98 protein-coding genes, 1 tRNA gene and 1 other RNA gene (1 of these 100 only partly in view) are annotated in these 115,343 nt (G+C 38.9%); 59 read left to right on the top strand and 41 right to left on the bottom strand.

The annotated features are described in order from the left end of the window. The 4 genes from PALPR_RS03525 to PALPR_RS03510 form a co-directional block, all read right to left on the bottom strand. Positions 1-558: the 5' portion of an SH3 domain-containing protein gene (locus PALPR_RS03525; RefSeq protein ID WP_013444241.1), read on the bottom strand. 135 nt of this gene lie to the left of the window's left edge; 558 of the gene's 693 nt are visible here — the first part of the coding sequence; it begins with the start codon at positions 556-558; its stop codon lies beyond the left edge, outside the window. 202 nt (positions 559-760) lie between these two features. Beyond that, positions 761-1,180 carry a hypothetical protein gene (locus PALPR_RS03520; RefSeq protein ID WP_013444240.1) on the bottom strand — a complete coding sequence of 140 codons (420 nt, stop codon included), beginning with the start codon at positions 1,178-1,180 and terminating at the stop codon, positions 761-763. 127 nt (positions 1,181-1,307) lie between these two features. Continuing rightward, positions 1,308-2,051, bottom strand: a complete 744-nt coding sequence (locus PALPR_RS03515) for a hypothetical protein (RefSeq protein ID WP_013444239.1) — start codon at positions 2,049-2,051, stop codon at positions 1,308-1,310. A gap of 186 nt (positions 2,052-2,237) precedes the next feature. Beyond that, positions 2,238-3,401 (bottom strand): PIN domain-containing protein, encoded by a 1,164-nt coding sequence (locus PALPR_RS03510; RefSeq protein WP_013444238.1) that lies wholly within the window; start codon positions 3,399-3,401, stop codon positions 2,238-2,240. A 326-nt stretch (positions 3,402-3,727) separates the two neighbouring features. On the opposite strand from PALPR_RS03510, the gene PALPR_RS15765 reads away from it, so the two are divergent. Further along, the gene (locus PALPR_RS15765) at positions 3,728-3,940 is read left to right on the top strand and encodes a hypothetical protein (RefSeq protein WP_148226420.1); all 213 of its coding nucleotides are present in this window, start codon (positions 3,728-3,730) and stop codon (positions 3,938-3,940) included. 417 nt (positions 3,941-4,357) lie between these two features. On the opposite strand, the gene PALPR_RS03505 is transcribed toward PALPR_RS15765, so the two are convergent. The 11 genes from PALPR_RS03505 to PALPR_RS03455 all read right to left on the bottom strand — a co-directional run bounded on the left by PALPR_RS03505 (position 4,358) and on the right by PALPR_RS03455 (position 16,139). After that, positions 4,358-5,443, bottom strand: a complete 1,086-nt coding sequence (locus PALPR_RS03505) for a winged helix DNA-binding domain-containing protein (RefSeq protein ID WP_013444237.1) — start codon at positions 5,441-5,443, stop codon at positions 4,358-4,360. 25 nt (positions 5,444-5,468) lie between these two features. Next, positions 5,469-6,491 (bottom strand): hypothetical protein, encoded by a 1,023-nt coding sequence (locus PALPR_RS03500; RefSeq protein WP_013444236.1) that lies wholly within the window; start codon positions 6,489-6,491, stop codon positions 5,469-5,471. Between the two features lie 102 nt (positions 6,492-6,593). Next, positions 6,594-7,418: a polysaccharide deacetylase family protein gene (locus PALPR_RS03495; RefSeq protein ID WP_041620645.1), complete on the bottom strand. Its 825-nt coding sequence runs from the start codon at positions 7,416-7,418 to the stop codon at positions 6,594-6,596. A gap of 594 nt (positions 7,419-8,012) precedes the next feature. Further along, positions 8,013-9,485: a proline--tRNA ligase gene (gene proS / locus PALPR_RS03490; RefSeq protein ID WP_013444234.1), complete on the bottom strand. Its 1,473-nt coding sequence runs from the start codon at positions 9,483-9,485 to the stop codon at positions 8,013-8,015. Between the two features lie 228 nt (positions 9,486-9,713). Next, positions 9,714-11,465 carry an alpha/beta hydrolase family protein gene (locus tag PALPR_RS03485; protein ID WP_013444233.1) on the bottom strand — a complete coding sequence of 584 codons (1,752 nt, stop codon included), beginning with the start codon at positions 11,463-11,465 and terminating at the stop codon, positions 9,714-9,716. A 28-nt stretch (positions 11,466-11,493) separates the two neighbouring features. Then, positions 11,494-11,943, bottom strand: a complete 450-nt coding sequence (locus PALPR_RS03480; RefSeq protein WP_013444232.1) for a hypothetical protein — start codon at positions 11,941-11,943, stop codon at positions 11,494-11,496. Between the two features lie 48 nt (positions 11,944-11,991). Further along, positions 11,992-12,564, bottom strand: a complete 573-nt coding sequence (locus tag PALPR_RS03475) for a hypothetical protein (protein WP_013444231.1) — start codon at positions 12,562-12,564, stop codon at positions 11,992-11,994. Next, positions 12,554-12,817 (bottom strand): DUF2089 family protein, encoded by a 264-nt coding sequence (locus tag PALPR_RS03470; RefSeq protein WP_013444230.1) that lies wholly within the window; start codon positions 12,815-12,817, stop codon positions 12,554-12,556. Before PALPR_RS03470 ends, PALPR_RS03475 begins: the two co-directional genes overlap by 11 nt. Positions 12,818-13,082: 265 nt before the next feature. Beyond that, entirely contained in the window at positions 13,083-13,997 is a 915-nt protein-coding gene (locus PALPR_RS15280; protein ID WP_013444229.1) for a hypothetical protein, read from the bottom strand. Between the two features lie 73 nt (positions 13,998-14,070). Further along, complete coding sequence (locus PALPR_RS03460) at positions 14,071-15,132, bottom strand: DUF2891 domain-containing protein (protein ID WP_013444228.1); 1,062 nt, start codon at positions 15,130-15,132, stop codon at positions 14,071-14,073. A 125-nt stretch (positions 15,133-15,257) separates the two neighbouring features. Continuing rightward, positions 15,258-16,139, bottom strand: a complete 882-nt coding sequence (locus PALPR_RS03455; protein ID WP_013444227.1) for a DMT family transporter — start codon at positions 16,137-16,139, stop codon at positions 15,258-15,260. A 238-nt stretch (positions 16,140-16,377) separates the two neighbouring features. Between PALPR_RS03455 and PALPR_RS03450 the strand changes: the two genes are divergently transcribed. The 9 genes from PALPR_RS03450 (at position 16,378) to PALPR_RS03410 (ending at position 26,181) form a co-directional block, all read left to right on the top strand. Then, positions 16,378-16,782 carry a hypothetical protein gene (locus tag PALPR_RS03450; protein ID WP_013444226.1) on the top strand — a complete coding sequence of 135 codons (405 nt, stop codon included), beginning with the start codon at positions 16,378-16,380 and terminating at the stop codon, positions 16,780-16,782. Positions 16,783-16,812: 30 nt separating this feature from the next. Next, positions 16,813-18,102, top strand: a complete 1,290-nt coding sequence (uraA, locus tag PALPR_RS03445; RefSeq protein ID WP_013444225.1) for a uracil permease — start codon at positions 16,813-16,815, stop codon at positions 18,100-18,102. A 77-nt stretch (positions 18,103-18,179) separates the two neighbouring features. Further along, complete coding sequence (rlmB, locus tag PALPR_RS03440; protein WP_013444224.1) at positions 18,180-18,947, top strand: 23S rRNA (guanosine(2251)-2'-O)-methyltransferase RlmB; 768 nt, start codon at positions 18,180-18,182, stop codon at positions 18,945-18,947. Between the two features lie 78 nt (positions 18,948-19,025). Beyond that, the gene (locus PALPR_RS03435) at positions 19,026-19,709 is read left to right on the top strand and encodes an RluA family pseudouridine synthase (RefSeq protein WP_013444223.1); all 684 of its coding nucleotides are present in this window, start codon (positions 19,026-19,028) and stop codon (positions 19,707-19,709) included. A gap of 250 nt (positions 19,710-19,959) precedes the next feature. After that, positions 19,960-20,670: an NUDIX hydrolase gene (locus PALPR_RS03430; RefSeq protein WP_013444222.1), complete on the top strand. Its 711-nt coding sequence runs from the start codon at positions 19,960-19,962 to the stop codon at positions 20,668-20,670. Between the two features lie 135 nt (positions 20,671-20,805). Next, complete coding sequence (locus tag PALPR_RS03425; RefSeq protein WP_013444221.1) at positions 20,806-22,284, top strand: xylulokinase; 1,479 nt, start codon at positions 20,806-20,808, stop codon at positions 22,282-22,284. Between the two features lie 131 nt (positions 22,285-22,415). Further along, the gene (gene xylA, locus PALPR_RS03420; RefSeq protein WP_013444220.1) at positions 22,416-23,732 is read left to right on the top strand and encodes a xylose isomerase; all 1,317 of its coding nucleotides are present in this window, start codon (positions 22,416-22,418) and stop codon (positions 23,730-23,732) included. A 94-nt stretch (positions 23,733-23,826) separates the two neighbouring features. Continuing rightward, entirely contained in the window at positions 23,827-25,494 is a 1,668-nt protein-coding gene (gene xylE / locus PALPR_RS03415; protein WP_013444219.1) for a D-xylose transporter XylE, read from the top strand. Positions 25,495-25,935: 441 nt separating this feature from the next. After that, positions 25,936-26,181, top strand: coding sequence for an RNA recognition motif domain-containing protein (locus tag PALPR_RS03410; protein ID WP_013444218.1), 246 nt, complete (start codon positions 25,936-25,938; stop codon positions 26,179-26,181). A 156-nt stretch (positions 26,182-26,337) separates the two neighbouring features. Here the strand turns inward: PALPR_RS03410 and PALPR_RS03405 are convergent, their stop codons facing one another. After that, positions 26,338-27,699, bottom strand: coding sequence for a KAP family P-loop NTPase fold protein (locus tag PALPR_RS03405; RefSeq protein ID WP_013444217.1), 1,362 nt, complete (start codon positions 27,697-27,699; stop codon positions 26,338-26,340). A 480-nt stretch (positions 27,700-28,179) separates the two neighbouring features. Here PALPR_RS03405 and PALPR_RS03400 point away from each other — a divergent pair, with 480 nt between their 5' ends. From PALPR_RS03400 to PALPR_RS03390, 3 genes are all read left to right on the top strand, one after another. Beyond that, positions 28,180-28,599: a helix-turn-helix domain-containing protein gene (locus PALPR_RS03400; RefSeq protein WP_013444216.1), complete on the top strand. Its 420-nt coding sequence runs from the start codon at positions 28,180-28,182 to the stop codon at positions 28,597-28,599. Between the two features lie 66 nt (positions 28,600-28,665). After that, positions 28,666-29,190: a GNAT family N-acetyltransferase gene (locus tag PALPR_RS03395; RefSeq protein ID WP_013444215.1), complete on the top strand. Its 525-nt coding sequence runs from the start codon at positions 28,666-28,668 to the stop codon at positions 29,188-29,190. Between the two features lie 549 nt (positions 29,191-29,739). Further along, complete coding sequence (locus PALPR_RS03390) at positions 29,740-30,078, top strand: zinc ribbon domain-containing protein YjdM (RefSeq protein WP_013444214.1); 339 nt, start codon at positions 29,740-29,742, stop codon at positions 30,076-30,078. Positions 30,079-30,223: 145 nt separating this feature from the next. On the opposite strand, the gene aspS is transcribed toward PALPR_RS03390, so the two are convergent. Both aspS and fabD read right to left on the bottom strand, forming a co-directional pair. Continuing rightward, entirely contained in the window at positions 30,224-31,996 is a 1,773-nt protein-coding gene (gene aspS, locus PALPR_RS03385) for an aspartate--tRNA ligase (protein WP_013444213.1), read from the bottom strand. A gap of 263 nt (positions 31,997-32,259) precedes the next feature. Next, entirely contained in the window at positions 32,260-33,132 is an 873-nt protein-coding gene (fabD, locus tag PALPR_RS03380) for an ACP S-malonyltransferase (protein WP_013444212.1), read from the bottom strand. Between the two features lie 294 nt (positions 33,133-33,426). Between fabD and rsmG the strand changes: the two genes are divergently transcribed. After that, positions 33,427-34,047: a 16S rRNA (guanine(527)-N(7))-methyltransferase RsmG gene (gene rsmG / locus PALPR_RS03375; RefSeq protein ID WP_013444211.1), complete on the top strand. Its 621-nt coding sequence runs from the start codon at positions 33,427-33,429 to the stop codon at positions 34,045-34,047. Positions 34,048-34,087: 40 nt separating this feature from the next. After that, positions 34,088-34,723, top strand: a complete 636-nt coding sequence (locus PALPR_RS03370) for an MBL fold metallo-hydrolase (RefSeq protein WP_013444210.1) — start codon at positions 34,088-34,090, stop codon at positions 34,721-34,723. A 1-nt stretch (position 34,724) separates the two neighbouring features. Here PALPR_RS03370 and nadD read toward each other — a convergent pair whose 3' ends face one another. From nadD to PALPR_RS03355, 3 genes are all read right to left on the bottom strand, one after another. Further along, positions 34,725-35,300 carry a nicotinate (nicotinamide) nucleotide adenylyltransferase gene (nadD, locus tag PALPR_RS03365; RefSeq protein ID WP_013444209.1) on the bottom strand — a complete coding sequence of 192 codons (576 nt, stop codon included), beginning with the start codon at positions 35,298-35,300 and terminating at the stop codon, positions 34,725-34,727. 125 nt (positions 35,301-35,425) lie between these two features. Next, positions 35,426-35,992, bottom strand: coding sequence for a guanylate kinase (gmk, locus tag PALPR_RS03360; RefSeq protein WP_013444208.1), 567 nt, complete (start codon positions 35,990-35,992; stop codon positions 35,426-35,428). Positions 35,993-36,077: 85 nt separating this feature from the next. After that, positions 36,078-36,953: a YicC/YloC family endoribonuclease gene (locus tag PALPR_RS03355; protein WP_013444207.1), complete on the bottom strand. Its 876-nt coding sequence runs from the start codon at positions 36,951-36,953 to the stop codon at positions 36,078-36,080. Positions 36,954-37,332: 379 nt separating this feature from the next. Between PALPR_RS03355 and PALPR_RS03350 the strand changes: the two genes are divergently transcribed. Next, entirely contained in the window at positions 37,333-38,697 is a 1,365-nt protein-coding gene (locus tag PALPR_RS03350; RefSeq protein WP_013444206.1) for a TrpB-like pyridoxal phosphate-dependent enzyme, read from the top strand. 67 nt (positions 38,698-38,764) lie between these two features. Here the strand turns inward: PALPR_RS03350 and PALPR_RS03345 are convergent, their stop codons facing one another. After that, a complete protein-coding gene (locus PALPR_RS03345) occupies positions 38,765-40,060 on the bottom strand; it encodes an NAD(P)/FAD-dependent oxidoreductase (RefSeq protein WP_013444205.1) in 1,296 nt (431 codons plus the stop codon). Positions 40,061-40,238: 178 nt separating this feature from the next. On the opposite strand from PALPR_RS03345, the gene rnpB reads away from it, so the two are divergent. Then, an RNA gene (gene rnpB / locus PALPR_RS15625) (RNase P RNA component class A) lies at positions 40,239-40,598 on the top strand. 40 nt (positions 40,599-40,638) lie between these two features. Beyond that, the gene (locus PALPR_RS03340) at positions 40,639-41,961 is read left to right on the top strand and encodes a YihY/virulence factor BrkB family protein (RefSeq protein ID WP_013444204.1); all 1,323 of its coding nucleotides are present in this window, start codon (positions 40,639-40,641) and stop codon (positions 41,959-41,961) included. A gap of 38 nt (positions 41,962-41,999) precedes the next feature. Here the strand turns inward: PALPR_RS03340 and PALPR_RS03335 are convergent. Further along, positions 42,000-42,073 (bottom strand) — tRNA-Thr (locus PALPR_RS03335). A 546-nt stretch (positions 42,074-42,619) separates the two neighbouring features. Here PALPR_RS03335 and PALPR_RS03330 point away from each other — a divergent pair. Next, positions 42,620-43,027: a hypothetical protein gene (locus tag PALPR_RS03330; protein ID WP_013444203.1), complete on the top strand. Its 408-nt coding sequence runs from the start codon at positions 42,620-42,622 to the stop codon at positions 43,025-43,027. A gap of 140 nt (positions 43,028-43,167) precedes the next feature. After that, entirely contained in the window at positions 43,168-44,358 is a 1,191-nt protein-coding gene (locus PALPR_RS03325; protein WP_013444202.1) for a THUMP-like domain-containing protein, read from the top strand. A 47-nt stretch (positions 44,359-44,405) separates the two neighbouring features. Here PALPR_RS03325 and PALPR_RS03320 read toward each other — a convergent pair whose 3' ends face one another. The 11 genes from PALPR_RS03320 to PALPR_RS03270 form a co-directional block, all read right to left on the bottom strand. Beyond that, the gene (locus PALPR_RS03320; RefSeq protein WP_013444201.1) at positions 44,406-45,140 is read right to left on the bottom strand and encodes a lysophospholipid acyltransferase family protein; all 735 of its coding nucleotides are present in this window, start codon (positions 45,138-45,140) and stop codon (positions 44,406-44,408) included. A gap of 205 nt (positions 45,141-45,345) precedes the next feature. Beyond that, positions 45,346-46,881, bottom strand: coding sequence for an alpha/beta hydrolase family protein (locus PALPR_RS03315; RefSeq protein WP_013444200.1), 1,536 nt, complete (start codon positions 46,879-46,881; stop codon positions 45,346-45,348). Positions 46,882-46,974: 93 nt separating this feature from the next. Continuing rightward, on the bottom strand, positions 46,975-48,243 hold the full coding sequence (locus tag PALPR_RS03310) for an SGNH/GDSL hydrolase family protein (RefSeq protein WP_013444199.1): 1,269 nt from the start codon (positions 48,241-48,243) through the stop codon (positions 46,975-46,977). Positions 48,244-48,286: 43 nt separating this feature from the next. Beyond that, positions 48,287-49,135, bottom strand: coding sequence for an MBL fold metallo-hydrolase (locus tag PALPR_RS03305; RefSeq protein ID WP_013444198.1), 849 nt, complete (start codon positions 49,133-49,135; stop codon positions 48,287-48,289). Positions 49,136-49,169: 34 nt separating this feature from the next. Beyond that, entirely contained in the window at positions 49,170-50,267 is a 1,098-nt protein-coding gene (locus PALPR_RS03300) for a glycoside hydrolase family 43 protein (protein ID WP_013444197.1), read from the bottom strand. Positions 50,268-50,399: 132 nt separating this feature from the next. After that, positions 50,400-51,872, bottom strand: coding sequence for a glycoside hydrolase family 5 protein (locus PALPR_RS03295; protein ID WP_013444196.1), 1,473 nt, complete (start codon positions 51,870-51,872; stop codon positions 50,400-50,402). Between the two features lie 82 nt (positions 51,873-51,954). Beyond that, positions 51,955-53,481, bottom strand: coding sequence for a DUF5605 domain-containing protein (locus PALPR_RS03290; protein WP_013444195.1), 1,527 nt, complete (start codon positions 53,479-53,481; stop codon positions 51,955-51,957). Between the two features lie 37 nt (positions 53,482-53,518). After that, positions 53,519-56,137 carry a glycoside hydrolase family 9 protein gene (locus PALPR_RS03285; protein WP_013444194.1) on the bottom strand — a complete coding sequence of 873 codons (2,619 nt, stop codon included), beginning with the start codon at positions 56,135-56,137 and terminating at the stop codon, positions 53,519-53,521. A 283-nt stretch (positions 56,138-56,420) separates the two neighbouring features. After that, the gene (locus PALPR_RS03280; RefSeq protein ID WP_013444193.1) at positions 56,421-57,314 is read right to left on the bottom strand and encodes a sialate O-acetylesterase; all 894 of its coding nucleotides are present in this window, start codon (positions 57,312-57,314) and stop codon (positions 56,421-56,423) included. 49 nt (positions 57,315-57,363) lie between these two features. Continuing rightward, positions 57,364-59,247: a glycoside hydrolase family 97 protein gene (locus tag PALPR_RS03275; RefSeq protein WP_013444192.1), complete on the bottom strand. Its 1,884-nt coding sequence runs from the start codon at positions 59,245-59,247 to the stop codon at positions 57,364-57,366. A gap of 1,188 nt (positions 59,248-60,435) precedes the next feature. Then, a complete protein-coding gene (locus tag PALPR_RS03270) occupies positions 60,436-61,245 on the bottom strand; it encodes a LuxR C-terminal-related transcriptional regulator (protein WP_013444190.1) in 810 nt (269 codons plus the stop codon). A 731-nt stretch (positions 61,246-61,976) separates the two neighbouring features. On the opposite strand from PALPR_RS03270, the gene PALPR_RS03260 reads away from it, so the two are divergent. The 16 genes from PALPR_RS03260 to PALPR_RS03185 all read left to right on the top strand — a co-directional run bounded on the left by PALPR_RS03260 (position 61,977) and on the right by PALPR_RS03185 (position 79,796). Then, positions 61,977-62,603 carry a hypothetical protein gene (locus PALPR_RS03260; RefSeq protein WP_013444189.1) on the top strand — a complete coding sequence of 209 codons (627 nt, stop codon included), beginning with the start codon at positions 61,977-61,979 and terminating at the stop codon, positions 62,601-62,603. A gap of 308 nt (positions 62,604-62,911) precedes the next feature. Then, complete coding sequence (locus PALPR_RS03255; RefSeq protein WP_013444188.1) at positions 62,912-66,988, top strand: AAA domain-containing protein; 4,077 nt, start codon at positions 62,912-62,914, stop codon at positions 66,986-66,988. A 227-nt stretch (positions 66,989-67,215) separates the two neighbouring features. Then, entirely contained in the window at positions 67,216-67,773 is a 558-nt protein-coding gene (locus tag PALPR_RS03250; RefSeq protein ID WP_013444187.1) for a hypothetical protein, read from the top strand. 300 nt (positions 67,774-68,073) lie between these two features. After that, complete coding sequence (locus PALPR_RS03245; RefSeq protein ID WP_013444186.1) at positions 68,074-68,589, top strand: hypothetical protein; 516 nt, start codon at positions 68,074-68,076, stop codon at positions 68,587-68,589. 117 nt (positions 68,590-68,706) lie between these two features. Beyond that, positions 68,707-69,849, top strand: a complete 1,143-nt coding sequence (locus tag PALPR_RS03240; protein WP_013444185.1) for a hypothetical protein — start codon at positions 68,707-68,709, stop codon at positions 69,847-69,849. Between the two features lie 180 nt (positions 69,850-70,029). Beyond that, positions 70,030-70,425 (top strand): hypothetical protein, encoded by a 396-nt coding sequence (locus PALPR_RS03235; protein ID WP_013444184.1) that lies wholly within the window; start codon positions 70,030-70,032, stop codon positions 70,423-70,425. Between the two features lie 95 nt (positions 70,426-70,520). Next, complete coding sequence (locus tag PALPR_RS03230; RefSeq protein ID WP_013444183.1) at positions 70,521-70,853, top strand: hypothetical protein; 333 nt, start codon at positions 70,521-70,523, stop codon at positions 70,851-70,853. Positions 70,854-70,918: 65 nt separating this feature from the next. Then, a complete protein-coding gene (locus PALPR_RS03225) occupies positions 70,919-71,620 on the top strand; it encodes an outer membrane beta-barrel protein (RefSeq protein ID WP_013444182.1) in 702 nt (233 codons plus the stop codon). Between the two features lie 244 nt (positions 71,621-71,864). Beyond that, a complete protein-coding gene (locus PALPR_RS03220; RefSeq protein ID WP_013444181.1) occupies positions 71,865-72,368 on the top strand; it encodes a transposase in 504 nt (167 codons plus the stop codon). A 293-nt stretch (positions 72,369-72,661) separates the two neighbouring features. Further along, the gene (locus tag PALPR_RS03215) at positions 72,662-73,096 is read left to right on the top strand and encodes a GNAT family N-acetyltransferase (protein WP_013444179.1); all 435 of its coding nucleotides are present in this window, start codon (positions 72,662-72,664) and stop codon (positions 73,094-73,096) included. Positions 73,097-73,530: 434 nt separating this feature from the next. Continuing rightward, positions 73,531-74,397, top strand: coding sequence for a leucine-rich repeat protein (locus PALPR_RS15275; protein ID WP_013444178.1), 867 nt, complete (start codon positions 73,531-73,533; stop codon positions 74,395-74,397). Positions 74,398-74,442: 45 nt separating this feature from the next. Next, a complete protein-coding gene (locus tag PALPR_RS03205) occupies positions 74,443-74,874 on the top strand; it encodes a hypothetical protein (protein ID WP_013444177.1) in 432 nt (143 codons plus the stop codon). Positions 74,875-74,979: 105 nt separating this feature from the next. After that, on the top strand, positions 74,980-75,759 hold the full coding sequence (locus PALPR_RS03200; protein WP_013444176.1) for an ABC transporter ATP-binding protein: 780 nt from the start codon (positions 74,980-74,982) through the stop codon (positions 75,757-75,759). A gap of 5 nt (positions 75,760-75,764) precedes the next feature. Continuing rightward, positions 75,765-77,441 carry a hypothetical protein gene (locus PALPR_RS03195; RefSeq protein ID WP_013444175.1) on the top strand — a complete coding sequence of 559 codons (1,677 nt, stop codon included), beginning with the start codon at positions 75,765-75,767 and terminating at the stop codon, positions 77,439-77,441. Positions 77,442-77,461: 20 nt separating this feature from the next. Beyond that, a complete protein-coding gene (locus PALPR_RS03190; protein WP_013444174.1) occupies positions 77,462-78,142 on the top strand; it encodes a CPBP family intramembrane glutamic endopeptidase in 681 nt (226 codons plus the stop codon). A gap of 88 nt (positions 78,143-78,230) precedes the next feature. Beyond that, entirely contained in the window at positions 78,231-79,796 is a 1,566-nt protein-coding gene (locus PALPR_RS03185) for a S41 family peptidase (protein WP_041620173.1), read from the top strand. 206 nt (positions 79,797-80,002) lie between these two features. Here PALPR_RS03185 and PALPR_RS03180 read toward each other — a convergent pair whose 3' ends face one another. The 5 genes from PALPR_RS03180 to PALPR_RS03160 all read right to left on the bottom strand — a co-directional run bounded on the left by PALPR_RS03180 (position 80,003) and on the right by PALPR_RS03160 (position 86,073). Beyond that, complete coding sequence (locus tag PALPR_RS03180; RefSeq protein ID WP_013444172.1) at positions 80,003-80,755, bottom strand: 5'-methylthioadenosine/adenosylhomocysteine nucleosidase; 753 nt, start codon at positions 80,753-80,755, stop codon at positions 80,003-80,005. A gap of 157 nt (positions 80,756-80,912) precedes the next feature. Next, entirely contained in the window at positions 80,913-82,145 is a 1,233-nt protein-coding gene (locus PALPR_RS03175) for a M48 family metallopeptidase (protein ID WP_013444171.1), read from the bottom strand. 76 nt (positions 82,146-82,221) lie between these two features. Then, the gene (locus PALPR_RS03170) at positions 82,222-82,890 is read right to left on the bottom strand and encodes a YggS family pyridoxal phosphate-dependent enzyme (RefSeq protein WP_013444170.1); all 669 of its coding nucleotides are present in this window, start codon (positions 82,888-82,890) and stop codon (positions 82,222-82,224) included. A gap of 99 nt (positions 82,891-82,989) precedes the next feature. Continuing rightward, positions 82,990-83,421, bottom strand: a complete 432-nt coding sequence (locus PALPR_RS03165; protein WP_013444169.1) for a DUF4494 domain-containing protein — start codon at positions 83,419-83,421, stop codon at positions 82,990-82,992. A gap of 189 nt (positions 83,422-83,610) precedes the next feature. Next, positions 83,611-86,073: a sodium-translocating pyrophosphatase gene (locus PALPR_RS03160; RefSeq protein ID WP_013444168.1), complete on the bottom strand. Its 2,463-nt coding sequence runs from the start codon at positions 86,071-86,073 to the stop codon at positions 83,611-83,613. Between the two features lie 397 nt (positions 86,074-86,470). Here PALPR_RS03160 and ruvX point away from each other — a divergent pair, with 397 nt between their 5' ends. Beyond that, positions 86,471-86,890, top strand: a complete 420-nt coding sequence (gene ruvX / locus PALPR_RS03155) for a Holliday junction resolvase RuvX (protein WP_013444166.1) — start codon at positions 86,471-86,473, stop codon at positions 86,888-86,890. Between the two features lie 78 nt (positions 86,891-86,968). After that, the gene (def, locus tag PALPR_RS03150) at positions 86,969-87,520 is read left to right on the top strand and encodes a peptide deformylase (RefSeq protein ID WP_013444165.1); all 552 of its coding nucleotides are present in this window, start codon (positions 86,969-86,971) and stop codon (positions 87,518-87,520) included. 78 nt (positions 87,521-87,598) lie between these two features. Here the strand turns inward: def and PALPR_RS03145 are convergent, their stop codons facing one another. After that, positions 87,599-88,888: a bifunctional folylpolyglutamate synthase/dihydrofolate synthase gene (locus PALPR_RS03145; RefSeq protein WP_013444164.1), complete on the bottom strand. Its 1,290-nt coding sequence runs from the start codon at positions 88,886-88,888 to the stop codon at positions 87,599-87,601. A gap of 157 nt (positions 88,889-89,045) precedes the next feature. Here PALPR_RS03145 and tilS point away from each other — a divergent pair, with 157 nt between their 5' ends. The 18 genes from tilS to PALPR_RS03060 all read left to right on the top strand — a co-directional run bounded on the left by tilS (position 89,046) and on the right by PALPR_RS03060 (position 110,678). After that, positions 89,046-90,371 (top strand): tRNA lysidine(34) synthetase TilS, encoded by a 1,326-nt coding sequence (tilS, locus tag PALPR_RS03140; protein ID WP_013444163.1) that lies wholly within the window; start codon positions 89,046-89,048, stop codon positions 90,369-90,371. A 30-nt stretch (positions 90,372-90,401) separates the two neighbouring features. Further along, the gene (locus PALPR_RS03135) at positions 90,402-90,875 is read left to right on the top strand and encodes a YdeI/OmpD-associated family protein (protein ID WP_013444162.1); all 474 of its coding nucleotides are present in this window, start codon (positions 90,402-90,404) and stop codon (positions 90,873-90,875) included. Between the two features lie 165 nt (positions 90,876-91,040). Next, the gene (locus PALPR_RS03130) at positions 91,041-91,700 is read left to right on the top strand and encodes a ferredoxin--NADP reductase (protein WP_013444161.1); all 660 of its coding nucleotides are present in this window, start codon (positions 91,041-91,043) and stop codon (positions 91,698-91,700) included. 344 nt (positions 91,701-92,044) lie between these two features. Further along, complete coding sequence (gene rlmN, locus PALPR_RS03125) at positions 92,045-93,097, top strand: dual-specificity RNA methyltransferase RlmN (RefSeq protein ID WP_013444160.1); 1,053 nt, start codon at positions 92,045-92,047, stop codon at positions 93,095-93,097. Positions 93,098-93,779: 682 nt separating this feature from the next. Next, complete coding sequence (locus PALPR_RS03120; RefSeq protein ID WP_013444159.1) at positions 93,780-94,850, top strand: hypothetical protein; 1,071 nt, start codon at positions 93,780-93,782, stop codon at positions 94,848-94,850. 254 nt (positions 94,851-95,104) lie between these two features. Continuing rightward, positions 95,105-95,665, top strand: a complete 561-nt coding sequence (locus PALPR_RS03115) for a hypothetical protein (protein ID WP_148226418.1) — start codon at positions 95,105-95,107, stop codon at positions 95,663-95,665. 144 nt (positions 95,666-95,809) lie between these two features. After that, positions 95,810-95,974, top strand: a complete 165-nt coding sequence (locus PALPR_RS15880) for a hypothetical protein (protein ID WP_013444157.1) — start codon at positions 95,810-95,812, stop codon at positions 95,972-95,974. Positions 95,975-96,199: 225 nt separating this feature from the next. Further along, positions 96,200-96,751, top strand: a complete 552-nt coding sequence (locus PALPR_RS03110) for a dihydrofolate reductase family protein (RefSeq protein ID WP_013444156.1) — start codon at positions 96,200-96,202, stop codon at positions 96,749-96,751. A 200-nt stretch (positions 96,752-96,951) separates the two neighbouring features. Beyond that, positions 96,952-97,518: a dihydrofolate reductase family protein gene (locus PALPR_RS03105; protein ID WP_013444155.1), complete on the top strand. Its 567-nt coding sequence runs from the start codon at positions 96,952-96,954 to the stop codon at positions 97,516-97,518. 273 nt (positions 97,519-97,791) lie between these two features. After that, positions 97,792-98,163 (top strand): DoxX family protein, encoded by a 372-nt coding sequence (locus PALPR_RS03100; RefSeq protein WP_013444154.1) that lies wholly within the window; start codon positions 97,792-97,794, stop codon positions 98,161-98,163. Positions 98,164-98,699: 536 nt separating this feature from the next. Continuing rightward, positions 98,700-101,234: a cellulase N-terminal Ig-like domain-containing protein gene (locus tag PALPR_RS03095; RefSeq protein WP_013444153.1), complete on the top strand. Its 2,535-nt coding sequence runs from the start codon at positions 98,700-98,702 to the stop codon at positions 101,232-101,234. A gap of 197 nt (positions 101,235-101,431) precedes the next feature. Next, positions 101,432-103,876 (top strand): helix-turn-helix domain-containing protein, encoded by a 2,445-nt coding sequence (locus PALPR_RS03090; RefSeq protein ID WP_013444152.1) that lies wholly within the window; start codon positions 101,432-101,434, stop codon positions 103,874-103,876. Between the two features lie 66 nt (positions 103,877-103,942). Beyond that, entirely contained in the window at positions 103,943-104,362 is a 420-nt protein-coding gene (locus PALPR_RS03085; RefSeq protein ID WP_013444151.1) for a GtrA family protein, read from the top strand. A 3-nt stretch (positions 104,363-104,365) separates the two neighbouring features. Further along, positions 104,366-105,301: a glycosyltransferase family 2 protein gene (locus PALPR_RS03080; protein WP_013444150.1), complete on the top strand. Its 936-nt coding sequence runs from the start codon at positions 104,366-104,368 to the stop codon at positions 105,299-105,301. Positions 105,302-105,353: 52 nt separating this feature from the next. Beyond that, the gene (locus tag PALPR_RS03075) at positions 105,354-106,097 is read left to right on the top strand and encodes an MBL fold metallo-hydrolase (RefSeq protein ID WP_013444149.1); all 744 of its coding nucleotides are present in this window, start codon (positions 105,354-105,356) and stop codon (positions 106,095-106,097) included. A gap of 178 nt (positions 106,098-106,275) precedes the next feature. Next, entirely contained in the window at positions 106,276-108,318 is a 2,043-nt protein-coding gene (locus tag PALPR_RS03070) for a thioredoxin domain-containing protein (protein ID WP_013444148.1), read from the top strand. A 173-nt stretch (positions 108,319-108,491) separates the two neighbouring features. Next, positions 108,492-109,769: a putative DNA modification/repair radical SAM protein gene (locus tag PALPR_RS03065; protein ID WP_013444147.1), complete on the top strand. Its 1,278-nt coding sequence runs from the start codon at positions 108,492-108,494 to the stop codon at positions 109,767-109,769. 147 nt (positions 109,770-109,916) lie between these two features. Continuing rightward, a complete protein-coding gene (locus PALPR_RS03060) occupies positions 109,917-110,678 on the top strand; it encodes a TIGR03915 family putative DNA repair protein (protein ID WP_013444146.1) in 762 nt (253 codons plus the stop codon). Between the two features lie 122 nt (positions 110,679-110,800). Here the strand turns inward: PALPR_RS03060 and PALPR_RS03055 are convergent, their stop codons facing one another. Beyond that, positions 110,801-112,627: a YgiQ family radical SAM protein gene (locus PALPR_RS03055; RefSeq protein WP_013444145.1), complete on the bottom strand. Its 1,827-nt coding sequence runs from the start codon at positions 112,625-112,627 to the stop codon at positions 110,801-110,803. 566 nt (positions 112,628-113,193) lie between these two features. Between PALPR_RS03055 and PALPR_RS03050 the strand changes: the two genes are divergently transcribed. From PALPR_RS03050 to PALPR_RS03040, 3 genes are all read left to right on the top strand, one after another. Next, complete coding sequence (locus PALPR_RS03050; RefSeq protein WP_013444144.1) at positions 113,194-113,769, top strand: hypothetical protein; 576 nt, start codon at positions 113,194-113,196, stop codon at positions 113,767-113,769. Positions 113,770-113,868: 99 nt separating this feature from the next. Next, positions 113,869-114,549 carry a hypothetical protein gene (locus PALPR_RS03045; protein WP_013444143.1) on the top strand — a complete coding sequence of 227 codons (681 nt, stop codon included), beginning with the start codon at positions 113,869-113,871 and terminating at the stop codon, positions 114,547-114,549. 206 nt (positions 114,550-114,755) lie between these two features. Continuing rightward, on the top strand, positions 114,756-115,127 hold the full coding sequence (locus PALPR_RS03040) for an endonuclease domain-containing protein (protein WP_013444142.1): 372 nt from the start codon (positions 114,756-114,758) through the stop codon (positions 115,125-115,127). The last annotated feature ends 216 nt before the right edge of the window (positions 115,128-115,343 follow it).

Here is a 115,343-nt window from a genome sequence, read left to right as displayed (position 1 = left end):
TGTGTAATCTAAGTTTGGCTCGAACAAATTGTCAATTGGTAGATTCATTTTTTCTTTTCCATAAATTAGAGTGAATTGTCCATATTTTTTTTTAGGAATATATCCATCTGTTCCCCATATTTCTTTTCCATTTATTCTTTCTAAATAATTCATTTCGTTATTTGAAGCGTCTCCTTTACGATATTGTAATTTGTTGTTTTTGGGATTGAATTTGGTCTTGGTTGCAAATAGTTTTATTGAGTCTTTTTTAAAAATAACTGTTGAATCAGTTATTCTGCTGTAAGGTACGTTGTCAAATTCTTCAATGAACTTTATTCTGGAATTGTGAACATAACCACTTTTCTCATGTCTAATAAAATCATAGTCAGTTGGTCTCCATTCACCTTCGGCTTCCAAGCAATATACGATTTGTCCATTAGTCAAATTATCAATGATTTTACTATTGACATTTGGTGATTCCCTGACGTTCACAAAGCCGTCTTTGTCTGAAATAATTCCAAACTGTCCAAATGTTGTTTGGCTGTAAAAACAGATTAAAAAGAATAAAAATTTTCTCATAATATCTATTTCTTGTTTTTTCTAAAATAGCCCCTAACGAGAGTCTGCGTAAAAACCGTCCATTCTCCATGCTGCCGCACGATTCTATCGTGTGGCAAACCATCTACTAACCGACTATTCCTATTTAGCATTCCCATGTCATGCAATCGTGCGGGAGCTGGGGTTTTATTTCAGTTGTTTAAATACTAACAGTCAGTTCGTTTCACTTTGTTGTCAAACCGTCATAATGTGTTTTAATATATTCTTCGAGTTCTTCCATATCTTCAACCTGACTTACACGTCTTAATCTATGGTCGTTAAGTTTAATGTCCAGAAATATGTTGTTTAAGCGCTGTTTTACTTGAAGAGATTTCACTTCATCAATCAATATTATACTTTTTGAAGACCTTAATAGATAAGCAACGAAAACTAGAATATTTATTACTCCAAGAAATATCCAGAAGTAATCTAACGAGTCAGTATTTAATTGTCCAGATTTCAACATATATTTTATTCCAACTAACATCCACAGCCCCGAAGTGAATAGAGACATATACCTTTGTAATTTTGCTTTGTCTGAAATGATAATCTTATCATTTTCAAATAATATTTCTCCTTTTTTGAGTTTAAATGTCTGTGCCATATACTTTTTATTTTTTGTTTTCTTTTATTCCAATCGTTACGGTCATTGTCGGTTTGCCTGCGGCAGGCAGGAGCAAAAACCGCTAAATGCACGTCAGCCAGCCAATGAACATAGCGTGTGTTAGGGGTTAGTTTTTTTCTTTGTATGCTTCCAATGGGTCATAATTTTTGTACCTAACCCAAATTCCCTCGTCATTTATTTTCTTTTTTCTAATTAGCGTTCTATTTCCTGCCTTATCTGTTTTATAGATAACCCTATAGTCGCTGTTGTGTACACTTGCAAATTCATTCAAACTGTCACCGATTATCTTTAGAAAAATTGTCGAAGTACCACCATGTATCAGAAATGCATCAATACAATCTAATTGTTTGTTATAAAGCATATTTGGATAATCCTCAGAGTTTTTTATCAAGATAAGTTCATCTTTTGAATTGTCATAAATGAAAAGTCTTCTAACTTCATTTGACATTCTCGCTGCTATTGCAGATATATATGTAAAATCGTTGAAATTATCATTGTTGAAATCCGAAATCAGAGGGTCGCAACTCGTTAATCCATCTTTTTCGAAATTAAAGGTTTGTTTGAGTCTCCAAAGTCTATTTTCAAGCAATGAGTAAAAGTTGATAACAACATAGTTACTGTCTTTTACTTGATAGTTAGTTATTTCAATCTTATTCTTGTGCTTTTGTCCAATGTTTACGCTGTCTACAAAATACTCTACCCTAATAATACTGTCTGCTGAAGCTTTTGTGTCATTTATTTTCAAAGTTGAGTCAAGTGTTGTTGATTCAATTTCAACTAATGGAAACGCTCGTTGAGCATTCCAAAACAAACAAATTAGTGTCAGTATGATATTGATTTTGTTCAGCATAATCAAGTCTTTTTTGTTTTCTACACTTGCCCATAACGACCGAGGCTATGGGCATTGGCGGTTTGCGGGAGCATTCGCTGTCGTGAAACGACAAGGTGAATCGAAGATCAGCGAAGCTAATGCGGGAGCAAAGACCGCTGAATGCACGTCAGCCAGCCTGTGCCCATAGGCGTGTGTTATGGGTAGTTATTCGTCTTCATCCAAAAGTTGATATGTTTTTGGGTCGCCATCGAAGTCTGGGTGCATGAGCAAAAAATTATGAGCATTATTTATAATTTTCATTGGAGTGAATTTTATCAATAACTTCTTAGAGCCATAATCTTTAAAATCAACTTCAAACCAAGCATTACCTCTTTGGTTGTTAAATATTTGTTTTATAATTCCCCGACCAAATTTTCTGTGTTCAATCATCATTCCTTCCAATAATTTTTCTGGCGGGTGGTTTTTAGGAAATTCAACATCTTCAATCTTTCTAATGCTTTCTTTTATCTCATTGACTGTTTCAGGGGTAGCGTCTAGTAGTTCAAGAAAAGCTGGGAAGTTTATTATTTGCAATGATTTCCCATTCGTAAATCTTCGGAATTCGTCAAACAATTCATATTTTGGATATAATCCTTTTTTGTCTTGCTTGTAAAACCAGTCATTCTTTTGGTCATTACTAACAAAGATTAAATCTTTATTTTCATCTTTGGCTATTTCTAGTGCTGTTTGCCATACAATAAGGTCTCCAATGCCATCGTCTATCTTTCCACTATCTTTATAACCAGGAGCAATTTTATGTTCAATTCGAAATTTAAGGTCTTCAATTAGTTTGTCTTTTTCTTTTTGAACTTCTCTAATTGTCTCTGCAGTAAATATTTCTTTATAGGTTCGACTAACATTGTCATCCCAATTCCAACTTAGAATGTCTGACTCTACATTTTCAAGAAGTTTTCTAGAAGATTGAATCAATTCAATGATTTTTCCGTAGTTACTTAGTAATTCTTGATAGGCAGCATTTCCCTGTAATAATGGATAGTCTTCAGTCTTGAAAGTTCCAGTATTTAAACTATCTTTAGTTTGTCTTATTTTCAGGAAAAGGTCACCAATTCGTTTTGCTCTATTGTTTGCAAATTCTCTAACTACTCTAGCTGGTAGAAATAATCTATTGTCTTTCTTCAGTTTTAAAAATATCTTTTTTATTTCTTCGAGATTTTTTTCGCTAGCGTCAAAAGGCACAAAAAGAACATTTGTGTCTAATACGAAAACACAAGTTTTTAAAACGCTATCAAGTGTCTTGTAATCAAAACTGAAAATCATTTCAGGTTCTGGCAATACTTTTTCTAAATAGAAGTAGTCTTTCTCACTCATTTCTTTGTTTCTTTTAATAATTACCCATAACATCCGTGTATGTGCGACGCTGTCGCACTTATATCACATTTATGTTAGTTTGTGTTTTTATTAATTGTTTGAATTTCAGTAAAATATATTTTTGTTGTAAATCTTTGTTGTCGCACATATCCGATTAGTTAATTTATTTATATGTCCAACTTATCCAATGGATTTTTTATCTGATCGAACCCCTTTGTTGTTACAGCTGTGTATATTTCTTTGTTTCCTTTTTTAAAAATCCAAAGATAGGAACTATTTTTATAATTAACAACAGGTAGTTCACTTTATTTTACTCAACCGTCTGCATGGGCCGAAATAAATTTCCCCAACAGCGCTTGTCGCGTTGTTGGGGAAATCGTCGTCATCGAGAAAGTATAGTGTTAGTGAACATAAGAGACGATTGTTATCCTATTTTTTCGAGTGCTGCATCTACGTTGCAGAGCTCGTCCCACCGCACGGTGGCGCTCACGGTCAGGGTTTTAAAACCTACCTTGCTTATCGTTACTTCGCAACCTTAACATATCGACGGGACAAATATAATTGATGTTTTTGATATTTGCAACAGTTATTAGTTTAATAATTAAGTTATGCTGTGTGTTGTTATATGTTTTGGTTTACAAATATATTATAAATCAATTGATTAAAATTTGTTGAATGGCTGTAATTTAGAATCATAATAAATAACGATGTATCTCTAAGCTATAGGGTGGGGTATCGGTCAATATCAGAGGTATTGTACGATGGTGCAATAGGTCTTATACGATGGTGAAAGAGGTGTTATACGGTGGTGCAAGAGGTCTTATACGATGGTGCAAGAGGTGTTATACGGTACTGTCAGAGGTCTTATACGGTGGTGTAAAAGGTCTTATACGGTGGTGCAAGAGGTCTTATACGGTGGTGTAAAAGGTATTGTACGATACTGTAAAATGCCTTAGTTATTGACCGGACAGCAGTAGTCGGGTGTTTTTTCCAAACAAAGTCTCTAGTTTGGGGATAGTGGCTTGTATTTTTTCCTGCACAACCTCGTCGTGCGAGCGGAATAATGTTACGTCAACAGTTGTCTGGTTTTTAGTGTGGCTGCGTTTCCACAGTCCCGATACCTGTCCGTTTATCACCACCACGGGGCGGAAAATTCCGTTGCTGGACACCACCTTTGGGTTGTCCACCTGCATCAGCGAGGCGCTACGGTCTTTGTAGCTGATCAGATACTCGTCGTATGCCGGCAATAAATGGATGGAGTTTTCGCCCGGCTTGGGGTTGGTGGGCGCGTTGCCCATCCAATAGGTTTCGGCGCCTGCGGTTACGGATACAAGGTCGGATTTGATAAGTTCCAGTGCGTGTCTGGTCTGGGTAAGCGACAGTCCCGACCACCACACAAAGTCCTGCAACGTGGCCGGACCGTGGCTTGTGAAGTATCGCCCCGCCAGCTCTGCCAACGATTCTTCGTAGGATAATTCCCGCACGAGCGGAACTCTTTCGTGCAGCAGCGCGTAGGTTTGTTTACCGTTGGCAAGCGGTCCGTTGCACACCAGTCCTTCCATCTCGGCACAAAACAACAGATGATATAAACGGTTGTCGGTGGTTTTTATCCCGCCTTTTGTAAAACGCTTATCCAGCTCTTCGCGCGTAAGGTATCGCTCTTTCAACAATGCCTGTTCAATGATGGTATTGGCTTTTCGGAGTATATCGGTATCAATTTCCAACTGTTTATGCCGCGATGTGAGCGACGATTTTATCCTCGGCGCGGTGAGTTTCAGCATCCAGTGCAGGTCGTCGGCCGCTACTATGTGCCAGGTGGGGCGCATCAGGTGTGCGCGGACAATTTCGCCGGCATTAAACGCCGTTTCCACCGTGGTATGGTTGGCATCCGTAAGCCGCAGTCCAATGGCCAGTGTTGCCATAGCAAAGTCCTGCGCCTGAATGGCACCCATCCGTGCCACCAGCTCTTTCACCGAGCTGTGTTCCGATGTTTCAATGTGCTGGTTGTACAGCCGGGCGGCAGCTATATCCTGTGGTGTCATGCCTGGTGTGTCCGATATCCGTTGTTTACTGATACTGAATGTAGATAGGCTGTGGCTTCAGTTTTAGCAGATCCTGAGGCGTCAGCATAACGTGAGGTGCTTTCTTTAAGTCGTTTTTATAGAACAGCTTGAATCCGGTAAACTGCACCGCTTCCTTGTACACATACAGTTTGTAGGTACTGCGTTTGAGCACCGGCTCGCCCCATCCATCCATATTGACCACCACTTGTACTTCGGGGTGAAGCTTGATGTTTTTGTAATTGCGGAGCATACCCTGTGTAAAACGGTGCACTACCAGTACTTTTGGTGGCAGGTTGTTTTCTTTCACCAGCTTAGTCAGATAATCGGAGCAGAAGTTGACGTCCGTAGCATCCATAGTGCCTATCTTAGTGCCCGGGCGGTGACCTTCTTTCATCGAAAACTCGGGGTCGATACCCAAATGTACCTGAGGCATTTTGAGGTATTTCTCCAGTGTGGGCACTTCGGTTTTTACATCACTCAGTGCCACCTGCACGTCCAGAAACACGATGGCATCACCCATGCGGGCTATGCTCAGTGCCGAGTCTATTTGATGTTCCGGCATGCGGGTGCGGAATTTTCCGTCCTTGCCCGGTGTGCCCGAAGCCACTATGGCAATGTAGTGTATGGCGGGTTGTACCCGGGTGCTGGAGTCGGCCTTTTCCCAGGCTTTCACTTCGCCATTCAGTTTCTTCCACAGTTCTTTGGGGGGCACTTCGCCCAGAATGCCCATTTTTTTCGAATACAGATTACCATAAAAAGCTACAATTCTTTTAAATGGCAGTATGGCGCCATCCAGCGGGTAGGAGCGGAGATGGTTTGGCCACAGTCCAGTGGTGTCACCGTTGGCCAACGCCTTCAGTTTCTGCTGATAGGCCAGCGTATCAATGGGCGTGCGCTCTTTTTCTTCAGCTTGTCCGGATATTTTTTCTTCTTTGCTATTCTTTGCACCGTGTGTCTTTTTTGAATCGCACCCACTCAGGGCTAATACAAAGACCATGGATAAAACAATGTGATGTTTATAATTCATAATGTTGAGATTTTTAATATAGATAGTATGGGGTAAGTAGTTACGAGTATTTAGTTACTTGCCTGCCTGCGGTAGGCAGGTTACAAGTCTTTTTATATCGGGTCAGAAGTTTTTGCGCATGGATTTTAGCAAGCTCTGCGGCGAACATTCGGGTACAATAATTCTGCGCACGGTTTGCAGTGGCACCACGGAATCGCGCTTGGTGGACAGCGAAAACGACAGCTTAAAGTACTTGCTCAGTTCCTGCGCTCCGGCATGATTAAACACTCCGTTGGGGTAAGCCCAGTACTCAACCGGCTTTCCGGTAATTGTTTCCAGTTTCTTTTTGGGCTCTGCCACTTCTTTTTGCCAGTCAGCCGCTTCTTTGTATTTAGTCACCATGGTATGATCCCAGCTGTGCAGCCCCACCGTATGCCCGGCTTTGGCCAATCCGGCTATCTGTTCCTTGGTCATGTAGTTTTTCTTATCGTAGGTGATAGTCATGATAAAGAATACACCCCTGAATCCGTATTTTTCCATCACCGGAGCGGCTACAGCAGCGTGCTCGGCTCTGGAGTCATCGAACGTTATCAATACGGGTTTCGCGGGCAGACTTTTATTATATACCAGGTAATCGTACAGTTGACCCGGCAACACCGAATGGTATCCGCTGTCGGCCAGCACTTTCATGTGCGAAGTAAAGGTGGCTTTGCTCACCGTGTAGTCGCCTTTCTTACCATCTTCTATGCGATGATAACACAGTACCGGAATTTGCTGTTTGGCGTAAATTTGAGCTGCCGTATTGGCTGTTTGCTTACTTGCAGTGCCCGTTGTTACTGAATCGGTACTTTCTGCTTTGGATTGGCTTTCGCCGTGTCGGGTGGTTGGTTTGCAGCAGCAGAGTAGCAGTGCCGCCAACAGACTGTAAAAAATAGATTTCTTGTTCATTCCGGTAGTTTTTGTTTCGATTATTTCGGAGCAAAACATAACTCTTTTGTATTTGCTTTTTCCGTTTCACAAACATACAAAAAAGAATTAAGGAGAACATAATTTCTATGATTATTTTTAAAGAATGTAAGTCTGATAAGCGCGGGTGCAAGCTGTTGATCAAATAAAAGTGACTATTGTTATTGAGCCTTTTCTTGGATCTATATTCTTTCAACTATACTTAATTCATTATTTTATGGATAGTTTATTGCAGCATTCACTTTTCGCCTTAGAGAAAAAGCGTTTAGAAAATTGTCGGAGTGAAGCGGTTATGAAGCGTCCTTGTTTGACGACCGCAGGGAGGAGTTTGGACGCTTTCAGCGGAACGCAGGCGATTTTTAGCTTTTTATCGACAGCGACGGCCTTTTTTGTTTACTTTTTTGGGCTATAGCAAAAAAGTTAAAGCCTGTCCGGCTTGAGGACAAACAGCCTGAGACGCTACCATTTTGAATCTTATCAAATGTTGAAGAACGGCAATATAACAACGATTCATTTAAACACAAAGAGAGCGCCCTCATGGGACACCCTCTTTGTTTATTGCGTATATAAAACCCCTTAATATGCACGGGCAAATACCACCCGTTGAGCCGAAGGTTTACCCGTTACCATACATACACCCGGTGTAGTATCGCCGTTTAATGGAATGCATCGGATAGTAGCCTTGGTTTCTTCCTTGATAAGTTCTTCGGTTTCGGGAGTTCCATCCCAGTGACACATCAGGAATCCGCCTTTTTCAATTTCCACTTTGAATTCGTCGTACGAGTTTACTTCGCGTGTTACCGAAGCGCGGTAATCGTATGCCTTCTGGAAAATATTGGCCTGTATGGTTTTCAGCAAGTCGCTGATGTAGTTTTCCACACCTTCGATAGCCACAGTTTCTTTGGTCAAGGTATCGCGACGAGCCACTTCCACTGTACCGTTTTCGAGATCGCGGGCACCCAATGCCAGACGTACAGGAACACCTTTCAGCTCATATTCGGCAAATTTCCAACCCGGTTTCTTGTTATCGTTATTATCGTATTTCACGCTTATGCCCAACGCTTTGAGTTTTGGAATCATCTCATCCACTTTGGCATCGATGGCAGCCAGCTGTTCTTCATTTTTGTAGATAGGCACAATCACCACCTGGAATGGAGCCAGGTTAGGAGGGAGCACCAGTCCGTTATCGTCGGAGTGAGTCATAATCAGCGCACCCATCAGTCGGGTAGAAACTCCCCACGAAGTTGCCCAAACATAATCCAGCTTGTTGCTTTTGTCCATAAAGGTAACGTCGAAAGCTTTGGCAAAATTCTGTCCGAGAAAGTGTGATGTTCCTGCCTGCAGTGCTTTACCATCCTGCATAAGTGCTTCAATACAATAAGTATCCAGTGCTCCTGCGAAGCGTTCGTTTGCAGATTTTACACCTTTGAGTACCGGCACAGCCATAAAGCGTTCTGCAAAGTCGGCATATACTTCCAGCATTTTACGTGCTTCGGTCACAGCTTCAGCTTCGGTAGCATGCGCTGTGTGACCTTCCTGCCACAAAAACTCCGCTGTACGAAGAAATAAACGTGTACGCATTTCCCAACGAACCACGTTGGCCCATTGATTTATAAGGATAGGCAGATCGCGGTACGATTGAATCCAGCCCTTATACGTATTCCAAATGATGGTCTCGGAGGTTGGGCGTACAATCAGCTCTTCTTCCAGTTTAGCATCCGGATCAACTATCAACCCTTTACCATTCGGATCGGCCATCAAACGGTGATGTGTTACCACGGCACATTCTTTGGCAAAACCTTCAACATGTTCAGCCTCTTTACTCAGGAATGATTTAGGTATAAACAACGGGAAATAAGCATTTACGTGTCCTGTTTCTTTGAACATTCTGTCCAGTTCGGCCTGTATTTTTTCCCAAATGGCGTAACCGTAAGGTTTAATCACCATACAGCCGCGCACCGCTGAGCTCTCGGCCAGGTCGGCTTTAATTACCAAATCATTATACCATTGTGAGTAGTTTTCGCTACGCGAAGTAAGTTCCTTTGCCATATATTTATTTACAATTTTATTATTTCCTGTTTCCCCGGATGTACCAATTGACCAACCAGTCATCCAATCAACTAATCAACCAATTAACCACTCAACCAAAGAGCTAATCAACCAATTTCCCAATCCGGATTGCAAAGATAATCATTTTTCAGGAAATTTCTCCAAACAAAATGGGAGCAAGACTCAATGTCAAACTCCCATTCCTAATTCTTTACAGCAACCGGCACCTCACTGATAACTGTTCACTGCTGTCTTTATCCATCCCGTCATGGTTTCAAGCGCCAACGGCGATACGGTTTGTTCAATTTCGCCATATTCGGCCGGTAATCCCGTTTTGCATTCCTGAAACAGGTGGTTCAATCCGGGCAATTCTTTTACAATGAAGTGTTTGTTGCCGCCTTTTTTCAGCGCTTTTTCAATAGCAGGAAGATTCACGCTTGCAGGCACTTGCAAATCCTTGCTTCCGTTTATAGCCAAAACCGCGCATTGTACTTTTTCCAGTGTAGGAGCGGGGTTGTAGCGAATAAAGTTCAGCATCCAGGGTGTCATTAATTGCGAAAGTTGCAATTCAATAAGATCGTTCACGGTTTTACCTTCGGGAATATTCAGTTCGGGTAGTTCTTTGCTTTTGGTTATCAAATAATTCGTAATCTTCGCTTTCAGGGTGTCGTTGTTTGAAATTTTATCCACCAGCTTATATATGTCGGTATTCAAATCTTTCGTAGTTTTCAAATCGCTTTCTTTCGTCCCGGAAGCGCGTCCGATAAGTTCCTGCTGACGGATAAGCAATTCGCTTCCCGGTATGGCAGTTCCGGCCATCATGACGATAAAGCTCACACTTTTATTGCGCGAAGCCACGAGCGGAGCAATTATTCCTCCTTCGCTGTGCCCAATTAGTCCGATATGTTTCACGTCTATTTCCTTGCGGGTTTTCAGGTATTCGATAGCCGCTTCCACATCGGTAGCAAAGTCAAACGTGGTGGCTGTTTTAAAATCGCCTTTGGATGCAAAGGAGCCGCGGTCGTCGAAGCGCAGCACACCGATACCGTTACGAGTCAGGTAATCCGCAATAACCAGAAAAGGTTTGTGTCCCATCAACTCTTCGTCACGGTTTTGAGCGCCACTGCCCGTAATCATAACCACCACCGGGAATTTACCCGCTTTTTTAGGCAATGTAAGTGTTCCGGCTAAGGTGATATTGGCTTTTGCATTGATAAATGTCACATCCTCTGAATAATACGGATAGGGTTTTACAGGTTCCTGCGGACGTTTCATTTCCACCTTTGCTATGGCAGCACGGGTCAATACCATGGGAAACGACTGACCACCCTGCTTAAAGGTTCCCGTCACTTTGCCCGAGTCAAGTTTTCCCACATATTCAATGCCTGCCGAAGCCATTTCCACGGTCAGCATATTATTCTCGAATTTTGCTTTACTCATTGGCAGGTTTTTAGCCCCCTGATCGGGACTATCCATAGTAGCTGAATAAGCGTTTTCAGCTTTTGAAATATGAAAAACCAATCGCAACTGCATACCTGATACTTTCAACTTTCCATTCCATTCACCGGTAATATCGTTGGGATCAGTAGGTTCCTTTGGCTCGATTTTAGGCGAACTTAATACGGGAGCATCATTACTTTTGGACAAGACCAATGGAAATGAGAGTCCGCTTTGATTGAAAGTCCCGGTTATAACTCCTGCGTTATCAATTGTTCCGGTATAACTGATTTTAGCCATTGTCAACTCGAATGAGAGCGTCTTGTTGTCGAACGAGGTCTTATCCAGCGGAATTCCGTTAGCTCCCTGATCGGGGCTATCCATGGTGGTAGTTAATCCGGAAGCTGTTTTAGTGACGTGAAATACCAGATGCAACTGAGTTGCTCCAACCTTGAGCAAGCCTTTCCAATCGCCGGTAATGTCTTGAGCGAAAATATAGGTCGTCAATGCCAACGACATACTTAGTAAGAGGATTTTTTTCATTTTGAAATGTATTATTGGGTTGAAACAATCACTTAATTAATCTCTGCATTAATTCAACAATCTCCTCCGGTTTATTGGTACCAATTCTTATCACCTTATTTGAGTTTTTAAAGTTTAGTTCGATAGCTTTGAAACCTGAAACATTATAAAGCCAACCATTTGGTATTAAATGAATTCCCCAGCCATAAATGAATTTGTTCTTTACAGAATTGCAGGATTCAATTTCATCGATTTTATAGGATTTACCGAATATGCCGATGCCTAGTTTAAATGAAATAGTTGTGTTATCAATAATAATTGTCAACTTATAGAATGTAAGCAGGCAAACAATAAAAATCAAAACAAGAGATGCGGACATGTACGCTTCAGGCTTTACTGAAAATCCATGATCGATGAGTAATGTTACGAACACAATTAATAATACGGACAATATTATTACTGTAAATGTACCGAATTGAGTAAATTTTTTAATTTCCATACTGTTTATGTTTTATAGGATTTTTGATAAATCGTTTATTTTAATTGATTACATCAGAAAGTAAATCATGAGTTTAGATATAGCTTCCGATACCAGAATGGCAATAATAAACACGGTGGTAAGCTTACCGCCGCTTGCTCCGCTCGATATTTTCAATGCGTTATACATAAGGGTGATGGACCAAACCACTACCGGAATAGACAAGATCATCAACACAACCATTGACATGGAATGGAAAACGACCATCGGATTTTTCATAACTTCATTCATGTCGGGCATCTTAGCGAAATATCCGACAATGGCTATCAGCAGAAACGGGGCTTTGCTCAGTGTCATGGTGCCCAGTATATCGATAAACCTGAAGCCTTTAGCAATAAATAATCCGGCAATCCACATAACCAACACCAGCGTCAGTAAACTTATACCTATGTAGCTGAACGATTGCATCATGGTTAGTTGCGTTACCAAATGTGAGTCGATAACTCCATCGAAAACGACATTGCCAAATCCGCCAATAATACCACTGACTACCAAAAATACCAAACCAAGTCCAAAAGCCTGCCAACCGGCAATTCGGGTAAAAGGATTTACCATCAGTCTGAAAAAACCGTTACTTTTCATCTGTCTTAATTTTATTGATTATATCGTTAAGCATATTTCTCACCGTAGGGTAGCTTAGTTTCAGCTCCGAAGCCATTTCTTTCAGACTTCCGCTGTTGATCACAAAGCGCAGTATAAACTGTTGGTCGCTTTCGGGCAATAAAGCCAATAGAGGCAGGTCGTACGAACCGCTAACTTCGGTTTGGCAGTTCTCGCATTTCAGGCATTTCACTTTTAGTTGAGCCTGACAACTCGGACAATTTGTAGGTAACATAGTTTGTTGAAATTTTATTGCACAAAAATACGATCAATTTGCATATAATCAAAATAATATTGAATAATATTTAGTCTAAGTTTAATTATGTTCAACTTTAAATTACAAATCGTGCGGAAAAATGGTTCGGGCAAACAGAATCATCGTCTATAGAAGCAGATAATATTCATCAAAAATAAGGGTGGGAGAGAAGGTACGATAAATGAAAGAGATTTTGTTCTTACCTAAATTCTAGAGCTTAGGTAATAGTAAAACAGAGGTTCTTTTAGAGTTTTACAACCCGACTCGCAGCAAATTCAGAGCCTTCAACCCGAAATCCGCTGTATTGGAATTTATTTTTGTCTAAATGTTTTTCGATAAACGGCAGGTTAGGAGCATAGTAAAAGCTGCCGCCGATTTTCAGCGATGCCAGTATTTCCATGTACTTTTGGGCATAGACCTTAAAGTTACCATCAACGCGTAAATTGTGATGTACAAAATGATTAGAAAAACCCAGGTTGCTGATAACCGTTCCCCAGAAGTTCGGTTGGTAGTCATATTCCAGCCAGTCGGTTTTGGTATAAAACGGATTATTGTTTTCAAAGCGGTCAATGCCATACGCTTCAAAACCATTGTCGCACAAGTAATTCACCAGATTCAACTCGCGCCCGCACCCTATGTCGAGAATGGGTTCTTGCAGGGATTCCAGGTCGATATGTAGCAGTCTTAGTTGTAAATCCGGCGCATACTCCGAGCAAGCTACCGGTTGAACGTATTCCTCGTCGTTGGCATACATTGTTTCGGCAAATTTATTGGTTCGTACCAACCAATCGCAAAGCTTGGTGTAATGTTCCTGACTAAGTTTATCCAGCTCAGACTGTTGTGCATCAACATTCAACAGCCTGATTTTCTGATTTAGCTCTGTGTAGAGCATTTTTAATTCAGTTACCGACTCAGTATTAAAAGAAAAATATTGGTTTACCCTACAAAACTCTTGCAAAGATTCATCGGCTAAATAATCGATTAGCAATTGCTCGGACTGAACATCCAACGTGCGGATTTTATCAATGAGTGATGCTGTACCTTCGATAAATTGCAGCGAATGACTTCCGGCTGCTGTAAACAGATTCTTGCCTTTGTTGAAGCTTATTTGCTCTTTAATCTGTTTTCTTATATTTTCGTCGGCTTCAGTGTTTGGCATGAGAGTTTGTTTCGTTCAGATACAAAGATAGATAAAAATAATGGCAATAAATTGGCTTACAGTATTGCCGTTATTACTGCATAGCGTAAAATGCAAAACTGGCCAACCAGTGACTTCCGCCGTAATTGTCGTTTGTTATTTCGGGTAGGGCATTTTTAATAAAGGTCTCAGCGGTAGATTTAAACAATTTCGATTTGCTGTCGTTGGCAGGTAATGCATTAGCAATACCTTTCATACACCATGCTCTGCTGAATGATAACCCGACGAGATGTACGGTTTGGTAATCGCTTTTATCGCTTACTACTGGCTGCATTATTAACCGGGCAATGCTACGTTTGTCGTAGTAATTGTTGAACCATTTTGAAAATTCCTGCTTATTGAGAACGCGTCGCATCAAGTCGGCTACTTCGAGTGATGGGCTAAAGAAATCACTTCCGTCCGGTTCAAAATAAGCCGGGACTTTCTTATTATCAAAATAAAACTCCATGGACTTTTGCATAATGAGTTTTTCAAAATCACGATCCGAAACAGCTCGCGCCCAATCAAGTGTAAAAGCCAGTCCGAAAGCTGTATTGGGATGAACACCTGTTCTGTTTGGATAAGTTTGTTTGGGCAGATAGTCTTTCCATAGTTTTTCGATGGTAGCAGTCAGAGGTTGTAGACTCTTATGCCATTGCCGGGCTTTGGGGTTATTCCACGATAACAGTTCTTGGTCCAACTTTAAAAGCCATGCCCAGCCATAAGTTCGCTCGTAGGTGTTCGAAGCTGTGTAAAGTTTGAAGTAGTTTGATTCTTTGACGATCTTCTCATTCTGAAATGAATTGTTCAGGCAGGCAATGATGCTGTCTTTATTTGCAATGTTGGGATAAGTCTTCAATATTTTCACCAATAACCAATGACCGTGCACACTACTGTGCCAGTCGAGACATCCGAAGAAAGCCGGATGTAATTCCGACGGCAGCAACACGTGATCGGTCGCTGAGGCAGATAGGTGGGATGTTTTATTGGGCCATTCCTGGCTGATACAACCCAGCGGTAAGCGGGATAGCCGAACTGCAATGTCCGGAGTCATTTGTTGGGCATTGCTTTGGATAGCAAATAACAGGGTAAAAATAAAAGTATAAAATATTCTCATAATAGTTTTGTATTTATTTGACTGAATATAATTTAGCTTTGTTTTTTTCAATTGACTCAATGACTGGTGTCGAATGTTCAGATTGAAAGAAATAACCGAAAGCCATCATACGGGTAAAAGATAAATTACAAAAAGAACATGGTAGCGCCTCCGATAGTTATGATAGCCCCGATAATTTGCTGAGGCTTAATTTTTTCTTTAAACATTATGGCCGATGGTACGATAATAAAAATGGGTACCAATGCCATCAATGTTGATGCAATGCCGGTTTTCGTATGCTGAATGGCAAAAAGCCCGAGCGCCACACCTACAAACGGACCGAAAAAAGCTCCGACCGTAACAGATTTCAACGCGCTTGTATGCGTGAATGCTTGACCGAGTTTATTCCAGCGCCCCAGTGCTGTAATAAGCACACTGAAACTTACTAACCCAAAAACTGCTCTGATCTGGGTGGCTGCTACCGGATCGTAATGCCCCATGCCTTTCTTGCTCAGAATCAGACCAACAGCTTGCCCCAGTGAGCCGCCAAATGCCAACAGAAAACCTTTGAAAGGAATGTTTAACTTCATTTTACGGTTAGAAATGGCAATGATAATACCCGATACACTTACTACAATGGCAATGATGCTTTTAGGGGATAAGGTTTCATTCAGAAAGAACCAACCGATTACAGCTGTTAGCATAGGAGCAAGGCTCATAATTAAAGCGGCCGTTCGGGAACCAATCACCATGTACGACTGGAACAGGAACATGTCGCCCAGAAAGAAACCGATAAAGCCGGACAAGCCCAGCCAAAACCATTGATATGCAGTAGCATCGGTCGGGAAAAATAAACCACGACTAAAAAAGGTGGTTATACCCAGGAACACAATTGCAAAAAGCAACCGAATGAAATTGACGGACAAAGAGCCGATTTTATGACCTGCTTTCTCAAAAAACAAGGCGCTCATGGTCCAGCAAACCGAAACACCTAAACCTGCAAACTCACCGATATGGGACTGAAACATGAAGACTCTCTTTTTCTGATTAATAATCTATAAAAAACACTGCAAAGATACGGTAAGAATGCTACAGTTTATAATCATAAATATACAATTATTCATTTATTTGGATATTAATGCATTATAAGATTTATGAAGCTGCATTGCTATGAAATACAATAATTTATCTACCTTTGCAAACTGTAAAATCATCAGATTATTCGTCTGGTGTAATTTGTAACCGATTTGCAATAAGTACATTAAAGTGCCTAAAGAAGATTACTTATTAAAATATTTAGAAAAGCTCAGCAGGGTTATTGCAGCCATGCTCGGTTTTCGGGAGAAGGGATTTCCCGAAGATGGATTGCGCCTTGCCGATGACGCTTATAAAGAACTATTGACCTTTGATACGGAAGAGCTGGCCATTATGCCCGTCAGTAAATTCATGGAAATCATTCGTAAAGTTGGTTATTCCCCAACTTACATCGAAGCGTTGGCACAGCTTTCGCACGAAACAGCCAATACGTTCAGTGCACAGGGTAACAGTGAACATGCACTAAGTTTTTATCAAAAAAGTCTGCAACTATATTATCTTCTCAATGAAAAAGACAAAATATTTTCATTCGAAAGAGAATCGATAATTTCTGAACTCGAAAAACACACTAAATAAATTAATTAAAAAATCACAACGTAGTTATCCATGGAAAAACGCACAATTGGAATTCACGAGAAATTACCGTTACTTCAGAGTCTACCGCTTAGTTTGCAGCATCTTACGGCCATGTTCGGAGCCACCATTCTGGTTCCGATTTTATTGGGTGTAGATCCGTCTATTGCTTTATTAATGAATGGTGTAGGAACCATTATTTATTCACTTGTAACCAAAGGTGGTATTCCAGCTTATCTTGGTTCAAGCTTTGCCTTCATAGCGCCTGTTATGCTTATTTCCACCAGTTATGGCGGTTTTTCGCATGCGCAGTCCGGCTTTATCTTTTTTGGACTGTTCTTTATTCTTATTTCTTTTGTTGTAATGAAATGGGGCATACGATGGATTGACGTTGTGATGCCGCCGGCTGTTATGGGTGCAGTTGTGGCTATCATTGGTCTTGAACTTGCACCAATTGCAGTTCAGCAAGCCGGTTTGGCAGCAGGGTCTACTGCCGTTGGACAAGTGGTTCAGCCGTTTGTAATGAATAGCAATGTAGTGATCGTTTCATTATTTACATTTATAGTCGGAATTCTGGGAACTGTTATGTTTCGCGGTTTTATGCAGATTATTCCTATTCTTTTTGCCGTCGTTGCCGGATATGTGCTGGCACTGATTATGGGTTTAGTAGACACTACTGCCATTGTTAATGCTCCCTGGTTGGCTTTCCCGCATTTTCAGGCTCCGGTTTACGATACTAATGCCATTTTGATTATAGCTCCGGCCTGTATTGTTGTATTGGCCGAACATATTAGTCACCTGATAGTTACCGGAAATATCACCGGAGAAGACCTGATGAAAAAACCCGGACTTCACCGATCTTTGTTGGGCGATGGTATCAGCAATGTTATTTCGGGCTTTGCCGGTTCACCTCCCAATACAACTTATGGCGAAAACATTGGCGTAATGGCTATCACTCGTGTTTATTCTGTTTGGGTAATTCGAGGTGCTGCTGTGCTGGCTATTGCTTTTTCGTTCATTGGAAAAATTTCTGCTGCTATTTCTACCATTCCTACACCTGTTATGGGTGGCATCACTATGTTGTTGTATGGTGTGATTGCCGTTCAGGGTTTCAGAATGTATGTTGAGCAAAAAGTGGATTTCAGTAAAAACCGCAATATGGTACTGGGTGCTGTAACTTTCGTTATCGGTATTAGTGGTGCAGTGATTAATATTGGCACAGTGCAACTCAAGGGTATGGCTTTTGCAGCTGTTACGGGAGTAGCGCTTTCTTTAATTTTCTGGTTGTTTGATAAACTGAAATTAATGAACGATAAAGCCTGATAAAGGCATTCAGCAAAAAATGAATAATGCTGATAATTAATTAAAAATCAATACGTAGAACTTACGTGTAAACAAAAATGATAAACTACAAAAATAAACGACGTCCTGAGAAGGATATGATTTTCGGTATCAGAGCCGTTATAGAAGCAATTCAGGCCGGTAAAGAGATAGATAAGATATTGATGCGCCGCGATATGACCAGCGAATTATCGCGCGAATTATTTGCAGCCCTGAACGGCTTGCAAATACCGGTACAATACGTTCCGCTTGAGAAGCTGAATAAGATGACGGTAAAAAACCATCAGGGTGCAATTGCTTTTATCTCTCCGGTGGCTTATCAGCGCATTGAGGATATTATTCCGGGCATATACGAAGAAGGACGCATGCCGTTTATTGTAGTGCTCGATGGTGTGACTGATGTTCGTAATTTCGGAGCAATAGCCCGTACCTGCGAGTGTGCCGGAGTAGATGCGATAGTTATTCCTACCAAGGGTGGAGCTTCCATAACCGGCGATGCTATTAAAACTTCTGCAGGAGCTTTACTTTCTATCCCCGTATGCAGGGAAGAAAATCTGGGAAATGCGCTTAAGTTCATTGTTTCTTCGGGAATAAAACTGGTTGCAGCCAGCGAAAAAGCGACAAAGAATTATACCGAAGCCGCGCTGACTGAGCCAATTGCCATTATCATGGGAGCAGAAGATGAAGGCGTAAACCCTGATCACCTGCGCTTGTGCGACGAAATGGTCAGCATTCCTATGCTTGGATCTATTGATTCGCTGAACGTTTCAGTAGCTGCCGGAGTACTGATATACGAAGCTGTCAGACAAAGACAAATCAATGCATAATGCACAATTCAAAATGCATAATAAAAGTTTGATTTCACTTTTAAGTATGAATTATGCATTATAAATTATGAATTAAAAATGACCGTATTATACGAAGACAACCACATAATTGCTGTAAATAAAACCTGTTCGGAAATTGTACAGGGCGATAAAACCGGTGATGAGCCACTATCGGATACAATCAAAAAATATCTGAAAGAAAAATACAACAAGCCGGGCGAGGTATTCTGTGGCGTTACACACCGACTCGACCGTCCGGTGAGTGGGGTGGTGCTTTTTGCTAAAACCAGTAAAGCGCTTACACGGCTCAATGAAATGTTTCGTACGCAAGAAGTAAAGAAAACATACTGGGCCATCGTAAAGGAGAAACCAAAGCAACCAGAGGGCAGGCTGGAACATTTTCTGGTACGCAACGAGAAACAAAACAAATCTGTGGCTCACGAGAAAATGGTACCCAATGCCAAGGCAGCTGCTTTAAGCTATAAACTGATAGCACATTCGGAAACCTATTATCTGCTCGAAGTCCATCTGGAAACCGGTCGGCATCACCAAATTCGTTGTCAGTTGGCCAAAATGGGTTGCCCCATAAAAGGTGATTTGAAATACGGCTTTGCCCGCTCTAATCCCAACGGAGGAATTAGTCTTCATGCCCGCAATGTGGAATTCATTCACCCTGTATCCAAACAACTGATTCAAATCACGGCACCCGTGCCAGCCGATGATAAGCTTTGGTTGACTATGGAAAAAATTACTCAGAAATAGATTTTATATTTTTTTAAATTTTTGCGAAGTCGTTACTCTCGAGAGTAATGACTTCGTTCGTTTCTGCTGTATTTTTCCTCAACTTGTTCTACATCAATACTTATTGTATTTTATACAATATGTTTATTTTTGTTATTGTATAAAATACATAATTCAAAATGCTGTAAACGTGTTTTATAACATAATATTATCCATCCATTAATCCAATCAAACTTTCTATTTTTGTGTCCGGAACTAATCTGGTGGAATAATGTTTAGCGAAAATTTATATAATCCTCATATTTCTGTCGATTGTGTTGTATTCGGATTTGATGGAGAGAAACTGAAAGTCTTGCTGATTGAGCGTAGCATGAATGAGCAAAACGAATTATACAACGACAAAAAACTACCGGGGAGTATAATTCTCAATAATGAAGATTTGGATGATGCTGCTTCGCGCGTATTGAACGAACTTACCGGATTAAAAAATATCTACCTGAGTCAGTTTAAAAGCTTCGGAAGTCCTTTAAGAACATCAAATCCAAGCGATGTTTTGTGGTTGGAACGAACTACAAAAATGAAAATAGGACGTATTGTTACGGTAGCTTACGTGGCTTTAATTAAGATTGACCGAAAAATCGTATTTAATGCTGAAGATACGTCGGCCAATTGGTATGATGTGAATGAAATTGCAAACGTGCAATTAGCTTTCGACCATAACAGAATTATTAAAGATGGTTTATTGCACATACGCCACAGACTTGATTTGGAGCCTCATTTATTGTTTGAGCTATTGCCTAATAAATTCACGATATCGCAACTTCGTTCACTGTACGATGTAGTGCATCAAACCCGTTCCGACGTTCGGAACTTTCATAAGAAAGCAATTCAAATGCCATACCTGGTAATGCTCGATGAACTTGAAGAAGGAGTTCCACACCGAGCAGCCAGACTTTACAAGTTTGACAAAAAGAAAAAATGACCCCTAAACCCGTAAATGGGAATTATCAAGCATAGTCATTTTTACGCTATTGGAATGATTTATTGAATGAAAATATAATAATACTAACTATTCTTCCTTCCCTTCAGGGTTGGAGGTCGTTTAATCCTTTTATATATGTACTTATTAGGTTATGATTTAGGTAGCTCGTCAGTTAAGGCGAGTTTGGTAAATGCAGTGACAGGCGAATGTGTGTCATCGGCTTTCTTCCCTAAAAAGGAAATGGAAATTATTTCGGTAAAAGCCGGTTGGGCTGAACAAAATCCCGAAATTTGGTGGAAAAATCTAAAATTAGCTACGCAGGTAGTGCTCGAAGAATCCGGTGTTAACTCGAAGGATATTAAGGCAATTGGTATCTCATATCAAATGCACGGGCTGGTATTGGTAGATGAAAACCAACAAGCTATCCGCAATTCTATTATCTGGTGCGATAGCCGCGCAGTGCCTTATGGCGAAAAAGCGTTCAATGCACTTGGTGGTGAAAAATGTTTATCACATACCTTGAATTCTCCGGGTAATTTTACTTTGTCGAAAATGGCATGGGTAAAAGAAAATGAGCCTGAAAACTTTGCCAAAGCTAAATATTATATGTTGCCCGGCGATTATTTGGCCATGCGCATGACAGGCGATGCTCGTACCACAGCTTCAGGATTGTCTGAAGGTATTGCGTGGGATTTTAAAGCAGAAGCTCCAGCCAAATTCTTATTCGATTATTTTGGATTTGATACAGCGTTGATTCCTGAAATCGTTCCTACTTTTGGTCAACAAGGAAATCTTAAACCTGAAATTGCTGCAGAATTAGGCTTGGCAAGTGGAACTCCTGTTACTTACCGTGCGGGTGATCAACCTAACAATGCATTGTCGTTAAACGTTTTGAATCCTGGTGAAATTGCTGCTACCGGTGGTACTTCGGGTGTTGTTTATGGTGTAAACAGCGATTCTAAATACGATCCTCAATCACGTGTAAATTCATTCGCTCACGTAAATCATACACAAGAAGCTACTCGCGTAGGGGTATTGCTTTGTATCAACGGAACAGCCATTCTGAACACTTGGATTAAAAATAATGTAGCTCCGGAAGGAATCAGCTATGCCGAAATGAATGAACTTGCAGCCGGTATTCCTGTAGGAAGCGAAGGCGTTAGCATTATTCCATTTGGAAACGGTGCAGAGCGTGTTCTTGGAAATCAAGAACCTAACTGCTCTATTCACGGAGTAAACTTCAACCGTATTGGCAAAGCGCACCTAATTCGTGCTGCACACGAAGGCATTGCTTTCTCATTCAAATACGGTATGGACATTATGAACCAAATGGGTATTGAAACTAAAACCATCCGTGCGGGACATGCCAATTTATTCTTGAGTCCTATTTTCCGTCAAACATTGGCAAATATCACCGGAGCAACGATCGAATTGTACAATACCGACGGTTCGGTAGGAGCAGCGCGTGGTGCAGGAATTGGCGCAGGAATATACAAAACTCCTGAAGAAGCTTTTGCAACATTAAAGAAAATTCAGGTTGTCGTTCCTGAAACTTGTGATATTGAAGCAACGAAGGTGGCTTACGAAAAATGGTTAAGCAAAGTGATTGCTTAAATGATTATCCCAATATTCTCAGGTTTTATTCAGACAAAACAATATATCAATAATACTAATTAACAACAATTCATTATAAACTTCTCTTACATTCCCTTTTTAGGGAGGTAGGGGGCAAATAATTATTTATTATGTCAACAAAAGTGTATTTTCCTTCAGTGGAAAAAATCAAATTCGAAGGTAAAGAAAGTAAAAACCCTTTAGCATTCCGTTACTACGATGCTGAAAAAGTGGTTTATGGTAAAACCATGAAAGAATGGTTCAAATTCTCAATGGCTTGGTGGCATACATTGTGTGCAGAAGGTGGCGATCCATTTGGTGGTGGAACACAAGTTCACCCATGGGTAGGTGCTGCTGACGCATTACAAGCTGCTAAAGATAAAATGGATGCTGGTTTTGAGTTCATGCAAAAAATGGGTATCGAATACTACTGTTTCCACGATATCGATTTAGTAAGCGAAGGTTCTTCTATCGAAGAATACGAAGCTAACCTGAAAGCTATCGTTGCTTATGCAAAAGAAAAACAAGCTGCTACCGGTATCAAATTGATGTGGGGTACTGCTAATGTATTCTCTCCAGCTCGTTATATGAACGGTGCCAGCACCAACCCTGATTTCAACGCAGCTGCTCGTGCAATGTTGCAAATCAAAAACTCTATCGACGCTACTATCGAATTAGGCGGTAAAGCTTATGTATTCTGGGGAGGTCGTGAAGGTTACATGTCATTGTTGAACACCAACATGAAACGTGAAAAACAACACATGGGAACTATGTTGAAAATGGCTCGTGACTATGCTCGCGCTAAAGGTTTCAAAGGAGTATTCCTTATCGAACCTAAGCCAATGGAACCAATGAAACACCAATACGATGTTGATAGCGAAACTGTAATCGGTTTCTTGAAACAATTCGGTTTGGAAAATGATTTCAAATTGAATATCGAAGTTAACCACGCTACATTGGCAGGTCACACTTTCGAACACGAATTGCAATGTGCAGTTGATGCAGGTATGTTGGGAGCTATCGACGCTAACCGCGGTGATGTTCAAAACGGTTGGGATACTGACCAATTCCCAATTGATATCTTTGAATTGACTCAAGCTATGTTGGTTGTTCTTCAAGGTGGTGGAATGCAAGGTGGTGGTACTAACTTCGACGCTAAAATCCGTCGTAACTCTACCGATAACAATGACTTGTTCATTGCTCACGTTTCGGCTATGGATGTTATGGCTCGTGCTTTGGAAGCTGCAGCTGCAATCTTAGAAGAATCTCCATACAAGAAAATGGTTTCTGACCGTTATGCTTCTTACGATGCAGGTAAAGGTAAAGAATTCGAAGAAGGTAAACTTACTTTCGAAGATGTATATGCTTATGCAAAAGCTAATGGCGAACCAAAACAAATTAGCGGTAAACAAGAGCTTTACGAAGCAATTGTAAACATGTATATCTAATAAAAAGAAGTAAGCGGTAAGGGGTAAGTAGCAAGTGTTTGCTGCTTACTGCTTGCCGCTTATTGTTTATATAACCCATTAAATAATAATACTCATGGCATTTATTGATACTGGAGGAAGCAATTCCAATTCATTTCAGCAGGGTAGCAAGCTATACATTTTCTTGCTTACGCTGGTGGCTACTTTAGGTGGTTTGCTTTTTGGTTATGACACCGCTGTGGTGAATGGAGCCGAAAAATCACTGGTCGAATTTTATATCTATAAAACCAACGGCACAAACTATATCTTTGATCTCAACACGGTAACTCAGCTGTTCAGCCAATACCGTATCATGATGGTGATTGTACTGTTTTTCGTATTTATTATCCTTAGCGGACAATTTATTCGTTTGCTTGGAAAAAAGAATGGTGGTATTATTACTGCTGTTTTAATTGGTGGACTTACCATTTGGGCTGTAAGTTTCCTATCTAACGCATTACCAAATTCTGCTGACACTGAAGCCATGAAAAATATGGCTGATGCTGTAAAAGGCTTTGTTATTGCCAGTGCACTTATCGGGTGTATCATTGGTGGTGCAGCTGCAGGATTTGTTTCTAAATCTTTAGGTCGTAAAAACGGACTTTTCATTGCTGCCGTTGCATTCTTTATCTCTGCAATCGGTGCATGGAAACCCGAAGCATTTAATATATTCGGTACACTCGATGTATATTCATTCGTAGTTTATCGTATTATCGGTGGTATAGGTGTAGGGTTAGCTTCTATGATTTCGCCTATGTATATTGCCGAAATTGCTCCGGCTAACGTACGCGGTAAATTGGTTTCGTTCAACCAGTTTGCTATTATCTTCGGTATGTTGGTTATTTATTTTGTAAACCTGGTAATTGCTCGTCAGGGCGACGAACAATGGTTAATCACTGAAGGTTGGCGTTATATGTTCCTTTCGGGAGCAATTCCTGCAGGTATCTTCGTGTTGTTGCTGTTCTTTGTACCTGAAACTCCCCGTTACCTTGCCATGAAGGGTAAAAACGATAAAGCGTTGTCGGTGCTTCAGAAAATTGCAGGTAAAGACAATGCCGAAAGTATCCTTACCGATATCAAAGGTACATTGCACGAACTGAATGCTCCATGGCTTTCGTACGGTGCAGGTGTAATCATTGTGGGTGTATTACTTTCTGTATTCCAACAGGCAGTAGGTATCAACGTAGTGCTTTACTATGCCGGAAACATTTTCCGTAACATGGGTGCCTCTACCGATTCTTCGTTACTTCAAACCATTATCGTTGGTGTGGTAAACTTAGCATTTACTGTAGTGGCCATTATGACTGTAGATAAATTCGGTCGTAAACCGCTTATGATTATCGGTTCTATCGGTATGGCAGTAAGTATGATCGGACTTGGATTCACATTCTACTCAGGTCACGTAGGTATTTTGGCATTGATTTTCATGTTGACTTACACTGCTGCATTTGCTATGAGCTGGGGTCCTGTATGCTGGGTGTTATTGGCCGAAATCTTCCCGAACTCTATTCGTGGAGCATTGTCAATAGCCGTTGCAGCACAATGGATTGCCAACTGGATTGTATCGCTTACATTCCCAATGTTGAACGATAACGTATGGTTGACTAACACTTTCAACCACGGATTCTCTTACTGGATTTACGGTATCATGAGTATCCTGTCGGCTATCTTTATGTGGAAATTTGTTCCCGAAACTAAAGGTCGTACACTGGAGTCTATCGAAGAACTTTGGAAAAAGAAATAAAATTCTCTTTACTCATACGATGACTTGAAGTCATCGTATGAGTATTATCTTAAATAGAAATCGCCCCGAAACTCGAAAATGAGTTTTAGGGCGTTTTTTTATGTATAGAGTAACAGCCAAGTGAGCAAATCACAGAACTTCGATGATCTTCCCTTTTTAAGGGAAGTGCCCGAAGACTTCGGCGTGAGCTCAGTCGAACGGGCGAAGGGTTTAAAGACAAACCCCTCCGCTACGCTCGTCCCCTTTAAAAAGGGGACATTCCATATAAAATATCGAATAATAGGTAAAAATTGTCAGATTCATTTTAAATGACTACCTTTGTCCGCATAAAAGAAATGTATTTCTCGTTTGTTTATTTCCAACTCTTATCTACCCGATTCGAAATTGTGATAGCTTCGTTATTCTACTTCTCTTTTTATCACAATTAATTATATTATATTTATGAACATTTACGTAGGTAACTTAAGTTACAATGTTAGAGAAAACGACCTTCAGGAAGCAATTGCAGAATACGGTCAGGTAGATTCATGTAAACTTATCATGGATCGCGAAACACGCAGATCAAAAGGTTTTGCATTTGTAGAAATGTCAGACGAAGAAGCTGCAAAGAAAGTTATTGCTGAACTAAACGGAGCTGAATTTGACGGCCGTGCAATGGTAGTAAAAGAAGCTCTTCCAAAAAAATAATTTCATTTTTTCAGGAACACACACATTAAAACTTCTGTTATCGAAAGATGACAGAAGTTTTTTTTATGTCCGGGTCTCGCGACTTTCAATTCGCGTTTTTCCCTTTTAAAGTTCGCGATTTTAAATCGCAAGACCCAGATTAATTCAAATTTTGAACTATGAAATATTGATCAAATCGATATAATTAAATAGCTCTTTAAGCAAATCATATCTGTCGTTGATACTATGATCACTATGAATCCACGTTAATGAGTTAGTGAATTTTTCCTTTAAATCCTTAGTGTCTATATTTATACTAAGTCCAGTCTCTCCATCTCCAAGTAAATTTGGTGGAACATTTGGATAAAAATAATATCCATTATATAGAAATAGTAATAATGATTCGGTACTTATAATCCTTTGTTGATTTGACATCGGTAATGGTAGAATCTTTTGTAGTTCATCGTATAATTCTTGAATAGAATAATGTTTTTGTTTAAGCTTTGTATAGAAACTTGGAAAAATACATTTTGAATAAACTAAAATAAAGCCAACTTCATTACAATATTGATACAAAGAGTTACCAAAGCTATTGAAAACTATCCTAGCATAAGCAAAGATTTTTTCTTGTTGCCTCAAAGTAGTGCTATTAACTGAAAATAGACTATAAGCTAAATTTAGAAATTCCTTATGGCCACGGTTATATTCTACTAAATCTTCGAACTCATAGTATGAATACAGATAATTGCAAAATTTTTCTTTGTCAGGTTCAGGAATGGAATACTCAATATCAATAAACCGTCTCAAATAATCATCAGCGTTGATATTTGCACTATTATAAACTCCATGAATGGCATTTTTCAATTCATTTTTATTGATAGAAAGAACAAACACAATTCCTTTTACCGAAAAGAAATGTTTTACTTTCTCCAATACTTCAACAGCATAGTCAGGGCGGCAACGGTCCAATTCATCAATTATAAACACTATAGGTTTACCCTCTTTAGTTTCTTCAATGTATTTGGCTAAACTATCTCTAAATTCAACCAATCCTTTTTTCTTATTTGTATATTCGGTTACCTGTTCTAACATTATTTCTCCACTGGATTTAGCAAGCTCTGCGGCTACTTTACTAACAACTCCTTCTCCAATATATTTATTGGCAGCTGCTTCTATTAAAATAGGTAATATATTTTTGGATAAAATAGCTCCCTTCTTCACGACTTCTTTGAATGTTGTTTCAGTTCCGCTACTTCTAAGTGTTCCTAACTCACCCATTAATGCAGCTAGCACATCATTATCAAAGTCATTTTCCCATGCATTGAAATAAATGGTTTTATAGTCTTTCTCAATTGAAGCCTTCCACATTTGTACAAATGTAGTTTTGCCGGTTCCCCATTCGTTATCTATAGCCATTACAAAACCATTCGGAAATGTCTCTAGCATATTTGTCAATGCAGGAGCATATTTTTTTCTATCCAATTTGCAGTTTTTAAATGGATTTTCTTTATTTATTTCTAGTTCGTGTTTTAATTTCATTTCTTAATTGGTTTAATTGTACTAGATTGAATGTTCCACGCCCCAAAGTTACAAAAATAAGTTAATTAGCCAAGTTTGATAGAATAGTTTATTTATAATCGGTAGTAAATGGAGTGGGGGAGTGAACAAAATTTTCTGCGGTAATGCTGTGAAATTGTGTGCCGCTATTCCTGCGGATGCAGAAATAGCGTCTGACTATGTGCCGCTATTCCTTCGGTTGTAGGAATACTGTCTGACTATGTGACGCTATATATGCAATGTAATTTATATCCGCACGTATGTATACAAAATAAATTATTTAATATTTATATCGTTACACTTTGCGACGATATAAATATTTTTGTAAGAATGCTTGCGCACTGTGCGAGAAAATACCTGACAGTGGAAAAATATCGTCGCATAGTGTGACGGTATATCGGAGTATTTGCTTTTTGCAAAAATTGTTATATTTTTGTGTTGTCAATTAATAAGTAATACTTTATGGCAGCAACATTCAAACAATACAGTCCGCAGGAGTTATATGTGCCTGTTTCCATTCCCGACACGCTGGAGGCTGAAAATGAATACGATTTACCTGCTCAGGGATTCCGTTCAACGGGTAGCGCGTTCTTCGATGCTTTTATGGCCAATCTTCAACATCATGGTATACGCAATGCGCGGTTTCATGCCCAGTTACTCGGGATAAACTATACGGAAATGTGTGTTGCCGTCAGCGTGATAACCGGAATGACCTACACTGATTTTGTGGAAGGATACATTCTTATCAAGGCAGAAGATCTTATCCGAAATAAATCGGCGAAGACTACTATACAGGACATTGCTGCCAGTGTTGGTTTCTCTTATTCGGGCTTTTATCAATTCATGTTGCGCCACCGTAAATGGCAAAAGAAAAGAAGATGACGAGGCCTGATGAGGTTTTCGTTCGCATTTGCTTTTGAATTACAAAATCTATAAAATGAACTGGTTATGATAGGACTTGAGAAATTTACCACAGATGATTTTGAACAGTTTATCAGCTGGATGGATACGGAAAAATTTATGTATCAGTTTGGCGGGGCTTCGTTTAGCTTTCCGGTATCGGCGGAGCAACTGCAACACTACATAGCTGATCCGGGTCACAGGATATATCGTGTGGTGGATGCTGAAACGGGCAAAGTGATTGGACATGGATCCATCAGCCATCATAACGCGAAAAATAAGAGTGCGCGCCTTTGCCGGATTCTGATAGCCGAAGAGCAGGATAGGAGTAAGGGCTATGGACGTCAACTGATACGGGCTTTGCTCAAAATTTGCTTTGAAGAATTGGCACTTCACAGGGTAGACTTGGGCGTTTTTGAATTCAACAAAGCCGCCATACGGTGCTATCAAAGCTGTGGTTTTCAGATTGAAGGTACGTTGCGCGAGTCGTTTGTAATAGACGGAGAATATTATTCGGTACACAATATGAGTATTCTGGATAGAGAATACGCTACACTTACAATATCAAATTAGAATATATGACATCAAATTTAGGTGTTTTATAAAGCTGAATTAAATTAAGTTAATGTATTGTTGAATTTTCTGACAAAGCAGGAGTAGGGAAAACAAAACTGCTTCAATCCTTGTCCTATATTGCTTAAACTCTGTCATTCTTGCTTTGTAGATTGACTGATACTGCTGGAATTTCAATATACTTTCATAGCTGATCGTTAGTCTATTGTCTTGTTGTTTTTATGCACATCCGGTTTTCATTGTTGATTCCATATTGCAGCTAAATTTGTTATCAATAATCCTGTCGTTTAGCTTGAGAATTCTTCAGAGTGGCTTGTATGCACTTGCCAGCGAACTACTCTAATAATGCGCTGCTCATTTTTGCTCATAATTTATATTATGTATAATAGTATAATTCAGTTACTCCCTATTAACAAATAACACCTGCTCTTCCTGTATTTCTTATTTTTTTTCTAGTTACTACAAACTACCGACTACATACTACTCTCTGCCTACTGCTTACGTCAAACTATTTTTGTACTTTTGCCGCCTCAATTAGAAAAACAAAAAATGAACAAAGAACCCAAATGTCCTAAGTGTGGAATGGAAAACACTTATTTCGATTCGTCTACAGATTTGTATGTTTGTCCGGATTGCAGTCATGAATTTTCAACTGAAGCTGCCGACGATGAAGCTGAAGATAAAACTCCTCGCGACAGCAACGGTACCGAACTACTCACCGGCGACAGTGTTACTCTAATTAAAGATCTGAAAGTCAGAGGATCTTCTATCGTTTTAAAACGTGGAACTAAAGTAAAAAGTATACGCCTCACCGAAGATCATGAGGAAGTTGATTGCAAAATTGACGGCACCAGCTTTGTATTGAAGACTTGTTTTTTGAAGAAATAAGAAAAAGAACCCCAAACCCCTAAAGGGACTTATGGCACATTCTCCTGTATTTCGTCTGATATATAAGATATAATAAAAGCCTTTAAACAGAAATGTTTAAAGGCTTTTATTATATAATCTATTTGTTGTTTAACAAACTCTTTCTTTAAGCCCCTTTAGGGGTTTGGGGTTTCAAATCCACCACCAGATTTAGTTCATCCAGCTGTGCCTGAGCTATTGTTGATGGTGAATCGGCCATCACGTCGCGTCCTGAATTATTTTTAGGGAATGCAATACAGTCGCGAATACTGTCCAATCCGGCAAACAAGGATACTAAACGGTCTAACCCGAATGCCAATCCTCCGTGTGGTGGCGCTCCATACTGGAATGCACTCATTAAGAAGCCAAACTGTGCTTCAGCTTGTTCGGGTGTAAATCCAAGATGTTTAAACATTTGATGTTGCAATGCACTATCGTGAATACGAATAGAACCACCGCCCAGTTCCACGCCATTGATAACCATATCGTAAGCAGTAGCACGTACGGCTCCCGGATCAGTTTCCAATAACGGAATATCGTCTAAATTTGGGGAAGTAAACGGATGGTGTGTAGCGTAGAAACGTTGTGTGTCTTCGTCCCATTCAAAGAGTGGAAAGTCAATAATCCACAGTGGAGCATATACGTCCTTGTTTCTGTAACCTAACCTCGCTCCCATTTCCAGGCGCAATTCACACAAAGCTTTCTGAGTTTTGCGTTTTTCACCTGCCAGGATCAAAATCAAATCTCCGGGCTGAGCTTTGAATAAAGAAGCTATTTGTTTTAAATCGTCAGCCGAATAGAATTTATCTACCGATGATTTAAATGTTCCATCGGCTTCACAACGAATGTAAACCAGCCCCTTCGCTCCTATTTGCGGACGTTTAACAAAGTCGGTCAATTCATCCAATTGCTTGCGGGTATATCCGGCACAGCCTGTGGCACATATACCGCCCACATAAGGTACACTATCAAAAACAACAAAGTCATGTCCGGAAACGGCTTCTTTCAACTCCACGAACTTCATTTCAAAACGAATATCCGGTTTGTCCGACCCGTAGTATTTCATTCCATCTTCCCACGTCATACGGGGAAATGCTTCGGTGAAATCAATGTTTTTTACGAATTTGAACAGATGTTTCATCATACCTTCGAAAAGGTTTAGCACATCTTCCTGTTCAACAAAAGACATTTCGCAGTCTATCTGGGTAAACTCAGGTTGGCGGTCGGCACGCAAGTCTTCGTCTCGGAAACACTTGGCTATCTGGAAATAACGGTCGAAACCGGAAACCATAAGCAATTGTTTGAACAACTGTGGCGACTGTGGTAAAGCATAAAACTCACCCGGATTCATGCGTGATGGCACAACGAAATCGCGCGCGCCTTCGGGTGTGGAACCAATCAATATCGGTGTTTCTACTTCCAGAAAGTTCATCTGATCTAAGTAGCGACGTAGTTCAAAAGTAATACGATGACGTAATTCCAGATTTTCACGCACATTGTTACGACGTAAATCCAGGTAACGGTATTTCATGCGGATATCATCGCCACCATCCGTGTTATCTTCTATGGTAAACGGTGGAGTTTTGGATTCGTTCAGTATGCTAAGTTCCGAAACAAGTATTTCGACTTCACCGGTTGGTATATTTGCATTCTTGTTACTGCGTTCAGCCACTTCACCACTCACACGAATCACATATTCACGTCCAAGTTTATTCGCAGTATCAAATAATGCGGCGTTTACATCTTGGTTGAATACCAACTGTGTTATCCCGTAACGGTCGCGAATATCAACAAAGGTCATTCCGCCCATTTTCCGTGCACGTTGTACCCAACCTGATAAGGTTGTTTGTTGTCCTACATTAGTCAGGCGAAGTTCGCCGCATGTGTGTGTTCTAAACATAATCTAATTATTGAGAATTCACAATGTATAATTCATAATTGATTGATATTTATTGTTTTGAGATAAATATCATTAAACCAGAACTATATACGTGCTTATTTTGAGTTATTATTGTTTTTCAATTTTTTCGAATAACAAAAGTACAAAAAAATATGTATCAGAAAGCTATCTTTATGCATATTGGCAAAAAGAAGATGCAAAGAAAGTAATTTCCTTGCATCTTAAATTATGCTTTATCAGTGTTGCTTTATGATTAGGGAGAATTATCCTACTGTTACTTCAGCACTGATTTTCTTTACAAGGCCTTTAAGTACATCGCCTGGTCCTAATTCAAAAAACTCGGTAGCACCATCAGTTACCATATTCTTTACAGTTTGAGTCCAACGTACAGGGGCAGTAAGCTGTGCAATCAGGTTTTGTTTGATGGCTTCTGCTTCGGTTTGTGGATAAGCATTTACATTCTGATAAACCGGACAAATAGGTGTGCTGAAAGTAGTTGCGTTGATAGCTGCTTGTAGTTCTTCACTTGCAGGTTGCATTAACGGTGAGTGAAATGCACCTCCAACAGGAAGTTTCAATGCGCGTTTTGCTCCTTTTTCTTTCAAAAGCTCACAAGCTTTGTCAATTCCTTCGATAGAACCCGAAATAACCAATTGTCCCGGACAGTTATAGTTAGCAGGAACCACGATAGCATCTTTAATACCTTCGCACACTTCTTCTACTACTTCGTCGGCAAGTCCAAGCACAGCGGCCATGGTAGAAGGTTCAATTTCACAGGCTTTTTGCATAGCCATTGCACGGGCGTAAACCAGTTTCAATCCATCTTCGAATGATAAAGCACCGGCTGCAACCAAAGCTGAAAATTCACCCAATGAGTGACCTGCAACCATTTCAGGTTTAAAATCGTTACCCAATACCAACGCAGAAATCACAGAATGAAGAAATACAGCTGGTTGAGTCACTTTAGTTTGTTTCAGGTCTTCGGGAGTTCCTTCAAACATGATGTCGGTAATTCGATATCCAAGAATATCATTTGCTTTTTCAAAATACTCTTTGGCTAAAGGTGATTGATCATAAAGGTCTTTGCCCATTCCTACAAATTGAGCACCCTGACCCGGAAATACATAAGCTTTCATATTATTTTAGTTACAAGTTACAGGTTACCGTCGGCAGGTTGTAAAAACGAACCGAAATAATACGGTAACCAGACACATTTATTTAATTATTCATCATGAGTTACAATCGAAGCAGATTGTTTTGAAACGGAGCGCAAAGATAATATTTAAAATGCATAACACACAATATTACTGGGCAAATATCCTTATACTTCTGGATATCAATAAATATCAATGTTGTTTGTGCACAACGATTCAACCATTTTCAGATACAGATTATTTCTAGTAAATTTGCAACACAATAATAAGCAGCAAATGGAACAAATTCTACAATACTTCCCTTCTCTTAACGAAATTCAAAAAGCTCAATTTCAGGCGCTTTATGATTTGTATTTCGAATGGAATGCCAAAATAAACGTGATATCGCGTAAAGACATAGAGAATCTTTATGAGCATCACGTATTGCACTCACTGGCCATAGCCGAAATTATTCATTTTCAGCCGGGATCTACCATACTGGATGTTGGAACCGGTGGAGGATTTCCCGGCATTCCGTTGGCCATTTTATTTCCCGAATCGAATTTCGTTTTGATTGATTCCATCGGCAAAAAGATTAAAGTTGGAACTGAAGTTGCTACGGCTATCGGATTAAAAAACATAACATTAAAACACCTGCGGGTACAGGATGAAAAGGGCAAATTTGACTTCGTCGTAAGTCGTGCCGTAATGCCTTTGGGCGATTTAGTGAAACTGGTGCAGAAGAATATCAGCAAAAAACATAACAATGCTTTACCTAACGGACTTATTTGCCTGAAAGGCGGTGAGTTACAGCATGAGGTTCAACCTTATAAGAATATAGCGGAGCTATTTGAGGTAAGCGATTTCTTCAAAGAAGAATTTTTTAAAACCAAAAAAGCGGTCTATGTACCTTTATAAACGATGATAAGTTTATAACTCAATAAACAATTTGTATAAAATGACAATAAAAACATTCACATTCAATCCTTTTCAGGAAAATACATACCTTCTTTACGATGAAACAAAAGAAGCTGTTCTGGTCGATGCAGGCTGTATCTCAGATACAGAAAAACTTGTTTTAAAACGATTTATTGAAGAAAATAGTCTGATTCTTAAGCGAGTAATCAATACGCATTTGCATCTGGATCATCAATTCGGGAATAAATTCATTTTCAATACCTTTGGTTTGAAGCCTGAAGCTTGTCAGGAAGATGAATTCTTACTGGATAATGTAGTTGCTCAGGCTCGCTCTTTTGGTTTTGCAATAGAGGAAGAAGCTCAATCGTTAGGAGCATATATTATTGAGGATCAGGAAATAAAATTCGGAAACTCTTGTCTTAAATCTATTCATGTTCCAGGACATTCGCCCGGCAGCATGGTGTTTTATTCGGAAAGAGATGGAATTTTGCTGGTTGGCGATGTGCTGTTCCGCGGATCGATAGGCAGAACCGATTTACCGAAAGGCGACTATGCTACTTTAATACAGGGTATAACCAAAAAATTGCTCCCCCTACCCGATTCCACCGTGGTTTATAGCGGTCATGGCTCGACTACCACCATTGGTTACGAAAAAACAAACAATCCCTATTTGTAAACTATTGATAGAGATTATTCTCTTTAATAAACTGTAAAACAGAAGGATGTAACCATTGGCTTATATCCTTTTTTTGTGCGATGGAATCGCGGATTTGAGTAGATGATATATCGTAAATTGGCGTATTGAGTAAGTTCATTTGAGGGTATCTGGCTGCTACTTGAGCAAAATCATAATTTTTACGGGGATAAACCAACACCGGATAATTGGTAAGTATTTCCGTGTAATCTTTCCATTGATCAAAAACAAGTGCATTATCACTTCCAATGATTAATTCAAACTGATAATCGGGAAATTGCTTAGATAGAACATTCAATGTATCAATTGAATAAGATGGAATGGGCATCGTAAATTCAATATCACAAGCTTTGAACCCGGGATTGCTGCGTATAGCAAAAAACAACATATCCAATCGGATATATTCGTCCAGCAATTCCGATTGTTCCTTCAATGGATTGCAAGGCGATATAACAAACCACACTTCGTCAACAAGGTCATTATCAGTTAGATATTCTGCCAGTTTTAAATGCCCGAGATGTACAGGATTAAACGAACCGAAATAAAGAGCAACACGCATATAGAGTTGGTTTATTAGAGAAGAATTGGTTTATTGGTCTGTCTGATAATTGCTGGCAAATTAATCAGTAAGGTAATTAAAGCTAATAGAATAAATAAGTTATCCTGTTTCGCAGCTCAACTTGATTAAAGTTTCAGAAATTCCCGTATTGAACGCTCTGCTTCTGCTTTCGCCTTACTCAGGTCATCATTTACAATAACCAAATCAAATTTAGGTGCAAAAGTCATTTCAAACTCAGCTTTACCAATCCGCTTTTCAATCATTTCAGCAGAATCGGTTCCTCTGTTTTGCAGACGGTTTTTCAATTCAGCAACACTCGGCGGAGCAATAAATAAGGCTAGAGCTCTGTTTCCAAATTCTTTTTTGATATTCAGTCCGCCTACCACATCAACATCAAAAACGATGTTTTTTCCTTGGCTTGTAATACGTTCTACTTCGCTGCGAAGTGTTCCGTAGTAACAATTTTGATAAACTTCTTCGTATTCAAGAAACTCCTGATTATCAATTTTCTGACGAAATTCTTCAGGGGTAAGATAATAATAATCAACTCCATGCTTTTCGGTACCACGCGGAGCACGGCTTGTTGCTGAAACTGAGAACTCCATATCGAATCCACAGCTTAATAAATACTGAACCAGGGTACTTTTACCTGCTCCTGAGGGTGCAGAAAATATAATTAATTTGCCGGACATATTTTTAGTAGGTAGTTAGTAGTTCGTAGTTGACAGCTTGAATAAGTAGAAAAGATCCTTAGTTTTTACTACCAACTACACTTACTTATAATACGTTTAATACTTGTTCTTTTATTTGCTCCAGATCATCCTTCATCAACACTACAATCTTTTGCATGTCACTATTATTTGCTTTAGAACCAAGTGTATTTATCTCACGACCGATCTCTTGTGCAATAAAACCCAGTTTTTTGCCCGGAGACTTCTCGTGTTGCATAGTTTCCATGAAATAATTCAGATGATTGCGCAGGCGTACTTTTTCTTCGTTAACATCGAGTTTTTCGATATAAAAAATCAGTTCCTGCTCCAGACGGTTTTTATCAATGTCGATTTTATCGGACAACGCTTGTAAATTTTCTTCCAAACGGGCTTTAATCTTTTCTACACGTTCTGCTTCGAAAGGTGCGGTTTCTTCCAGTAATTGACCAATATGCGCTATTTTATCATTAAATACCGTTTCCAACGACTTTCCTTCCTGGATTCTGAACAATGTAAGTTGTTCTATAGCAGTAGCCATAGTTTTACGAATCTCCAACCACTCATTCTCATCCAGCTCTACAGTCTCGGTTTTCATCGTATCGGGCAAACGCAACAGTACATCGAACCAGTTGGCAGGAACATCAATACCCAGTTTATCGGACAAGGATTTGATTTGCTGATAATAAGATTCTATTACCGTTTGATTTATCTGTGTCACCGACTCTTTGCCTGAATTATCCACATAAAGAGAAAAATCAATTTTGCCTCTTTCGAGTTTTTGAGACAATTCGTTACGAATTTCGATGTCTTTTTCGCGATATAAGCCGGAGATGCGTGTTGAAACATCTAACTGTTTGCTATTTAAAGATTTAACTTCGACTACTATCTTTTTGTTACCAAATTCGCAGGTGGCTTTCCCAAAGCCGGTCATCGATTGTATCATTTTTTCTGAATATTTATTTATCCTGCAAAAATACTACTTTTATTTTAAAGAACCGACTTTATAAGATCGGTCAATTCAATATATTGTGCTTCTTATATTTATAGTATCTCTGTGTAAAAAAATAAAGTCAGATATTTCCTTTTTTAAAAATAGTTCTTATCTTTGTCAGTATTAAAATATCAGATATGAAATCAGTTAACTCATTTTTTTATTGGCGCAGCACAAACTATCATTATTAAACAATGAGGTTTGGTTTGTTGGAATTATACTAAAATCAAGAAATCTACCATAAAAGCCTGTTGTTTAAGCATAACAACAGGCTTTATTTTTTATCCGAAAAATTACAACATAAATATTTACCGATTAATTTTTACTACCCATGGAAAAAACAAAGAAATTTTTGTTGGCCGAAAGCGAGTTACCTAAAAAATGGTACAATATCGTAGCCGAAATGCCAACTAAACCAATGCCAATGCTGCATCCGGGAACAAAACAGCCGTTGAAAAACGAAGATTTGTATCCACTTTTTGCGAAAGATTTAGCCGATCAGGAATTAAATCAGACAGATGTCTGGATTGATATACCTGAGGAAGTGCGAGAAAAATTGAAAATCTATCGCCCTACCCCACTGGTTCGTGCCTATAACCTCGAAAAAGCGTTGGGTACTCCGGCTCATATTTATTTTAAAAACGAAAGTGTAAGCCCAGTAGGCTCTCATAAATTGAACTCGGCGCTGGCGCAGGCTTATTATTGTAAAAAAGAAGGCACTACTAACATTACCACTGAAACCGGAGCCGGTCAATGGGGAACAGCATTATCGTTTGCTGCAAAAGCCTTTGGATTGGAACTGGCCGTCTACATGGTGAAAATTAGCTACGAACAAAAACCCTATCGCCGTTCATTAATGCAAACCTGGGGAGCTCAGGTTATCCCTTCACCCAGTATGTCTACCAAAGCCGGTCGCCAAATTTTGACTGATCATCCTAATTATCAGGGAAGTTTAGGAACAGCAATTTCTGAAGCAATCGAACTCGCTATGTCGACACCTAATTGTAAATACACTTTAGGCAGCGTATTAAATCATGTTTCATTGCACCAGACAGTGATAGGACTTGAAGCAGAAAAACAAATGGAAATGGCCGGAGAATATCCCGATGTGGTTATCGGATGTTTTGGTGGTGGCTCTAACTTCTCTGGAATTTCATTCCCTTTTATGCGTCATAATATCAACGAGGGAAAGAAAACCCGTTTTATTGCAGCAGAACCAACATCATGCCCGAAACTGACTCGTGGTAAATTTGAATATGACTTTGGTGATGAAGCCGGTTATACGCCTCTTTTGCCAATGTTTACGTTGGGTCATAGTTTTGCACCTGCTCACATTCATGCCGGTGGACTTCGTTATCATGGTGCAGGAACCATTGTTAGCCAGTTGATGAAAGATGGTTTGATGGAAGCAGTTGATATTGAACAACTGGATTCTTTTAATGCAGGTGTCCTTTTTGCTCAAACTGAAGGCATTGTACCGGCACCAGAATCAGCTCATGCTATTGCAGCAGCCATTAACGAGGCATTAAAATGCAAAGAAGAGGGAACTACTAAAACTATCTTGTTCAATCTGTCCGGGCACGGTTTGGTAGATATGACAGCTTACGATCAATACCTGGCAGGCGACCTGATGAATTATTCGCTATCTGATAAAGATATTGAAAACAACGTTAGTAAGTTAGAACATTTAGTATAGTTCAATGGAAGAGACATTTAGTTGATACAAAAAAGGCTTCCTTATTTAGGAAGCCTTTTTTATATTTCTATAAATCCACCACTTTTTCTTTCTGGTAATTGATCTTGGTAATCAATCGCAGTGAAGTGTCTTTCGTAAGATAGCTCCATGCCCAGTTGAAAAATATAATTATTTTATTTCGGACACTTAAAATCAACATTAAATGCAGGAACATCCATACATACCAGGCTACAGGACCCTTGAATTTAATAAAGGGTAATTCCACAACGGCTTTGTGCTTTCCAATTGTAGCCATCATACCCAAGTCGTGGTATTCAAATTCAACAGGCTTATAATCTTCATTTTTCAATGACTTAACAATATTATTGCCCATATTTTTGGCCTGATTAATAGCTACATTAGCTACTTGTGGGTGTCCTTTAGGAAATTTCGGAGTTTCCATATAGGCCACATCACCCAGTGCATAGATATTGTCAAACCTTTTTAGTTTATTATATCGGTCAACAATATACCTGTTTCTGAAAGTGTCTTCAGGTTCTAAACCTTCTATTACATTGCCTGTAACACCTGCAGCCCAAATCACATTTTTAGTTGGGATTCGTTCTCCTGTATTTAATACAGCCACGTTGCCGTCGTATGATTCTATAAGAGTCTCTGTTTTTACAATTACTCCCATTTCCTCAAGGTACTTTCGGGAAGCAATTTTGGACTCCTCACTCATATTATTCAGCGTGTACTTACCACCCTCCAGAAGTATAATATTAAACTTCGAGAAGTCAATGTTATGATAATCCTTGGGTAGTACGTCCTTTTTTAATTCGGCAAATGCACCTGACAGTTCAACACCCGTTGCTCCGGCACCAACAATAATGATGTTCATCCATGCTTGTTTATCTTCGGGTCTGGCAAAAATTTCTTTTTCAAAACTAAAGAGAATTTTATTGCGTATATCAATAGATTCCTCTGTAGTTTTCATTGAGAATGCATTTTCACTCATTTGCTTATTCCCAAAGAAATTGGTTTTGCAACCCGTGGCTATTACCAAATGATCGTATGTGATCGTTCGATCGTAAGCCGTCATAATTCTTTTCCCAACAGGATCTATGCTGGTTATGTCAGCCATCCTGAAATCTACCGTCTTACTTTTTTGGAAAATTTTACGGAAAGGGAATGAAATACTTGATGGTTCCAGACGTCCTGTAGCCACCTGATAAAATAAAGGTTGAAATTGATGATGATTTTGTTTATCGACCAGAATAACCTTTAAATCTGCTTTCATTAAAGCTGTAGCTAACTGTAAACCGGCAAAACCACCTCCGATTATCACAACCTTGTCACCTTTTTTTATACCTAAATTACTCATTTCTTAGACCTTTTAAATATCTTATAATCTAATACTAATAAACAACAAAAGTAGACAAATGTTGAGGAATAAAGAAATTTTTCTCTAATTAAATTATTCTTCACATATAATTGTTTGAAACAAAAGACATTATATTTTTAAAACAGAATTAAAATATTATTTCTATCTTTGCATTTAAATAGTAGGTCGGTTTGTCGCTTTTCCCTTGAGGAATGGAGGAAAGTCCGGGCAACGCAGAGAGCCATACTTCCTAACGGGAAGCTGTTTGTGAGAGCAGAGTAGCGTAACAGAAAATAACCGCTCCGACTTGTCGGAGTAAGGGTGAAAAGGTGAGGTAAAAGCTCACCGGGTTTGATGGTAACATCAGATGCCGTACGTCTTATGGGTTGCAAGATCACGTATACCGACGCATGTAGGGTTTCTCGCCCGATGTCGGGGGGTAGATCGCTAAAGGCAAATGGCGACATTTGTTCGAGATAAATGACAAACACTTTGTGCAAACAAAGTACAAAACCCGGCTTACAGACCTGCTATTTTCTTTTTAAAATTCTTTCCACACTATATTCTACTTTACTTTTATGTCGAAATTTGTTGATTTTACCGCTCAGGTGATTAATTTTCTCAGATATGACATTTGGCGAATAACCGAATATGAATTATCACGATCACGACGTTACGCCTACCGTCTGGTGAAAACCATAATTTTAGCAACCAGAGGATTTATTGTAGACAACTTAAATGTAAGAGCATCGGCACTTACTTATTCCATTCTCTTTGCCATCATTCCTACTTTTGCTCTTATTATTGCTATCGGAAAGGGCTTTGGAGTAGAAAAAATTATTGAAAGTTCACTTGACAATACTTTTATCGGTCAGGCAGATATGACTCCGACGGTAATGGGCTTTGTAGACAGGTATTTAGCTACTACCCAGCGTGGTCTTTTTATCGGTGTGGGTATTGCAATTTTGTTTTGGTCCGTCATGAACCTGTTCATGCAGGTGGAGAGAGCTTTCAATAGCATTTGGCAAGTCAAAAAGAAACGCACCTTTATCAGACAATTCTCAACCTATTTTTCCGGCATCATGGTTGTTCCGCTTTTGATTGTTTTTTCCGGCGGATTGTCCATATATGTTAGTTCGGCTTTAAAACAATCTTATGTGTACGATGTATTGAGCCCGATTTTGAGATTTGGGGTGAAATTTTTACCCTATATTATCAACTGGATAGTGTTTACAAGCATGTATATGATTATACCAAACACGAGGGTAAAATTTTCAAATGCAATGATTGCCGGAATTGTAGCCGGAACAGCTTTTCAGATTTTTCAAATGCTGTATATCAACGGGCAGGTATATTTGTCGCGCTACAACATTGTTTACGGTAGTTTTGCTGCTATTCCTTTACTTTTGCTCTGGTTACAGATATCGTGTCTGATTGTTTTGCTGGGTGCCGAAATTTCTTACGTTTCGCAGAATATGCATAACTTTGAATATGAGGTGGATTCAAATAACATCAGTCCACGCTATAAAAACTTTCTGACTCTGTTCATTACTTATGTTATTGTCAAGCAGTTTGAAGAACAAAAGCCGGCTTTATCATCTGATCAGATAGCAGAGAAATACCGGTTACCGATACGGATAGTCAATATGCTTATAAGCAGACTGGTGGAAGTAGGAATTTTGATTGAAGTAGAAACCGAAAAGAACAGGAAAACCTTTGTTCCTGCGTTTGATATCAATAAACTGACAGTGAACAAGCTTTACTCAAAGCTGGATATGCATGGTTCAGAATTATTTCTTACTCAGAAAAATGAACTGCTGGATTCGTTTTGGCAAAAAACGCAGGAAATGAAAATGCAGTCGGAAGAACATTTGAAAGATATACTGATAAAGGACTTATAGAAAAAAGGCTTACACAATAATTGTGTAAGCCTTTTTTGAGCCTCTTGTCGGATTCGAACCAACGACCCCGAGATTACAAATCACGTGCTCTGGCCAACTGAGCTAAAGAGGCAAGTGGGTAAGCACCCTACATCGCACCGCTACGACCTTTTACCCTTGCTGCGGTCAAGCCCTGGGGGAGTTCAAAGGGAGCTGGTCGTGTAGGACTTACCCGGCACAAAAGTAGTGCTTTTTGCCGAATTCACAAGGCCTGTCATTTATATTTTTTGCCGGAAGCCCTTACACAATTCATTTTCAGAAATCTATTGTCAAAAATAATTTTCAAAACAAAGGAATGTACACCTATAATAGCCCTTTTTTGCGTTTATAAAGCCTGAATATCGACAATAAAAAGCACTATTTCCGAAGTTAGAATCGCTTCAAGTCATTAAAATGTGTCCCATTTTACTGTCTTGATCGGTATTTTATAACTGACAGAAGTATTGGTTTTACCGATGTTTATCATATATGCAAATATATTTTTTGATATTACACACAATTTTTTCGGATAAAATGAGTTTAGCTTATAGTAATCAAGTGAAATTGAATATTTTACTTCGTATTATATTTATATATCGGCTGTACATAAATTTTACTCTCAAAAACAGAAAGATCAGATATGAAAAAACTCCTTCTTTTTATTGTTGTTACACTATCATTCGTTGCCTGTAGAGATTCGAAAGAAATTCAATTCAACTCCATTAATCTAAGTGTAAAAAGCAGTGATTGGGTAGAAAATGTGGATAATCAGGGGCTAAACAGATATTACTCATGCCACTTTAATATGCCTGAAATTACTTCAACAGTATTTAATACCGGTTCTGTAATAGCCTATATTATAGTAAATAACTCAACATCTCAACAGAATTTACCTTATGTTCGTCACTTTGAGAATGCTAACGGAGCACAGTGGACACAAACCATTGATTTTGACTATTCTGAAGGAAGAATAAATATCTATGTTACAAATTCTGATTTTGCAGTTGATCCGCCATCGGCTATGGATTTCAGAGTTGTAGTATTGTAGACAAATAATAAATAGATTTCTGAGGGTGTTTGAATCAAAAATTTCAAACACCTTTTTTTGTGATTTTTCGGCTGCTTCGCTCCCACTCTTCCTGATATAAATTAAATGATGTACTTTTGAAGGAAATTTATTGATGCCGGATGAATAAAGAAACCAGACAATTTATTGAAGAAAATATTGCAGCTGACATACATCAGTTGGCGTTTCAGACTGCACGCTATCCTATGGTAGATATGCCGTTGGCAATCTGTCAGATAAACGGAAAACAGAAAGTCAAATCGAAAATACCACTTTTCTTTAATACAGAAGATATTCTATATCCTGTTCAGTTGTCGCTTGAGCAATCCTCCTCTGAATCAACGGCTAAATACAAATCGAGCTTGTGCGAAGGAAATTCATTAACGGATCTTACCGGAGGATTCGGAGTAGATTGTTGCTTTATGTCTGACGGTTTTAAGCAGGTAACTTACGTTGAACGCCAAAAAGAACTGTGTGAATTAGCTACTCACAATTTCAACGTGTTGGGTAAAAATCAAATTGAGGTGATTCATAGCGAAACGGAAAAGTATTTGTTAAGCATGACTCATGTGGATTGGATATTCGTAGATCCGGCCCGAAGAAGTAGCAGTGGCAAGAAAGTTGTCCTTTTGTCTGATTGCGAGCCGGATGTTGCAGCATTATCAAACCAGTTGCTGGCAAAAGCCACGAGAGTTATGATAAAACTATCTCCGATGATGGATATTACAGCGGCTATACGCGAATTGTCGACCACTTCGGAAGTACATATTATCAGTGTAGACAACGAATGTAAGGAAGTATTGCTTATTCTGAATCAATCTGCTCCTCAGAATATCCGCATAAAAGCAGTAAACCTGCTAAAAAATGAGAAAATTCAGCTATTTGAATATGATCTGAACGAAGAATCATCCGTCAGGGTTACGTATACTCAGGAAATTGAGAAGTATCTCTATGAGCCCAATGCTTCGCTGATGAAGAGTGGAGCTTTCAAGACAATATCTAAAAACTTTGGAATTCATAAACTACACTCCAATACCAATTTATATACATCATCCAAATTATTACTTCAATTTCCCGGAAGGATATTTGAAACAATAAAAACCTGGGGAAATTCCAAAACAGAACACAAAGAATTGGCGCAACATTTACCTAAAGCCAATATTGCAACACGCAACTATCCTATGACTGTGGATGAATTGCGCAAAAAGTTGAGAATAAAAGAAGGTGGAGACACTTACCTGTTTGCCTGTACAATAGCTAACGAACAAAAGGTAATAATAGAATGCCGAAAACATTCTCTACAAGATGACTAATCTTTGATAAAGAAGTATTTACTTCAGATGATGTTTAGTTTATAGAATTAAGAAACAATATCGGCAACAACAGCTTTCTCAGTCATTTCAAAAAGAGTATTGAAGTCATAATCTTTCACTGCAATAGGTTCATGCACAATGAATTTCAACTTGTTACCAATACCAAGAGGAAATGAGCCGTAACGGAAAACCTTCCATGAATTGTTGACGGTGACCGGTACTACTAAAGCATTGGGAGAGTATTTGCACAAAATTTTCAGTCCGTTAGCAGCAAAACTACCTGGTTTTCCATCTCTTGAACGGGTACCTTCGGGAAAAATAACAGCTGACCGATTTGTTGATTCAATATATTCCCCCATTTTTTTCAGCGCAGGCAGCGCTTGTTTGGGGTCTTTCCGGTCAATTAATACAGACCCACCATGATTTAGATTATACGAAACACTTGGGATTCCTTTCCCTAATTCAATTTTGCTGACAAATTTCGGGTGGTATTTTCTTAAAAACCAACCGATTCCTATAATATCATATAAGCCCTGATGATTAGAAACAAAGATAAGTGGTTTGTTTACAGGTAAATCAACTTTATTATCTACTTCGGCAGTTGACAGGTTTACGAGTAGAATGTATAGCAGAATAAAATTCAACATATCCACGCTTTTTTTATGAGCCTTGTAACCAAACAGATTGAAGCAAACATACTGAATTGGGTGAAATAAACAAATAGCCAGAAAAAACAACAGAACTGTGATAATTGAGAGCGGATAGGATATTATTTTTTTCATTGATATAAATATTTTAATCGAATAACCGGCTCGCAAATTTAATCCGTATTTAATTAGAATCGATTTTCACAGAACCGGAAATGTTTGACAAAAATAGTAATTTTTATTTTTCAATGAAAAGATTACTTTACAAAACCCGGGCTTAAATGTGTGATAAAGTACACATTTAAGCCCGGGCATGATGAAAATATGTTTCTAAGTAAGATTATTTCGCTGTTTTATTATACTTGAGCATTTTACTTGCCCAAGGAATAAAATGTTGAAAATTAGGAGCATCAGTATGTCCACCATCGTGTTGTCTCCAGGCTAGTTCACCTTCCAACAAACCGGTTAACATTGGAGGCATTTTTTCCTTTAAATAGTCATTTGAAACGCCGATGTCTTTAACCCCGAGCAATTTAAAAGCAGCTCCTGCTGCAACAGTAGCCATGTAACTGCCTGTCTGATCCAACCATTTAGCATCTCCTTTTTCGGGAATACCATAACTTATAAATGTGAGACGCGGAGCACAAAGTGCTATCAATTCATGTGAATCTACAGGCAGGTCACAGCCTGTTTTGCTTCCGAAAGTTGCTGCAGAAGCACCATATTTCATGTAATTGCCGGCCATCCAATAATATTCACCACCTGTCAGACTTTCAACAGCCTCGCCAAAAACACGACGGTGCAACGTAGCTCCACCTTTGCCTGATGAACCAATCAAACCCACTGCGAACCGGGGTTCAAAAGCCAGAGTTACCAGTGCAGCTTTTCCATAACGCGATACTCCCTCGATACCAACTTTCTTAGCATCAACCAAAGGATCGGTTTCAAGATAGTCTAAAGCACGGGCAGCACCCCATGACCAAGCTCTTAGCGCTCCCCAATCATCGGGTTTGCGTGGTTGTCCTTTGTTTACCAAACCAATGATACCTCGGGTAAGACCTGCAGCATTGTCAGCCTGAATACTGCTGGGATCAACTGCTGCATATCCCCAACCTGCTGCCAATAGTTGTTCGGTTGGAGCTGAATTACCATCAGTAGGCGGTGCAAAAAAACTTGGACCAGCCAGTTTTGTAATTGGCGCATACGCAGGATATTTATCCAGAACAGCCTTCATTTCAGGATTGTTCTTTATCATCATTTCCCTAAAAGCAGCATTGATTTTAGCCAGATCTTCCGCAGAAGGCTGTGCAGGCGAAGGCAATGATGCCGGTCCGAACATGATTAAAACCGGGACAGGTCCTTTGACATTGGTGGGAAGCACCACTACCATATTGATATTCACGTTTATCAAAGGATACTCGGAGTTATCTACATGACCTACCAATTGCTTGGCAATAACCGGAGTACGCCCTACAAATTCTCTGTCTGTAATTTTCACAGTCCATGTTACAGCAGGAATTTTCTTAGGCAATCTGCCATATACCTCACGCTCAAAATCTTCTACAATTTCAGGGCGACGAAGTTTCCACCACATATCAGCCGAAGTTACTTTTTTTCCATTCTTCAAAGTCAGAATATCGGGCAGCTGAGGACATGGATTAGCAATTGATTCGTCGTAATTGGCATGATTAGGCGCATTTTCATTGCCACTCGGTCCGGGGCGTAATGATTTTATGCCCAACTGCTTCATCATATTATCCTGATCTTGCTCTGCTGTAAACGTTACAGGAGATGGATATTTATTTCCATTATCAGTTTGAGCATACGTTGACTTTGCAAGGATAAAAATCAACATTAATAGAATGATTCGTTTCATGGTATTTTCTTTTAAGTTTGCGATTAACTGAATATAAGTAAGAATTATTATCGATGAAAAAGCTCAAATGGCTTCGTTTGAGCTAAGAATAATCTATTCGAATAATTTGAGATCAATAAACTCTCCCATTACCTTGTATCCGGCTTCATTTGGGTGCAGAAAATCGCCCGAATGCAAATCCGGTAAAAGAGTGTTCGGATTTTGAGGATCGCTCATTACTTTTTCAAAATCAATTACTCCATCAAAATTTCCACTGGTACGAATCCAGTTGTTCACGGTATCTCTGATAGGATGACGAAAATCTTTATCGTATGATGACTTTGCAAAAGGCAAAATGGTGGCTCCATAGACTTTAATACCTTTAGCATGAGCTTTATTAATCATTGTTTTGTATGCGTCTATCAAGTCGTTAGCCATTTTTGCTGCCTGATCAGCGCTTCTCACACCTCCAATATCATTAATTCCTTCCGAAATAATCAGCCATTTTACATTTTGTTGTGATAAGATATCACGATCAAAACGAACTGCCGCTGGTTCACCCTGACCCCCTCGAACAACACAATTACCGCCTATACCAAGATTCAATATTGCACGATTTTTAGTTGCCGGATTCTTAAGTAGTCTTTCCGATAAAATATCCGACCAACGGTTGAATTTACTTGTTCCTGAACCTCTTCCGTCCGCAATTGAATTGCCCAGAATGGCTATAGCCGCCGTTGTTTTGGGAGCCATAACATCAATTCCACTTGTAACAAACCAGTGATCGGTAGTAATGGCTTTGCTAAAATCGGCAGTAAGCGGTTGATTTCCTTCCAGTAGGTACGATGTAGTACGCGATGCTGCGTGACCTCCAATTTCGGGTCCTGCATCCCCAAAGCAAATGGTGATAGCTACCTTCATTCCTGGTTTCAGGGGAAATTTAATAGGATCTGAGATCAATTCTTCATTAGATTTGATTGTGACTTCTTCTTTTGCGGCAAATTTCAGAACTTTTGCCGAAGCAACGTCAATTGAGCTTCCGCCTGTTGAAACCGCTATTCCAACTGATTTGAAGGTAACATCGTTTTTGCTGAATAAATTGGTGAAATGAAAACGTATTACGTCTCCTCCAACAGATACACGTACTATTTGGCGAAAGCTATTATTAGCTAAACCCGGTACAGGCGCTCTGTTGTTGGCATCCACAAAATAAGGGGCTGTACTCCATGTACCGACCCATATCTTCGAGGCATCCTTTCTTTTGGCTGCGTTAGCATTGAATGAAAGTACTAAAAACAGCAAAAGAGCTGCAATAAAAGAAAAAGAACTAAACTTAGATTTTCGAGAAACGGAACTAAAAAATGTTTTTGATTGATAAGTCATGATTAATATGCTAGAAATTTATTAAATGTCTGATGGTTAGAGTTTATTTTTCTCTCAGGTTGTTTGGATCATAAGCAACTTCGGCTGTCTGGTATCTACACAACATAGCACCCGCAGTAAATGCCGATTTGTTATACGGTTTAGGTGAACATGTACCGGCTAAAATACTCTTCACACAACCAATTTGATCACTTATGAATGCTTTTGGAAGCGGTTCGTTGTGCCCCGGCATAACAATATCGTATTCATTACTACGCTTTTCAACCTTTTGAAGGCTTTTCAGATAGACTTCTAACGGATAACAATCGCTTAAAAATAGCCATACAACAGTATTGCTATTGTCACCGGCAAATAATATCCTGTTTTGGGCATCAAGCAGGCAGATGCTTCCGTGAGTGTGTCCGGGAACCTCAATAACTTCAAGTTTCCTTCCACCCAAGTTGAATATGTAACCATCTTTTACAGGTGAAAGTGTAGGTGGGGCAACAACTTCACCCGGAAGAACAGTTTTCCTGCGTTTTTCTCTGTTAAAGCTCGCATTGATCATTCCAAAATCGGCCGGATGGGCATAAATTTTAGAAAACTGACTGTCGTTTCCGTCATGATCACCATGTCCGTGCGTATTTACAACAATGAGTGGAAGTTTGGTCAAAGTTCTTACAAAAGTAACTAAATCGCCTCTTCCATACCCCGTATCAATAACCATAGCACTGTCTTTTCCTTCTACCAAGTAAATATTTACAGGAGTATCGGCACTTTCTACTATAGCCCAAACTTTATCGGCAACTTTATTTGCTTTGTATACGCTATTATCTTGCCCAAGCACAACGGGGGTAATCAGATAAAAGAAAACAGAAAAAACCACTAATTTCAAAGATGCTAAGTATTTCATACAGTATGATTTATTATGAGTTGATAAAGTTATTTTAGTCAAGCTTTATATTCATCTTCCAATGCTCTGCAATGGCTTTCAATTCTTTTCTGGTAAGATAAGTTACCGCTCCGTGTTTTGGACTGCTAAAGTTAGTAGTTTTCATAACACCTTCGTTGAAATGTCCTAAGTTTGTATAGTTAATAAAGTCAGTTGTTTCGCTGAATCCCATATTGCTGGGGCGTGCACCGTAAACATCATACATAAGTACATATTTATCAGTGCCAATTCTTTTGAAAACGTTTGGCGCTTCGGTAGACACTTTTTCCGGATCAATACGTCTGGTTTCCGCTTTGTATCCCTGATTAATTTTGTCTGAAACGGCATGCAATACCTTTGCTCCTGACACATAAAACATTTGGTACTGATTGCCCACTTTTGTAATGTCACCATCAAGACCATCGACACCGGTGATAAGTTCAGGTTTGGTTTCCAGTTTTGTAAAATTCTTATCGGTATAAGAATAATAGAGATGGCATTCCTTGTTGTTGTAACGTATTGTAAAATAAACCATCATCTTTTTCATAACCGGATCGTAAACAGTTTCCGGAGCCCATGAACAATCAATGTCACCAAGTTCGGGAAAAGCTTTATCAACGCGAAAATCAGAATGAGTCCAGTGAATGAGATCGTAAGACTTCATCAGCACAATGGCGCGGTTATTTCCCCACCCGTATTTTTCTTGTGGTCGTTCAAATTCCGTATCGCGAAAACCGGCACGTTTACCAAACACATGTAAGTCGGTCATTGCAAGGTAAAAGGCACCATCAGGTCCACGGGTAATGTGTGGGTCGCGTACTCCTTTTTGTTCGGCCAATTCAGTACCTTTAAATATTGGATGACCACCATTTACATCCGTAAAAGTATAACCATCAGTGCTTATAGCAAAATAAGCAGATTGGTTTTGATCTTTGAAATAGACCAATAAATATCCCGCTAAATCTTTCTCATTGAATTTTGGAGCTTTTTCAAGTTTGGGAACAATGACGATACCTGCGGGTAGAGTATCGGTGTTTGCTTTTTGAGAAAATGCGCTTATTGAAACAAATAAGCATATTGTTATCACTGAAATTTGAGAAAAAATATTTTTCATTTGTAGCTGTTTGTTTTTTTATATTAGATGAAACTTATTTATCTGATATTGATTTTTTATTGAATCTTTGATAAACACAAGTTTCAACTTATTTGTCTAATTGTTTAATAATCTTGATTTTGTATTTATTTACTACTTTTCCTTACGAGTCAGTATTTTTTCGAGTCTATCACGTTTTACATAATTTTCAAAGCGGAAAGATTCTGCGACAGCTTTAATTTGTTCTTCAGACAAATTTTTGAATAAGTTGGAATATTCTGGTACAAGTGCTTCGGAAATAAGAATGTGTCTAACCATCAAGTTAATCTGGCTTCTGGATCCTTTTGGATAAGGGTTATAAGAAGGGAATTCCTTGTCAAACATTTGTTCCAGAGGCAAAAGCACCTGACGAATATTCTTATCACTTGATCCCCAGGCATCAGCTCCTAAAGAATCTTTTCGAGCAAGGAATTTCGATACCAACTTCATATAAGGCGTATTCTCTTTTTGATGCATAATGGCTTGTAATCCCATATCTTTATAAAGCCAAATACACCAGCTCACTTTATACTTGTCATAATAAGCCAACTGATCTTTGAGTATCTGATATCTCATTTCATCTTTCTTAGGATCACCGGTATAAACAGGTCCGAATTCGCCTACCCAAATCGGAACTTTGTGTTTGTACATAAATTCACTCTTCTTCAGATAGTCATATTCCAGCGTATCTTTATCATAATACCTTTTACCTGTGTAACCCGGATAATCGCCACCATTGATAAATCCGGGAACTGCATAATCGTGGTTGGTATATACCACATTGTCCCAAACTTCGGTAAACGGGCTAAAGTCAGCAGCATATTTATCTCCCTCAATAAATAATATATGATTATTATCTATCTTTCTGATAGCGTCTTTTAAACGCTTGTAATAAGGGAGTAGCATTTTGCCGGTATGATCAGCCGGTTCATTAATTAAGTCATAACCTGCAACCCATGATTGGTTTTTATACCGTTTTGCAATAGCTTCCCATAAATGCACCGCCCTGTCCTGAAAATCTTTATAAAGCCACAAAGAAGCCACATGAGTGGGATTATCGCTATGCCAGTGTTGGTTTTGGGCACCAGGTAAAGCATGAAAGTCTATGATGGTATAAATCTGATTTTTAGCGCATAATTCTATTACTTTGTCGAGATAGGCAAAAGCAGTTTCTTTATACACACCCGGATTCATATCATCTTCAAAAAGTCGATAATTGATAGGAATGCGCACCAGATTCAGACCCAAACTGTGAATGTACTGAGCATCGGGTTCCGTGAAATAACTTTTAATGAAAGTATCGAAATACAAATTATATTTTTTCTCTCCCATTGCCTGCAATAGCCCATCGCGCATGGTTTGCTCATTGGCAGGATAACCGTCAATGAAATTCTCCATGTGAAGCATCCCTCCTAACCCAAAACCGCGCAGACAAATAGTATCGCCTTTTTGATTGACAATTTGATCTCCGGAAACTTTTAGCATATTCTCGGCTGAGCCAATTTCATTTTTTCCGGCTTTTGAACAGGACGAGAACAGGAAGACAACCTGAAGAGCTAAAAGTAGAAAAATCTTAGTGTGTTTCATCGTTAATGTATTATTAAATAGTTAGTATATTTCAATGTAAATGAGAAATTAAAGTATTCCAAATACTTTTATCGGTAGAAGTTTACTTATTAATCTTAGTAATTCTCAATGCAGTAAAAGGTTTTTGTGGAAGTTGAATCAAACTTTTCCCGCTGAATTCACCTTTAACCGACGTAATTGTCATGTCCCAGGCATTAATTATTTCAACTTTGTATTTAGATTTCTGCGGTAAATTGACAATCTGACTGCGTGGCTGATCCAAATTATAATAGTTCAGGTAGTATTCATCTTTATAGGCAACAGCAGAATATGGCATCCACCATTCATAATTCACCACAGGGCGCAAATAACCCGGTGCAGATTCTATTATGTTTTTCAGGAACTTTATTCTTTCCTGACTTTGCCCGCGGAGCACTCCTCCTTTTGACCACCACAAAACATCGCTTGATTCATTTCCCCATTTGACAGGATTTTCGGTAACATAGGTTTCTCCATGCCCTACATATCCTCCATTGGTAACTCCACGCCAAAACTTATTCACCATTTCTTCGGCAGTCAGGTTTCCCCACGACCAGTTTATGTTTCCTTCGTATCTGCATTCATCGTATACTACCGGTTTTTTGTATTTTCTCCTTAATTCCTTTGCTTTAAAAGTTTCATCGTTCTGGATACTGGCATGAGTAAGTAAAGGGTTTGTGTGGTCGTAAACCTTACTGCCGTTGTGAATACCGCGCAGGTGATTGTATGGATCTTTTTCGGCAAATAGCTTTATAAAATGATCCCAATCTTCCATTGTTTTTTCGTTCATGAAATCATATTCGTTGGCCATGCTCCACCAAACGTTTTTATAGGAAGCAAAGCGGGCAATGATATAATTGATATAAAGATCATCCGTTTTTCGGTTCATGCTTTTGAAACCCCAACGGTCGTAAGGATGAAAAACAATTAAATCGGCTTCTATGCCTAATGAATCTAACTGAGCTATTCGTTTCTCAATATTCTGAAAATACGCCGGGTTAAATCGTGTATAATCCCAGGCAGTTAACGGTTTGCCTTCGAAAGGATATAAAGCCGGCTCATTCTTGTTCCAGTCATAATCTTTCGGAAAAATACACATGCGCATTTTATTGAAATAGCCGTGCGAAAGGGTTTGCAGGGTCTGTTTGGCAAGACTATCGCCCTGATGAACCCAGGCATAGCAGGTAGTACCAAACGGATAATAAGGTTTATTGTCGGCATAGGCAAAATTGAAAGTATCTTTCACCACAACCGGTCCATGATTATTGGCCGCATTGGATATACATTCAAATTTTCCTTTTTTATTCCGAAGCGATTTTACGTTACTCGTTGTAACATACGTCCATGAGCCGGTTTCCTGCGGCATAAACCGTATTTTATAGATACCATTTCCATCGTAAAAACCGCTAACCGTTTTTTTGATTGCTCCGTTGCTAAAGTCGGCACTTACTTGCACGTCTACAAAAGGATTTCCACCGGAAGCTCCTTTTAAAACAATTTCAAACGTACGCCATTTTTCAACTTTTAGCTGAGCAACTAAAGGAACAGCCAGGAGCAGCAGTACTAAAATAGTAGTTTGTCTGATTTTCATATTCAATATGTTGTAATGTGTTTTAAATTCCACAAAATTATTTTCCGGTTTCTTTCTGAAGAATATCATTCACCAATGCTGACAAGTAGATATAACCGGCACAACCATCAACTACCACTTCATTCTCGTACCAGATAAATGGCCAGTTTTCCTGATTCTCATAAAAGTCAGGTTTAATCAAATAGTTACCCGGCACCATGCCCCCCGGAATGGAAGTAAAGTCGGCACGATTGTTACCGTAAGTTACTCTTTTAGAGTTTACACCTACGCCCGATACAAACGAGATACTGGATGCCGGATGACAACCCAATACATAATTCAGACCACGTATTGCATATTCCTTGCTAATAATATCGGGGAAGTATTGATGAAGTTTGGCATTATTGAGAGACCAATCGACCATAGCAAAATTACCTCCCTGAGAATAGAATCCTCCTTGACCAAGAGGTACACCATACGGATTGGTAGTACTGATGGAGTCCAGTTGTTTACTTGTATTAATGGCCTGCAACCTCAAATCATTTTTGTAATCATCTTTCATATACGGTATTGCTTTCAACAGGGTTCTCATTGAACCGGCGCCAAACGACATTCTTCTGCCGGCACCCAGATTATTCTTTACTGCCGGCCATATTTTTGTAAGATAATCGGAGTATTTTTTGTCCTTGGTTGCAAGCAGCAACTCTATTGTCAGATTGGCCTCCTGTCCTACCGACATCGATCTTCTGAAATCTACCGGAAAATCAGCCATATCACCTGAATTCTGATTTTCAGTTTTTTTAGCGACATTCTCATTCCATACTTTTGTGGCTATTGCAAGGCATTCGGCAGATAAACTGTCGTTATACGATTTCAAGGCTCTGCCGGCAGCTGCTAATGCAATGGCAGATCCTATATCGCCCGATGGACTCGATGTGGTAAATGCCCAGCGGTCGTCCATAGTACCTGAAGTGAATCCATCTTTCTGAAAAGGTTTCAGGTTGGGATTATAAATCAAACCATCTGTCAGATTACCTGCATCGCCAATCATATTATACTGCCATAGGTGTGGTTGTACAATCCCCCGAATGGCATGTCCAAAAGCTCTGAACTGTGCAACCAGCGCCAGAGAACCATGTTCAATTTGTTGTAATATATCAGGCACTCCGTCCGGATGATGAATGGCCACGTACTTACGGTCTTTATCAACCATAGTTTCATCGCGCATGATTTTCAAGTCTTCCCACGCACTAACGAGATAACCAATCACTGTATTATGCGAACCGGTCTGAATATCAAAATCACCGGCATCGAACCAGCCACCGATATTTAATCCGGGAATGTGTTCGTAAGGTTTATATTTGGTTCCTGTGGTATGTCCCATACGATAACCGTCGTGGATTAGTGTATCGGTCGGAGCCTGTAGTGCATCATCCTGATGTGGATTGCCATGCCAAACACGGTATGCTTCTTTTACAAACATATGATCCATTTGCACCGGAAGCCAGGTGTCAAGGGTCGGATGCCAAATGTTATCGTATACGTTTTTTCCTACCGGAAATGGTTCAGAAGCGTAAGTTCCGTATTGTATTTTATAAATTCCAGGTTGTTTGACAGACGAAAAATCAAACTTAAAGTAGTTGTAACGCATAAATTTACCGGCATTAGCCAAATTGCCTTCAAGCACTTTTACTTGTTTTCCATCTTCGTCCATGCGATATAAAATAGCTGTTGGCAGTGCTTTATCATTCGGATCGATTTCAATAACAGCTACTTTTTGCTGATCGGGATGATAACCTACCTGTGAGTGCGAAATTACAGGTTCTTTTATCCATCCGTCAACGCTGTTTGGCGTAAAAGACCATTGAACTACATTGCCTGTTTTTCCGGCCGGAATAACTTCACGCACTACCAACCAACCGTTGGATGCCAGATTACGTCCATCTACCAATCCTATTTCACCGGTAGATGATGCAATACTTACCAAAGACTTTGGATCGTCAGGCGACAATACGAGTTTTTTGCCCTGAGCAAATGGCGTGGGTTTAGCATAGGTATTGCCAAAACGCTCACTGGTTAGCAGATTATTGAATTGAGGGATTTTTTCTGAAAAAGGTTCAGCAATCATTTGACCTGCTGCCACCTGTGGGAATATACCTACCTGATTATCCATCAAGTATGTTTTTTTGAAATAGACAGCCGGAAGAAACTCAATGTTCATACTTGCTTTTCCTTCCAGTTTTTTGGGTAGCGGTTGATCGAGAATGACGGTTATCAAACAGCCGTTGTCTTTTCCTTCAACCTTTATTTTGCTGGTAAAGTTGAATTCTTTGTAAAACAGCGTTATCAGAGCGGTATTGCTTTTGGCATCTATCACACGGCTTGTTACCACGGGTACCAAATCCCATTGTTCGGGAGTAGGACTAAGTCTTACTGCACCACCCGTAACCGTACGGACACCGTGCTGAATCATTTCAATACCATTTACTTTTTCATCAAAAAAGCCACCGGCATTGTATGAATCGTTGTATATCATTAAATCTACTCCGTGCTTTTTAAACACTCCCAACTCATTCAGTTTGAATGCACTTTGTTGAGCTGAAACAGCTAAAGCCTGAAATACTACTAACAGGAAAACAAACAGGGCTTTCCCTACATACTGATTTGATTTTTTCATGTGTATTATTTAAATATGGTTTACTTGCTCTCTATCACCGGAAAATCGGGTAGATCATGTTTTCGTGCAAAGATTAACCGGCTGTTTCAAAAGCCTGATATGAGTTGGTTCTACGAAAAATGAGGCTGTCCGATAAGCGTTTTTTTTTGAACGCAAATAGCACAAATTTTTGCCAATGTCACTTTTATAGATGCCGATATATCAGCAATTTGTGTTTAGTGTCGATTTGCGGTTTTTGTGGTTTTTGCGTTCTTTTTTTCTTTTGAGACACCCTCAATCTTGTTTATTTTGAGCTGTCAGCAGGCTGAGCAGCAGCGGCTTCTTTGTATTCGAAACCCTGAATTTTGAGCATCTGGATAGCATAGCGTTTTCCAAACTCACGCATTCCGGCCGTGTTGAAGTGGAACTGATCCGGTGATCCTTTTACCCCTTTGGAAGAAATGATATAAGAGTTAGGAAGAGCCTTTGGTAAATAGGCCAACACGTCGGTGTTGAAAGCAGCACATACACCATGTTCTTCGGCGCTTTTTAATTCACCCGCCAGAAAAGGAACATCTTTCGCTTTTAGGTTTAAGTCCTTAAGAATATTGTCGTAAATGGCTTTTACTTTTTGTGGCCAGGCCTTGTCGTTAGGATTCGATTCGCCCTGATGAAGCAGAATGCCCTTGATTACGCCATCCTGTTGAGCTATTTTAGCCATTTCTATCAATCGTTGGTAAGGATTGCCATCGTATTGTTTGCAAATGTTTTGCATCCAACCGGCAGCACTGTCCAGGTAGTTTTTATATCCTGCTTTGTCCCACAATTCAATTTTAGCACCGGCTACCGATACATTGATTACACCCACGCGGTATTCTTTTGGAAGATTGGCAACCATGGTACGACCAAAGAAATCTACCGGTCCCATACCATTTTCAGGGCGGTTAATCGGAGGTGTAGCTACATACCAATTGCCTTTTACGCGGTTCAGTTTGTTATTATCCACAGCGGCAAGCATCTGGAATCTTTCGTCCACCACTTTGTCTTGTTCTTCAGGACGTGCTCCTGCTTCCATATTGGACTGACCAAAACAGAGATAAATAAAGAATTTAGGATCAGTTTTTTTGGCTTTTTGAGCAAATGTTCCGGAAACGGTGATAAACATAACCACCAGGATGATACTAAGTTTTGTTTTCATATGTATATTGATTTTTAAATATTAAGCTGTAATAAGGCTAAATCCGGATTTAAAGACGAGCTGCAAATCCACCTCCCGGTACTAAGGAGATAGTCAGTACATCCTTGGGCGATACGGTTTTCTCCTGACGATCAATGCTGGTATTGCTCGCTTTATCGTCGTAAATCAAGGTAGCCTTTGTTGATTTTTTGAGGAAATTCAAATTGATCTTTACCTCTCTTTCAGTACCACCATTCATTACACCTATCCACCAACGATCCCCTTTACGACGGGCAAAAGCCACTACTTCACCCATGCTGGTGCAAGGCAATACTAGGGTCTCGTCCCATACAGTAGGTATTTCCCGGAATAAGTCCAGCATGGGGCTTTCCAGATAGAACTTATACTGATCGGTAAAATGCGTAATCGGCGAAAGATATACTATGGCTTGAGAAAACTCGTGCGCCCAGGTATATTTCTTAGACGTAAGTTGTTTAGGATCCAGTATTACCGGAGTAAAATCGGCAGCCCCGGCCATATAACGGGTAAAAGGCAGACATACATCCTGCTCGAATGGAGCTACACGTCTGTATCTAGTCATGTGATATTCGTTGCCACGCACAGCTTCGCGTGTAATGTCCATAGGATATGTACGGCGTAAACCTGTTGGTTTCACACTACCATGAAAATTCAGGAGTAATTTTAATTCGGCGCAATCTTGTGCTGTGGCCATATACCATTGCATGATATCGGAAGTAGCATCGGGTATAAAGTCAATCTTGATTCCATCGGCACCAAGCGCTTTTACTTTTTCTAAATACGTGCGGCGTTTATCACCTTCGCGCATTTCTTTAGAATCGACCCAAACAATGGATTTCACGCCCACTGTTTTTCCATAAGCAATCACTTCGGCAAGCAATGCCCACTGGTCTTTATCTTCTTTGCGCCAGTTACGCCAACCATCGTCCACCAGATAATATTCCCACTTTAGTTTTGCAGCAGCATCGTACCAGTTTTTCTGATCATCGTATCTCGGACTGCCAACACTCCACCATTGCCACAAGCAACGTCCGGGTTGTACCCACGAAAAGTCCATACCGTTGGCAGGAGCCGGACACAGGTTCATCAATAAGTCCGAATTTACAAGGTCTGTCATATTTCGGGTAACTATAGTTGTACGCCACGGAGACACCGATTGATTAAGATAGGTTCCGTTTAGCACCAACGGTCCGTTATCGGGTCTGCTTTTTATTTCCCAGCCTTTTTTGGCGAAAGGAAAATCGGCTTTCAGCAGATGACCTTTACGCACGAAAGCCAAATCGGAGAAAGTTTCGCAATCTGCTTCGGAGACAGACAGGTAACATCCGCCAACCTCAAAGGTAATGGGACCCATTATGGTTTTATCGGTAGGAATGCTGTCAAGCTTAGTCACATAACTCAATGCTTCGTAGCTCTGACTAAAACCCGACCACGCAACCTTGCCTGTTTTGGCGGGTAGGTTCCAGGCAGTCATTTCGCCGTTTATATATTTTGCTCCTTTGGGCAAGGTATAACGTATAGCAACACCATCGTTGTAAACCCGTACAATCAGTTTATACGCTTTGCCCGATGCTTCAACAGCGATATCGGCTTCATTGGCACGATTGCGAACCAAAGGGTGATTTCCTACAGTAGTATAAGTCTCATCTATGCTTCTGTACAGGGTTTTCGACGTTATTTTGGATTTATTGCCTAAATCAATACTGTCCACAATCAAACCCAGGGGCGATGGGGCTAATACCTGTACGTTTTTTGAATAAATTGAATAAGATAAACGTCCTTCGGGGGTAACAGAAACCAGCGCGGAAAGCTGTTTGTCAGGACTTTGAATTTTTACTTCTTTTTGAGCAGACACAGCAACCGTTCCGGAGAACAAAAAGAATGCTGCAAGAATTACGTTTCGTGTTTTTTTCATTATTGATTTAATTGGTTTTACGTAAGTAGTTGCTAATATTTAATGATCTGTTTTAGCACAATAGCACACATAGAAATTATGAGAGAAAAAGACTTAGGCCACATAGTAAAAGTATCTGACGATACTTTTGCTCAGTCTGAAATTATCCCGCATTCGGGATAATGCTATGTGTTTTCTTAGACTTATATCTTCTATTTAAAACTAGTGTGAACTATGCGACAAAAAAACATATCAACAATAATTCTCATTTACTTACTTATTTTCAAAGTGTTCCGAAACCGAAGAAAATACTGTTTTCGGACACGGATTGTTCGTTTAATTATTTTTTTTCAAAGATAAATACTATTCTTTACATCCAAGCATGTTTTTTATACTGCAAAAGTTTTTTTTCCTGTCGGCGACTTTTAGTCATGGAATAGCAATGATAAGGAACAGAATATCAAACAGTAAATAGTATTCGTAGTGCATTTATAAAAAGAATAGCTTTCATATTGGGGTTTTACCCCAAACCCCACTTCATTTTTTGGCTTGAACCAAAAAACGAAGCAAAAAAGTTCAAGACTTTGTCCGCTTCACTCGAAAAACTGACGGTCGGAAAGCTAAAATCCCCCAACTCCTCCCTGAGGTCGTCAAACAGTGGGTATTTTAACGCTTTCCTTCCTTGTTTTTAGCTACGCTGACCGTTGGTTCGGCTCATCGGACAAGGTCAGTCCCCGTCAGGTTGGATGAAATCTATAAACTCTACTATAAAATAAAATCTATCTATTAAATGCACTACGGGTTCAATAGTATGTTTTTGTAGCAGCTGATCAATCAAAAACATCTCCTGCCTGACATACTGCGAAAAGCGGTTTTAGCCACGATTTTATCCTTATTACAGACTAATGTAAACCCAAATGGTTTAAAAATATTGCTAAACTTTAATAGTTGCTTTTGTTCCTAAAAATGCGGTAGGATTTCCCCTGACAATGTTTTATTGTCCGTAGGGCATTTATATTATTTAAACGGACAGGTCGCGACCTGTCCCTACAGGAGGTTTTTGGAAATAATAGATTAAACGATATTATTAGAGATGGAATATAATACAATACGGTTCAATCATTTGGTGTGGGTTTGTAGGGATTGGTCGTGACCTGTCCAGGGACGTAACCTAATGTATTTAATCATAATTACCCCTGCCACCCCTTATTACACCGTTTGCATTTGTTGAGCATGCATTATACCCAGCTGTTTGGCAAACAAACAAGCCTGTTTGGTAGTTTTGATTCCGGTTTTGCTATTGATATTTCTCCAGTGTTTGGTAATGGTGACTTCGCATCTATTTTGTTCGTCGGCAATTTCTTTACACGATTTCCCCTTATTGACTTCCCGCATAATTTCCATCTCCATGTTGGTAAACATAAAGTAGTCCACCCCTTTGAAAAGCTTGCTCTTTTTGAACAAATCTGTCGGATATACGTGTATCAGTCTGAAGAGGTTATCATTTTTGAGTGACATGGTCTCGCACAGCCTGTGGTTTAGCACCACCAGTTCGGGTTTTCCGCTTTCAACGTTCGGTATGATACGGTAACTCACTATAAAAAAAACATATTCGTCGCGCACATTTCTTATACGGTGCACGTACGACAAGAAAAACTTTTTCACTTCTCTCTTCGTAAGCGTATGAACAAACTGTATGGAGTTTTTGATTAGTCGCAATATAAACGTCAGATCATTGGGGTGTGTAAGCTTTATCCAAGAGGCCGAATAGAGTTTCTCACCGGCAGGTATAACCGAATGTCCCAACATAGGTTCGTAGATTGAATGGTGTGAGTAGAAGTTTCCGGTGCTTAGCTCAAACAGCGACTTGCTGCAATCGGCAATGTGTAGTTCCAAATCGTAGGATTTAGATAAGATAAGTTCATTTTCTACGATGGTCGGATCGGGCGTCGCGGTGTTGTAAATAAACAATTCTTCCAGTTCAGCCAGTAGTTGGGCGATTTCTTGTTCTTTGTTCATAGTAGACAGTATTAAAGTTTCTGGTAATTAGCAAATAGGAATATTAGCCCCACCGCCGAACCGCATAAACACACTACCACCCTTTCACGTAAGCAAGTGCTTATCATCATTCAGTCAGGCTTATATCTCGTTTGCAAAAATAAAACAAATATTTAATAACAATATAAGTTTTCAAAATTAATTAAAAAAATACTCCTTTTAGAGTATTACTTTTCTCCTTTTTTTGTCATTATTTTACCCCCGAAAACAAAACGTTGTTTATGAACATCGTGCTGTAAGATAAAAAACGCTTGCTCCTGTAACAGAACCGGGCTACAGGTTATCAGTATCTTACGGTCAGTGTCAGTTTCTGTCCCGTTGGATAAAGTAAAGGCATTTTCCTTATAAGTAATGGAGCATTCCTTACAATGAATGGAGTATTACTTATCATTAATAAGCTATTCCTTACAAGTAATAGAGCAATCCTTATAATTAATAAGCTAATCCTTACAAGTAATGGAGCATTCCTTATAATGAATAGTGCATTCCTTACAAGGAACAAGGTATTACTTATCATTAATAAGGTATTCCTTACAATGAATAGAGCATTCATTACAAGGAAAAATACAATAAAGCCCGGTAAGTGCCTGTGCAGATGGATTGATAATGTATTGTAACCATCAGTAAAACAATAGATAATAAAGCATCAACAGTTTTCTTAATAATAATACTCACTTAAAATCAAAAAAACTATGGCAAAAGCAAAAGTAATTGTCGATTTTTCAGCTAATCGCTATTCGGATTTGGAATTGAAAAACACAGCAGAAACTATCGGAGAAAATTTACTGCACACTCCGCAGTTTCAGGGTATGACTGAAATAGCCAACAACATCAGAATTCAGGCAGCTGATTTCGGAACGTGGTTAATACAGATGCGCGATGGTAACAAACAGGTTACGCTCTCCAAAAATCAGTCGAGAGCTCTTTTAGAAGGATTATTAAGCACGGCAGCCGTCAAAGTGCAGGATATCAGTAATGGCGACGAGAAACTGATACTCGATGCGGGCTTCGAAGTGAAACGTAAACCTGCTCCGGTGGGCTTGCTGGAGCGTCCGGCAAATGTGGTAGCTAATCCCGGCCCAAGACGTGGAAGTTTGGAAATATCGTGGGACGTGGTACCGAATGCACGTTTGTATGAACTTGAGATTATTGAATCTCCTGTGACCGATAAAAGCGTGCGCCAACGCCTTTCAACTACCAAACATAAAATGATAATTGATGACCTGATACGTGGACAGGCATATTCTATAGCGGTAGCCGGTGCCGGTTCAGACCCCGGACGCGTATGGAGCGATGCCATTATCAGCTATGTAATGTAACATCAAGCTTTTACACCCACCGCACCCCTACCCTACAGCAAAACCGTTCTGACACTGCATCAGAGCGGTTTTTAGTTTTGATAATTTCTGCAAAATTACAACTTGTTTAAAACTTTTTCTGCTAATTGTGTTAAGCAGAAAGTTTTTTTTGTATTTTTGGGGCTGTGAAGATTAATGACAAGGGATAAGGTGGAAAAAACCAGCTTAATAGAGAAATAAGTGCGACGGTGTCGTAATATACAGAGATGTTAGAGGTAAGTGTAATAAGACAGAAGATTCTCGCAAAGTAGGACTAAAAAAGCATGATTATGATAGACATAAATTTCATACAAGCATTACGAGACAAACTCAAAGGAGGAAATACCAAATCAATACATTTGAATGCTTTGCCTGGACGTTATGCAACAAGATTAGATTTGTCTAACCTGAACATTATTAAACCTGAATTTGCTAATGAATTCTTAAAGTTATTATTTACAAAAGCTTGTTTTGAATTTAATATATCATTTGACAGCATAAATCTTAGTAAAACTTCATCTGAAGAACAGAAAAAATTGAGTATTCTTTCGAAACGACTGAATTCGCTAAATTATGAGAACGATGACAATTACAAAGAACATGGAATTAAAACGTTTAGTTTTGGTTATCCTTTGTTGGTGAAACCTTCAAAACAAGACCCAAGAAAAATTATAAAGGCTCCTATATTTATTTGGCAACTAGAAATAGTAAAAGCAACAAATAAAGTAAATACTTGGTCAATTCTAAGAAACAAAGTTCGTAATTCAAATGGAAGAATTGTAGATGAAGAAATACATTCAGTTGGCTTAAACGAAGTACTTTTATCGTATTTGAAAACTGACGAAAATATATTAATCCCTCAAATCAATGAAGAACTCTTGGAAGATGCAATTATTGATAAGACTGAATTAATTGATGAATGCTATAAAATAATAAAAGCACTAAACCCAAATACAAACCAAGAATTCAAAAATGAATTAATTGAAAAACTGAATGAACCAATTAAAAACATTCCCGAATCTGCTTCAATTGAGTCAGCTTCGAGTAATTTGCCTTGGATTTACTTTGGTGGTATTTTTGGTTTATTTAGAGCTCAAAAAGAAAGTATAATTGGTGATATAGATAGAATTATTGAAAATTATTCGGACTTTCAGTTTGACAAACTAATTGTTGAACAATTTCCAGGAACTGCACACAGTGCAGTGCAAACTGACCCAAGCCAACAAGGAATTTTATCAACCCTCAACTCGAAACCACGCAAAATAATACAAGGTCCTCCCGGAACTGGGAAAAGTCAAACATTAACAGCGCTTATTACAAATGCTTTAGCAAACAATTTAAAATGTCTTGTGGTGTGCGAAAAGAAAACAGCATTAGATATCATTAAACATAATCTTGAAAAAGAAAGCGAACAAATCGGAGCACTTGCCGCAGTAATTGAAGACATTAATAAAGATAGAGATGGTATTGTTAATTCAGTTCGCGACAGGCACAGTAATCTTTCTTCTTATAATAACTTTAATACAGCAAATTATGATTTTTTGATACAAAACCTTGAAAGCAAGGTTGGAGCGTATAACAACCAACACAAACAACTTGACAGGAAAATTTTTCACGGTAAAAAATGGACTAATCTAGTTGGAGAGTTTCTAAAATACGAAAGTAATGTAGAAATAGGCGAATTAAAATACAAATTAGATTATAAACAGTTTAAGTTCCAAGAAGATGAAAATGAACTGTTTGAGTTTATTGGAAAAATTAAGACTGCTCAAAAACTATTCTTAGAAGTAAAAGAGCTAAATCACCCATTAAATATTCTAAGTGACAAACTGTTTAATGATGAAAGTTCAAGGGCAGTTCAATTGAAATTAGAGGAGAGTTTTTTACAATATCCCAATAGATTAGAAGAAATCAAAACAGAATTAAGTACAAACCTTGACAATTACAAGAACTGGCTTGATAATCATTATTACGAATACTTTAAATCATTAATTTCCGAAATCGAAATCTTTAGTTCATTCGTTTCAAACGCAGAAAACCAATACGGTGAAATCTTCTTAAAAAATGACTCATTCACAAAAGCATTAATCAACATTTTAAGTATTGTTTCCAAAAAACATAAAAGTATCAAAAACAATAGAATACTTTTAATAGAAAATATTGGTAAGATTAAAGCAGTAAAACAGACATACAGCTATTTTGATCACAATTTTATTGAAATTGAAAAAGAAGAAAATTTTAAATCTGGAATAGAAGATATTGAGCATTTAAAAGATTCAACAATTGCTTGGTACAACCAAATTGAAAATATCAAAACAGATTATTTGAATAGTTTTAGTTCAAGCAATTTACATTCAAAATATGTTGAATTTGAATCACATATTAAGGTTGTCGAGAATCGTTTTGATGCGTTAATTACAAATATAAGTGATGCAGATATTTTTGAAAATGAACCTTCCAAAAGTAACACACATAATGAACGTATTAGCTCATTAAATCAAGTTATTTCTTCATTTGATATTGTCAATCAACACATAAAGGAATTTAGGGAATATTACGAATGGAGAAAATTTTTCCTTGAACTGACTGATTTGCAGAGAATTGTTATTAAGTCATTAATTGAAATCAATAGCACTAATTGGATTGTTCAGTTTGAAACTTGGTATTTTTACTGGCTGCTGTCAATTAATGAACACAAAGATTTACCTAAAAATGAAGATAAACTTAATGAAATTGTTGATCATAAGAATGATTTAAGAATTGTACAAAAAAAGAACATTGTAAATGATTGGTCTGAAAAACAATATTGTGCAGTAAGAAATGCTCAAAACAATGGAGTAAACATGATTAGTTTATTTAATAAGAGAGGTGCAAGAGGCGAAAAGCGTAATTCATTACGTAAAATTATACGAACTGATTTCAACTTATTTACAAGTTTCTATCCAGTATTGCTTATTAGTCCAAGTGTTTGTGGTTCGATAATTCCATTAAAAGAGGGACTTTTTGATGTCGTTATTTTTGATGAAGCTAGTCAGTTAAGAATTGAAGATACATTTCCTGCTTTGCTCAGAGGTAAAATTAAAATTATTTCGGGTGATAGTCAACAAATGCCACCTTCTAACTTCTTCCAAGGCGGGAATGCAATTTTAGCACCAACTGACGAGGATAACGAAGACGAAACAAATTTTCACTCAGAAAATGCAAAGATTAAACATAGCATAGATTTAGCTGATAGCGAATCATTATTAGTTTATGCGGAAAATTGCAATTATGAAGCTTCATTTTTGAAGATTCACTATCGTTCCCAACACCCTAACTTAATTGAATTCTCAAATCATGCTTTTTACGGCAAACGACTCATCCCAATGCCTGCAAAGCAAGAATATAAATCTATCGAGTATATTCAAGTAGCAGGTTTATATGAGGATTCAGTAAATCTTGACGAGGCAAAACAAGTAATTGATATTTTATTGAATAGAATTAAGCCTCTGGCTAATGGTAAATATCCTTCTGTTGGTGTTGCAACATTCAATTTGTATCAACGAAATCTTATTCTTGAAGAAATTACAAAAGCTCGTCAAGATCCTGCAATTGATAAGAAACTTTCATTGTATGGCTCTGATTTTTTTGTGAAAAATCTTGAAAATATTCAAGGTGATGAGCGAGATATTATTATTCTCTCTACAACTTTTGGCAAAAGAAAAGATGGTAGTTTCAGACAACTATTTGGACCAATTTTACAACAAAATGGCTTCAAACTTTTAAATGTTATTATTACAAGAGCCAAACTCAAAATGTTTGTATGTACTTCTATCCCAGAAGAAAGAATAAACGAATATCCAACACTATTAAGAGAAAACAAAAATACTGGGCGAGCTGTGTTTTATGCTTATTTGGCGTATTCAAAAGCAATAAGTGAAAACAATATTGAAGTACAGAAGGAAATTTTAAAACTATTGTATGACAATTGTGAATCAAGACAGTATGATAATGAGTATAATTTAGGCTCTGAATCTCCATTTGAGGAAGAAGTATTTAATCGCTTAGCTGCAAAAATTGGCGAAAATAGAATTCAGCAACAATATAAAATTGGTGGTTTTAGAATTGACTTAGTGATAAAATCGAAAATAGCGCTAAAACCAATTATTGCGATTGAATGTGATGGAGCAGAATATCACAGTAGCAATGAAGCCTATGCTTGGGATATTTTCAGAGAAAGTGTTATAAAGCCTTACGGCTTTATATTTTATAGAATTTGGTCAACAAACTGGTGGTATTCTGCAGAAAGAGAATTAAACAAACTTGTTGAATTCATTGATAGACTTGACAGAGAAGAATACGAGAAAATTAATTTATCCCCTCGTTAAGCGTAGCTTAGCATAAGATGTTGAGTGAAGTGTCGAACAACTAACCTCTGCCCCTAACCACGTTCGGCTGAGCTCACGTCGAAGCCTAAAGGGGAACAAGAGCAAGTTGCCAGACGAAAGTAATTAAAATCCCCTTTAGGGGTTTGGGGTGGATTACATGATAAGATTTACAAGGCAGAGTCTTGTTTTAAATGTATACAATGGCTATATAAACAAAAAATGAACCAGTGAATAATCAAAAAAATGCATTATATATTCTGACTTTTGGCGTATTTATTTCACTAACTATTTGTGGGCAAAATAAATTGAACTATAAAGACTTTGACAACTATTGGAAAAAGAATTATTCTGAAAAAACGACGATAAATAGTTACAAGTCAAATTTCGGTAAACAGGCTGAAAGCTTTATTGATTCACTACAAAAAATTGGAGTTGACACAATTGGAGCTTATATTGAATCTTTTCCCGGATATAGAATTGATAGTAAATGTGACGCTTGTGCTTTATATCCATGGACTACACTTGTACAGTGGGAAAAGAGTGGCAAGGCATACCAACGGAAATTCAAACAGTGTTGCCAATTCAAAGAAAAGACAATAGAAACGCCAGTAATTATAAGATATTATTTAAATGCAAGGTCTAAAATTAAGGAAAACACAGTATTTCCGGTTATCCAAAAGATAATTCATTCAAAAACCGGCAAAATTATAGGGATTGAATCGTCTAATAGAGATCATAGTGCATATTACTCTATCTTTTGCCTTATAAAAAAGACATTGTTTTAAAGAGATTTAATCAATATCAGATTGAGGAGAGGACAAATCTTTTTTATCAAAGAAACGAAGAATCAATCATTAATAGTTGGAGAAAAGTAATTGAAGATCAATTGAAAGTTGATAATTAGTTCCCCTCGTTAAGCGTAGCTTAGCACAAGATGTTGAGCGAAGTGTCGAACAACTAATCCCTGCCCCTAACCCCTAAAGGGGAACAAGAGCAAGTTGCAAGACGATAGTAATTAAAATCCGTAAGGAAAGAGAAACAAAGGAAATTGAATTAATAATATCAACGACAAAACACGAACCACCATGAGCGTAAGAAATTTTTGGACAATTTTTTTAAAAGTTTTAGGAATATGGCTCGTAATAAATGGAGTAACAACGATTATCCAATTTGTTACGTCATTTTTCTCAGTTATTGCTGGTAATAACAATGAAGCATGGACAATCATTTATTACATACTACTTCTAATAGTAACAATCGGAATATACTTATTTATTCTATGGCTTTTTGTTTTTAAAACTTCATGGCTTATTGATAAACTCCAATTAGAAAGAGGATTCAAAGAAGATCGGATTGAAGGTGATTTTGATTATTCAAAAGTTATGATGATTGCGACAATTGTAATCGGAGGTTATATATTTGTTGATAGTTTACCCATGTTTTGTAGATATACTTTCAACTATTTTCAACAAAAGCAAATGTTTCAAGATGGATTTTCTTCAGGTTGGTTGTTTTTTTATCTGGCGAAAAGTGTAATCGGTTATTTGCTGATGACAAATAGCAGAAGTGTTGTGAAATTCATTGAAAAACAATTTAAATGAGTAGTTGACTTCCGCAAACTCCCAGACGAAAGTAATTAAAATCCCCTTTAGGGGTTTGGGGCGGATAAAAAAGAATGAGATATTGGTTATGTTCGGTTCTTAAGGAATAGATTATTTATGAAAGAAAACATTTTAAAATTAAAAGTAAAGAAACAGTTTATCAATTGTTTACTGCTTTGTGCTGTAAGTTATGTCTATTCACAAGATCTGAAGGTGGTAAATATTAATGGAAAGGGATGTACAGGTGAGTTTCCATTTATTATTTCAAACTCTAATCCGCTAGCATCAGATAAAATAAATACCTATTTGAATGTTGATTTATTAGAAATAGTTCCGGGTAGTTTTAAAAAATGCCCATTTGAAAGAGTAATGTCCAATTCAGGTAGTTTTAGTGCTCATACCGACTTTGAAGAATATAGCATAAATATAAATTCTAAAACCATTTTATCAATTAGTATTAATGGTGAAACAACCGGTGCATATCCAGAAAATGCAAACTGGGACTACAACTTTAATGCAATTACCGGAGATATAATTTATCCGGATGAATTATTTACAGAAGCTGGATATTCAAAAATAAAAAAACAACTTATATCCAAACGAAAAGCAAAAGTTACAAAGTTTTTAAAAGAACTAAATGCTCAGTTTATATCTAAGAAATTTGAGGTTGATGAGGAACGGGCTAATGACCAAAAATCTATATACGAAGATTGTTTACAATATATTGGCGATGATGATTTTAGATATGGTCAATTTACAATTCATAAAGATTTTATTGTTTTTAGCAGAGAATGCTGTTCGAATCATGCTATGAGCGCTCTAGATGATTTGGGAGAATTCTCTGACACATTGAAAATCGATGAAGTTTCGAATTTGCTAAGTAGATATGGAAAAGCTTTGCTTTTTGAGGATACAAAGGGATGTCAAAATATTAAGCCACCTATCTATAATACAAAGATTTTAAAAGGTTTTATTAATGATAAGATTCCTATAAGGTGTATATTTTATAGACCATATGATGATGGGAGTATCATGCTTAGATATTGGTACGATAAGAATAAGTCTTTAATTGAGTGGAGAGGAACTTTTAAGAATAAATCAAAGTTGAATTTAGTTGAAAATGACTATTATGATGAGAAGCTGGGTAAATGGATTCTAAGAGCCCTGATTAATGCTGATGTAGCTGCTGATTCAATAAAAGGTACGTGGACGAACCAAAAAGATGGTAAAAAGCTTACAATCTCTTTAAATAGATATTAATTAATATCGGAATATGTACATGTACCCTCGTTGAGCGTAGCTTAGCACAAGATGTTGAGCGAAGTTTCGAATAAACCCCTAACCCCTAAAGGGGAACAAGAGCAAGTTGCCAGACGAAAGTAATTAAAATCCCCTTTAGGGGTTTGGGGTGGATTACAGGATAAGATTTACAAGGCATATATGGAGAACAGAGAAAGTGACAAGACAACTACGATGAGAGACAATAAAATACAAAACAATTTCGACCAACATTATTCAGAGTCAATGAAAGAGCAATTGTTTGCTCTTGACCTTGCCTCGGTAAAATCTAAACAAGGTGACAGATTTACTCAATTACGAACAATCATAAACAAACACGACCCAATAGGACTTATCAGTGATGGAGCACCAGAAGACGAATACGAGCCTGAAGTAAAAACAATAATTGTCCAACTTGACACAGAAATGACTGAACAACAAGTTCACGACTTGATTTACCAAGAATTTATTAGATGGTTTGAAGACGAATCCACAGTTGGTTCAAAAGAATATTACTCGGGATTAGCAAAAGACATTTACGATTGGACAAGAAAATGAATTTAGATTCAATAGACTGTGCTAGCGTGTGTTAGTACCCGTGCTAAAAAAGAAGAAAGTAATAGATAATAGAAATAGAAATAAATAAAAAGAACATGAAATTTACAACAGTTTATTTAGACGAAAACAAGATTGAAATACACAATTCTATTCTCGGTAGGGAAACAATTAAGGTGAATGGCGAAGTGGTGTCAAGCAAATATTCAATTACAGGGGCAGAACACCGTTTTACGATTACTGAAAACGGGACAATTGCTAATTGTAAGCTACGACTGGGATTTGGATTGAATGGAGTTATTTTCGACTTATATAAGAACAAAAAACCTATCGTTGAATCACCAAAGAGTGACTTTTTAAAACTTTTTATTGCTCTATTGATTTTTGGTATATTGATTGGGCTTTTTGTTTCGTATATCTTTAAGTTTTAGCATAAGATGTTTTTGAGAGCAGCAGAATAAAAAAGAATATAGAAATACATTTTAAAATTGTCTGAATGAACAAACGGTTATTATTACTAAGCTATTCCCTATTTGTGGTTTTTGGTTTACAAGCTCAGGTTCATTTCTTTGTAGAAGCTTCGGGTAATATGTCCTTAATACCTAAGTCGGAAAAAACGGTTTCAAGTTCTTCTATTCCCGAAGGAGCAAATTATACAGCGTATTCAATATACAACTATAAAGAAGACTATGATAATGCATTGGGTACAAATGTTGTGATGGGTATACAATATGATTTAAAGAATAAATTTAGTTTTGAAAGTGGGCTTGATTTGTCATTGATTAAATTTAATCATGATTTATTGCTTAGTCACGCATTTATGTATATTGCTTTAAATAATAGCAATTCGCAAATCCCACTCCATTCAGTTTCATATTACGAATTAAAGAGCAATTTCAGTTTAACCTACCTATCAATACCTATTTCAGTCTTTTATCGATTGTTTGAAGATAAACTTTATGTTGGTGCTGGTGTACTTCCGGGTGTATTGGTTAGTGCAAGTAATGACTATAATGATAACAGCATAATTTCAAAACTAAGTATTGCAGCGCAGTTGCAGGTTCGTTATAAAATGACAGAAAAGATTTCGGTTGTAACGGCTTTCCAACAATACTTATCACCAATTTTCAAAGAAGATTTTAGTCCGAACAAAACGAAGAACAGACTGGTAAAACTGGGATTGAGATATGATATTTGATAAATAAAACATGTTTTTTGTAATCGGACAGGTCACGACCTATCCCTACATGAGGTTTGTGGAAATAATAGAATTAATAATATTTTCAAAGGTGCAATAAAATAAATAGGATTCAATCATTTGATGTGGGTTTGTAGGGACAGGTCGTGACCTGTCCAATGATATAACGGTTAACCTGTCCAATGATATAAAAACATTGTCACGTCACAAAATATTTGTCCAACAATTATAAATTGGATGCGTAATGAAAAACCGCAAACGAAATAGAAAAAAGGGATTTGATTATACATCAAATAACATTTATTTCATTACGATTTGTTGCAGGTATCGGATACATCATCTGGGAAGAATTGTCAATGATACAATGGAATTGAACGTATTTGGAAAAATTGTGGAGGAACAAATCAATTGGTTGGAAAATCAATATCCATTTATTGAAATACATAATTCGCAGGTAATGCCAAATCACATTCATTTATTATTTGAAATAAATCCTCAAAATGTTTCAGGTAAGGATATGAAAATAAAATCGGTTTCGCAATTAATGGGTGCGCTTAAAACTACATCGTCCAAACAAATTCATTTGCTTGGTAATATGAACTTTGAATGGCAACGTTCATTTCATGATCATATTGTCAGAGATGCCGATAGCTATGATTCTATATATAATTACATAACGGATAATCCGACAAGATGGAATGAAGACAGTTTAAAAGAACCCTCGTTGAGCCAAAGACAGATACTCTGAAATCAGATTAAAATGGGAACGACAATTTAATAACAACATAATCAATAACTTTAATATCTAACATCATGGGCATATTTTCAATTTTTCCGATTCTAATTGTTGTTTTTTACCTGACAATAATTGTTACAGTTCTCTATTTAGTTTACACATGGGTAACAAAATTTATTTCTTTAAAGGAAGAACAAAATGACTTGTTGAGAGAAATAATAAAAAGACTGGAAAACAAATAAACCTTCGTTAAGCGTAACTTAGCACAAGATGTTGAGCAACTCTAATAAATAAAGGAGCTAAGAATGGATATAGACAAAAACATGACAGTACATTATCAGGTTACAAAAGAAGAAAAAGATCTATTATGGAATGGAATCTTTGAGTATAATACGACTATTGGACCTATGCTTGACTATCCTCCGTATGAACCATTTTCAATTTTAATAAGGGATGATAGAAATGAAGTTGTTGCAGGGATATTGACTAAAATCTATTTAAAATGCATTTTTGTAGAGCTATTATGGGTGAATGATAAGCATAGGAAAAGTGGTATCGGTTCAAAATTGTTGTTGGATGTTGAAAAAACAGCAAAAGAAAAAGGATGTAACTTCATACATCTGGATACATTTAGTTTTCAGGCAATAGATTTTTATAAAAAACAGGGATATATTATATTTGCTACTATTGAGGATTATCCGGATGACAATAAAAGATACTTTCTGAAAAAGTATTTATAGCTTTGAATAATGAATAGTCCTCCCCGCTAGCGCAGGTTTGTAACTTGTGCTAAAAAAGAAGGAAGTAATAAAACTGCCCCTAACCCCTAAAGGGGAATAAGAGCAAGTTGCAAGACGATACTAATTAAAATCCCCTTTAGGGGTTTGGGGCTGATAAATAAAACGTAGAATAAAAAAACACAAATTAGAATCTGAAAGACTAACTCCGGGTCTTGCGGTTTCTAACCGCAAAAATGGAGAAATTAGCATTGCGATTAAAAATCGCAATACCCAAATCTATATTACGGTGCGCTGCACCTTCTTGTTATTTGGTTTTATTGATTTTTACAAAGATTTCGGGACGCTGTCCCTAGTATAATAATCATTACATTCAGTTGCTTAAGGTATAGAGTAACGTTGATATTTGTAGCTGATGGATAATTAATAAACGATATATGAAAAAGATAATTATTACTTTTAGTTTGCAATTATGCATTTTGACGATTAGTGGCCAGCAACATAAATATTCAACCAAAATCTACAGTGTAGATGTAATGGGCGACACCATTGTAAAAGATGAACATGGGAAAAAAATAGCCATATATTCTAAAGATGTGTTCGGCAACCGAGTAATAAAAGATGGAAATGGTAATGTGATGCAAACCATCTCGAAAGACGTGTTTGGTAACACAGTGATAAAAGATGGTCGCGGACAAAAAGTTAGGAGTATTGAGAAAAATGTATTCGATGATACGGTAATTAAAGATGGTAAAGGGCAAACGGTTAGTACCATTGGTAAAGATGTGTTTGGCAATACAGTGATAAAGGACGAAAATAATCAGAAAGTAGTCAGTATAGAAAAAAATGTATTTGGCGATAGGGTTATAAAAGATAAGAATGGCAGAATTATCAGGAGTTTCTCTAAAGATGTGTTTGGTAACACGGTGATGAAAAATGACAAAGGACAAACAGTTGCCAGTATCGGAAAAAACGTGTTTGGGGATACCGAAATTAAAGGTGAAAACGGTCAGGTGGTTAAAACGATTTCTAAAGATGTATTCGGCAATACCATTGTAAAAAATGGTAATGGACAAAAAGTTATCAGTATAGAAAAAGATGCGTTTGGTAGTACACTGATTAAAGATGGAAATGGAAAACTTCTCAAAAGTATTTCGAAAGATGTGTTTGGTAATACGGTGGTGAAAACAGCTTCGGGGTCGATATCATCAAATCCTATATCGGATGATGCAATAAAGTTTGATGACGATGGAAATCTGAATGAGAGTTCGTTACTTGAATTTATGATGAATAATGAAGATTAAAAGGAATGAGATATTAGTTATTCAACCAATAAAAACAATGCGAATATGAAAAAATCTATTTTGGTATTATTTATCCTGACTTGCAATTTATCATTTGGTCAGACCAAGGATTTGCAACTGTCTATCGACTCATTCAGAACGGCACTGACTCAACAAAACATTCAGATTAAAAATCTTCAGGCTCAGGTATATCACCTGAATGCAATACTGAATGCCATGAAGAGCAGCTTGAACGATGTGCAGTATATTGCAAAAACAGATTCGGCCGATTATAAACCTAAAGCAGTGCTAAAAAAAACAGTCGTAAAAACCAATCAGACAGCAGCAAACGTAACGGTTGTTGACAGAAGTAATACACTGCCCCCACATTCGCGGTATTACAGAACCATTAGAGGACAGAAATATTATATAGACCTGCGCAACAAACAGAAATTCACGATACTACCCAGTGGTAGAAGAGTTTATGTACATATTTAAAACATAGAGTAATAAATAATGGAGATAGTAAAAAAAGGCAAAAGTATTTAAATCAGTGATATAAACAAAGTAATCAATAATCATTAAACCATTCAAATAAAACCAATGAACCAACAAACCATTGTACAAATTCAGAATCTGGAAAAATTTTACGGAAAAAAACAAGTTCTTCACGGTATCAATCTAGAAATCTCATCCGGTCAGATCATAGGGTATATAGGACCTAACGGTGCAGGAAAATCAACCACAGTAAAAATCCTTTGCGGATTGATCAATGAATTTCAGGGCGATATATCTATTTTTGGCAAAGACCTGCGAACCAATACGCTCGAAATAAAAAAACAGGTAGGATATATTCCCGAAAATGCTGTGTTGTACGAATCGCTTACTCCCATGGAGTTTATGGAGTTTATTGGCGAAATGCGTGGGTTGGAAAACGAGGTTACACGCTCAAAAGCAGAAGCCCTGATGAATATCTTCGAGATGAAGGCAAATCTGAATCAACGCATTGCTACTTTCTCCAAAGGTATGCGACAGAAAGTAATGATTTGTTCTGCCCTGCTGCACAATCCCGATCTTATATTTATGGATGAACCTTTGTCGGGGCTTGATGCCAACTCGGTGATCATGGTAAAAGAAATGCTTATACACCTGGCACGCGAAGGTAAAACAGTGTTCTACAGTTCGCACCTGATGGATGTGGTTGAAAAAATATCCGACCGCATTATCCTGATTGATCAGGGAAGAGTGATAGCCGATGGTTCATTTGACGAATTGAACAAACTATCCAACGATGAAAATCTGGAGAAAATGTTTACGCGTCTGACAGGCAACACCAATCACGGAGAGAAAGCAGAAGCATTTATCAACGCATTTGAAAAATAAACGGTATGATAAAGTTTTTACTTTCACTATTTAAGCCTTTTCGGTGGTTTATTGAAAAAATGGGGGCTGATTACAATCAATTTATCATGATTCTGCAACTGAAGCTGACCATGGATAACCGTCGGACAAAAGGAATTGGGGCTAATGCCAAAAAGGAAACGGAAAATGCGTTGATTAAACAATCTTTTGCGCAGTTGATGTTTGGAGTTTGCTTCGCCATGTTCTTTCTGTTTATCAAATCGTCGTTTACATTCTATTTCTTTTTTCATTCCTTTCTGATGGCCTCGATGGCTATGATGATTATCTCCGAATTTACCACCATCCTGTTTGATACTTCGGAGAATGTGATTATTCAACCATTGCCCATCAAAGGCAATACCATCAGTCTGGCTCGTAATGCACACGTTTTGACTTATCTAACCCTGATGTCATTTAATCTTTCGGTGGCAACCGTTATCGCGGCAGGTTACAAATATGGTGTTTTATCGGCATTGCTGTTCAGCTTCACAATTTTTATGAATGTACTCTTCACCCTGTTTCTGGCCAATATGCTTTATTTAATTATCATGCGCATAGCCAGTGGTGAGAAACTGAAGAATATACTTATGTATTTCCAGATCGTGATAACGATTCTGTTTATGGGAGCTTATCAGCTAAGTATGAATATGGTGGACAAGACACATATTACCAATATGGTATTACCGGTTCACTGGTACACCTACCTTATTCCACCGGCATTTTTCTCAGGATTGCTGGAATCATTTACATTATTCCTATTCGATATTCGTCACCTGATTTTTATTACCGAGGCTTTGTTAGTCCCTGTATTGGGCATCTTTTTTACCGGAAAATATCTTACGCCGATATTTAACCGCAAACTGATGGATTTGGAGCAAGGCGACCGTGTTTCAAAAGTAAAAACGGAAACTGCCCGCAGAAGTCTTTGGTACAGAATGATGCTTGGTATATTTGTTCGACGGAAAGGAGAACATGCACCTTTCAAACTTATCTGGACTATGACCGGTCGTGAAAGATTATTTATGCAATCTTTTTTGCCGTCACTGGGTTTCATTGTCATTATGATTGCCGTTCAGTTTTTCAAAAACAATTCTTTTAATTTAGACGAAATTATACACAGCAAACGCTATTTACTGGTACTCTACTCGTTTATGTTTATCGGCTTGTCGCTTCCGGCATCCTTGCTCAACGGTAACAACCAATCTGCCACATGGATTTTCAAAACTGTGCCCCTCTCCTTGCCTGCCGACTATTTTAAAGGATTTATCAAAGCTGCATTTGCACGCTTCTTTGTTCCTTTTTACCTGGTTTTATCGGTAGGCATTTGCTTTCTGTGGGGATATACGGTGATACCCGATGTACTTGTTGCAATTCTGGCTATATATTTCGTCACCACCTTATTCTACTATCTGCAAAGTCCGGGCTTTCCTTTTGCACAGTCCAAAGCGGCTTCGCAGGGCGGAATGGCTTTTGTGAAAATGATGGGACTAATGCTGACTGCAGTTGCGTTGGGCTATATGCACTATTTTTTATTACGATGGTCGGCTTATGCCGGTTCACTACTTATTCCGCTTTATTTGGGTTTAATATATTATGTGAACCGTATTCTTGTTTACAAGAAAATCACCTGGGAAAAAGTTGATGAAGTGAATATTTATCCCTGAATCAATTAATAAAAGCGATTATGAATCAAACTCAGCTTACACCTAAAAAGTCAATTCTTATTATTGGGATTGGAGCAACAATCTTTATACTTGCTTTACCTGCCCTTCTTAATTGGTTAGGGGTAACTGTTTATCCTTCTGATGTAAAATCACTCTATTTAAAAGTGTTATATCCATGGTTTGTTTTATCATTGCTGTTCCTGTATGTTGTAAAAATTGAAAAGCAACCGTTTCTACTCTGGACTGAAAAGAGTTATCCTTTTACTTTTTACTTGAAATCATGTTTTAAAATCATGCTGATGTCATTTATTTGCGCTTTTATAGTTTTATTAATCGTGAAATTTGCAGGCGTAAATAATAAAAGTGATATTGCTAATAAGTTGGAGCATATTATACAAAAGGATAAATTACTTATTGTATTGGTTCCATTGACTGCAGGTGTAACGGAAGAACTAATTTGCAGAGGATATCTATTGACCAGACTGGAAATGCTTATTAATAAACCGGCTGTATCAATAGTTATTTCGGCTATTCTTTTCGGCATCTTACATATCTCTTATGGGACTATAGCCCAGGTACTTCTTCCTTTATGTTTGGGGCTGTTATATGCGATAGTTTATTATAAATACAGAAATATAAGAGTGATAATATTATGCCATTTTCTTTGGGACTTTCTGGCTTTCTATAGTAAAGCACGGTAGATAATTGTAAGGTAAAATGAAGTTCAGAACGATTCTACTATTTTTTTATATAAAAACGACTAATTGTAAAAAGCAAGTGTTTGATAAAATGAGATTAATCAGGTATACCCTGTTGCTGGCATTGCTTTTAGAAAGTTGCGCTTCGGTTGATAAGTACAATGCACAACTAAATGCGCTGAGAAATGAGAAAGATCTAAAGTCGGATGTAGATTATATTCAGCACAAACTGGAGAAACTTCATCCTGATTTGTATCATTACATAGCTAAAAAAGATCTGGATTATAAGTTTGACAGCCTTAGATCGTCACTGACTACTCCCATAACAAGTTCTGATTTTTATTTCAGACTCAGTCCTGTAATTGCATCTATCAAACAAGGGCATACACAGACATTCCCCCTGACAAAGAAATTAAAACCTCTAGAAAAAAAGATTGCAAGTGCTAAAGGAACATCACCTTTGGCTCAGTTTGATTTTGAATTATTTAATAACAAGCTGTATATTGTAAAAAATAATTCAAACGACTCAACGATTAAAGTCGGCACGGAAGTAGTAACGATCAATGGCATAAAACCATTGGAGTTAATGTCTAAGTTTAGCAATACCTTTACCTCCGATGGATACAATAAGACTTTCGTGACAAGAAGACTTGCCAAAAGCTTTTCGCGTTTTTTTTATTATCAAAACGGGATTATGGATAGTGTGTATTGCCAGCTAAATTACAAAGATTCCATCAGATCTGTCACTTTAAAAAGACTTGTAAAGTCGAAAATACTTGGCAACGGGAAATCGAAAGAGAAAAAATTGCAACAAAATGAAAGTCACAAAAGAAAACTCCTTGGTTACGATCCTTTAAAGCGAATGTATAGTAAACAACTGAGTTTTCCGGTTAAGGATAGTAGTGTTGCCATCCTGAGAATTTCAGATTTTACGAAAGGCGCCTATAAGAAGTTTTATAAAAAGAGTTTTCAACAATTGGATTCATTGCATTGCAAGGCATTAATCATTGATTTGCGAGATAACACAGGAGGACGTTTACGTGAAATCTACAACCTGTATTCCTATCTTGCTGATAGCACTTTCCACTTCATAGATAAATCGGAAGTAACGTCTAAAACAAGTCTTTGGTATTCTGGGTATTCTGACTCTAACCCCCTTTGGGTTCAGGCAATTAGAACAGTTTCTTTTCCGGTTGTGGCTTGTGTGGATATTTATACTTACTTTAAAACGATTAAAGGAATAGACCAGAAATATCAGTTTCCTATTAAAGAATCTAAACCAACTCATCCTAAAGCAACTGCTTTTAAGGGCAAAGTATATGTGCTTATAAACGGAGGAAGTTTCTCTGCGTCATGTTTGTTGTCTTCCAATCTTCAGGGTTCTAAAAGAGCTATATTTGTTGGTCAGGAAACAGGAGGAGCCTACAATGGATGTGTGGCAGGGATTATGCCTGTTCGCAGACTTCCTAAATCAAAACTGACAGTTAGCTTTGGATTGTTGGGATATCAAACTCCGTATAAATCAGAAATAGATGGTCGGGGAATTTTTCCGGATGTAGAAATAAGTCCAACTTTACTTGATAGAATGAATGGAACTGATCCTGAATTGCAATGGGTTTTGAATGATGTGAAAAATTTGCAACAGGCAGCAAAATAATATTCTGACTTATCACTGTAGTATTTATTATACATTACCTTACCTCAGTTTGGTGCTTCTTTACAGCATTGATAAGTGCTGTTATTTTCTGGATTCTACAGGATGCAAAGAAGAAATACAAAGCATATAGATAATCGAAAATAAAAATCCGGGACTTGTTTTAGCAAATTCCGGATTTATTATATAACCTAGCTCCTATTTGTTTTCTACAAATTTTGAATTATAGTAATGTATTCCTTTAGAATAGACAAAGAATAATCTCCTGCATGTTGATTTACAAAACCAATAGCGGAAATGTGAGCTTCTTCATCGGCACTGTCGGAAATAACACGAACCACAATTAAAGGTACTCCATAATCGTCGCAAACCTGTGCTACAGCAGCACCTTCCATTTCTGCACAAAGCACCGAAGGCAGATTTTTAATCAGTGCTTGTTTCATATTGGCACTTGAAATAAACAAATCGCCACTGGCTATGTCACCAATCAGCATTTTGGGGTTGGTAATATCTTGCTCAGCCAGTATTTTTCTGAATTCTTTGTTGTTCTTCAAAAAGTTATGTACTGCCTGCGACATGGTATCAACATTCTGTTGAGGTATTTCAAACGAAGTTTTTCCGGTTAATGGTATTTCAAAACGACGCATAAGCGGACGGGCATCCATATCGTGCTGATAGAGTCGCTGACCGATAACTATATCGCCAACATTCAGCAGCGGAGAAATACCCCCTGCCACTCCGGTGAAAACAATACGATCTACATTGAAATCGAGAATCAGGTTGGTAGCGGTAGTTGCGGCAGCCACTTTACCCCAGCGCGAGAATACAGCCACCACTTCCTGACCGTATAAATCACCCCGATAATAAACTCTGCTACCCCGCTCAACAATTTCTTTATTGTTGATAGCAGCAATGATTTTGTCCATTTCTTCGGGCATGGCACCCATTATTCCGAGGAGCATAATTTTAGAGTTTAATGGTTAAACAAATATAAGTAGTTACGAGTTACAAGTTACAAGTTACGAGCCTGCCTGCGGTAGGCAGGCTACAAGTCTTATCCTCTGAGTGTTATTTCGAAATGTCATATCGGTAATTATTTTTCACTACTTACAGCATTTATCAGCTATTACTTATAGCTGTGATTCGTTGAAAAAGAGTAGGATGCGAATAATGGAAAAAGACATACAACGGATGCGGCATCAGATTGCCCAACGAAGTAGCCGTCAGTTTTTTCAGTCCGGATTCAAGCTGCGATCCATAACCGTATTTAGCCGCAAAAGCATCAGCCTGATATTCGAACTTACGGGAAAGAACATGCATAGCTGTATCCAACACCAGCGAAATAGGCGAATACAAAATGCTAAACGCCAGTGCATTTAGATGGAATGAAGCTTCGTTGGCTCCTAGAGCTTGAGCAAGCACATCGCTTTGCAGAATAAATCCGAAAGCAAAGAAAAGCACAAGGGTGTACGGGAGCGAAATCAGAAAATTGATGAGCGTGTGTTTGTGTTTGTAGTGTCCTACTTCATGCGCCAGAACAGCCACAATTTCCTCTACAGTCATTTTATCCATCAAAGTGTCATACAGTACTATACGCTTCTTTGAGCCCAGTCCGCTAAAGTAAGCATTGGCTTTGGTAGACCGTTTTGAACCATCAATTACGAAGATGTTGTCCAGTTTAAAATCTGATTTTAAAGCAAACTTTTCAATTTCGGTGCGCAATTCACCTTCTCCAAGCGGTGTTTGTTTATTAAACAGCGGAACTATGATTTGAGAATAAAACATAGTCATAAACAGGCTGAAACCGGTTACCACCAACCATGCCCACAACCAAAAATAAGTAGGAGTCAGTGTATAAATCCAGATAATGAGCACTAAAATACCACCACCCAGTATCAGCGTCATTGCGTAACCTTTCAATTTGTCGAGCACAAAGAGTTTGGGAGTTACTTTATTGAATCCAAACTTTTGCTCAATCACAAAGGTGTCATATAGATCAAATGGTATGCTCAGTATATCATTGGCAAAATATAGAATTCCAAAGAACAATACAGGAGTCCATATCGGGCTTTGTACCTGCTGTTGTACTAAACCATCCACCCATGCAAATCCATTAAAAATAAGCATTAGCAGAATGATTACAAAACTAAAGCTGCTGGTCAGCATGCCAAACCGCGAGTTGGTGCGGAAGTATTCCTGTTGTTTTGCATATTTCTCGGTATCGTATATATCCCGTAGCAGTAGAGGAAGTTCTTTACCGGATTGTTTGATGTTTAGAAATGCGAGGTATCGCTCCAGCATGAAGTCGGCAATGAGGATGACGATTATGATAGTAAAAAGCAATTGAGCCATGTAGATAAGTAGTAAAGTGAATGTTTATAACACAAATGTATGTATTTTGTTGGTTTAAACCAACATTCTTTGTGTTTTAGTAGTTTCTGTGTCCGAAAATGGAACTCCCGACACGAACGAGCGTGCTTCCTTCTTCGATGGCAATCTGAAAATCGTCGGACATACCCATGGATAGTTCGCAAAAAGAAGTCTCGTTGCTGAAATACTGCTGTTTAACCTGATCGAAAAGTGTTTTCAATCCGTTGAACTCGCGGCGAATCTGATCTTTGTTTACGGTATAGGTTGCCATGCCCATAAGTCCGCAGATCTGTATGTTTTTGAGCTGTTTCCAGGCTCCCGCTTCAAACATTTCCAATAGTTCGTCGGGCGAAAGTCCAAACTTTGTTTCTTCCTGAGCTATATGAACTTGTAGCAGGCAGTGTACCGTTTTGCCCGCTTTAGCAGCTTGTTTATCAATCTCAGTCAGCAGTTTATACGAGTCGACACCGTGAATTAATGAAATAAAAGGAACAATATACCTAATTTTATTAGTTTGGAGATGCCCAATAAAATGCCAAACAATATCTTTTGGGAGGGTTTCATATTTGCCACATAACTCCTGAACTTTACTTTCGCCAAAAATTCTTTCACCTGTTTCATAAGCTTCTAAAATAGATTCGTTGGGATTAAATTTAGAGACACAAACCAGGCGCACATGCGATGGAATGTGTGTCCGGATAGATTGTATGTTCGATTGAATAGACATGTCTTAGTTGGCAGTTTGTTGTCGGTAGTAGGTAGTTTGGAGTTATCAATCAAGCTTTATTAACTACTTACTGTCTACTTCCTACTACGGACTAATTAATTATTCCGCTTCGTATTTAAATACATCCATGATAGTGGTTTCGGTAATGGCAGCAATTTCATAATCGGCCATTGAGCCTTTCATACCTTCTGTAATTCCATCAAGGGCTTCTTTAATATCAGTGGCCTGTACAAGCATGGTGACAGCAGTACGTTTTTCGACACCTTTTTCTTCATCCAGCGATACGAACATAACTTTAGCACGATACCATTTGTCGCCGTTTTCATTAAAAAACATTTCGTTGATTTTAGCCCTGCGGATATTGGCCACCGTAAACTCACCGCTGATAAAAGGTCGCATTTCCTCAATGATACGCGCTTCGGCTTCGGTAAACGACAATGCATCGATCAGATAAGCTTCATTTACTTTTACTATTTTGCCTTCTTCGGCAGTTTTCTCGTACTTTATTTTACACTCAAACCAGTTATGCATATCGCCTATTGTTTTATAAATGAATTATTTATTGTTTCTGTAGTTCAACTTAAATTGAGATACAAAGATAACATATTCTGTGAAAAACCGAAGACATTGGATGTAAAAACACCATATAAGCCTGTATCAACAGAACTTATATGGTGTTTATTAAAACGTTAGTTTAAAACTAAGTTATCACTTTTATTACTACTCTTCTACTTTAATTCTCATTTTGTAGAACGAACGCCATGCAAAATACATGGATATTGCCAACAATATTCCGGCAGTGATAAAGTGTGCTAAGGTATAGTGTTTAACACCATCAGCACCAACAGTTGACATGTTAACTGCAATTTCTACTGCCAACAATCCAAATAAAGTAGAGAACTTGATAATAGGGTTAAGTGCTACTGAAGTAGTGTCTTTAAATGGATCGCCAACTGTATCGCCAATTACTGAAGCATCGTGCAACGGAGTATTCTTTTCTTGTAAATCTACTTCCACCAATTTCTTGGCATTATCCCATGCACCACCGGCATTGGCCATATAAAGCGCCTGGAACAAACCAAAGATAGCTATAGAAATAAGATACGCCACAAAGAAGTTGGGGTCAAACAGCGCAAAAGCCAATGTAGCTGTCATAAGGGTGATAAAGATATTCCACATACCGTTTTGAGCATATTGAGTACAGATTCTTACTACCTCAATAGAATCTTTTTCATCGGCTTGAGTTTTGTCAAGTTTCATGTGACGTTTAATATATTCAACTGCCCGATAAGCTCCTGTAGTAACTGCCTGAATCGATGCGCCTGAGAACCAGAACACCATGGCTCCACCGGTAATCAGTCCCAATAAAATAGGAGCCTGAGTCAACTCGAGACTCAACATGCCTACGCCTTTCAACAAAAGGATAATGGAGAAAATCATAGTCGTAGCACCGGCAACGGCTGTACCAATCAAAACCGGTTTTGCAGTAGCTTTAAATGTATTACCGGCTGAATCATTAGCTTCTAAGTAATGTTTACCTCTTTCAAAATCAGGAGTGAAACCAAAATATTTTTCAATTTCTGCACTAATATTGGGGATTTGCTCAATTTGAGATAGCTCAAATACGGATTGAGCATTATCGGTTACAGGTCCATAACTGTCGACAGCAATTGTTACAGGTCCCATACATAAGAAACCAAAAGCTACAAGACCAAAAGCAAAAATACTTTCGTATCCGCTCATGGCGTTTCCAATACCTAAATTCTGACTGATAAAATAACCTCCAGCCATCAAACCAACCATTAGAAGTCCCATCCAGTATGCAGCATAATTTCCGGAAACAATACCCGAAAGAATAGTCAATGACGGGCCGCCTTCGCGTGAAGCAGTTACAATTTCGTGAACGTGATCTGATTTTGAACTGGTGAACTTCTTGGTAAATTCAGGAATCAGAACGGCAGCCAATGTACCGAAGCTAATGATGGTAGCCAGATGCCACCACAAATGAGGAAGTAATTTTCCACCAACGGTGATATCGCCAATAAGAACATAACTCATACCAAAACTAATGGCAATACAAGAGATAGCAGCAATCCAGATGAGGCGGGTCAATGGTTTTTCAAAGTCGAAATCCAATGATTTACCATATTGTTTTTCGGAAATGGCATTGTTTACAAAATAGGATATCCCGGAGAAAATATCCATCAGGAAGCGCATACCGAAAATCCAAACAATCAGTTTAGCCTGAAGATCTACCTGATCGGCAGGAATAGCCAGCGTAATAAATGAAATCAAAGCAACACCGGTAACACCGTAAGTTTCAAAAGCATCGGCAGTAGGTCCAACACTGTCGCCTGCGTTATCGCCCGTACAGTCGGCAATTACACCCGGATTACGAGGGTCATCTTCTTTTACTTTGAATACAATTTTCATTAAGTCTGAACCAATATCAGCAATCTTGGTAAAGATCCCCCCGGCAATACGCAATACGGAAGCACCCAGCGATTCGCCAATGGCAAAACCCAGGAAGCAATATCCAACAATGCTGCGAGGTACAAAAAGTAAAATAATAATCATCATTACCAATTCAAGTGAGATTAAGAACAAACCCACAGAAATACCGGAACGTAACGGGATATTAACCACATCCCACGGACGTTTTTTCAATGAAGCGAAAGCAGTTCTGGCATTAGCATAAGTATTGATTCGGATTCCATACCATGCAACTGCGTACGAGCCGGCCATACCCACAATGGAGAATAAAAGCACTAAAATAACAACAACTGGTGTTGATAAAGCATCGGGTCCGGTCGCTTCGGCATTTGCCATTGATAAGTAATACACCATAGCCACCGCGATAATTCCAAATAGAATGGCCAGGAACTTACCTTGTTGCAACAGGTACGTGCGACAGGTTTTGTAAATGGTGCTGGCAACATCCAACATGGATTGGTGGGCAGGTAACGATTTTACTTGTTTGAACAAATACAAACTGATACTAAGTGTACCTACAATTACTAATGCACCGAAAAGTAACAGGTGCCAACCATCCATTCCTCCAAAATGAGGAAAAGTGGCATCATGTAAATCCGGAATTTTGAGATTTGCCTCTGAGGCAAATGCTTTGCCTGATGCAATTAATGCTACAAAAAGCAACATTGCGGTCCGTTTAAACTGTTTCATAATGATTATAAATGATTTGATAAAATAAATAATTAACCGAAAAAAATTGAAAAAAAATTCTCTCAAAATTACTAAACATTTTTTGCAAATCCATTTATTTTAAACAGAAAGATATGGTCATATTTATGTTTGATAGCAGGATTTGCTGACATTTTAATTTTATAGAGGTGTGTTGGAGAATAAATCGTAAATCGGTCTAATAAATGTGCATATTAAATGCATATTTATTGTTCGGGATAACGCGATTAGAATTTTTCATCCATTGACATTTCTTTTGTTTTAGGGCGTCCTGATTCCGGGTATTAGCACTTTCGGGTTGTAAAATAGTTTGTGAATCGATAAATATTCAACTTTTTTTGTCTAAAAGTTGTACCTTTGCAGGCTCAAACACAAAAGTATGGGAAGAATTCTGGCTATTGATTACGGACAAAAGCGTGTAGGGCTGGCAGTCACTGACATGTTGCATATCAGTGCCAATGGTCTTGACACGGTTTCGGCTCACGAGGTGCTGACATACCTGGAAAAATACATAGCCAAAGAGCCTGTCGAAAAATTTGTGATAGGGTTGCCTAAGCAAATGAACGGACAGGACTCAGACTCGATGCAGTACATACGCCCTTTTGCGACGGCACTTCAGCGAAAATTTCCTGAAATTGAACTTGTTTATGTTGATGAGCGTTTTACGTCTGTTTTAGCTCATAAAGCCATGCTCGAAGGTGGTTTAAAGAAAAAAGACCGACAGAATAAAGAGCTGGTAGATAAAATTTCGGCCACCATTATTCTGCAATCATATCTCGAATCAATATATAATTTATAATAAAGGAAGTTTCATTTATTATTGCCCGTTAATGCAGGGCTTTGATAACTTGCAGCTTGTAATTTTTCATAACACATAATGATATTACCTATTTACACTTACGGCAATGCTGTACTTCGCAAAGTGGCTGAGCCGATTAATGCTGATTATCCGGAATTAAACACGCTTATCGATAATATGTTTCAGACTATGTATCATGCCGAAGGCGTGGGTTTGGCAGCACCACAGGTAGGTTTGCCTATTCGTTTGCTGGTGATTGACTTAGCACCTTTTAAAGAAGATGATCCCGAATTGGGAGCATTCAAAATCACCATGATAAACCCTGAAATATTGGAACGCAGTGAAGAAGAAGTTTCGGGTGACGAAGGCTGTCTGAGCATCCCGGGAATACACGAAACCGTATCGCGGGCACAGTCCATCAAAATAACCTATCTGGATCCGGATTTTAAAGAGCATACTGATGTATTTGAAGGTTATAAGGCGCGTGTGGTTCAGCATGAATACGACCATCTGGAAGGTCATTTATTTACCGACCACGTTACACCAATACGCAGACAACTGCTAAAATCGAAGCTGACTAATATCGTAAAGGGAAAAGCCAGTTGCGGTTATAAAGTAAAAACGGCGTAACAGCTGAATAAGAGAAAAAGAAACAGGGTGAACAATGAAAAATATGTTCACCCTGTTTCTTTATATAATAATGTATACCTAAGCAAAATCTGTTTCCGCCAGTGCTTCGCCCACCACAAAGTTGCTGCCTCCGATAAATAGAAAGTCCTCTTTTCCGGCTTGGGTTATGGCTGCATTAACCGCTTGTTTCACTGTGTTGTATGCATTGCCTTCTAAACCGTAGCTTTTAGCTTTATCCTTTAACTCGGCAGCATCGAGAGCGCGTATAATATTGGCTTGGGTAAAGTAATAAACAGCTTCGCGGGGCAATAAAGCCAATACCGACGAAATATCTTTGTCGTTGACCATGCCTATCACTATGCGCAGGGTGTTATACGTCTGTTTTTTAATCTGTTCCGTTACATAGCGAATGCCACCCACATTGTGTCCCGTGTCGGCTACGATGGTGGGATGCTGCCGTAGAACCTGCCAGCGCCCCTTTAGTCCGGTAGTTTCGGTAACCCTTTCAAGCCCTTGTTTCAGAGCTGCTTCGTCGATTAAAATACCTCGGGAGTTTAATTGTTGCACAGCAGTAAGCACGGTGGCTATGTTGCTGAGCTGATACAGTCCGCATAAGTCTACCGTAAACCGTCGATGGTCGGAAGTTTGTACGCGCATTTTTCCATCCGCATCGTCAATAAATGATACGCTGACAGTTTCCTGCGCAAAACAGAGCGGTGCGTTTTCTTCTAACGCTCTGGCAGTGAATACCGGGCGGGTTTCGGGTAGAGCCTCGCCAATCACCACCGGTGTGTGGGGTTTAATGATTCCGGCCTTCTCAAACGCAATCTTTTCCAATGTATCTCCCAGAAATCCTACATGATCGAAACTAATGTTGGTAATTACCGACAATTCGGGTTGTATGATGTTGGTACTGTCGAGCCGGCCACCCAAGCCTACTTCAATTACGGCAATATCTACTTGTTTATCTGCAAAATAATCAAAAGCCAATGCCATAGTGGCTTCGAAGAACGAAGGTTCAATCTCGCCGAATAAATTCTGATGTTTTTCTACAAAATCCACAACATATTGCTGCTCTATCATGTTACCATTGACACGGATACGCTCACCGAACTCAACCAAATGCGGCGAGGTGTATAAACCCACCTTGTAGCCCGCATGTTGCAGCACGGATGCCAGCATGTGAGACACGGAACCTTTGCCGTTGGTGCCGGCAATGTGAATGGTACGGTAGCGGGTATGCGGATTGTCGAGTGCATTCATCAGCCGGATGGTATTGTCCAGTCCGGGTTTGTAGGCTGCACTGCCAATGTGGTGAAACACCGGAAGACGATCGTACAGATATTGTATGGTTTGAGCGTAATTCATAATCGGAATGCAATATAATCTCGGTTCATCATCGGTCTAAAACAGGGCGATAAATTCGATAAGCGTTTTCTTTTGCTGATTTTCTGTTTCTGCGAAAAATGAATACCTTTGTCTATGCCATTTTTCAGGTACAAAGATACTTTAATTGGAACATTTTATGCAACAAAAAGTACAATCTTATATTGAACGACAACAATTGCTGAACCCGAAAGCACGGGTAATTGTTGGGGTGAGCGGTGGAACAGATTCGGTTGTGCTGTTGCATATACTGCATGTGCTGGGGTACGAGTGTGTGGTGGCGCATTGCAACTTTCATTTGAGAATGGAAGAATCCGACCGCGACGAGGAGTTTGTTCGTGCGTTGTCTAAAACGATGAAGTTACCCTTCTATAGCATTGATTTTGATACCGTAAGCTATGCCGATAGACACGGAATTTCGATAGAAATGGCTGCCCGCGACTTACGCTACGAGTGGTTTCATGATTTGCTGAAAAAACTTGATGCAGAAGCCATCGCTGTGGCGCATCATGCCGACGACAGCATTGAAACTATGCTGATGAATCTGGTTCGTGGAACGGGACTGCGCGGACTTTCGGGCATCCGCCCGCGGAACAAAAAAGTGATCCGCCCCCTACTCTGCTGCAACCGTCAGGAACTGGAAAACTACCTGATACGCTACGATCTGGAACACGTGGAAGATTCTACCAACGCTTCGGTAGATTACCAGCGCAATAAGTTCAGAAACGAAGTACTTCCGTTGCTCGAAGAGATTAATCCATCGCTGCGACAAACTCTCTACGAATCGCTGAAACGCTTTGAAGGTACCACGGCCATTTACGCGCAGGCCATTGATACGATACGGGAGAAAATAGCCGAAACAGCGGACGGACTGACAAAACTGAACATCGACATTATTAAACAGCAGGTGCATATACCTACCGTGATGTACGAAATACTGCATCCGTTTGGCTTTAGCGGAGCAACGATAGAGCAGGTAACCGAGAATCTGGATGCCGTATCGGGTAAAACTTTTTATTCGGACACACACCGACTGATAAAAGACAGAAAATACCTTATTATCAGCCCGAAGGATGATGACACGGTGGATGAGTATTACATCACACAACCCGACGCAGTAATAGATCAACCCTTCGGCCTGGAACTGAAAACCCTGAAGCTAACCCCGGACTTCAGTATTTCCAGGTCGGCAAAGCGCGTGCATATCGATGCTTCGAAGCTGGCTTTCCCGCTGCAACTGCGCAGATGGCGCGAAGGCGATGTGTTCTACCCTTTCGGCATGAAACAGCGAAAGAAAGTAAGCGATTTTTTTATTGACAACAAACTAAGCCTGCTGGAAAAGGAACAAAGCTGGTTGCTGGTGTCGGGCAATGACATCGTGTGGATAGTGGGGCAACGGCTCGATGACAGGTTTAGAATAACTGGGGAAACGACCGAGGTAGTGGAACTTAGTATTAATAATTAATGTTCAATTGTCAATTATTAGTGATTAATTATGAACAATGAATTGCCTCAAAAACCACTGGTAGATCAGGACTATGTGCTGCAGAAATATCCCGGCAAAGGCGGTTGGACATTTGCGGCTATACCTCAAATACAGCAGGACAAGCATGCATGGTTTGGCTGGGTGAAGGTGCGTGGCAGCATTGACGGATACGAAATAGCCAATTACCACCTGATGCCTATGGGTAACGGTACGTTGTTTCTGCCGGTGAAAGCCGAAATAAGAAAGAAAATAGGCAAACAGGAAGGAGACAGCGTGCACGTCGTGCTGTATTCCGAAGAGTTGCCCACTGTGGCAGCCGATGATTTTATGCTGTGCCTGCAAGATGACCCCGTGGCATGTGAAAACTACCGCAAACTATCGGCCGAAGAACAGAAAAGCATAACCGACTGGATATATGCTGCCCGCAGAGATGACCAGAAAGTGGAGCGTATAGCGCAAGCGCTGGATAAACTTTCTAATTGAAAATGAAAGATGAAAAATGAAGAATTGATAATTTACCATTAATCATTATCAATTATCAATTATCAATTATCAATTATCCATTATCCTGAACAATCATTCCTTTTACTTGTTTAGTTTTCAGTTTTTGAAAAATCATTATCCACTGAATATCTCACTAAACGTATTGTGTCAAATTCCCGTACGCTATTTCCCAAGAAAGTAACATCGCTGACTCAGGTTGCCGATGATGTTTATGTTTTGTCGTTTGCACGCGATGTTGAATTCCGGGCAGGACAAGTGGTTGCTATAGATTTAGAACCCTATGGTGAGCCGCGCCTGTACAGCATAGCCGGAGGCGAGCGCGACGCTGAAATTGAAATCCTGTTCGACGAAAGACCCGAAGGCAGGCTTACTCCCAAGCTTTCGCGGCTCAGGAAGGGCGACACGGTGTTTGTGTCGGAGCCCTTTGGAACGTTTCGGTGCGACGACCGTGAAGCGGTGTGGATAGCCGCTGGTACGGGAGTAGCTCCTTTTGTGTCGATGGTGCGCTCGGGGGCAGGACAAGGCAAAACGCTGATACAGGGTGGACGAAGGGATGAAAACTTTTATTATTCGGCAGTGTTGGAGGCGGTTTTGGAGGACAGGTATGTGCGTTGCTGCTCGCAGCAGACAGATACGCGCTACTACCGTGGACGACTTACCGCTTGGCTCAACAACCAGACGCATCTGCGGACTGATGTGAAGTATTACTTGTGCGGAAGCGCCGAAATGGTGGTGGAAGTGCGTGATATTCTGATACGGAAAGGGGTGGCGTTCGGGAATATTGTTTCGGAAACTTATTTTTGAGATAAAAGGTTTGCTAAAAGATTATTTCTTGCCACGAGTTGCAAGAAGTATTGAGATATACATATTTGATTCTCGGATTCCTGAAAGGAATCAATGTGAATAGCCGCCGGTAAAACCGGTGGATTAGAATCTCATAAACTACTAGAACCCTGAAAGGGTTCAATAATATCAAACTATAGTATCGTTCAACCCGCTTCGGGGTTGGAGATAGTAGGTTGTCTACAGCCCCCAATTTCATTGGGGGTTATGCACATTTAACTCCTTCGGAGTTGGGGAATTCTATGTGACGAAGCATATCAACAACAATAACAAAAAAACAGTAAACTCAATTAACTCACACAAATATGGAAACTCATTTGCCTAAAAATCTATTCGGACTTACGTTGCCGCAGTTGAAAGCGGAAGTGCTGGCGTTGGGGTTGCCGGCTTTTACGGCATCGCAGTTGGCCGACTGGATGTACAAAAAGCGTGTAACCGATATAGGCTCTATGACCAACCTGTCCAAACAGGCGCGCGAAAAACTACAACAGGCATACAGTCTGCATCTGGTGCCGTCCGTAAGTGTGCAGACTTCAACCGATGGTACCAAAAAGTACCTCTATCCAACCCGCCCACAGAAGTTTATAGAAGCCGCCTACATACCCGATAAGGACCGTGCCACGCTGTGTGTCTCCACCCAGATAGGATGCAAGATGGGTTGCCTGTTTTGCATGACGGGCAAGCAGGGCTTTCAGGGCAACCTGACGACGGGCGAAATTCTGAACCAGATGCAATCGTTGCCCGAGTTCGATAAGCTCACCAATATAGTGTATATGGGCATGGGCGAACCGCTGGACAATGTACAGGCGGTGATGGACAGCATAGAGGTGATGACTTCGCCCTGGGGTTACGACTGGAGCCCGAAACGCATAACGGTGTCCACCATAGGCATTATACCCGCCATGATGACTTTTCTGGAAAACAGCAAAGCCCATCTGGCCGTGAGCCTGCACTCACCGTTCGACGACGAGCGCCGCGACATTATGCCCATTCAAAGCGTGTATCCCATTACCGAAGTTGTGAGCAATATACGTCGCTGGGAGCTGGGTAGCCAACGCCGTGTGTCGTTCGAATACATTATGTTTAAAGGAGTAAACGATACGCCCCGCCATGCCAACGAGCTGGTACGCCTGCTGAACGGTATAAAATGCCGCATCAACCTTATCCGCTTCCATCCCATCCCCGACACACCGTTGGAAGGCACAGCCCTCGAAGATATTGTAGACTTTCAAAACCGACTGAAAGCCAAAGGACTTACTGTTACCATCAGAGCGTCGCGCGGCGAAGATATATTTGCAGCCTGTGGTATGCTCTCTACCAAAGAACTGATAAAGAAACAAACCGAAACCGATTTCTAGCATCGGACAATAGCTCTTACACCATCGTATAAGAGCTATTGCACTACCGTATAAGACCTCTGAGAGTACCGTACAATACCTTTTACACCATCGTATAAGACCTCTGACACCACCGTATAAGAGCTATTGCACCACCGTATAAGACCTCTGAGAGTACCGTACAAGAGCTATTACCCCACCGTATAAGACCTCTGACAGTACCGTATAAGAGCTCTGACAGTACCGTACAAGAGCTATTACACCATCGTATAAGACCTCTCACACCACCTGATAAGACCTCGTGCACCACCTGATAATACCTCTTACACCACATGATAAGACCTCGTACACCACCTGATAATACCTCGTGCACTATATGATAATACCTCTTACACCATATGATAATACCTCGTGCACCACCTGATAAAAGCTCTTACACCATCTGTTACAGATCGTTGAGTAAAATAAAGTGAACTACCTGTTGTTAATTATAAAAATAGTTCTTATCTTTGGATTTTTAAAAATAAAGCACAATATATCAGGTATACAGTTTCGCCGATTGAAGTGTTAGAAAAAGTCACAAAACTATATAATGCAAAATTACAGACAATTAACTGTACAATAAACAAAAACTAAAGTTTATATAAGGTCACCTATGTGCCGATATAAATTGTTAGTGGCAGTTTAAGAAAAATGACAAGCGATGGATTTAATTGAATTTAAAAATATTGAAATATTTGAAATTAATGGATCATCAAAAATAAAATTTGAAGGGTTATACTCGCCCATTGAATTGGCAAGAGAATTCACAAAAAGATGGATACCTTATTACGAATGTCATAAATGCGGAAAGGGAGATTATTGCAAATTTGCAATTCCGTATTTTGGTGATAATTATTATAAACAAGATATACAGTGTGGAGTAGCTAAAAAAGCATTAGAGAATTACATACTGAGAACTTTTCATGTTTTAAATAATGCAAACAAACAAAAGCAACAAAATTACGTAGACAGTGCATTTTATTTTTTTAAGTACATTTATTTAAGTGAGCAACTTAATGGATTATTCATTAACGATGACAAACTTGAATATTTGGGGAAGTATTCAATTTCGCTTTTAACTGAGATACTTTCTCTTAGAGATGTTTTAAATAAATTTGGAAAAGATTTCAAGATGTTTTCGGAATTATACAATGGACAAAGTCTTTTATTAGTTGAAGGCAAAAGTGAATTAAAATTTATTGAGTATTTAGGAGGAGATGATATATTATCAAATAGCTTTACGTTTATAGTTGAAAGTTATAATGGAAAAGGGAATAAATTACCAAAAAGAATTGAAATGTTGATTGAAGATTATCAAACAAAAGGATATTCTATTTATATTCAAGGAGATGAAGATGGGGATGGCGATGGTTCAGGATATGACAAATTTAAATACTACGTAGATAAAGGTACTATTTCTAAAAAGAATATTTTTCAATTTAAATATGACTTTGAATCATCCATTCCTATAGAAATTCTGTTTCACATTTTACAAGAGTTGGGTTATTTAAAAGACAACTCACTCGATGATCTCATTAAACTTCCCAAGAATAAATCTATAAATACCATTTTGAAAGAAAAATTTGATATTGATACAGAAAAAAATAAATTAAAGACTCAAATTGCAAAAAAGATAGGAAATATTATTTTCAACTCAACGTATAAAGAAACTGAGAAATATAACGAATTTGAATTATTTAAATTCACTCGATTTCTTGACAGAATAAAATAAAAAAAACTGCTGCTAACATACTCTTAATTAGAATTTTGAAAGTCGAGGTTGATTCTGGTGGTTTTGCTCCTGCCTTCTGCAGGCAAGTCCGTAACCAGTCACTACCAACGGGAGTTAGGGGCAAGCATAGAAAAAAGGTATAGAAGTTTTGAACACTCTTTATTTGGGAAATAGAAATATAAAACAAAGACGAAATTATCATTAAGAACTTGATTTGAGAAAGAAAAACAGTGACTAATCACATGAACATAGAAATGGAACATATAGAAAATGAGAAAATTATAATACTAAACAAACCATTTGACAAACAGTCGTTTATTAGAAGTTCTGAAATAATAATGGAAATAAACGCCAAACTCATTAGAAAAGAACATGTCAGAACACTAATTTTAGCATTGACGTTTATAATAATTGGTATTTTCTTTAATCGAATTGGTATTAACAGTACTTTTCTTTTTGTTATATCCGCTCTTCTCGTTTTCTTAGTGATTGTCGTATATTTCAATTTAAAACGTATAAAAAAAGAGTTTCAAATGAAAACTCAAGCATTGTGCGAGAAATATGAATCGATTGATTTTAAATCGAATTATGAAATTGATAAAGATGGAATGTCATATAGCGATAATGATAAGGATATAAAATACAAATGGAAAGACTTTAAATGCTGCTATCTTTATAAAAATCATCTTATTCTATTTGACTACAAATTATTAAAGGCATATTATGCATTTGAAAATAATGAATCATTTTCAGACAATTATAAGATACTTCTGAATTTAGTTCAGACAAATTTTAAAATAAAAAGAATTCATTAATTGAACAGCTTATAAAACAATAGAAACGACTATAAACATCAAGTCCAGCCGCTAACACGCGTCTTTGTTCATTGGCTGGCTGACGTGCATTCCGGCATTGACTAAAAATATATTTACGACTAAAAACTTAAAAATATATCAAATATGAAAAGAAAAACATTAATACTTTTTTCTATAGCAGCAATTCTTTGGATTATTGGTTCGTTATTGATTTATAAAAAAGGAGAAATAAACGTATCCATTATTTCCTCCGGAATCATAATTTTAGTTGGATTTATCTCACAGATTAAAAAGAGAAAAACAGCTTGACGAGAAGACGATCATCTTACCCTTGTTTGGCGTAGTTTGGCGGCATTGAGTTTGGCGAAGTCTCCAGATTTCGTTGTGCTAAAAGCAAGGCTCTTGCCTTGCATATCAAAAATGTAATATGGAAAGCAAAAGCTTTCCTTCTAACTTTGACATAGCGGGACGCTATGCCAAACATCGGAAGATGGAGTATTTACGCTATTGGAGACAGATAACTAAAATTACAGCATGAGAAAAGTAATTGCAGCGTTCAATATGACACTTGACGGTGTTTGCGATCATACAACCGGCATAGCTAGTGAAGATTTACATCAACATTATTCTGACCTACTTGATAATACAGGAGTTGTTTTGTATGGACGGACAACTTACGAACTTATGCAGTTCTGGAAAACAGTATTGGAAAATCCTTCTGGTGAAAAATCAATGGACGACTTTGCAATTTTAATAGACAGAATTCCAAAACTTGTTTTTTCCAACACACTGAAGGAAACAAACTGGAATAGTGCAAAACTTTCAGATAGCCCACTTAACGATAAAGTTTTTGAACTCAAACAGCAATCGGGAAAGGATATTTTGGTAGGAAGTCGGAGTTTGATTATTCAACTCTTAAACAGTAATCTAATTGACGAATTTCAAATTTGTGTACACCCTATCATTGAAGGGAAAGGCCTAAGACTGTTTGACCAAATAAAAGACAGAATCATGTTGAAACTCATTAAGACAAAAACACTCGACTCCGGTGCAACTGTATTTTATTATGAGCCGATACGAGAATAAATAAGAACCGCCAACACATCTACTATTAATGCGGGCAGGAACCAAAGCTTTTGCAAAAATCCACAAACAGAGTATCTATGGGCATGGGCTAACTGACGTGCATTCCGGCAGTTTTGCTCCTGCCTATCTCCTCCCCAATTCCGGATTCAGAACAAAAAATAATTTTTAGTTGTTTCATTTCAAAATAATATATTTATGAAATGAGAAAGCTGATATTCTTTATGCATACATCGCTTGATGGCTTTGTGGCAGGACTAAATGGAGAAATGAACTGGATAAAAGTGGATGAAGCTATTTTTGACTTTGTAGGCACCATGACCGACCGGGCTGACACCGCTCTATACGGACGTGTAACTTACGAAATGATGGAGAGCTATTGGCCAACTGCGGCTGATAAACCAACTGCCACGAAACACGATATTGAACACTCCCAATGGTATAATAATGTGTCAAAGATTGTTTTGTCAAGGACAATTAAAGAAACCGGACTGCATAATACAAGAGTCTTCGGCGAAAATATCGCGGAAAACATCAATAGAATAAAACAGCAGGATGGAAAGAATATAATCATTTTTGGAAGTCCATCGGCATCAAACTCGTTGTTGAAAATGGGTGTGGTTGATGAATTCTGGATTTTTGTAAATCCTGTTTTGTTAGGTCAGGGTGTACCATTGTTTAAGGATATAACTGAAACTGTTCTGTTGACTCTGGTAGAAACCAGAACGTTTGATAACGGCGTAATAGCGCTTCATTACGCAAAATTATAAATGAAATACTATCACAACAGGCAATTTAAGTAGTTACTAATATTTAATGATATATTTTATCACAGTAGAACACATAGAAATCAATTGAGAGAAAAAGACTTAGGTCACATAGTAAGAGTATCTCACGATACTCTTGCTCAGTCTGAAATTATCCCGTATTCGGGATAGTACTATGTGTTCTTAGTCCTTATATCTCCGATTTAAAACTAATGTGAACTATGTGACAAAAAAACATACCAACAATAATTATCATTTACTTAAAAACTATAGAATATGAAAAAAGAAAAAGTATTTTTTTGGACAGCGACAATATTTATCGCTTTATTTGAAGGTTTGATGCCGGCATTGACCTGGCAATCGGAATTGGCAAAAGAAGGAATCAGACATCTGGGATATCCCGAATACTTCGGAAATGCATTGGTGGTTTGTAAAGTACTGGGCGTACTGGCACTGATTATTCCGCTGGTTCCCAAACGGGTAAAAGAATGGGCTTATGCAGGGTTTGCGTTTGATTTTATCTTTGCCACTATCAGCCACGGAGCTGTTGACGGAATCAACGGACAGACTTTTTTCCCCCTGATTATATTGGGAATACTGGCAGTTTCATATATTTACTACCACAAGTTAAACGCTGAGACTAAGTAAATCCGCATTGTATCTATAAAATAGCATAGTTTTCTGATTGGGGTTTTACCCCAAACCCCACTTCATTTTTTAGCTTGAACCAAAAAACGAAGCAAAAAAGTTCAAGACTTTGTCCGCTTTACTCGAAAAACTGACGGTCGGAAAGCTAAAATACCCAAACTCCTCCCTACGGTCGTCAAACAGTGGGTATTTTTACGCTTCCCTTCCTTGTTTTTCGGCTCACCGGACAAGGTCAATCCCCGCGTCAAGTTGGATGAAATCTATATGCTCTCCTAATAAAGTAGGATTAATCAACTAAATCCACTACAGTTAAAATAGCAATTTACGCAACTTTCAAATGAAAACCCTGATGATATTAAAATATCTCTCCTGTTTAGGGCATGCATGATTAGTTCAAAAGATTATATATGGATATTAATGATTATATTTGTCAGGGCTTTACAGACTGTCAAGGTTAGCTCTGAGTTCCGGTAAGCGGAACTACACCGGAAGCTGAATCTAAAATCACACAATACATATATTAATCTTTTATCAGCATGAGAAAATCAACATTTTTATCAGCTGCTATGCTACTACTGCCTGTATTCAACTCTGTTTCGGGTCAGGAATTGAAACTCAATGATCTCGACTATTTCGAGACACAAGGAGTCAATGTTTTAGCATACAGCAACATTTTTAGTGGAGGCTTTAACGATGAGAAGAATGCCGGCATCGAATTGATCCACCACGGTGTAAGAACAGCACAAGGCGGTGCAATAAGGCTTTCCAACACTCCCGAGCAGTGGGACTTGGTCCCGGCCGTATCCAACCGTAAGGTTGACAAAGCCGCTAACTCTATAGAGGTTTCGCTACGGTACAAAGATTTCGACTTTGATTCGCGCGTAGTGGTTACTGCCAAAGGTAAAGCTGTAGAAATCGCAGTTTACCTTGATAAACCGGTTCCGAAATCTCTCGAAGGTAAAGCCGGATTTAATCTGGAATTTCTACCCTCGCAATACTGGGCTAAGACTTATTTAATGGATGGACGCTTCAATCGTTTTCCCCGTTATGCGGTAAGTAACACTACAACAAAGCCTAACAGTGAGAAAATTAAGCAATACAAAGGGTATGTAACTGCCGATGACAGAGGTACCGGCAAATTTGTCGATCCGCTTCCGCTGGAAACAGGTCATACTTTACTGCTGGCTCCCGATGAACCCGGTCGTTTGGTGAAAATCACTTCGTCGGATGCTGATCTTATGCTTTTCGACGGCCGCATGCTGGCGCAAAACGGATGGTATGTAGTTCGTAGTTTACTTCCGGCAGGTAAGACCGGTAAGGTTTTGAGTTGGATCGTTGAACCTAATGCCATCAAGGGTTGGATACGCGAACCGAATATTGGTTTATCGCAGGTGGGTTACATTCCAGCGCAACCCAAAGTATCGGTTATCGAACTCGATAAGAACGATAAACCGCTTGCAAAGGCATCGTTGTATAAAATAGACGAAAAAGGAACTGCTTCTGAGGTGTTTAGCGGCAATGTGGTATCGTGGGGTAACTATTATAAATACCACTATGTGAAGTTCGATTTTTCGTCCGTAAAGACTCCGGGCATCTACTATATTCAGTATGGCAACACTAAAACCAATAATTTCTTAATTGACAACAGTGTTTATAACTGGATAACCGATGCTACCAGCGATGTGTGGATTCCGATACACATGGATCATATGTATGTAAAAGAAGGTTACAGGGTATGGCATGGCGAACCTTTTAAGGATGGTTATCTGCAGGCTCCGCCTAACACCGATCACTTCGACCTTCACTCTCAGGGTCCTACTACCGACACCAAGTATAAAGCGCTGGAACTGATTCCCGGATTAAACGTAGGCGGCTTTTTCGATGCAGGCGATTTTGATATCGAAACAGGATCGAACATTAGCGTTGTGGAAAATTTTGTACAAACATGGGAATATTTCAAACCCATGCGCGATGAGACTTTCGTAGATGAGCAACACCGTTATGTCGATCTTCATCGTCCGGATGGAACGCCTGACGTGTTGCAGTTTATTGAGCACGGAACATTGAACTTGGTTGCTCAGGCAGAAAAAATTGGGCACATGGCACAAACGCTTTCTAATTCTGTACTTGATAACTACCATCATTTGGGCGATGCAGCTTCATTAACAGACAACCTTCCTTATAATCCGAACCTTGGTCCTTACGAAATAGCCAAGGACGGTCGCTCGAGTGGTGTGAAGGATGATATGTGGGCATTTACAAGCCGGAATCCACAGCTCGATCTTCAGGCTGCAACGATGTTTGCCGCGGCAAGTCGTGCTTTGAAAGGGTATAACGACGATTTGTCGGTAAGAGCGTTGGAGCAGTCGAAAAGATTGCAAAAAGAAGCGACTGAATTATTAGCCAAACAGCCGAACAATACTACGCGCAGAGGAGGTTTCGGATCGGCGGATGTTGCCACCAATCTTCAGCTGTATATTGCAACCGGTGAGAAACAATACATTGATAAATTTCAGGAACTTTTATGGCCTGCGCTTGATCGTGGCGTAACGTTCGGTCTGCTCACTGCATTGGATGCTATTCCACACATGGATGCAGCCTACAAAGAAAAGCTACTCCCCTACGTTGTAAAGTACAACGAATACATCAAAGGACTTGAAAAACAAAATCCTTACGGAGTACCTATCGGTTTGGGCAACTGGGCCGGCAATGGAGCTTTATTGAGCTTTGGAACCACCGTTTGCTTTGCTAACAAATATTTCCCTGATATTGTAGATAGCAGCAATATCTACAAAGTATCCAACTGGTTGTTTGGTTGCCATCCGTACCACAACTATTCGTTTGTGGCAACAGTGGGTGCTACGCGTCCTAAAGCCGTTTTTTATGGTAACAACCGGGCAGATTTCTCTGCTATTCCGGGCAATGTAGCTCCGGGGGTATTATTCAGAAATCCTGACCACTTCGAAAACTACGACGACTGGCCATTTTTGTGGGGAGAAAATGAAGGCACCATTGCCGGAAATACCAGTTATTTAATCTTCGGGTCGGTTTTCAAAAATCTGGCAAAATAAATAGTTTATAAAAAAAGGAAAGCAATTGCTTTCCTTTTTTAATATCACTCAATCTATAGCTTTATAATTTAGATGAATAAGATATTCTCGTTTCCGAAATTACAACCGGAAACGATAATATTCCATCTTGAAAACGAATTATTTCTGATATGTTTTATCTATTTTTGCAAAAGTAAAACGATCCTGAATATATCTCTATGGAAAATACCTCTCCTTATTATCAACTTGCTCATGATTTTGCTTTGTTTACCAATCGTTCCATATTTCTGACAGGGAAAGCCGGAACCGGAAAAACGACCTTCCTGCACAATCTGAAAAAAGAAACTCAAAAACAAATAGCGGTAGTGGCTCCCACGGGTGTTGCCGCCATCAATGCGGGTGGAACTACCATGCACTCGTTTTTTCAGCTGCCTTTCACACCTTTTATTCCTACTCCCGAAGGACGCCGAAACCTGATAGAGAAGATGAAAATGCAGGGAAACAGACGTAAGGTGTTGCAAGAGCTGGAACTGCTAGTTATCGATGAAATAAGTATGGTGCGGGCCGATGTACTCGATTCGGTAGATACCATACTGCGCCATGTGCGATACCGCAATAATGAACCTTTCGGAGGTGTTCAGGTGATATTTATTGGCGATATGTTTCAACTTTCGCCCGTTGCATCGGACGATGAATGGCGCATGCTGAGTCAGTATTATTCTAGTCCGTATTTTTTCCACAGTCAGGCCATCATGCAGCAGCAACCGGTTTACATCGAACTTGACAAAATTTTCCGTCAGACGAATGCCGATTTTATCAGAATACTGAATGAGGTTCGAAACAACTGCTTGACCGACACCAGTCTGAAGTTACTTCAGAGCCGTTATAATCCGTTGTTTGTACCACCTGCCGATGATACTTACATAACGCTGACTACGCACAATTACAAAGCCGATCAGATAAACGCCGAAGAACTAAGCAAGATAAAAGGCAGAATCTATACTCTCGAAGCCACCATCGAAGGCGAATATCCGGACAAAAGCTATCCTACAGAAAAAGCGCTGGAACTAAAGATTGGTGCCAAAGTGATGTTTCTGAAGAACGATACGGAAACACCCCGACGCTTTTTTAATGGAAAAATCGGAGTGGTAGAGAGCGTGAGCGATGATTTTATTGAAATAAAATGCCCTGATGATGTTGATAGCATTGAGCTGAAAAAAGCAGTATGGGAAAACATTCGTTACAGCACCAATCCCGTCACCAAGCAAATAGAAGAACATGAACTGGGCAAATTTATCCAATATCCCCTCCGACTGGCGTGGGCTATCACCATTCACAAAAGTCAGGGATTGACATTTGACAAAGCTGTAATCGATGCCGGAGCTGCTTTTGCATCGGGTCAGGTATACGTGGCGCTCAGTCGTTGTCGGTCGTTGGAAGGCATGGTGTTACTCAGCAAGATAAACCCGAACAGCATACAGAATGATCGTCAGATAGTAGAGCACGAACGGAATAAACTGCCGGTTGAAGATCTTGAAATACAGCTTAATGCATCCAGAAATATGTATCGGAACTTTATCCTGATGCAGCTTTTTGATTTTAAAAATGCGTTGGGGCAAATCTCGCGATTAATTGCCGAAACTTCCGAGGTCAAATCTTCATTTAATGACGAAACGATGGATTACCTCAATGATTTGCTTCGTCAGACGCAAGGATTACAGGAAGTAGCTCTGAAGTTTCAAAACCAGCTGGTGACAATCATGGATCAATATCCGGTGGACGAAGAACATTTGCAGAGTCGCATTACGGCTGCCATAGGTTTTTTCATTCCGAAAATGAATAATCTGCAGGAAACCCTGCGTCAATCGCCTGCGGTTACAGACAGCAAGCTGCATGCTGCCGATTACAATGATGGGATTCAGATGGTTTTCTCCAATATCGCTCAAAAAAGCTATTTACAGAAAGGTTTGAAGATGCGGTTTACGGTAGAAGATTATTTTACACTGAAGAATACATTTATTTTGCCTGAATTTAGCGTAAATACCTATGCTAAAACCAGTTCAAAACAAAAGCTCACTACGCGACAACCGGAGTTATACCGAAAGTTAATGCTACTTCGCAATCATATTTGTGAACCGAATGATTTACCCATTTACCTGGTGGCCGGAAGTCAGACGCTAAATGAAATGTCGGATTATCTGCCTCAAAACGAAAAAGATTTACTTCGGATAAACGGCTTTGGACCTGCCAAAGTAGAGAAATATGGCAAGGCTTTTTTGGATGTAATTCTCTCCTACTGTAAAGAAAACAATCTTTCGTCGCTAATGGACGAAAAGGAAAAGACGAAGGAGAAAAAAGAGAAAAAACCGGTGGGTGAAACTATGCGTATGTCTCTGGCAATGTACAAGGACGGCAAAACAATTGACGAAATAGCTTTTACCCGCAATTTAAATAAAACCACCATTGTAGGTCATTTGGAAAAATACGTTATCACAGGCGAACTGGATATAAATGACTTTATTACAGCCGAAAAACGCGAGAAAGCCTCGGAACTCATTCGCAAAGGCGCTGAAACCGGTTCTATCTACGAAATGCTGAATGTATTTCTGGATTACACCGAGGTGAAAATGTTTATGGCCTGGCTAAAGAGTGGAAAGAAATAACTTTTTTCCTATCTTTGGCATTTGAAATTTATCTGACAATAACCTATTCACAAATACAGCGACTCAATGATTTCTACATTTTTAAAGAAATATGCCAATCATGGAATAACACGTTTTATTAAATACGGGCTGGTTGGCTGTTTGGGCTTATTGGTCGATATGGCAGTATTTTACGTTATGAATAAAAAACTTGGAATAAACTATGTAATTTCCAACATAACCAGTTCGTCGCTGGCGGTAGTACATAATTTTATTCTGAACAGCTATTTTACGTTCAATGTCACGGATAGGAAATTGAGACGTTTTCTGGCATTTTATGCCATAGCCCTTGTCGGTATGGCTGTCAGTACAGGTTTGCTGATACTATTTATCGACCTCCTGAAATTAGATAGTATGATTTCCAAACTAATATCAATAATTATTGTTGCATTACTACAGTATTTCTTCAATAATAAACTAACTTTTAGAACCAAAAAATCAGAATAGATAATGAATACACTTTCAGTTATTGTACCCTGCTACAACGAAGAAGCGGTGATTACCGAATCGTATAGCCGACTTAAAAAGGTGTTGGAAGGTATAAAAACGCACAAAACCGAAATAATTTTTATCAACGATGGCAGCAAAGATCGCACAGCTGAAATGCTGACAGACATTGCAACCGCCGATAAACAGGTGAAAGTGCTGCATTTCTCCCGCAATTTTGGTCATCAACCGGCTGTAACTGCCGGAATACACTGTTGCGAATCCGATTTGGCGGTGATTATTGATGCCGACTTGCAAGATCCACCAGAACTTATACCGGACTTGCTGGAAACGCAATCCAGGGAGCAAGCTAACGTAGTGTATTGTGTCAGAGACGAAAGAAAAGGTGAAAGTATATTCAAAAAACTGTCTGCTCGCTTGTTTTACCGTTCGATGAACTACTTGTCAGAAGTGAATTTTCCACTTGATACGGGAGACTTTCGATTAATAGACCGACAGGTAATGGATGAATTCAAGAAGTTTCGTGAAAAAGGTAAATACATTCGCGGAATAATCAGTTGGATTGGTTTTAAGCAGGTTCCGTTTCTCTACCAGCGACAAGCCCGTTTTGCCGGTGAAACCAAGTATCCGCTCAGCAAGATGATTCAGTTTGCATCGACTGCTATGCTGTATTTCTCTAAAAAACCGTTGAAACTAGCTACCGGAATGGGTTTTATCACCGTACTGATAGGAATAGTTTATGCGGCTTACACCCTCGTGGGCAAAATAGTAGGTTACACGCATGCACTTTCCGGATGGAGTTCGTTGATTATTCTGATAACGTTCTTCGGTGGTGTACAGCTTCTTACGGTTGGAGTACTGGGTCAATATATCGGAATTCTTTTCGACGAAGTCAAAGACAGGCCGGAGTATATTATCGACAAAAAAGATAATTGCTGACCTTATAACTAAGATTAATAACCTGATAATAATAATTTAAAAATTTGAAGTTATGAATAGAAAACTAAGAATCAATTGGCAAACAATCAAAGTTACGACTGTTGTATTGTTGCTTGCATCCATATCAGTAATGAAACTACAGGCTCAAACATCCAAAATGGAACCAACTGAAACGAAAGAAATCGTAAAGGGAATTTATTCAATAAAAGACTCGTTTGTAAACCTGTTTATCCTACAGGATGGTGATGGTTATATCGTTGTGGATGCCGGAACCAATGTTGGATATATAACTCAGGAACTTGAGAAATTGAAAATAAATCCTGACAAAGTAACTGCGATGTTCCTCACACATTCGCATCCCGATCATGTGGCGGCTGTGGCTTTATTTAAAAATGCAACCATTTACCTGTCCAATACCGAATTACCGACAGTGGCAACCGAAAAGCCTCAGTATCTGACCCTCAATAAGACCGAATACAAGAACAAGTATGTTTTATTGAACGATCAGCAGGTAGTGCGGATAAAGAGCCTGAGCGTTAAAGCCATTCAAACTCCCGGACATACACCCGGTTCAATTTCTTATTTAGTCAATGATAAATATCTGTTTGTAGGTGACGCATTTAGTTTGGTGAACGGAAAAGTAGCTAAACCCAATGAAGGCTATACAAAAGACATGAAATCGGCTATAGCCTCTTTCGACAAAATAAAAAGGCTTCCTAAAGCTGAATATATATTTACTGCTCATACCGGCTACAGCAGCGACTACAAAACAGCTGTTCAGACCGAACTAAAATAAGAATAAACAATATTGTTTACCAAGACCATCTCCTGCAGATGGTCTTTTTTTTTGCTCCCTTCCCTCCTATTCTTTTTGATTCTTACAAACACATCCAGCTTCACGGTGTTATATAGTTTTAAACTGCCGGTTGAACTGTTACCAACAGGAATACAGCCCAATAAACAAAGCAAAAACTATGAGTACATCCGAACATAAATACACTAACCACCTGATTCATGAAAGCAGCCCCTACCTGCTTCAGCATGCTCATAATCCTGTTGACTGGTATCCATGGAGTCAGGAGGCGTTGAATAAAGCGAAAAAAGAGAATAAAAACTTACTGATAAGCATAGGCTACGCTGCCTGTCACTGGTGCCACGTTATGGAGCGTGAATGCTTTGAGGATGAAGAAGTAGCCCGTTATATGAACGAGCACTTTGTGGCTATTAAAGTTGACAGGGAAGAACGACCGGATATTGATCAGATTTACATGACTGCGGTACAATTGCTGACCGAACGGGGAGGCTGGCCGTTAAATTGTGTGGCGTTGCCCGATGGCAGACCGATTTACGGCGGAACATATTTTCCCAAAGCGCAATGGTTGGATATGCTTAATCAGGTATCCGGTTTTATTCAGCTTCATCCTGATAAAACTGAAAATCAGGCTCGGGCGCTCACCGAGGGTGTTCAAAACAATGAAATGATTTATCGTGCGGATTTGCCGGGATTGGAAGCCACTGTTAACGACCAGGAAGATATTTTTTATCACATTCAGGCCGGCATCGATACGGTAAACGGCGGATATGGCACAGCACCTAAGTTTCCTATGCCATCGAGCCTACAGTTTTTACTTCATTTTCATCATTTATCGGGCAACAATGATGCCCTGAAAGCTTTGACCACCACTTTAGATAGAATGGCTTTTGGAGGTATTTATGATCAGATTGGAGGTGGATTCGCACGCTATGCTACTGACGAAGCCTGGAAAATTCCGCATTTCGAAAAGATGCTCTACGACAATGCTCTGCTGGTAAGTGTTTATGCATCGGCTTTTCAGTACAATCGTAATCCGCATTATGAAAAAGTCCTGCACGAAACGCTGGAGTTTGTAAGCAGTGAGTTAACCTCACCGGATGGTGGATTTTATTCTTCACTGGATGCAGATAGTGAGGGAGTTGAAGGAAAATTCTATGTTTGGACTTTTGATGAGCTACAAACTATACTGGGCAAAAATGCGGGATTGATAATGGATTATTTTCAGGTGACGGCAGCAGGTAACTGGGAAGAATCGCAGAATATTCTCTACCGCAAGGGAAATGATGAAGAAATAGCGCGAAAGCATAATCTTAGCACTGTGGAACTCTCAGAAAGTATAGCTCAAGCCAGAGAACTATTGCAAACTGTACGGGCAAAAAGGCAGAAACCCATGCTTGACGATAAAATACTGACTTCGTGGAATGCTCTTATGTTGAAAGGATATTGTGATGCTTATCGGGTTACCGCTAAGGCTGAATACCTGCAAGCAGCTTTACGGAATGCAAATTTTATTTTGCGCTATATGAAATCGGCAGACAATGGTTTGTTCAGAAATTATAAAAACGGAAAAGCCTCCATTCCTGCGTTTCTTGACGATTATGCATTCATAATACAGGCATTTATATCCTTATATCAGAATACTTTTGATGAACAATGGTTGGTTGAAGCAAGCGAGTTAACGGAATATACCGTCTCACATTTTTATGATCCGGAGAGCGGCATGTTTTATTACACTTCGGATACCGAACCCGCTCTGATAGCCCGTAAAATGGAAATTTCGGACAATGTAATCCCTTCTTCAAATTCAGAAATGGGGAAAAATCTGTTTGTTTTAGGGCATTATTTCTATAATGATCAGTATATCACTATGTCCGAAAAAATGCTCAATAATGTTCGTCAAAATGCTTTACAGGGTGGAATTTACTATGCTAACTGGGATATTTTGATGGGTTGGTTTGCCTCTGCTCCTTATGAGGTGTCGGTTGTGGGTAAAAATAGCGATTTATTAAGAAAAGAATTGAATACTCATTATTTGCACAATATAATTCTTTCCGGAACTAAATTCGAAAGTAATTTACCCGTTCTCAAAGGCAAATGGAGTGCGGATGAGACATTGATTTATGTGTGTAGAAATCACGTTTGTCAGGCTCCCGTGAGTGATCTTAGGGCTGCATTGCAAATGATTAAACAGGTTCATATCTAACTACAGACTTCATAATCTAATTTGCATTATAGCAATTGTTTATAACTGTTCCGATGCGTACTCGTAAGCTGGTTTTGTATATGTTTTTGATTCGGGAATAACTTATCAACAATTGCTTTTTTTTAATTATTTCATGAATTTTTTCTGATGCAAAATTTGTTACTTTGTACTGTATGAAAGAAGAAGTTCTCGAAAAACTCAAAACCCTTGCTGAATCGGCGAAGTACGATGTTTCGTGCGCCTCCAGCGGTACCACACGGAAAAATACTCCGGGTGGCATTGGCAATACATCCGGTTGGGGAATCTGTCATAGTTTTACTGAGGACGGTCGATGTGTGTCATTACTCAAAATCATGCTTACCAATTATTGCATTTACGATTGTGCGTATTGCATCAACCGGCGTAGCAATGATATTCGTCGCGCTACCTTTTCGGTGGATGAATTGGTGGAGCTGACCATCGAGTTTTACCGTAGGAACTATATCGAAGGATTGTTTTTGAGTTCGGGTGTAATCAATAATCCCGATTACACCATGGAGCGCATGGTGCGTGTGATAAAGCAATTACGCACAGTACATCGCTACAACGGCTACATTCACATGAAAAGTATCCCGGGAGCCAGTGAACAACTGGTGCGCGAAGCCGGACTGTATGCTGATCGCCTGAGCGTGAATATAGAAATACCCACTGAACAAAATCTCAAAATGCTGGCGCCTGAGAAAGACCATAAAAGTGTTTTTGCTCCGATGCTGTATATTCAGCAAGGTGTGCTCGAAAGTACCGAAGACAGGCAGAAACATCGCTCTGCTCCACGCTTTGCCCCTGCCGGACAAAGTACGCAAATGATTATTGGTGCTACAGATGATAATGATAAGCAAATTCTCAATATATCTGCCTCGATGTACGAACGTCCAAGTCTGAAGCGGGTGTATTATTCGGGCTATATTCCGATAAATACCAACGATAACCGCTTGCCGGCGCTCGTAAAACCACCTTTGGTGCGTGAGAACCGTTTGTATCAGGCCGATTGGCTAATGCGGTTTTATGAATTCAAAGTGGATGAAATTGTAGATGATGCATTTCCTAACCTCGACCTGGAGATTGACCCGAAACTGGCATGGGCACTCCGTCATCCTGAACATTTTCCGGTGGATATCAACAAAGCCGATTACACACAGATACTTCGTATTCCGGGTATAGGTGTGAAAACAGCTAAGATGATTATAGTTACGCGCCGATACGGTAGGATAACCTCCGACTCGCTGAAAAAAATGGGTGTATCGTTGAAAAAAGCGCAGTATTTCATTACCTGCAACGAGTTATCTTCAGTAAAAGTCAATGATACCTCGCCCGAATATGTGAGACGGATACTTACAGAGAAGAAGTTTGCTAAAGGCAAAGATAACAGGCAACAAATGTCGTTATTGTTTGAAGAAACTCCTAACCCCTAAAGGGGAATTATATTAGTTTCGTCTGGTAATATTCTTCTTAATTTGATTGATTAGTTTCAATTTAAATAATTCTCGCAATCCACTCTTGTCCCCCTTTAGGCTTCGGCGTGAGCTCAGTCGAACGGGGTTAGGGGTTTTCAATACTCTATGATCATTTTCCGCTACGATAAAACATTTGAAGGTTTGCTCACCGCTGTGTTCGATGCTTACAACCGCAGAACTTTCCCCGACCGATTACTGGACGAGGCAGAGGTTGAGCCCTTGTTTGCCGACGAATGTCACACTGTTATCACCGATAATGCAAAATCTGATCGTGTGTGGCAAGGCTTGCGGAAAAAGTTGATGCCTATCAGCTGCAATATGATCAGATATGTGTGGCTGTCGGAACTACCGGGGAGTGACGAACTGATTTTTCGTTATATACGTAAAACATTTGACAGCAAGCATTCTATTGAGCTGAATTTTGCCGATGACGATGTGTTGCAAGTGCGAAATCTGGCAAAAAAAGTGGATAAGGAGCGATGCAGGTTGATAGAACTGGTACGTTTCCAAAAAGCAGCTGATGACATTTTCTTTGCACCTGTGTCGCCCGATCATAACAGCCTACCGCTGACCCTGGAGCATTTTTCTGATCGATTTGCAGACCAAAAATGGATTATCTACGATACTAGACGCAATTACGGCTATTATTACGACCTGAAAACAGTGAGCGAAATGACACTCGACAGCAAGGATCTTTTCCCCGAAGGTAAACTGGATGAAAAATTGATGGCGGAAGACGAAAAACTCTTTCAGGACTTGTGGAAAGGTTATTTCAAATCGATGACCATCAAAGAGCGCATCAACCTGAAACTCCAGCGGCAACATTTGCCCGAGCGGTATTGGAAGTACTTGACGGAGAAACAGTAAGATTTTCAACCTCTAACTTTTCAACCTCTGCCAGAGTCCTTCGGACTGCTGACAGGGTTGTAATTGTCAACTCTGACAGCAGACGAAGTCCTTGTCAGCAGTTGAAAAAAAATTCGAGAATTTTATTTCTGAAACAGTTTCTTTAGTAAATCCGGGCGTTTCATTCGGTTCAAATCTTTGATGATTTGATTCTTATATTCTCCCTTATACCAGAAAAAGAATTTACGTTGCTCCAACTTTTCATCTTTGCTTTTAGCGGTAAAAATCGGTTCCAATGTGTAAGGATGATAGCCAGAATAATAAATTTCGGTAGCCAGTGTCATGGGTGTAGGAGTAAAATCCTGCACCTGTTCCAACTTAAAATCGAAGCTTTTGGTCAGCGCTGCCAGTTCGGCCATATCTTCGTTGTGGCAACCCGGGTGACTCGAGATAAAGTAGGGAATCAGCTGTTGATTTAGTCCTGCCTCTCGGTTGATTCGCTCAAATTTCTTTTTAAACTCGCCAAAATAGGCAAAGCTGGGTTTACGCATCAGGTTTAGCACCGCGTCCGACGTATGCTCGGGAGCAATCTTCAACCGTCCGGAAACGTGGTTGGTAATCAGTTCGCGGATATATTCCTCGTGGCTTTTGTTTACTTCCACATTTTTAGGGTCGGTCAGCAAAATGTCGTAACGCACACCGCTGCCGATAAATGACTTTTTGATACCCGGCAACTGATCGACCGAGCGGTAAATATCCAGCAAAGGTGTATGATCGGTATTCAGATTAAAGCAGGGTTTCGGGAAAATGCAGGACGGTTTTTGACATTGCCGGCAGATATACAGGTTCTTCCCTTTCATCTTGTACATATTGGCCGATGGACCGCCCAAATCGCTCAGATAGCCCTTGAAATCGGGCATAGCGGTAATCTTTTTCACCTCATTCAGTATCGATTCTTTGGAACGCGACACAATATGCTTGCCCTGATGAGCCGAAATGGTACAAAACGAGCAGCCGCCAAAGCATCCGCGATGCATGTTTACCGAGAACTTAATCATTTCGTAGGCCGGAATGGTCTTGCCCTTGTATTTGGGGTGCGGCACGCGTGTGTAGGGCAAATCGTACGAAGCATCCAGTTCGGCCTCTTTCAGCGGTTCGTAGGGTGGGTTGACTATCACCCAGCGGTTGCCCGTTTTTTGCAACAACCGGTTGGCCTCGTATTTATTCGATTCTTTTTCGATATGCTTGAAGTTGGAAGCATATAACTTTTTATCTTTCAGGCAAACCTCGTGCGAAACCAGTTCCAGGTTTTTCCATTTCGGATGAGCCGGAATTTCCTTCGATAAAAACGAGGTTTGTGGTATGTTTGTCATCTCTTTGAAGGTTTTACCTTCGCGAATCTGTTTTATCAGTTCCACTATAGGCTTCTCTCCCATCCCATAAATGAGCAAATCTGCCTTGGAATCGACCAAAATGCTTGGCATAAGTTTATCCGACCAATAATCGTAATGTGTGTAGCGGCGCAGCGAAGCTTCGATTCCACCGATGACAAGGGGCACTTCCGGATATAATTTTTTGATAATAGTGGCATAGGTAATGGTGCAATAATCAGGACGCATACCCGATTTTCCATCAGGGGTGTACGCGTCGTCAGACCGCAGGCGTTTGTTGGCCGTGTAATGGTTTACCATGGAATCCATATTGCCCGCTGAAATGGCAAAAAACATGCGTGGACGCCCCATCTTTTTGAAATCGCGCAGGTCGTCGCGCCAGTTAGGCTGAGGCACAATGGCCACCTGTAGTCCCTGTGCTTCGAGTAAGCGCCCGATAACAGCCGCCCCGAAAGCAGGATGGTCGATATACGCATCGCCACTGAAAAGGATCACGTCTACTTCGTTCCAACCGCGAAGTTCCAGTTCTTTTTTGGTAGTAGGAAGAAAATCGGTGAGTTGATATATTTTGGTTTGCATAAAGTTTTCTGTAAAAAACACTTCTGTAGGCTTTTGGTTCAAAAGCGAACAACCGCTTCGAGCGGTTTGTCGCTTTTATGCCGACAGAATACTGATTTGTTTGTGATGGTACAAAGGTACGGAAATAATCTATTTCTGTAGTACGCGAGTAGTTTCAGTTAATTGTAAGAAGAATTAATTATATTTGTAGGTGAAAATTAGATGTTTCTTTATTTCCTAACCGCCCCTAAATCTCCTAAAGGGGACTTAAAGAGTGGTATGCGGGATTTATACTCGTTATGCGTACCGCTTTTTAGGAGTCGAAAGTAGCTTCAAGCCCCTTTAGGGGTTTGGGGCGGTTGAAATGTTGAAATAGCTATCCAGTGAATCTCTCAGACAAACTGTATTATCCGCCCCTAAATCCCCTGAAGGGGACTTAAAGAGTGGTTTGCGAGATTTATACTGGTTGTGCGTACCTTTTTTAGGAGTCGAAAGTAACTTAAAGCCCCTTTAGGGGTTTGGGGCGGATAAGAAAATAGAATTAGAAAACAATGCATTAGGTTGTAGAATAATTTTAATCTAATTATATGAAAGGACATTATTTACGAAGAGATTTGAGAATTAGGGTAACAAAAGATATTATTTCACCATTACAAGTCAAATTAGACAATATAAAGGAGATTTGCTCGAAGGATGGTTACATTTATTGGGATAGTATTTATGCTGATGATACAGAGCATTTAGTGGGAACAGTATTTATTGTACTTCAAAACTACATCAATAGTAGTATATCGGATTTATATCCGGATTTATTGAAACTGTCAGATAAATATTCTATTGACAAAAAAGTAAACAATTCTCAAACTACAAGGATTGAATTAATTATAGCGATAGCCAATTATTACAAGCATCGGGATTCGCCATCAAAATTACGTTCTAATACAATTAAACCATTAAATGACTTAAAAATTGCATACAAGGAAATATATGATGAGCAAAATGAAATATACTCTCATATAGTTGGCTCATGTTCACCAGTTTTCGAAGGGTTAAGCCTTTTATCTGAATTGTGGGACTTCAATGATTTGATTAATATTGTTTCTGATTGGCGTGAAAACATGTGGCTAAATGAAGAAAAATCACCAACACTACAAGTTGAATAATAAAGAATATCACGGCTCTCAAGTCTGCTTCATCATGGTAATAGGATTGCAAAAGTATGATTGAATTAATGTTTCTAAATTTTAAATATATTGTTATTTATGAGAGATTTTAGCGAGTTTGAAAAAGATATTATCAAACGAATTGTTTCGGATTCTAACAAAGGGCAAATTGCCTCTTCAGTAAATATTATTATTGATGAGATGGAAAAAGTAAACATTGCTGCCATCGAGTGGGATAATACCTATACGTTTGTAAAATTTTATGGAGTTGAAAACGATAAATCATATGCAAAAGTACTTGATATTATTTTCTTATTGAAATATCTAGAAGAGAGCAGGTACATTTATTCTCATTTAAAAAAAGGGACAAATTCTAATTTTATTTGTGCTAGCAAATTTGTAAAACATGGTGATTACTATATCACCAAAAATATACTTAGTAGTGACGGAGTACATGTTAATGAATATCTAATGATTCACACAGATATAGGTAAAGAGATTGAAGAACGTTCAAAAAAATTAATTCATCCTTCTTACCTTCTTATAGATTTAGTTCTCAAAGATTTCAAAACACCAGAACAGCGCAAATTTGAGATACAATTGAATGAAGCTAAAAAGCAAACCAACTATTCGCGTGGAGCATTATACGCTTCGTTGGCTGCCTTAGTTCTTTCCTTAGTTTCAACTCTTTTTACAACATGTACTGATACCAAAATTGAGAATAAGCAGCTTAATCAAATCATACAGTCTATCGAGAAACAAGCAATTCCTAAGAAATAAGCAATGAAACTAATAAATAGCTTCATCTGCCCCTAATTATCTCCCGTTGGTCGCTGACCGTTGGTTCCCCTGAAGGGGACTTAAAGAGTGGTATGCGAGATTTATACTGGTTGTGCGTACCACATTTTAGGAGTCGAAAGTAACTTAAAGCCCCTTTAGGGGTTTGGGGCGGTTAGGAATGATTGAAAAACCAAAGAGAATATACTATGCAACGTACAGATTTACCAGATATGTTTTTTGGTGCAAAGCGGGCTATATTTCAAAATGCCTGTGAATTGCTTAAAGACATGACAGCGGCTGAAAATGTCCTTTGGGAGCGATTGAATAAAAGTCAGTTAGGCGTTCGGTTTAAAGCACAGCATCCGATAGACATTTTCATTGTCGATTTTTATTGTCATAAATATAAACTGGTGGTTGAAGTTGATGGTGAAATACATTTATCGCAAAAAGAATATGATGAAGGCCGGACGGCAGAATTAGAACGGTTTGGTATTACCGTTATTCGCTTTACAAATGAAGAAGTCCTGAATGATATAGACAAAGTTGTTGAAGAGATCAAAGAGTATTTGAGTAAATAAGTTAGCCAATTATCCGCCCCTAATTATCTCCCGTTGGTCGCTGACCGTTGGTTCCCCTAAAGGGGACTTAAAGAGTGGTTTGCGGGGTTTATACTCGTTTGTGTATACCGTATTTAGGAGTCGAAAGTAACTTCAAGCCCCTTTAGGGGTTTGGGGTGGTTGAAATGTTGAAATAGCTATCCAGTGAATCTCTCAGACAAACTGTATTTTTCCGCC

The organism is Paludibacter propionicigenes WB4, assembly GCF_000183135.1.
In the GTDB taxonomy this organism is placed as follows: Bacteria; Bacteroidota; Bacteroidia; order Bacteroidales; family Paludibacteraceae; genus Paludibacter; species Paludibacter propionicigenes.
The sequence above is the reverse complement of the archived record's forward strand: the minus strand, read 5'-3'. Positions and strand labels throughout refer to the sequence as shown.

What these genes read in the sequence shown, in the direction of transcription:
- PALPR_RS03520 (WP_013444240.1), bottom strand. Translation starts at nt 1,180, where the DNA reads ATGGCACAGACATTTAAACTCAAAAAAGGAGAAATATTATTTGAAAAT.
- PALPR_RS03515 (WP_013444239.1), bottom strand. Translation starts at nt 2,051, where the DNA reads ATGCTGAACAAAATCAATATCATACTGACACTAATTTGTTTGTTTTGG.
- PALPR_RS03510 (WP_013444238.1), bottom strand. Translation starts at nt 3,401, where the DNA reads ATGAGTGAGAAAGACTACTTCTATTTAGAAAAAGTATTGCCAGAACCT.
- PALPR_RS15765 (WP_148226420.1), top strand. Translation starts at nt 3,728, where the DNA reads ATGGGCCGAAATAAATTTCCCCAACAGCGCTTGTCGCGTTGTTGGGGA.
- PALPR_RS03505 (WP_013444237.1), bottom strand. Translation starts at nt 5,443, where the DNA reads ATGACACCACAGGATATAGCTGCCGCCCGGCTGTACAACCAGCACATT.
- PALPR_RS03500 (WP_013444236.1), bottom strand. Translation starts at nt 6,491, where the DNA reads ATGAATTATAAACATCACATTGTTTTATCCATGGTCTTTGTATTAGCC.
- PALPR_RS03495 (WP_041620645.1), bottom strand. Translation starts at nt 7,418, where the DNA reads ATGAACAAGAAATCTATTTTTTACAGTCTGTTGGCGGCACTGCTACTC.
- proS (WP_013444234.1), bottom strand. Translation starts at nt 9,485, where the DNA reads ATGGCAAAGGAACTTACTTCGCGTAGCGAAAACTACTCACAATGGTAT.
- PALPR_RS03485 (WP_013444233.1), bottom strand. Translation starts at nt 11,465, where the DNA reads ATGAAAAAAATCCTCTTACTAAGTATGTCGTTGGCATTGACGACCTAT.
- PALPR_RS03480 (WP_013444232.1), bottom strand. Translation starts at nt 11,943, where the DNA reads ATGGAAATTAAAAAATTTACTCAATTCGGTACATTTACAGTAATAATA.
- PALPR_RS03475 (WP_013444231.1), bottom strand. Translation starts at nt 12,564, where the DNA reads ATGAAAAGTAACGGTTTTTTCAGACTGATGGTAAATCCTTTTACCCGA.
- PALPR_RS03470 (WP_013444230.1), bottom strand. Translation starts at nt 12,817, where the DNA reads ATGTTACCTACAAATTGTCCGAGTTGTCAGGCTCAACTAAAAGTGAAA.
- PALPR_RS15280 (WP_013444229.1), bottom strand. Translation starts at nt 13,997, where the DNA reads ATGCCAAACACTGAAGCCGACGAAAATATAAGAAAACAGATTAAAGAG.
- PALPR_RS03460 (WP_013444228.1), bottom strand. Translation starts at nt 15,132, where the DNA reads ATGAGAATATTTTATACTTTTATTTTTACCCTGTTATTTGCTATCCAA.
- PALPR_RS03455 (WP_013444227.1), bottom strand. Translation starts at nt 16,139, where the DNA reads ATGTTTCAGTCCCATATCGGTGAGTTTGCAGGTTTAGGTGTTTCGGTT.
- uraA (WP_013444225.1), top strand. Translation starts at nt 16,813, where the DNA reads ATGGAAAAACGCACAATTGGAATTCACGAGAAATTACCGTTACTTCAG.
- rlmB (WP_013444224.1), top strand. Translation starts at nt 18,180, where the DNA reads ATGATAAACTACAAAAATAAACGACGTCCTGAGAAGGATATGATTTTC.
- PALPR_RS03435 (WP_013444223.1), top strand. Translation starts at nt 19,026, where the DNA reads ATGACCGTATTATACGAAGACAACCACATAATTGCTGTAAATAAAACC.
- PALPR_RS03430 (WP_013444222.1), top strand. Translation starts at nt 19,960, where the DNA reads ATGTTTAGCGAAAATTTATATAATCCTCATATTTCTGTCGATTGTGTT.
- PALPR_RS03425 (WP_013444221.1), top strand. Translation starts at nt 20,806, where the DNA reads ATGTACTTATTAGGTTATGATTTAGGTAGCTCGTCAGTTAAGGCGAGT.
- xylA (WP_013444220.1), top strand. Translation starts at nt 22,416, where the DNA reads ATGTCAACAAAAGTGTATTTTCCTTCAGTGGAAAAAATCAAATTCGAA.
- xylE (WP_013444219.1), top strand. Translation starts at nt 23,827, where the DNA reads ATGGCATTTATTGATACTGGAGGAAGCAATTCCAATTCATTTCAGCAG.
- PALPR_RS03410 (WP_013444218.1), top strand. Translation starts at nt 25,936, where the DNA reads ATGAACATTTACGTAGGTAACTTAAGTTACAATGTTAGAGAAAACGAC.
- PALPR_RS03405 (WP_013444217.1), bottom strand. Translation starts at nt 27,699, where the DNA reads ATGAAATTAAAACACGAACTAGAAATAAATAAAGAAAATCCATTTAAA.
- PALPR_RS03400 (WP_013444216.1), top strand. Translation starts at nt 28,180, where the DNA reads ATGGCAGCAACATTCAAACAATACAGTCCGCAGGAGTTATATGTGCCT.
- PALPR_RS03395 (WP_013444215.1), top strand. Translation starts at nt 28,666, where the DNA reads ATGATAGGACTTGAGAAATTTACCACAGATGATTTTGAACAGTTTATC.
- PALPR_RS03390 (WP_013444214.1), top strand. Translation starts at nt 29,740, where the DNA reads ATGAACAAAGAACCCAAATGTCCTAAGTGTGGAATGGAAAACACTTAT.
- aspS (WP_013444213.1), bottom strand. Translation starts at nt 31,996, where the DNA reads ATGTTTAGAACACACACATGCGGCGAACTTCGCCTGACTAATGTAGGA.
- fabD (WP_013444212.1), bottom strand. Translation starts at nt 33,132, where the DNA reads ATGAAAGCTTATGTATTTCCGGGTCAGGGTGCTCAATTTGTAGGAATG.
- rsmG (WP_013444211.1), top strand. Translation starts at nt 33,427, where the DNA reads ATGGAACAAATTCTACAATACTTCCCTTCTCTTAACGAAATTCAAAAA.
- PALPR_RS03370 (WP_013444210.1), top strand. Translation starts at nt 34,088, where the DNA reads ATGACAATAAAAACATTCACATTCAATCCTTTTCAGGAAAATACATAC.
- nadD (WP_013444209.1), bottom strand. Translation starts at nt 35,300, where the DNA reads ATGCGTGTTGCTCTTTATTTCGGTTCGTTTAATCCTGTACATCTCGGG.
- gmk (WP_013444208.1), bottom strand. Translation starts at nt 35,992, where the DNA reads ATGTCCGGCAAATTAATTATATTTTCTGCACCCTCAGGAGCAGGTAAA.
- PALPR_RS03355 (WP_013444207.1), bottom strand. Translation starts at nt 36,953, where the DNA reads ATGATACAATCGATGACCGGCTTTGGGAAAGCCACCTGCGAATTTGGT.
- PALPR_RS03350 (WP_013444206.1), top strand. Translation starts at nt 37,333, where the DNA reads ATGGAAAAAACAAAGAAATTTTTGTTGGCCGAAAGCGAGTTACCTAAA.
- PALPR_RS03345 (WP_013444205.1), bottom strand. Translation starts at nt 40,060, where the DNA reads ATGAGTAATTTAGGTATAAAAAAAGGTGACAAGGTTGTGATAATCGGA.
- PALPR_RS03340 (WP_013444204.1), top strand. Translation starts at nt 40,639, where the DNA reads ATGTCGAAATTTGTTGATTTTACCGCTCAGGTGATTAATTTTCTCAGA.
- PALPR_RS03330 (WP_013444203.1), top strand. Translation starts at nt 42,620, where the DNA reads ATGAAAAAACTCCTTCTTTTTATTGTTGTTACACTATCATTCGTTGCC.
- PALPR_RS03325 (WP_013444202.1), top strand. Translation starts at nt 43,168, where the DNA reads ATGAATAAAGAAACCAGACAATTTATTGAAGAAAATATTGCAGCTGAC.
- PALPR_RS03320 (WP_013444201.1), bottom strand. Translation starts at nt 45,140, where the DNA reads ATGAAAAAAATAATATCCTATCCGCTCTCAATTATCACAGTTCTGTTG.
- PALPR_RS03315 (WP_013444200.1), bottom strand. Translation starts at nt 46,881, where the DNA reads ATGAAACGAATCATTCTATTAATGTTGATTTTTATCCTTGCAAAGTCA.
- PALPR_RS03310 (WP_013444199.1), bottom strand. Translation starts at nt 48,243, where the DNA reads ATGACTTATCAATCAAAAACATTTTTTAGTTCCGTTTCTCGAAAATCT.
- PALPR_RS03305 (WP_013444198.1), bottom strand. Translation starts at nt 49,135, where the DNA reads ATGAAATACTTAGCATCTTTGAAATTAGTGGTTTTTTCTGTTTTCTTT.
- PALPR_RS03300 (WP_013444197.1), bottom strand. Translation starts at nt 50,267, where the DNA reads ATGAAAAATATTTTTTCTCAAATTTCAGTGATAACAATATGCTTATTT.
- PALPR_RS03295 (WP_013444196.1), bottom strand. Translation starts at nt 51,872, where the DNA reads ATGAAACACACTAAGATTTTTCTACTTTTAGCTCTTCAGGTTGTCTTC.
- PALPR_RS03290 (WP_013444195.1), bottom strand. Translation starts at nt 53,481, where the DNA reads ATGAAAATCAGACAAACTACTATTTTAGTACTGCTGCTCCTGGCTGTT.
- PALPR_RS03285 (WP_013444194.1), bottom strand. Translation starts at nt 56,137, where the DNA reads ATGAAAAAATCAAATCAGTATGTAGGGAAAGCCCTGTTTGTTTTCCTG.
- PALPR_RS03280 (WP_013444193.1), bottom strand. Translation starts at nt 57,314, where the DNA reads ATGAAAACAAAACTTAGTATCATCCTGGTGGTTATGTTTATCACCGTT.
- PALPR_RS03275 (WP_013444192.1), bottom strand. Translation starts at nt 59,247, where the DNA reads ATGAAAAAAACACGAAACGTAATTCTTGCAGCATTCTTTTTGTTCTCC.
- PALPR_RS03270 (WP_013444190.1), bottom strand. Translation starts at nt 61,245, where the DNA reads ATGAACAAAGAACAAGAAATCGCCCAACTACTGGCTGAACTGGAAGAA.
- PALPR_RS03260 (WP_013444189.1), top strand. Translation starts at nt 61,977, where the DNA reads ATGGCAAAAGCAAAAGTAATTGTCGATTTTTCAGCTAATCGCTATTCG.
- PALPR_RS03255 (WP_013444188.1), top strand. Translation starts at nt 62,912, where the DNA reads ATGATAGACATAAATTTCATACAAGCATTACGAGACAAACTCAAAGGA.
- PALPR_RS03245 (WP_013444186.1), top strand. Translation starts at nt 68,074, where the DNA reads ATGAGCGTAAGAAATTTTTGGACAATTTTTTTAAAAGTTTTAGGAATA.
- PALPR_RS03240 (WP_013444185.1), top strand. Translation starts at nt 68,707, where the DNA reads ATGAAAGAAAACATTTTAAAATTAAAAGTAAAGAAACAGTTTATCAAT.
- PALPR_RS03235 (WP_013444184.1), top strand. Translation starts at nt 70,030, where the DNA reads ATGGAGAACAGAGAAAGTGACAAGACAACTACGATGAGAGACAATAAA.
- PALPR_RS03230 (WP_013444183.1), top strand. Translation starts at nt 70,521, where the DNA reads ATGAAATTTACAACAGTTTATTTAGACGAAAACAAGATTGAAATACAC.
- PALPR_RS03225 (WP_013444182.1), top strand. Translation starts at nt 70,919, where the DNA reads ATGAACAAACGGTTATTATTACTAAGCTATTCCCTATTTGTGGTTTTT.
- PALPR_RS03220 (WP_013444181.1), top strand. Translation starts at nt 71,865, where the DNA reads ATGAAAAACCGCAAACGAAATAGAAAAAAGGGATTTGATTATACATCA.
- PALPR_RS03215 (WP_013444179.1), top strand. Translation starts at nt 72,662, where the DNA reads ATGGATATAGACAAAAACATGACAGTACATTATCAGGTTACAAAAGAA.
- PALPR_RS15275 (WP_013444178.1), top strand. Translation starts at nt 73,531, where the DNA reads ATGAAAAAGATAATTATTACTTTTAGTTTGCAATTATGCATTTTGACG.
- PALPR_RS03205 (WP_013444177.1), top strand. Translation starts at nt 74,443, where the DNA reads ATGAAAAAATCTATTTTGGTATTATTTATCCTGACTTGCAATTTATCA.
- PALPR_RS03200 (WP_013444176.1), top strand. Translation starts at nt 74,980, where the DNA reads ATGAACCAACAAACCATTGTACAAATTCAGAATCTGGAAAAATTTTAC.
- PALPR_RS03195 (WP_013444175.1), top strand. Translation starts at nt 75,765, where the DNA reads ATGATAAAGTTTTTACTTTCACTATTTAAGCCTTTTCGGTGGTTTATT.
- PALPR_RS03190 (WP_013444174.1), top strand. Translation starts at nt 77,462, where the DNA reads ATGAATCAAACTCAGCTTACACCTAAAAAGTCAATTCTTATTATTGGG.
- PALPR_RS03185 (WP_041620173.1), top strand. Translation starts at nt 78,231, where the DNA reads ATGAGATTAATCAGGTATACCCTGTTGCTGGCATTGCTTTTAGAAAGT.
- PALPR_RS03180 (WP_013444172.1), bottom strand. Translation starts at nt 80,755, where the DNA reads ATGCTCCTCGGAATAATGGGTGCCATGCCCGAAGAAATGGACAAAATC.
- PALPR_RS03175 (WP_013444171.1), bottom strand. Translation starts at nt 82,145, where the DNA reads ATGGCTCAATTGCTTTTTACTATCATAATCGTCATCCTCATTGCCGAC.
- PALPR_RS03170 (WP_013444170.1), bottom strand. Translation starts at nt 82,890, where the DNA reads ATGTCTATTCAATCGAACATACAATCTATCCGGACACACATTCCATCG.
- PALPR_RS03165 (WP_013444169.1), bottom strand. Translation starts at nt 83,421, where the DNA reads ATGCATAACTGGTTTGAGTGTAAAATAAAGTACGAGAAAACTGCCGAA.
- PALPR_RS03160 (WP_013444168.1), bottom strand. Translation starts at nt 86,073, where the DNA reads ATGAAACAGTTTAAACGGACCGCAATGTTGCTTTTTGTAGCATTAATT.
- ruvX (WP_013444166.1), top strand. Translation starts at nt 86,471, where the DNA reads ATGGGAAGAATTCTGGCTATTGATTACGGACAAAAGCGTGTAGGGCTG.
- def (WP_013444165.1), top strand. Translation starts at nt 86,969, where the DNA reads ATGATATTACCTATTTACACTTACGGCAATGCTGTACTTCGCAAAGTG.
- PALPR_RS03145 (WP_013444164.1), bottom strand. Translation starts at nt 88,888, where the DNA reads ATGAATTACGCTCAAACCATACAATATCTGTACGATCGTCTTCCGGTG.
- tilS (WP_013444163.1), top strand. Translation starts at nt 89,046, where the DNA reads ATGCAACAAAAAGTACAATCTTATATTGAACGACAACAATTGCTGAAC.
- PALPR_RS03135 (WP_013444162.1), top strand. Translation starts at nt 90,402, where the DNA reads ATGAACAATGAATTGCCTCAAAAACCACTGGTAGATCAGGACTATGTG.
- rlmN (WP_013444160.1), top strand. Translation starts at nt 92,045, where the DNA reads ATGGAAACTCATTTGCCTAAAAATCTATTCGGACTTACGTTGCCGCAG.
- PALPR_RS03120 (WP_013444159.1), top strand. Translation starts at nt 93,780, where the DNA reads ATGGATTTAATTGAATTTAAAAATATTGAAATATTTGAAATTAATGGA.
- PALPR_RS03115 (WP_148226418.1), top strand. Translation starts at nt 95,105, where the DNA reads ATGGAACATATAGAAAATGAGAAAATTATAATACTAAACAAACCATTT.
- PALPR_RS15880 (WP_013444157.1), top strand. Translation starts at nt 95,810, where the DNA reads ATGAAAAGAAAAACATTAATACTTTTTTCTATAGCAGCAATTCTTTGG.
- PALPR_RS03110 (WP_013444156.1), top strand. Translation starts at nt 96,200, where the DNA reads ATGAGAAAAGTAATTGCAGCGTTCAATATGACACTTGACGGTGTTTGC.
- PALPR_RS03105 (WP_013444155.1), top strand. Translation starts at nt 96,952, where the DNA reads ATGAGAAAGCTGATATTCTTTATGCATACATCGCTTGATGGCTTTGTG.
- PALPR_RS03100 (WP_013444154.1), top strand. Translation starts at nt 97,792, where the DNA reads ATGAAAAAAGAAAAAGTATTTTTTTGGACAGCGACAATATTTATCGCT.
- PALPR_RS03095 (WP_013444153.1), top strand. Translation starts at nt 98,700, where the DNA reads ATGAGAAAATCAACATTTTTATCAGCTGCTATGCTACTACTGCCTGTA.
- PALPR_RS03090 (WP_013444152.1), top strand. Translation starts at nt 101,432, where the DNA reads ATGGAAAATACCTCTCCTTATTATCAACTTGCTCATGATTTTGCTTTG.
- PALPR_RS03085 (WP_013444151.1), top strand. Translation starts at nt 103,943, where the DNA reads ATGATTTCTACATTTTTAAAGAAATATGCCAATCATGGAATAACACGT.
- PALPR_RS03080 (WP_013444150.1), top strand. Translation starts at nt 104,366, where the DNA reads ATGAATACACTTTCAGTTATTGTACCCTGCTACAACGAAGAAGCGGTG.
- PALPR_RS03075 (WP_013444149.1), top strand. Translation starts at nt 105,354, where the DNA reads ATGAATAGAAAACTAAGAATCAATTGGCAAACAATCAAAGTTACGACT.
- PALPR_RS03070 (WP_013444148.1), top strand. Translation starts at nt 106,276, where the DNA reads ATGAGTACATCCGAACATAAATACACTAACCACCTGATTCATGAAAGC.
- PALPR_RS03065 (WP_013444147.1), top strand. Translation starts at nt 108,492, where the DNA reads ATGAAAGAAGAAGTTCTCGAAAAACTCAAAACCCTTGCTGAATCGGCG.
- PALPR_RS03060 (WP_013444146.1), top strand. Translation starts at nt 109,917, where the DNA reads ATGATCATTTTCCGCTACGATAAAACATTTGAAGGTTTGCTCACCGCT.
- PALPR_RS03055 (WP_013444145.1), bottom strand. Translation starts at nt 112,627, where the DNA reads ATGCAAACCAAAATATATCAACTCACCGATTTTCTTCCTACTACCAAA.
- PALPR_RS03050 (WP_013444144.1), top strand. Translation starts at nt 113,194, where the DNA reads ATGAAAGGACATTATTTACGAAGAGATTTGAGAATTAGGGTAACAAAA.
- PALPR_RS03045 (WP_013444143.1), top strand. Translation starts at nt 113,869, where the DNA reads ATGAGAGATTTTAGCGAGTTTGAAAAAGATATTATCAAACGAATTGTT.
- PALPR_RS03040 (WP_013444142.1), top strand. Translation starts at nt 114,756, where the DNA reads ATGCAACGTACAGATTTACCAGATATGTTTTTTGGTGCAAAGCGGGCT.